At 59.8% G+C, this 114,621-nt stretch carries 105 protein-coding genes and 1 pseudogene (1 of these 106 only partly in view); 59 read left to right on the top strand and 47 right to left on the bottom strand.

Annotated elements, in window-relative coordinates; all coding sequences use genetic code 11:
• The 3 genes in view from NTD81_RS00545 to NTD81_RS00535 are tightly spaced (at most 10 nt apart) and all read left to right on the top strand, a layout consistent with a single transcriptional unit that may run on beyond the window.
• On the top strand, window positions 1–704 hold the 3' portion of the coding sequence (locus NTD81_RS00545) for an ABC transporter permease subunit (protein WP_262178294.1). 211 nt of this gene lie to the left of the window's left edge; only the last 704 of its 915 coding nucleotides appear in the window; the start codon falls outside the window, past its left edge; its stop codon occupies window positions 702–704.
• Between the two features lie 10 nt (window positions 705–714).
• On the top strand, window positions 715–1,686 hold the full coding sequence (locus tag NTD81_RS00540) for an ABC transporter ATP-binding protein (protein WP_262178291.1): 972 nt from the start codon (window positions 715–717) through the stop codon (window positions 1,684–1,686).
• Window positions 1,686–2,657, top strand: coding sequence for a peptide ABC transporter ATP-binding protein (locus NTD81_RS00535; RefSeq protein ID WP_262178289.1), 972 nt, complete (start codon window positions 1,686–1,688; stop codon window positions 2,655–2,657). Before NTD81_RS00540 ends, NTD81_RS00535 begins: the two co-directional genes overlap by 1 nt.
• 24 nt (window positions 2,658–2,681) lie before the next feature.
• On the opposite strand, the gene NTD81_RS00530 is transcribed toward NTD81_RS00535, so the two are convergent.
• The gene (locus NTD81_RS00530; RefSeq protein WP_262178287.1) at window positions 2,682–3,461 is read right to left on the bottom strand and encodes a YdcF family protein; all 780 of its coding nucleotides are present in this window, start codon (window positions 3,459–3,461) and stop codon (window positions 2,682–2,684) included.
• A 26-nt stretch (window positions 3,462–3,487) separates the two neighbouring features.
• On the bottom strand, window positions 3,488–3,895 hold the full coding sequence (locus tag NTD81_RS00525; RefSeq protein WP_262178285.1) for a hypothetical protein: 408 nt from the start codon (window positions 3,893–3,895) through the stop codon (window positions 3,488–3,490).
• 192 nt (window positions 3,896–4,087) lie between these two features.
• Between NTD81_RS00525 and leuS the strand changes: the two genes are divergently transcribed.
• From leuS to NTD81_RS21355, 6 genes are all read left to right on the top strand, one after another.
• Complete coding sequence (leuS, locus tag NTD81_RS00520; RefSeq protein WP_262178282.1) at window positions 4,088–6,700, top strand: leucine--tRNA ligase; 2,613 nt, start codon at window positions 4,088–4,090, stop codon at window positions 6,698–6,700.
• Between the two features lie 57 nt (window positions 6,701–6,757).
• On the top strand, window positions 6,758–7,369 hold the full coding sequence (gene lptE, locus NTD81_RS00515; protein WP_262178279.1) for an LPS assembly lipoprotein LptE: 612 nt from the start codon (window positions 6,758–6,760) through the stop codon (window positions 7,367–7,369).
• A gap of 37 nt (window positions 7,370–7,406) precedes the next feature.
• Window positions 7,407–8,450 (top strand): DNA polymerase III subunit delta, encoded by a 1,044-nt coding sequence (gene holA, locus NTD81_RS00510; protein ID WP_262178277.1) that lies wholly within the window; start codon window positions 7,407–7,409, stop codon window positions 8,448–8,450.
• 69 nt (window positions 8,451–8,519) lie between these two features.
• Window positions 8,520–8,675, top strand: a complete 156-nt coding sequence (gene arfA / locus NTD81_RS00505) for an alternative ribosome rescue factor ArfA (RefSeq protein WP_262178275.1) — start codon at window positions 8,520–8,522, stop codon at window positions 8,673–8,675.
• Window positions 8,676–8,745: 70 nt separating this feature from the next.
• Window positions 8,746–10,041, top strand: coding sequence for a lytic murein transglycosylase (locus tag NTD81_RS00500; RefSeq protein WP_262178273.1), 1,296 nt, complete (start codon window positions 8,746–8,748; stop codon window positions 10,039–10,041).
• A 112-nt stretch (window positions 10,042–10,153) separates the two neighbouring features.
• The gene (locus tag NTD81_RS21355) at window positions 10,154–11,470 is read left to right on the top strand and encodes a PAS domain-containing methyl-accepting chemotaxis protein (RefSeq protein WP_315974668.1); all 1,317 of its coding nucleotides are present in this window, start codon (window positions 10,154–10,156) and stop codon (window positions 11,468–11,470) included.
• Between the two features lie 32 nt (window positions 11,471–11,502).
• On the opposite strand, the gene lipA is transcribed toward NTD81_RS21355, so the two are convergent.
• The 12 genes from lipA to NTD81_RS00430 all read right to left on the bottom strand — a co-directional run bounded on the left by lipA (window position 11,503) and on the right by NTD81_RS00430 (window position 22,767).
• Window positions 11,503–12,480 (bottom strand): lipoyl synthase, encoded by a 978-nt coding sequence (gene lipA / locus NTD81_RS00485; protein WP_262178270.1) that lies wholly within the window; start codon window positions 12,478–12,480, stop codon window positions 11,503–11,505.
• A gap of 95 nt (window positions 12,481–12,575) precedes the next feature.
• On the bottom strand, window positions 12,576–13,256 hold the full coding sequence (lipB, locus tag NTD81_RS00480) for a lipoyl(octanoyl) transferase LipB (RefSeq protein WP_262178268.1): 681 nt from the start codon (window positions 13,254–13,256) through the stop codon (window positions 12,576–12,578).
• The gene (locus NTD81_RS00475) at window positions 13,256–13,534 is read right to left on the bottom strand and encodes a DUF493 domain-containing protein (RefSeq protein ID WP_262178266.1); all 279 of its coding nucleotides are present in this window, start codon (window positions 13,532–13,534) and stop codon (window positions 13,256–13,258) included. The genes lipB and NTD81_RS00475 overlap by 1 nt, the downstream gene beginning before the upstream one ends.
• A 66-nt stretch (window positions 13,535–13,600) precedes the next feature.
• Window positions 13,601–14,773 carry a D-alanyl-D-alanine carboxypeptidase family protein gene (locus NTD81_RS00470; protein WP_262178263.1) on the bottom strand — a complete coding sequence of 391 codons (1,173 nt, stop codon included), beginning with the start codon at window positions 14,771–14,773 and terminating at the stop codon, window positions 13,601–13,603.
• A gap of 115 nt (window positions 14,774–14,888) precedes the next feature.
• Window positions 14,889–15,896, bottom strand: a complete 1,008-nt coding sequence (locus NTD81_RS00465) for a septal ring lytic transglycosylase RlpA family protein (protein ID WP_262178261.1) — start codon at window positions 15,894–15,896, stop codon at window positions 14,889–14,891.
• Window positions 15,896–16,906 (bottom strand): lytic murein transglycosylase B, encoded by a 1,011-nt coding sequence (mltB, locus tag NTD81_RS00460; RefSeq protein WP_262178631.1) that lies wholly within the window; start codon window positions 16,904–16,906, stop codon window positions 15,896–15,898. Before mltB ends, NTD81_RS00465 begins: the two co-directional genes overlap by 1 nt.
• 17 nt (window positions 16,907–16,923) lie before the next feature.
• Window positions 16,924–18,027, bottom strand: a complete 1,104-nt coding sequence (rodA, locus tag NTD81_RS00455; RefSeq protein ID WP_262178629.1) for a rod shape-determining protein RodA — start codon at window positions 18,025–18,027, stop codon at window positions 16,924–16,926.
• A 38-nt stretch (window positions 18,028–18,065) separates the two neighbouring features.
• Entirely contained in the window at window positions 18,066–19,955 is a 1,890-nt protein-coding gene (gene mrdA, locus NTD81_RS00450; RefSeq protein WP_262178258.1) for a penicillin-binding protein 2, read from the bottom strand.
• Between the two features lie 13 nt (window positions 19,956–19,968).
• The gene (rlmH, locus tag NTD81_RS00445; protein ID WP_262178256.1) at window positions 19,969–20,436 is read right to left on the bottom strand and encodes a 23S rRNA (pseudouridine(1915)-N(3))-methyltransferase RlmH; all 468 of its coding nucleotides are present in this window, start codon (window positions 20,434–20,436) and stop codon (window positions 19,969–19,971) included.
• A gap of 12 nt (window positions 20,437–20,448) precedes the next feature.
• On the bottom strand, window positions 20,449–20,835 hold the full coding sequence (gene rsfS / locus NTD81_RS00440) for a ribosome silencing factor (protein WP_262178254.1): 387 nt from the start codon (window positions 20,833–20,835) through the stop codon (window positions 20,449–20,451).
• Between the two features lie 22 nt (window positions 20,836–20,857).
• A complete protein-coding gene (nadD, locus tag NTD81_RS00435; protein ID WP_262178252.1) occupies window positions 20,858–21,502 on the bottom strand; it encodes a nicotinate-nucleotide adenylyltransferase in 645 nt (214 codons plus the stop codon).
• Complete coding sequence (locus NTD81_RS00430; protein ID WP_262178250.1) at window positions 21,502–22,767, bottom strand: glutamate-5-semialdehyde dehydrogenase; 1,266 nt, start codon at window positions 22,765–22,767, stop codon at window positions 21,502–21,504. The genes nadD and NTD81_RS00430 overlap by 1 nt, the downstream gene beginning before the upstream one ends.
• A gap of 288 nt (window positions 22,768–23,055) precedes the next feature.
• Here NTD81_RS00430 and NTD81_RS00425 point away from each other — a divergent pair, with 288 nt between their 5' ends.
• The 6 genes from NTD81_RS00425 (at window position 23,056) to NTD81_RS00400 (ending at window position 29,913) form a co-directional block, all read left to right on the top strand.
• The gene (locus NTD81_RS00425) at window positions 23,056–23,985 is read left to right on the top strand and encodes an AEC family transporter (RefSeq protein WP_262178248.1); all 930 of its coding nucleotides are present in this window, start codon (window positions 23,056–23,058) and stop codon (window positions 23,983–23,985) included.
• A gap of 181 nt (window positions 23,986–24,166) precedes the next feature.
• Window positions 24,167–25,462, top strand: a complete 1,296-nt coding sequence (locus NTD81_RS00420) for an OprD family porin (protein ID WP_262178246.1) — start codon at window positions 24,167–24,169, stop codon at window positions 25,460–25,462.
• Window positions 25,463–25,589: 127 nt separating this feature from the next.
• Window positions 25,590–27,131 (top strand): alkaline phosphatase D family protein, encoded by a 1,542-nt coding sequence (locus NTD81_RS00415; RefSeq protein WP_262178244.1) that lies wholly within the window; start codon window positions 25,590–25,592, stop codon window positions 27,129–27,131.
• A 173-nt stretch (window positions 27,132–27,304) separates the two neighbouring features.
• Complete coding sequence (locus NTD81_RS00410; protein WP_262178242.1) at window positions 27,305–27,772, top strand: GNAT family N-acetyltransferase; 468 nt, start codon at window positions 27,305–27,307, stop codon at window positions 27,770–27,772.
• A gap of 111 nt (window positions 27,773–27,883) precedes the next feature.
• Window positions 27,884–28,600 carry a DNA-3-methyladenine glycosylase gene (locus tag NTD81_RS00405; RefSeq protein ID WP_262178240.1) on the top strand — a complete coding sequence of 239 codons (717 nt, stop codon included), beginning with the start codon at window positions 27,884–27,886 and terminating at the stop codon, window positions 28,598–28,600.
• Window positions 28,597–29,913 carry a bifunctional DedA family/phosphatase PAP2 family protein gene (locus NTD81_RS00400; RefSeq protein WP_262178238.1) on the top strand — a complete coding sequence of 439 codons (1,317 nt, stop codon included), beginning with the start codon at window positions 28,597–28,599 and terminating at the stop codon, window positions 29,911–29,913. The genes NTD81_RS00405 and NTD81_RS00400 overlap by 4 nt, the downstream gene beginning before the upstream one ends.
• Here the strand turns inward: NTD81_RS00400 and NTD81_RS00395 are convergent.
• From NTD81_RS00395 to NTD81_RS00385, 3 genes are read right to left on the bottom strand one after another with little or no spacing between them, the layout of a single operon-like run.
• Window positions 29,897–30,493: an LON peptidase substrate-binding domain-containing protein gene (locus NTD81_RS00395; protein ID WP_262178236.1), complete on the bottom strand. Its 597-nt coding sequence runs from the start codon at window positions 30,491–30,493 to the stop codon at window positions 29,897–29,899. The two genes, NTD81_RS00400 and NTD81_RS00395, sit on opposite strands and share 17 nt — an antisense overlap.
• Before the next feature lie 10 nt (window positions 30,494–30,503).
• The gene (locus NTD81_RS00390; RefSeq protein ID WP_262178234.1) at window positions 30,504–31,220 is read right to left on the bottom strand and encodes an LrgB family protein; all 717 of its coding nucleotides are present in this window, start codon (window positions 31,218–31,220) and stop codon (window positions 30,504–30,506) included.
• Entirely contained in the window at window positions 31,217–31,576 is a 360-nt protein-coding gene (locus tag NTD81_RS00385; protein WP_262178232.1) for a CidA/LrgA family protein, read from the bottom strand. The genes NTD81_RS00390 and NTD81_RS00385 overlap by 4 nt, the downstream gene beginning before the upstream one ends.
• 204 nt (window positions 31,577–31,780) lie before the next feature.
• On the opposite strand from NTD81_RS00385, the gene NTD81_RS00380 reads away from it, so the two are divergent.
• The 4 genes from NTD81_RS00380 to NTD81_RS00365 all read left to right on the top strand — a co-directional run bounded on the left by NTD81_RS00380 (window position 31,781) and on the right by NTD81_RS00365 (window position 35,113).
• Window positions 31,781–32,236: a MaoC family dehydratase gene (locus NTD81_RS00380; RefSeq protein ID WP_262178230.1), complete on the top strand. Its 456-nt coding sequence runs from the start codon at window positions 31,781–31,783 to the stop codon at window positions 32,234–32,236.
• 132 nt (window positions 32,237–32,368) lie between these two features.
• Entirely contained in the window at window positions 32,369–34,102 is a 1,734-nt protein-coding gene (locus NTD81_RS00375; RefSeq protein ID WP_262178228.1) for a C13 family peptidase, read from the top strand.
• A 45-nt stretch (window positions 34,103–34,147) separates the two neighbouring features.
• On the top strand, window positions 34,148–34,789 hold the full coding sequence (locus NTD81_RS00370; RefSeq protein ID WP_262178226.1) for an NAD(P)H-binding protein: 642 nt from the start codon (window positions 34,148–34,150) through the stop codon (window positions 34,787–34,789).
• 15 nt (window positions 34,790–34,804) lie between these two features.
• A complete protein-coding gene (locus NTD81_RS00365; RefSeq protein ID WP_262178224.1) occupies window positions 34,805–35,113 on the top strand; it encodes a DUF5629 family protein in 309 nt (102 codons plus the stop codon).
• A gap of 79 nt (window positions 35,114–35,192) precedes the next feature.
• On the opposite strand, the gene NTD81_RS00360 is transcribed toward NTD81_RS00365, so the two are convergent.
• From NTD81_RS00360 to mpl, 3 genes are read right to left on the bottom strand one after another with little or no spacing between them, the layout of a single operon-like run.
• Window positions 35,193–35,480 carry a YceK/YidQ family lipoprotein gene (locus tag NTD81_RS00360; RefSeq protein WP_262178627.1) on the bottom strand — a complete coding sequence of 96 codons (288 nt, stop codon included), beginning with the start codon at window positions 35,478–35,480 and terminating at the stop codon, window positions 35,193–35,195.
• Window position 35,481: 1 nt separating this feature from the next.
• Window positions 35,482–36,114, bottom strand: coding sequence for a flavin prenyltransferase UbiX (gene ubiX, locus NTD81_RS00355; protein ID WP_262178222.1), 633 nt, complete (start codon window positions 36,112–36,114; stop codon window positions 35,482–35,484).
• A complete protein-coding gene (gene mpl, locus NTD81_RS00350; protein ID WP_262178220.1) occupies window positions 36,115–37,467 on the bottom strand; it encodes a UDP-N-acetylmuramate:L-alanyl-gamma-D-glutamyl-meso-diaminopimelate ligase in 1,353 nt (450 codons plus the stop codon).
• 318 nt (window positions 37,468–37,785) lie between these two features.
• Between mpl and eat the strand changes: the two genes are divergently transcribed.
• The 6 genes from eat to ppa all read left to right on the top strand — a co-directional run bounded on the left by eat (window position 37,786) and on the right by ppa (window position 43,740).
• On the top strand, window positions 37,786–39,234 hold the full coding sequence (gene eat, locus NTD81_RS00345) for an ethanolamine permease (protein WP_262178218.1): 1,449 nt from the start codon (window positions 37,786–37,788) through the stop codon (window positions 39,232–39,234).
• 54 nt (window positions 39,235–39,288) lie between these two features.
• Window positions 39,289–40,683 carry an ethanolamine ammonia-lyase subunit EutB gene (locus NTD81_RS00340; RefSeq protein ID WP_262178216.1) on the top strand — a complete coding sequence of 465 codons (1,395 nt, stop codon included), beginning with the start codon at window positions 39,289–39,291 and terminating at the stop codon, window positions 40,681–40,683.
• Between the two features lie 12 nt (window positions 40,684–40,695).
• Window positions 40,696–41,505, top strand: coding sequence for an ethanolamine ammonia-lyase subunit EutC (gene eutC, locus NTD81_RS00335; RefSeq protein WP_262178214.1), 810 nt, complete (start codon window positions 40,696–40,698; stop codon window positions 41,503–41,505).
• A gap of 166 nt (window positions 41,506–41,671) precedes the next feature.
• The gene (locus tag NTD81_RS00330; protein ID WP_262178212.1) at window positions 41,672–42,139 is read left to right on the top strand and encodes a GNAT family N-acetyltransferase; all 468 of its coding nucleotides are present in this window, start codon (window positions 41,672–41,674) and stop codon (window positions 42,137–42,139) included.
• Between the two features lie 217 nt (window positions 42,140–42,356).
• Entirely contained in the window at window positions 42,357–43,007 is a 651-nt protein-coding gene (locus NTD81_RS00325) for a DedA family protein (protein ID WP_262178210.1), read from the top strand.
• Window positions 43,008–43,212: 205 nt separating this feature from the next.
• Window positions 43,213–43,740, top strand: coding sequence for an inorganic diphosphatase (gene ppa / locus NTD81_RS00320; RefSeq protein WP_262178208.1), 528 nt, complete (start codon window positions 43,213–43,215; stop codon window positions 43,738–43,740).
• A gap of 129 nt (window positions 43,741–43,869) precedes the next feature.
• On the opposite strand, the gene NTD81_RS00315 is transcribed toward ppa, so the two are convergent.
• Together NTD81_RS00315 and NTD81_RS00310 are read right to left on the bottom strand one after the other, a co-directional pair.
• Window positions 43,870–44,988 carry a YheT family hydrolase gene (locus tag NTD81_RS00315; RefSeq protein WP_262178206.1) on the bottom strand — a complete coding sequence of 373 codons (1,119 nt, stop codon included), beginning with the start codon at window positions 44,986–44,988 and terminating at the stop codon, window positions 43,870–43,872.
• A gap of 189 nt (window positions 44,989–45,177) precedes the next feature.
• Window positions 45,178–46,146 (bottom strand): annotated as a pseudogene (locus NTD81_RS00310) (methyl-accepting chemotaxis protein); the annotation flags it as partial.
• A gap of 318 nt (window positions 46,147–46,464) precedes the next feature.
• On the opposite strand from NTD81_RS00310, the gene NTD81_RS00305 reads away from it, so the two are divergent.
• The 4 genes from NTD81_RS00305 to NTD81_RS00290 all read left to right on the top strand — a co-directional run bounded on the left by NTD81_RS00305 (window position 46,465) and on the right by NTD81_RS00290 (window position 50,671).
• Window positions 46,465–46,632, top strand: a complete 168-nt coding sequence (locus NTD81_RS00305) for a hypothetical protein (protein ID WP_262178204.1) — start codon at window positions 46,465–46,467, stop codon at window positions 46,630–46,632.
• Window positions 46,595–47,329, top strand: a complete 735-nt coding sequence (locus NTD81_RS00300; RefSeq protein WP_262178203.1) for a type 1 glutamine amidotransferase — start codon at window positions 46,595–46,597, stop codon at window positions 47,327–47,329. Before NTD81_RS00305 ends, NTD81_RS00300 begins: the two co-directional genes overlap by 38 nt.
• 990 nt (window positions 47,330–48,319) lie before the next feature.
• Window positions 48,320–49,111, top strand: a complete 792-nt coding sequence (locus NTD81_RS00295) for a heme-dependent oxidative N-demethylase subunit alpha family protein (RefSeq protein WP_315974667.1) — start codon at window positions 48,320–48,322, stop codon at window positions 49,109–49,111.
• A gap of 36 nt (window positions 49,112–49,147) precedes the next feature.
• A complete protein-coding gene (locus NTD81_RS00290; protein ID WP_262178201.1) occupies window positions 49,148–50,671 on the top strand; it encodes an APC family permease in 1,524 nt (507 codons plus the stop codon).
• A 295-nt stretch (window positions 50,672–50,966) separates the two neighbouring features.
• On the opposite strand, the gene rfbC is transcribed toward NTD81_RS00290, so the two are convergent.
• The 5 genes from rfbC to NTD81_RS00265 are packed head-to-tail and all read right to left on the bottom strand — an operon-like array spanning window position 50,967 to window position 55,400.
• Window positions 50,967–51,512, bottom strand: coding sequence for a dTDP-4-dehydrorhamnose 3,5-epimerase (gene rfbC, locus NTD81_RS00285; protein ID WP_262178199.1), 546 nt, complete (start codon window positions 51,510–51,512; stop codon window positions 50,967–50,969).
• Window positions 51,512–52,393, bottom strand: coding sequence for a glucose-1-phosphate thymidylyltransferase RfbA (gene rfbA, locus NTD81_RS00280; RefSeq protein ID WP_262178625.1), 882 nt, complete (start codon window positions 52,391–52,393; stop codon window positions 51,512–51,514). Before rfbA ends, rfbC begins: the two co-directional genes overlap by 1 nt.
• Window positions 52,393–53,295 carry a dTDP-4-dehydrorhamnose reductase gene (rfbD, locus tag NTD81_RS00275; RefSeq protein ID WP_262178198.1) on the bottom strand — a complete coding sequence of 301 codons (903 nt, stop codon included), beginning with the start codon at window positions 53,293–53,295 and terminating at the stop codon, window positions 52,393–52,395. The genes rfbA and rfbD overlap by 1 nt, the downstream gene beginning before the upstream one ends.
• Window positions 53,292–54,362: a dTDP-glucose 4,6-dehydratase gene (gene rfbB / locus NTD81_RS00270; protein ID WP_262178196.1), complete on the bottom strand. Its 1,071-nt coding sequence runs from the start codon at window positions 54,360–54,362 to the stop codon at window positions 53,292–53,294. The genes rfbD and rfbB overlap by 4 nt, the downstream gene beginning before the upstream one ends.
• 3 nt (window positions 54,363–54,365) lie before the next feature.
• Complete coding sequence (locus NTD81_RS00265; protein ID WP_315974666.1) at window positions 54,366–55,400, bottom strand: glycosyltransferase family 2 protein; 1,035 nt, start codon at window positions 55,398–55,400, stop codon at window positions 54,366–54,368.
• Between the two features lie 1,157 nt (window positions 55,401–56,557).
• On the opposite strand from NTD81_RS00265, the gene NTD81_RS00260 reads away from it, so the two are divergent.
• The 7 genes from NTD81_RS00260 (at window position 56,558) to NTD81_RS00230 (ending at window position 64,701) form a co-directional block, all read left to right on the top strand.
• The gene (locus NTD81_RS00260; RefSeq protein ID WP_262178194.1) at window positions 56,558–57,469 is read left to right on the top strand and encodes a LysR family transcriptional regulator; all 912 of its coding nucleotides are present in this window, start codon (window positions 56,558–56,560) and stop codon (window positions 57,467–57,469) included.
• Window positions 57,470–57,608: 139 nt separating this feature from the next.
• Window positions 57,609–59,072, top strand: a complete 1,464-nt coding sequence (locus NTD81_RS00255; protein WP_262178192.1) for a gamma-aminobutyraldehyde dehydrogenase — start codon at window positions 57,609–57,611, stop codon at window positions 59,070–59,072.
• A 100-nt stretch (window positions 59,073–59,172) separates the two neighbouring features.
• Window positions 59,173–60,324 carry a putative ABC transporter substrate-binding protein YdcS gene (ydcS, locus tag NTD81_RS00250; protein WP_262178190.1) on the top strand — a complete coding sequence of 384 codons (1,152 nt, stop codon included), beginning with the start codon at window positions 59,173–59,175 and terminating at the stop codon, window positions 60,322–60,324.
• Window positions 60,325–60,468: 144 nt separating this feature from the next.
• Window positions 60,469–61,497, top strand: a complete 1,029-nt coding sequence (locus NTD81_RS00245) for an ABC transporter ATP-binding protein (RefSeq protein ID WP_262178188.1) — start codon at window positions 60,469–60,471, stop codon at window positions 61,495–61,497.
• A gap of 1 nt (window position 61,498) precedes the next feature.
• A complete protein-coding gene (locus tag NTD81_RS00240; protein WP_262178186.1) occupies window positions 61,499–62,443 on the top strand; it encodes an ABC transporter permease in 945 nt (314 codons plus the stop codon).
• Window positions 62,433–63,239: an ABC transporter permease gene (locus NTD81_RS00235; protein WP_262178184.1), complete on the top strand. Its 807-nt coding sequence runs from the start codon at window positions 62,433–62,435 to the stop codon at window positions 63,237–63,239. Before NTD81_RS00240 ends, NTD81_RS00235 begins: the two co-directional genes overlap by 11 nt.
• Before the next feature lie 37 nt (window positions 63,240–63,276).
• Window positions 63,277–64,701: a gamma-aminobutyraldehyde dehydrogenase gene (locus NTD81_RS00230; RefSeq protein WP_262178182.1), complete on the top strand. Its 1,425-nt coding sequence runs from the start codon at window positions 63,277–63,279 to the stop codon at window positions 64,699–64,701.
• A gap of 117 nt (window positions 64,702–64,818) precedes the next feature.
• On the opposite strand, the gene NTD81_RS00225 is transcribed toward NTD81_RS00230, so the two are convergent.
• Together NTD81_RS00225 and NTD81_RS00220 are read right to left on the bottom strand one after the other, a co-directional pair.
• Window positions 64,819–65,964, bottom strand: coding sequence for an MFS transporter (locus tag NTD81_RS00225; RefSeq protein WP_262178180.1), 1,146 nt, complete (start codon window positions 65,962–65,964; stop codon window positions 64,819–64,821).
• A 320-nt stretch (window positions 65,965–66,284) separates the two neighbouring features.
• Window positions 66,285–66,785, bottom strand: a complete 501-nt coding sequence (locus tag NTD81_RS00220; RefSeq protein ID WP_262178178.1) for a hemerythrin domain-containing protein — start codon at window positions 66,783–66,785, stop codon at window positions 66,285–66,287.
• A 219-nt stretch (window positions 66,786–67,004) separates the two neighbouring features.
• Between NTD81_RS00220 and cueR the strand changes: the two genes are divergently transcribed.
• Window positions 67,005–67,409 (top strand): Cu(I)-responsive transcriptional regulator, encoded by a 405-nt coding sequence (gene cueR / locus NTD81_RS00215; protein ID WP_262178176.1) that lies wholly within the window; start codon window positions 67,005–67,007, stop codon window positions 67,407–67,409.
• A 49-nt stretch (window positions 67,410–67,458) separates the two neighbouring features.
• Here the strand turns inward: cueR and NTD81_RS00210 are convergent, their stop codons facing one another.
• Together NTD81_RS00210 and tesB are read right to left on the bottom strand one after the other, a co-directional pair.
• Window positions 67,459–68,061 (bottom strand): HAD family hydrolase, encoded by a 603-nt coding sequence (locus NTD81_RS00210; protein ID WP_262178174.1) that lies wholly within the window; start codon window positions 68,059–68,061, stop codon window positions 67,459–67,461.
• Window positions 68,058–68,927 (bottom strand): acyl-CoA thioesterase II, encoded by an 870-nt coding sequence (gene tesB / locus NTD81_RS00205; protein ID WP_262178172.1) that lies wholly within the window; start codon window positions 68,925–68,927, stop codon window positions 68,058–68,060. The genes NTD81_RS00210 and tesB overlap by 4 nt, the downstream gene beginning before the upstream one ends.
• Before the next feature lie 203 nt (window positions 68,928–69,130).
• Here tesB and NTD81_RS00200 point away from each other — a divergent pair, with 203 nt between their 5' ends.
• From NTD81_RS00200 to NTD81_RS00190, 3 genes are all read left to right on the top strand, one after another.
• Window positions 69,131–70,051, top strand: a complete 921-nt coding sequence (locus tag NTD81_RS00200; protein ID WP_262178170.1) for a histone deacetylase — start codon at window positions 69,131–69,133, stop codon at window positions 70,049–70,051.
• A 144-nt stretch (window positions 70,052–70,195) separates the two neighbouring features.
• On the top strand, window positions 70,196–71,053 hold the full coding sequence (locus tag NTD81_RS00195) for a nitrilase-related carbon-nitrogen hydrolase (RefSeq protein WP_262178168.1): 858 nt from the start codon (window positions 70,196–70,198) through the stop codon (window positions 71,051–71,053).
• Between the two features lie 12 nt (window positions 71,054–71,065).
• Complete coding sequence (locus tag NTD81_RS00190; RefSeq protein WP_262178166.1) at window positions 71,066–71,284, top strand: DUF6434 domain-containing protein; 219 nt, start codon at window positions 71,066–71,068, stop codon at window positions 71,282–71,284.
• Window positions 71,285–71,296: 12 nt separating this feature from the next.
• Here the strand turns inward: NTD81_RS00190 and NTD81_RS00185 are convergent, their stop codons facing one another.
• Window positions 71,297–71,908, bottom strand: a complete 612-nt coding sequence (locus NTD81_RS00185; protein WP_262178165.1) for a glutathione S-transferase family protein — start codon at window positions 71,906–71,908, stop codon at window positions 71,297–71,299.
• Window positions 71,909–72,139: 231 nt separating this feature from the next.
• On the opposite strand from NTD81_RS00185, the gene NTD81_RS00180 reads away from it, so the two are divergent.
• Window positions 72,140–73,636 (top strand): methyl-accepting chemotaxis protein, encoded by a 1,497-nt coding sequence (locus NTD81_RS00180; protein WP_262178163.1) that lies wholly within the window; start codon window positions 72,140–72,142, stop codon window positions 73,634–73,636.
• On the opposite strand, the gene NTD81_RS00175 is transcribed toward NTD81_RS00180, so the two are convergent.
• Together NTD81_RS00175 and NTD81_RS00170 are read right to left on the bottom strand one after the other, a co-directional pair.
• Window positions 73,630–75,726, bottom strand: a complete 2,097-nt coding sequence (locus NTD81_RS00175; protein WP_262178161.1) for a putative bifunctional diguanylate cyclase/phosphodiesterase — start codon at window positions 75,724–75,726, stop codon at window positions 73,630–73,632. The genes NTD81_RS00180 and NTD81_RS00175 overlap by 7 nt on opposite strands.
• A 457-nt stretch (window positions 75,727–76,183) precedes the next feature.
• Window positions 76,184–76,744: a TetR/AcrR family transcriptional regulator gene (locus NTD81_RS00170; protein WP_262178159.1), complete on the bottom strand. Its 561-nt coding sequence runs from the start codon at window positions 76,742–76,744 to the stop codon at window positions 76,184–76,186.
• A gap of 105 nt (window positions 76,745–76,849) precedes the next feature.
• Here NTD81_RS00170 and NTD81_RS00165 point away from each other — a divergent pair, with 105 nt between their 5' ends.
• A complete protein-coding gene (locus NTD81_RS00165; protein WP_262178157.1) occupies window positions 76,850–77,350 on the top strand; it encodes an HPP family protein in 501 nt (166 codons plus the stop codon).
• Window positions 77,351–77,357: 7 nt separating this feature from the next.
• On the opposite strand, the gene NTD81_RS00160 is transcribed toward NTD81_RS00165, so the two are convergent.
• Window positions 77,358–78,491 (bottom strand): aminotransferase class V-fold PLP-dependent enzyme, encoded by a 1,134-nt coding sequence (locus NTD81_RS00160; RefSeq protein WP_262178156.1) that lies wholly within the window; start codon window positions 78,489–78,491, stop codon window positions 77,358–77,360.
• A 134-nt stretch (window positions 78,492–78,625) separates the two neighbouring features.
• On the opposite strand from NTD81_RS00160, the gene NTD81_RS00155 reads away from it, so the two are divergent.
• From NTD81_RS00155 to NTD81_RS00130, 6 genes are all read left to right on the top strand, one after another.
• Window positions 78,626–79,876 (top strand): TIGR03862 family flavoprotein, encoded by a 1,251-nt coding sequence (locus NTD81_RS00155; protein WP_262178154.1) that lies wholly within the window; start codon window positions 78,626–78,628, stop codon window positions 79,874–79,876.
• An 87-nt stretch (window positions 79,877–79,963) separates the two neighbouring features.
• On the top strand, window positions 79,964–80,929 hold the full coding sequence (locus NTD81_RS00150) for a response regulator (protein WP_410017098.1): 966 nt from the start codon (window positions 79,964–79,966) through the stop codon (window positions 80,927–80,929).
• A 3-nt stretch (window positions 80,930–80,932) separates the two neighbouring features.
• Window positions 80,933–81,388: a PAS domain-containing protein gene (locus tag NTD81_RS00145; RefSeq protein ID WP_262178150.1), complete on the top strand. Its 456-nt coding sequence runs from the start codon at window positions 80,933–80,935 to the stop codon at window positions 81,386–81,388.
• 37 nt (window positions 81,389–81,425) lie between these two features.
• Window positions 81,426–81,788 carry a VOC family protein gene (locus tag NTD81_RS00140; protein ID WP_262178148.1) on the top strand — a complete coding sequence of 121 codons (363 nt, stop codon included), beginning with the start codon at window positions 81,426–81,428 and terminating at the stop codon, window positions 81,786–81,788.
• A gap of 61 nt (window positions 81,789–81,849) precedes the next feature.
• On the top strand, window positions 81,850–82,602 hold the full coding sequence (locus NTD81_RS00135; protein WP_262178146.1) for a class I SAM-dependent methyltransferase: 753 nt from the start codon (window positions 81,850–81,852) through the stop codon (window positions 82,600–82,602).
• Window positions 82,603–82,713: 111 nt separating this feature from the next.
• A complete protein-coding gene (locus tag NTD81_RS00130) occupies window positions 82,714–84,279 on the top strand; it encodes an esterase/lipase family protein (RefSeq protein ID WP_262178144.1) in 1,566 nt (521 codons plus the stop codon).
• Window positions 84,280–84,425: 146 nt separating this feature from the next.
• Here NTD81_RS00130 and NTD81_RS00125 read toward each other — a convergent pair whose 3' ends face one another.
• The 4 genes from NTD81_RS00125 to NTD81_RS00110 form a co-directional block, all read right to left on the bottom strand.
• Window positions 84,426–85,760: a DEAD/DEAH box helicase gene (locus NTD81_RS00125; RefSeq protein ID WP_262178142.1), complete on the bottom strand. Its 1,335-nt coding sequence runs from the start codon at window positions 85,758–85,760 to the stop codon at window positions 84,426–84,428.
• A gap of 111 nt (window positions 85,761–85,871) precedes the next feature.
• Window positions 85,872–86,966 carry a cell division protein ZapE gene (gene zapE / locus NTD81_RS00120; protein WP_262178141.1) on the bottom strand — a complete coding sequence of 365 codons (1,095 nt, stop codon included), beginning with the start codon at window positions 86,964–86,966 and terminating at the stop codon, window positions 85,872–85,874.
• A gap of 829 nt (window positions 86,967–87,795) precedes the next feature.
• Window positions 87,796–89,142 carry a tryptophan--tRNA ligase gene (locus NTD81_RS00115; RefSeq protein ID WP_262178139.1) on the bottom strand — a complete coding sequence of 449 codons (1,347 nt, stop codon included), beginning with the start codon at window positions 89,140–89,142 and terminating at the stop codon, window positions 87,796–87,798.
• 60 nt (window positions 89,143–89,202) lie between these two features.
• The gene (locus NTD81_RS00110; protein ID WP_262178137.1) at window positions 89,203–89,832 is read right to left on the bottom strand and encodes an alpha/beta hydrolase; all 630 of its coding nucleotides are present in this window, start codon (window positions 89,830–89,832) and stop codon (window positions 89,203–89,205) included.
• A 140-nt stretch (window positions 89,833–89,972) separates the two neighbouring features.
• On the opposite strand from NTD81_RS00110, the gene NTD81_RS00105 reads away from it, so the two are divergent.
• Complete coding sequence (locus NTD81_RS00105) at window positions 89,973–90,422, top strand: YhcB family protein (protein ID WP_262178136.1); 450 nt, start codon at window positions 89,973–89,975, stop codon at window positions 90,420–90,422.
• 701 nt (window positions 90,423–91,123) lie between these two features.
• Here the strand turns inward: NTD81_RS00105 and cysN are convergent.
• From cysN to NTD81_RS00090, 3 genes are all read right to left on the bottom strand, one after another.
• Window positions 91,124–93,022 carry a sulfate adenylyltransferase subunit CysN gene (cysN, locus tag NTD81_RS00100; protein WP_262178134.1) on the bottom strand — a complete coding sequence of 633 codons (1,899 nt, stop codon included), beginning with the start codon at window positions 93,020–93,022 and terminating at the stop codon, window positions 91,124–91,126.
• A gap of 1 nt (window position 93,023) precedes the next feature.
• On the bottom strand, window positions 93,024–93,941 hold the full coding sequence (cysD, locus tag NTD81_RS00095) for a sulfate adenylyltransferase subunit CysD (protein WP_262178131.1): 918 nt from the start codon (window positions 93,939–93,941) through the stop codon (window positions 93,024–93,026).
• Between the two features lie 160 nt (window positions 93,942–94,101).
• Window positions 94,102–94,860, bottom strand: coding sequence for a Nif3-like dinuclear metal center hexameric protein (locus NTD81_RS00090; RefSeq protein WP_262178129.1), 759 nt, complete (start codon window positions 94,858–94,860; stop codon window positions 94,102–94,104).
• A 111-nt stretch (window positions 94,861–94,971) separates the two neighbouring features.
• Here NTD81_RS00090 and algW point away from each other — a divergent pair, with 111 nt between their 5' ends.
• On the top strand, window positions 94,972–96,117 hold the full coding sequence (algW, locus tag NTD81_RS00085; RefSeq protein WP_262178126.1) for a Do family serine endopeptidase AlgW: 1,146 nt from the start codon (window positions 94,972–94,974) through the stop codon (window positions 96,115–96,117).
• 15 nt (window positions 96,118–96,132) lie between these two features.
• Here algW and NTD81_RS00080 read toward each other — a convergent pair whose 3' ends face one another.
• The 3 genes from NTD81_RS00080 to NTD81_RS00070 form a co-directional block, all read right to left on the bottom strand.
• Window positions 96,133–96,996, bottom strand: coding sequence for an ATPase (locus NTD81_RS00080; protein WP_262178124.1), 864 nt, complete (start codon window positions 96,994–96,996; stop codon window positions 96,133–96,135).
• 105 nt (window positions 96,997–97,101) lie between these two features.
• Complete coding sequence (locus NTD81_RS00075; RefSeq protein ID WP_262178121.1) at window positions 97,102–98,091, bottom strand: NAD-dependent epimerase/dehydratase family protein; 990 nt, start codon at window positions 98,089–98,091, stop codon at window positions 97,102–97,104.
• Between the two features lie 97 nt (window positions 98,092–98,188).
• A complete protein-coding gene (locus tag NTD81_RS00070) occupies window positions 98,189–99,082 on the bottom strand; it encodes a LysR family transcriptional regulator ArgP (protein WP_262178119.1) in 894 nt (297 codons plus the stop codon).
• A 92-nt stretch (window positions 99,083–99,174) separates the two neighbouring features.
• Between NTD81_RS00070 and NTD81_RS00065 the strand changes: the two genes are divergently transcribed.
• Window positions 99,175–99,798: a LysE/ArgO family amino acid transporter gene (locus NTD81_RS00065; protein WP_262178117.1), complete on the top strand. Its 624-nt coding sequence runs from the start codon at window positions 99,175–99,177 to the stop codon at window positions 99,796–99,798.
• A 172-nt stretch (window positions 99,799–99,970) separates the two neighbouring features.
• On the top strand, window positions 99,971–100,552 hold the full coding sequence (locus tag NTD81_RS00060) for a superoxide dismutase (protein WP_262178115.1): 582 nt from the start codon (window positions 99,971–99,973) through the stop codon (window positions 100,550–100,552).
• Window positions 100,553–100,618: 66 nt separating this feature from the next.
• Here NTD81_RS00060 and NTD81_RS00055 read toward each other — a convergent pair whose 3' ends face one another.
• Window positions 100,619–101,263 carry a hypothetical protein gene (locus NTD81_RS00055; RefSeq protein WP_262178112.1) on the bottom strand — a complete coding sequence of 215 codons (645 nt, stop codon included), beginning with the start codon at window positions 101,261–101,263 and terminating at the stop codon, window positions 100,619–100,621.
• A 1-nt stretch (window position 101,264) separates the two neighbouring features.
• Window positions 101,265–102,515 carry an ammonium transporter gene (locus tag NTD81_RS00050; protein ID WP_262178110.1) on the bottom strand — a complete coding sequence of 417 codons (1,251 nt, stop codon included), beginning with the start codon at window positions 102,513–102,515 and terminating at the stop codon, window positions 101,265–101,267.
• Between the two features lie 301 nt (window positions 102,516–102,816).
• On the opposite strand from NTD81_RS00050, the gene NTD81_RS00045 reads away from it, so the two are divergent.
• From NTD81_RS00045 to NTD81_RS00015, 7 genes are all read left to right on the top strand, one after another.
• Window positions 102,817–104,880: a putative bifunctional diguanylate cyclase/phosphodiesterase gene (locus NTD81_RS00045; RefSeq protein ID WP_262178109.1), complete on the top strand. Its 2,064-nt coding sequence runs from the start codon at window positions 102,817–102,819 to the stop codon at window positions 104,878–104,880.
• A 233-nt stretch (window positions 104,881–105,113) separates the two neighbouring features.
• Entirely contained in the window at window positions 105,114–106,442 is a 1,329-nt protein-coding gene (locus tag NTD81_RS00040; protein ID WP_262178107.1) for an imelysin family protein, read from the top strand.
• A 147-nt stretch (window positions 106,443–106,589) separates the two neighbouring features.
• A complete protein-coding gene (locus NTD81_RS00035; RefSeq protein ID WP_262178104.1) occupies window positions 106,590–108,023 on the top strand; it encodes a di-heme oxidoredictase family protein in 1,434 nt (477 codons plus the stop codon).
• 11 nt (window positions 108,024–108,034) lie between these two features.
• Window positions 108,035–109,096, top strand: a complete 1,062-nt coding sequence (locus NTD81_RS00030) for an imelysin family protein (protein ID WP_262178102.1) — start codon at window positions 108,035–108,037, stop codon at window positions 109,094–109,096.
• Window positions 109,097–110,191 carry a DUF1513 domain-containing protein gene (locus NTD81_RS00025; protein ID WP_262178100.1) on the top strand — a complete coding sequence of 365 codons (1,095 nt, stop codon included), beginning with the start codon at window positions 109,097–109,099 and terminating at the stop codon, window positions 110,189–110,191.
• 193 nt (window positions 110,192–110,384) lie between these two features.
• Window positions 110,385–111,515, top strand: coding sequence for an efflux RND transporter periplasmic adaptor subunit (locus tag NTD81_RS00020; protein ID WP_262178099.1), 1,131 nt, complete (start codon window positions 110,385–110,387; stop codon window positions 111,513–111,515).
• Window positions 111,516–111,541: 26 nt separating this feature from the next.
• Complete coding sequence (locus NTD81_RS00015) at window positions 111,542–114,574, top strand: multidrug efflux RND transporter permease subunit (RefSeq protein WP_262178097.1); 3,033 nt, start codon at window positions 111,542–111,544, stop codon at window positions 114,572–114,574.
• The last annotated feature ends 47 nt before the right edge of the window (window positions 114,575–114,621 follow it).

Genomic DNA, 114,621 nt, shown 5'->3' with positions numbered 1-114,621 from the left:
CGGCCTGGCTGGAAGGTGGGCAGTGGCAGTTTTTGCTCGGCACCGATGAACTGGGGCGCGATCTGCTCTCGCGCTTGATCCACGGCGCCCGCCTGTCACTGTTGATCGGCTTGGCCTCGGTGGTGATGTCGCTGATCCCGGGGATTTTCTTGGGCTTGGTTGCAGGCTTCTTCCCCCGTTTGATGGGCCCGCTGATCACCCGCGTGATGGACATCATGCTGGCCCTGCCGTCACTGCTGCTGGCCGTGGCTATCGTCGCCATCTTAGGCCCTGGCCTGATCAACACCATCTTCGCCATTGCCATCGTCTCGCTGCCGTCTTACGTGCGCTTGACCCGCGCAGCGGTGATGGGTGAGCTCAATCGTGACTACGTCACCGCCTCGCGCTTGGCCGGCGCCAGCTTGCCGCGCTTGATGTTTGTCTGCGTGCTGCCCAACTGCATGGCGCCGTTGATTGTGCAGGCGACCTTGAGTTTTTCCTCGGCGATTCTGGATGCGGCGGCGCTGGGCTTCCTCGGTCTGGGCGTGCAACCGCCAACTCCGGAGTGGGGCACCATGCTGGCCTCGGCGCGCGACTATATCGAGCGCGCGTGGTGGGTGGTCAGCCTGCCCGGCTTAACCATTTTGCTCAGTGTGCTTGCGATCAACTTGATGGGTGACGGGTTACGCGATGCCCTTGATCCGAAACTGAAGAACGCCCAGTAAGGAGACGGTCATGGCATTACTCGAAATCAACAACCTCAGCGTGCGCTTCGGCGACGCCCAGGCCGTGCCGGTGGTGGATGGACTCAACCTGAGTGTGGACAAAGGTGAAGTACTGGCGATCGTCGGTGAGTCTGGCTCAGGCAAGTCAGTGACCATGATGGCGCTGATGGGCCTGATCGACGCACCGGGCATCGTGCGAGCCGACAACCTGCGTTTCGCCGGCCACGACATGCTCAACCTCAAAGGCCGGCAGCGCCGGCAGATCGTCGGCAAAGACCTGTCGATGGTGTTCCAAGACCCGATGACCGCACTCAATCCCAGCTACACCGTGGGCATGCAGATCGAAGAAGTGCTGCGCCAACATTTGGGGCTGAAAGGTCAGGCCGCCCGGCAACGCGCCTTACAGCTGCTGGAGAAGGTCGAGATCCCCGGCGCGGCCAGCCGTCTCAACGCTTACCCGCACCAGCTCTCCGGGGGCATGAGCCAGCGCGTGGCGATTGCCATGGCCATCGCCGCCGAGCCGCAACTGCTGATCGCCGACGAACCCACCACCGCGCTGGATGTAACCATCCAGGCGCAGATCATGGATCTGCTGGTAAACCTGCAACGTCAGGAGAACATGGCCCTGGTGCTGATCACCCATGACCTCGCCGTGGTCGCCGAAACCGCCCAACGCGTGTGCGTGATGTATGCCGGCCAAGCGGTGGAGCTGGGACAGGTGCCACAGCTGTTCGAGGCGCCCAGCCATCCGTACACCGAGGCGCTGCTCAAAGCCATCCCGGAACACAGTGAAGGGCAACGTCGCTTGGCCACCCTGCCCGGCATCGTCCCCGGTCGCTATGACCGTCCGCAAGGCTGCTTGTTGGCGCCGCGCTGCCCCTATGTGCAGGAGCAATGCCGCAATAAACCGACACTGCAAGAGCACAGCCAAGGCAGCGTGCGCTGCTTCTATCCGTTAAATCTGACTGCGCAGGTGGCCTAATGAGTGCTGTTCTGACTGCCCGTGAGCTGGCTCGTCACTACTCGGTATCCCGTGGCCTGCTGCAACCCAGCGCCCAAGTCCGCGCCCTCAACGGCGTATCCTTTGAGCTTGAGGCTGGCAAAACCCTGGCCGTGGTCGGTGAGTCCGGCTGTGGTAAATCGACCCTGGCGCGGGCTCTGACCCTGATCGAAGAACCCAGCTCCGGCTCCCTGCAAATCGCCGGGCAAGAAGTCGCCGGCGCCAGCAAGGCGCAGCGTAAACAACTGCGCCGCGATGTGCAGATGGTGTTCCAGAACCCCTACGCCTCCCTTAACCCACGGCAAAAAATTGGCGACCAATTGGCCGAACCGCTACTGATCAACACGGCGTTGTCGCGCAGCGAACGCCGTGAGCGAGTGCAGGCGATGATGCAGCAAGTGGGCCTGCGCCCCGAGCATTACCAGCGCTATCCACATATGTTCTCGGGTGGCCAACGCCAGCGCATTGCCCTCGCCCGGGCAATGATGCTGCAGCCCAAGGTGCTGGTGGCGGACGAGCCGACTTCGGCGCTGGACGTGTCCATCCAGGCCCAGGTGCTCAACCTGTTTATGGACCTGCAGGAAGAGTTCAACACCGGCTACGTGTTTATCTCGCACAACCTCTCGGTGGTGCGCCATGTCGCCGATGATGTGTTGGTGATGTACCTGGGGCGCGCAGTGGAAATCGGCGCCAGCGATCTGATCTATCAGCGTCCGCTGCACCCTTACACCCAGGCGCTGCTGTCCGCCACCCCGACCATTCACCCCGACCCGAGCAAGCCCAAAATCAAGCTCAGCGGCGAACTGCCCAACCCCTTGGCCCCGCCCAGTGGTTGCGCCTTCCATCAACGTTGCCCGCACGCCAATGAACGCTGCCGCCAAGAGGCGCCCAGCCTGCGCCTGCTGGATGGACGGCAGGTGGCTTGCCACCATGTAGAGCAGATCCACGCGTAAACCCGCAACCTGCCTACGCGGCGGCTACTGATCTGTAGCCGCCGCGTGATACAGCAGGCGGTAGCTGAGCAATCCCAGCGCCTCATTAAACAACTGGCTGTTTTGCCACAGCGCCTTGCTGTCCGGCAGCCAGCCACCGTCAGGCAGCGCCACCGCGGTACTGAGAAAACCCATGGGCGCGCTGATCACCTGCAAGCCGGCTTGCTCAAAACTCCAACGCGCCCGCGCCATATGCCACGCTTGGGTGACCAGTACCACCCGCTGGATGCCCTGCTGCTTGAGCATAGCGGCACTGAATTGAGCGTTTTCCCAAGTGGTGCGGCTGTCGCCTTCTTGCCAACGCACGTTATAAGCCAAGTCACGCTGCGCCACGTCGCTCATCAACTGCGCCTCGCTCGGCGGTTGGCCGAAGTGCTTGCCGCCGCTGATCAACATCGGCAAGCCCGAAGCCTTGGCCACACGCACGGCATAGCGCAGGCGCTCCATCGCGTACAAGCTCGGCTGATCGCTTTGCCAGGCCGCATCGGCCAGCGCGCGGCCACCGCCGAGCAGCACAATGGCCTGCGCTTGCTGTGCCAGTGCCGGCCATTGCTCTGGGGTTAAGGCTGGCTCCGACTCGATCTGGCGAGCGGCGTAATGCACCACGATCGGCAAGCTAAACAGCCATAACAAGCTAAAGCTCAGGATAAACAGCCCACGCGCCAGACGCGGCCGGCGTGCACGCCACCACCACGCGAGCAGCAATAGCAGAAGCAAGCCGCACGGCGGCAGTAGCAGTTGTTTAAAGAGATAACGAATCGGCATTGAGCACCTCCAGGGGTGCGCGCAGCCTAGCGATGATCGCTGTTGATAAACAACTTAACGCCGCAACCTTGGCACAGTTGCAGGCCACTTGGGCTTGGCCACGGGCGCTTGACGCCACAAATCGGGCAGCGTGGCGCTGCCGCTGCGGCGGTGCTGCCAGCTGTTTCAAGCACTGCCGGCGGCGCCAACGGCAAAGGCAGAATGTTCTCGCCGATGACCTTGAGCCCCTGCGCCGCCTCAACCTGACGTTCGCGCTTAAGATAGGCACAAATCAAGCGCAGCTCGGAGGGTGTCACATCACGCAGCTCTAAGTCTTGCTGCGGCCGCTGACCGACCGCGGCGAGGTTTTCGGCTTCATCCAATGCCGCCGCTAAGCGCTGAAGCAAACGCTCATAAACGACGTCATTGGCTTGAGACTCTTTTACCTGGCCCATCCTTGACCTCACGTTATTGGCACTGAGTTACTCCCTAAGCTTAGCGTCGTGACCTTGCTCGGCTAGTGCCCGCGACAGACGGAATAAAGGCACTTGGCTATCACCCACAAGTAATCAGGGTTTCCCTGACCAAGTGCCGCTCATGTATGCTACGACGTTTTCCGCAAGCCCTTATTCACAGCGCCGGTAGCCATGCAAGAACAGTATCAGCCACGCGAAATTGAAGCCGCTGCGCAGTCCCTGTGGGATGCGCAACAATCCTTTGTAGTGAGCGAGCAGCCAGGTAAAGAAACCTTTTACTGCCTGTCGATGTTCCCCTATCCCAGCGGCAAGCTGCACATGGGCCATGTGCGCAACTACACCATTGGTGACGTGATCGCCCGCTACCAGCGCATGCAAGGCAAAAACGTCCTGCAGCCAATGGGTTGGGACGCCTTCGGGATGCCGGCAGAAAACGCCGCGATGAAGAACAACGTCGCCCCCGCCAAGTGGACTTACGAAAACATCGATTACATGAAGACCCAGCTCAAGAGCTTGGGCCTGGCCATCGACTGGACCCGTGAAGTCACCACCTGCAAACCCGACTACTACCGTTGGGAGCAATGGCTGTTCACCAAGCTGTTCGAAAAAGGCGTGATCTACCGCAAGAACGGCACCGTGAACTGGGACCCAGTGGACCAGACCGTTCTGGCCAACGAGCAAGTGATTGATGGCCGCGGCTGGCGCTCCGGCGCCGTGATCGAAAAACGCGAAATCCCTATGTACTACTTCAAGATCACCGCTTATGCGGAAGAACTCTTGAGTAGCCTGGATGAGTTGGATGGCTGGCCTGAGCAGGTCAAAACCATGCAGCGCAACTGGATCGGTAAGAGCTTCGGTGCGGACATCGTCTTCGACTACGACGAGGCCAGCATCGGCCAAGCCGGCCAGCTGAAGGTCTATTCGACCCGTCCAGACACCCTGATGGGCGCCACCTATGTGGCCGTCTCCAGCGAGCACGCCTTGGCTGTCCAAGCTGCCGCCAATAATCCTGAGCTGCAGGCCTTTATTGCCCAGTGCAAAGCCGGCTCCGTGGCCGAGGCCGACATGGCCACCATGGAGAAAAAAGGCGTTGCCACCGGCCAGTTCGTGATCCATCCGCTGACCGGTAACAAGCTGCCAGTCTTCGTCGCCAACTACGTGTTGGCCAGTTACGGCGAAGGCGCGGTGATGGCCGTTCCCGCTCACGACGAGCGCGACTTCGAGTTCGCCAACAAGTACAACTTGCCGATCACCCAGGTCTACGCCTCGACTGAGCACAGCTACGACGCCAGCCAGTGGCAAGACTGGTACGGCGATAAGCAAGGTCTGAGCACCATCAACTCAGGCAAGTACGACGGCAAAGATTTCAGCGCCGCCTTCGACGCCATCGTCGCCGACTTGGAAGCCACTCACCACGGCGCGCGCAAAACCCAATTCCGCCTGCGCGACTGGGGCATCAGCCGCCAGCGCTACTGGGGCTGCCCGATCCCAATCATCCACTGCGATGCTTGCGGTGACGTGCCGGTGCCGGAAGACCAGTTGCCAGTGGTGCTGCCCGAAGATGTGGTGCCGGATGGCGCCGGCTCACCGCTGGCCAAACTGCCGCAGTTCTACAGCTGCAGTTGCCCGAAATGTGGTGCTCCGGCTAAGCGGGAAACCGACACCATGGACACCTTCGTTGAGTCGTCCTGGTACTACGCTCGTTACGCCAGCCCAAGCTACACCCAAGGCATGGTTGACCCAGCAGCGGCCAACCACTGGTTGCCGGTGGATCAGTACATCGGCGGTATCGAACACGCGATCCTGCACCTGCTGTACGCGCGCTTCTTCCACAAATTGATGCGCGACGAAGGCCTGGTGTCGTCCAACGAGCCGTTCAAAAACCTGCTGACCCAAGGCATGGTGGTGGCGGAAACCTACTACCGCACCCTGGATAATGGCGGCAAAGACTGGTTCAACCCAGCCGACGTCGAAGTCGAGCGCGATGCCAAAGCCAAGGTCATCGGCGCGCGCCTGAAAGCTGACGGCCTGCCGGTGGAAATCGGCGGCACCGAGAAGATGTCCAAGTCGAAGAACAACGGCGTCGATCCGCAAGCCATGATCGACGCTTACGGCGCCGACACTTGCCGCCTGTTTATGATGTTCGCCTCGCCGCCTGACATGAGCCTGGAATGGTCCGACTCTGGCGTCGAAGGTGGCAGCCGCTTCTTGCGCCGCGTTTGGCGTTTGGCCCAAGGCCACGTCAACCAAGGTCTGCCAGGCGCGCTGGATAAGCAAAACCTCAGCGACGAGCAAAAAACCGTGCGCCGCGCTATCCACTTGGCAATCAAACAAGCCACCGTGGATATTGGCCAGCACCACAAATTCAACACCGCCATCGCTCAGGTGATGACGCTGATGAACGTCCTGGAAAAAGCCGCGCAAGCGACCGAGCAAGACCGCGCGCTGCTGCACGAAGGCCTGGAAGCCGTAGCCCTGCTGCTCGCGCCGATCACCCCGCACATCAGCCACCAACTGTGGCAAGAGCTGGGGCATAGCCAAGCGATTATCGACACGCAGTGGCCGCAGGTGGACGAATCCGCCCTGGTCCAGGACAACCTGATCTTGGTGATCCAGGTTAACGGCAAGCTGCGTGGGCAGATTGAAGTACCTGCCAGCGCCAGCCGTGAGGAAGTCGAAGCCAGCGCCCGCAGCAATGAAAACGTGCTGCGTTTCACCGAAGGCCTGAGCATTCGCAAGGTCATCGTGGTACCGGGCAAACTGGTCAATATTGTCGCCAACTGATAAAGCACGGCGCGACCAGGGCATGGCGCGCCGCACGACATACCAAGGGGATAGAACATGAGCAAACGGAATCTGTTAGTCATCAGCCTGGCCACCCTGCTCAGCGCTTGCGGTTTCCATCTGCGCGGCACCGGTGACGTCGAGCTGGCCCTCAAGGAACTGGATGTCAGCGCGCGCAATGCCTATGGCCAGACCGTTACTGAATTGCGTGACGCGCTGCAAAACAACGGGGTCAAGGTCTACCCAGGGGCGGAGTACCACCTGATCCTCGCCCGCGAAGAAGACAAGCGCCGTGCGGCCAGCTTTAACAGCTCCGCCCGTACCGCCGAGTATGAAGTCACCAAGACGGTCGAATACGAAATCCGCGGCAGCAAAAACATGCTGCTGCTGAACGATAAACTGTCGGTGCGCAGCATCTATTCCCAGGATGACAACAACCTGATCGGCAGTGACGAAGAAGCCAAAACCCTGCAAAGCGAACAGCGCCGTGAGCTGGTCCAGCAGTTGGTGCAAAAGCTGCGACTGATCACTCCGGAAAAACTGGATGAACTGCAAGCGACCGCCCTGGCTAAGGCCAAAGCGGAAGCTGACGCCTTAGAAGCGGCCCGCATCCAGGAAGAGAACACGCCGAAGCAGTCGCCAATCGAACTGCCGATTCCGGCTCAGTAAATGCTACGGGCCGCCAACGCGGCCCGTATTTTTTGCGATGAAACTGAATCCCGCACAACTCGCCAAACAACTGCAAGGCGCCCTTAGCCCGATCTATGTGATCAGTGGCGACGAGCCCCTGCTGTGCCAGGAAGCCGCCGACAGCATCCGTGCAGCCACGCGTCAACAGGGCTTTAGCGAACGTCAGGTGTTTAACGCCGACAGCAACTTCGACTGGGGCACCCTGCTCCAGGCTGGTGCCAGCCTGTCGTTGTTCGCGGAAAAACGCCTGCTGGAACTGCGTTTGCCTAACGGCAAACCGGGCGATAAAGGTGCTGCCGCGCTGCTCGAATACCTGGCTCGTCCGGCCGAAGACACGGTGCTGCTGATCAGCCTGCCCAAGCTCGATGGCAGCACGCAAAAGAGCAAATGGGCCAAGGCCTTGATCGACGGCAACCACAGCCAGTTTGTGCAGATCTGGCCAATCGAAGTGGCGCAACTGCCCCAGTGGATTCGCCAGCGCCTGGCCCAGTCTGGCTTAACCGCCAGCGCTGAAGCGGTCGATATGATCGCTGCCCGCGTCGAAGGTAACTTGCTGGCCGCTGCGCAAGAAATCGAGAAGCTCAAACTGCTGGTCGACGGCAATCAGATCGATGCACAGACCGTGCAGGCGGCAGTGGCCGATAGCGCGCGCTTCGATGTGTTTGGCCTGATCGATGCGGCTCTCAATGGCGAGGCGGCCCATGCCTTGCGGATCCTCGAAGGCTTGCGTGGTGAAGGGATAGAGCCGCCGGTGATTCTCTGGGCCCTGGCCCGGGAAGTGCGCCTGCTCGCCACCATCGCCCAGCAGTACAGCCAAGGCATACCCCTGGACAAAGCCTTCAGCTCGGCGCGCCCGCCAGTGTGGGATAAACGTCGACCGTTGGTCAGCAAAGCCCTGCAACGTTTCTCCGCGTCACGCTGGGCTGCCCTGCTGCAACAAGCGCAACAGATAGATGCGCAGATCAAAGGCCAGGCTCCTGGCGATCCTTGGCTCAACCTCAGCCTGCTGACGTTGAGTCTATGCGGCCAACGCTTAGGCCTGGCCAAGCACGGCAACTAGACATTGACCTCAACTCGGCGCATGCTGCGCGCGCCTGCAATCACGCAGGTTCGCGCCCAGGAGCATGCCATGGCCAAATCCGCCAAGCGGCCTAACAAGGCCAAATCCATCGTTGCCCAACCGCTGTTTCGCTGTCGCCAAGAGCAAGCCGCGAAAGGCAAAGGCAGCTACCGTCGCCAAGCCTCCCAGACCAACTGGGAGGCTTTTTACTTTCTGGCGGCATAAAACACAGGCCAGCCCCTGCACCGAGCAATCATGCTAAGGTTACGGCTTGCAAAAATGTGTCGAGACCACCATGCCTGACCTGCTTATCCGTGGCCTGTCCCATAGCGCCACTGCCTGCCTAATGCTGCTGTTGACCGCCTGTGCCGATGCACCGGCACAGCCCTTGGCAACCGCCGCCGACAGCCCCGTCGTGGTCAGCTCCGCCGCTCCCGTCATTGCCCCCACAGCCAGTGCCCCAGAGCAACTGCTGAGTTTCAGCGAGTGGCGGATTTTGCTGCGCAGCGACGCCATTGCCGCCGGCATTGATGCAGATTTATTCGATCGCACCTTCGCCGATATCACCCTCGACCCGAAGGTGATTGCCGCCGACAGCAGCCAACCAGAATTTACCCGGCCGATCTGGGAATACATCGATGGCGCCGTCTCGGTGTCGCGCGTAGCCCAAGGGCGCGTGCTCAAAGCCCAGTACCGCCCCACGCTGAAAGCGATCCGCAGCGCCTACGAGGTTGACCATGAGGTGCTGATCGCCATCTGGGGCATGGAAAGCAACTACGGCAGCAATATCGGCAGCAACAACGTGATTCGCTCGTTGGCCACCCTCGCCTACGACGGCCGCCGCCAAGTATTCTGGCGCACCCAATTGCTCGCGGCCCTGCAAATTCTCCAGGCCGGCGACAATCCCAATAAAACCCTGCTGGGTTCTTGGGCCGGGGCCATGGGCCAGACCCAATTTATGCCGACCACCTTTAATGAGCACGCGGTGGACTTCGACGGCGACGGTCGCCGCGATCTGTGGAACTCCGCCCCGGATGCCTTAGCCTCCGCCGCCCACTACCTGCATAAGTCTGGCTGGCAGAACGGCCAGCCATGGGGCATGGAGGTCAGCCTGCCAGCTAACTTCGACTACGCCCAAGCCGACCCGGAAGTGCGCCGCAGCCTGCAAGAATGGCAAAACCTCGGCGTCACCCCGCTGCGCCAGACCCGCGCTGATGCCCAGAGTCAGGCCAGCCTGTTCCTCCCCGCCGGCCATCGCGGCCCGGCGTTTTTGCTTCTGAACAACTTCCGCACCATCCTGCGCTACAACAACTCCACGGCTTACGCCTTGGCCATCGGCTTACTCTGCGATGCCCTCGACGGCAATCCAGGGGTGCAGGCCGAATGGCCTCGGGATGATCGGCAACTGGGCCGCAGTGAACGCGTTGAGCTGCAAGAACGCTTAACTGGCAAAGGCTACGATGCCGGCGCGGCCGACGGCATTATCGGCGCCAACACCCGTAAAGCCGTGCGTGCTTACCAGCTCAAGCTGGGCTTACCGGCCGATGGTTACCCCAGCCACAGCCTGCTGGAGCAGCTGCGTCAGCCGTAAAAATCATATTTTGTAAAGCAAGCAGACTTCACAACATTGTCTACGCTATTGATATTGTGGCCTTGTGCTAGGTTTCAGGGCTCTGGCCCCAGTATCAATAGTGAGGATGGACATGTTCAGCAAGAAAATTCGCCAAGAGCTTGAGCAGCTGCGTAAGGAATACGCACCCCTGCGACAAATCAGTGATTCAATTTACCAAGAAATGATGATCTTGGAAGTCGACACCCAAGGGCTTATCCGCAAGGTTAACGACAACTTTCTGCAAGAGTTGGGCTATCGCCAGGAGCAGTTACTCGGCAAGCCTCTGGATAGCTTCTTTCCAGCCAGCTTTCGGCAAGAACCCAACTACCAAAAAATTCAGCAGGCCATGCGTCAGTCAGAGCATCTGTGCGGCGCCTATCGCCTGCTCGACGCCCAAGGCCATGAGGCGTGGCTGCGGGCCATCTGGCAGCCGGTGTGCAATGAGCAAGGGCGCATGCAGTACATGACCCTCTGCGCCACCAACCTGACCCGTACCATCGAACAGTCACGCGAACACGAGAGCATTATCCAGGCCTTGCTGCGCTCCACAGCAGTGATTGAGTTCGACCTTAAGGGCCATGTGCTGACCGCCAACGATCGCTTCTTGCAGGGCATGGGCTACAAGCTGGAGCAAATCAAAGGCCAGCATCACCGCCTGTTTTGCGCCCCCGAGGAATACAACTCGTCGGCTTATCAGGAGTTCTGGAACCGCCTAAACCATGGCGACTTTATCAGCGACCGCTTTAAGCGCATCGACAGCCATGGCAACGTGGTGTGGCTGGAGGCCTCCTATAACCCGGTGACCAATGCCCACGGTGAGCTGTACAAGGTGGTTAAATTTGCCACGGTGATTACCGAGCAGATCAACCAGGAACAGGCAGTAGCCGATGCCGCCAGCATCGCCTATGAAATCTCCCAGCAAACCGATGGCACCGCGCAAAAAGGTGCGGACGTGATCAGTCAGACCCTTAAGGTCATGCAGGAAATCGCCCGCCAGATGCAGGATGCCGCGGAAGGTATCGAGGCCCTAGGTAAACAGTCGCAACTGATCAGCGCGATCATGAAAACCATCAGCGGTATCGCCGACCAAACCAACCTGCTCGCCCTCAACGCCGCCATCGAAGCCGCCCGCGCCGGCGAGCAAGGCCGTGGCTTTGCCGTAGTAGCGGACGAAGTGCGGCAACTGGCCGGACGCACCAGCAAGGCCACCGAAGAGATTGTCGAAGTGGTGCAGCGCAACCAGACCCTGGCTCAAGCGGCCGTAGAAAGTATGTCCAGCAGCCGTCAGCAAGCCGAACAAGGACTGATCCTGGCCAATCAAGCCGGAGAGGTCATCATCGATATTCAGGACGGGGCGCAGCAGGTGGTGAAAGCCGTCGGCCAGTTCGCCAATCAGTTGAAAAACTGATCGGCGAACCGCACGCACTGGAGGGGATAGCCTTAGCCGATTTTGCTCGCGTGAGCTTGCTGATCGGCGTGGTACGAGGAGCGCACCAGCGGGCCGGAGGCGACGTTTTTAAAGCCCATTTTCGCGCCCTCTTCGGCGAACCAGGCGAAGGTGTCGGGGTGCACAAAACGCTGCACCGGCAAGTGGCTGCGCGACGGCTGCAAGTACTGGCCCAAGGTGAGCATGTCGATATCGTGCTCACGCATTCTGTGCATCACCTCGATGACTTCTTCATCGGTCTCACCCAAGCCCAGCATCAGACCGGATTTAGTCGGCACGTTGGGCACCAACTGCTTGAACTTCTGTAGCAAATCCAGCGACCACTCGAAATCCGAGCCTGGGCGTGCAGCCTTATACAGACGCGGCACGGTTTCCAGGTTGTGGTTAAACACATCTGGCGGCTCTTGGGCGGTGATGGCCAGGGCCACGTCCATCCGGCCACGGTAGTCCGGCACCAAGGTTTCGAGCTGCACATTCGGCGACAGCTTGCGAATTTCCCGCAGGCAGTCGGCAAAGTGCTGGGCACCGCCGTCGCGCAGGTCGTCGCGGTCCACCGAGGTGATCACCACGTATTTCAGACGCAGGTCGGCGATGGCCACGGCCAGGTTGTGCGGCTCATCCACATCCAACGGCTTAGGTCGGCCATGGCCAACGTCGCAGAACGGGCAACGGCGGGTGCAGATATCACCCATGATCATGAAGGTTGCAGTACCACCGCTGAAGCACTCGCCGAGGTTCGGGCAGCTAGCCTCCTCGCACACGCTGTGCAGCTTGTGCTTACGCAGCAGCTGCTTGATACGGTCGACTTCTGGCGACACCGGGATGCGCACACGAATCCAGTCCGGCTTCTTCGGCAGCTCGTCGGTGGGAATGATCTTCACCGGAATGCGCGCCATCTTCTCAGCGCCACGCAACTTGACGCCGACTTCGACTTTGCTGGGTTTACCGGCCGTTTCCACAGTGCTGCTCATACACCACCTACTGTTAAATGAATTCAAGCTGCGCGCTTAGGGACAAAGGCCTAAGCCGTACGCAGTACTGCCTGCTCAGGGCGCTAGCGACCCTGCTACGCGTCTGCCGCCAGCGCCGTGGCTAAGTGCTCAAGGCTGCCGGCTAAGTCTAGTTGTTCAGGGTAGTCCAGATGCTTGGCCAGCTGTTCACGCAGCCGCCCCTGCACCTCGGCCAGAGTGATTGGCGCATCGACCAGATCGGCCAGCTGGGTCATGGCCATACCGGCGTAACCGCAAGGATTGATCCGCTTAAAAGGTGCCAGGTCCATGTCCACATTCAGAGCCAAGCCATGGAAGGAGCGGCCATTGCGAATACGCAGGCCGAGGGAGGCGATCTTCGCCCCATCCACATAAACCCCCGGCGCATCGGGCTTGGCGTTAGCGCTAACGCCGTAGCTGGCGAGCAGCTCAATCAGGCTGCGCTCAATCCGGCTGACCAGCTCGCGCACGCCAATCGCACTGCGCCGCACATCCAGCAGCAAATACGCCACCAGTTGACCGGGGCCGTGATAAGTCACCTGGCCGCCACGATCGACCTGCACCACCGGAATATCTCCGGGGAACAACACATGTTCTGCCTTACCTGCCTGGCCCTGGGTGAACACCGGCGCGTGTTCGAGCAGCCAGACTTCGTCCGGCGTGGCTGGACCACGGCTATCGGTGAAGCGCTGCATGGCATGCCAGGTAGGTTGATACTCGACCAGACCCAGCTCGCGAAAGCCGAGTGCACGGCTCATCACAACACCATGTGCACGCGGCCAGTGGCTCGCAGGTCGGTGTGAATGGCTTGCAGTTGCTCAACCCCGGTGGCAGTGATCAACACCTGCACGGAGAGAAAACGCCCGTTGCGGCTGTCACGGCTGACCAAGGTGGTCTCGTCAAAGCCTGGGGCATGGCGCTGCATGATCTCGATGACCAGGTCGGAGAAGCCCTCGCCCGCCTCGCCGATCACTTTGATCGGGTAGCGTTCGCAAGGGAATTCGATTTTTGGAGCTTGAACGTCAGTATCTGTCATATCGCTCAGCAGGCTTTTGACCTGTCCAGAACAGAACGCCCCGGATAGGGGCGTTGGGCAAAAGAATCAGTTAAACAAACCGTAGAAGAACAGGCTGATGCTATCCCACAGACGACGGAAGAAGCCACCTTCCTCGACGGCCTGCAGGGCAACCAAGTCGGCGCTGTGCACCACTTTATCACCCAGCTTCACCTCAACCTTACCGATGACGTCGCCTTGGGCGATCGGTGCAGTCAGTTGGCTATTCAGTACCATGCTGGCTTGCAGCTTGTCCATTTGACCTTTAGGCAGGGTCAGGCTCAGATCCTTGGTCAAACCGGCTTTGACCTGGCGGCTGGTGCCTTTCCAGACTTGGGCTTGGGCCAGCTCTTCGCCTTGCTTGTAGAAGGTGCGGCTTTCGAAGAAGCGGAAGCCATAGGTCAGCAACTTCTGGGTTTCCGCCGCACGGGAGGACTCGCTGGTGGTGCCGAACACCGCAGTGATCATGCGCGCGCCATCACGGACAGCCGAAGCGACCATGCAATAACCGGCTTCAGCGGTGTGGCCAGTTTTCAGACCATCGACGGTCTTGTCACGCCACAGCAGCAGGTTGCGGTTGCTTTGCTTGATGTTGTTCCAGTGGAACTCTTTCTGTTTGTAGATCGCGTAGTGCTCTTGGTCTTCATTGATGATCGCGCGAGCCAGGATCGCCATGTCGTGGGCACTGGAATAGTGCTCTGGGTCTGGCAGACCGGTAGCGTTCATAAAGTGGCTGTTGACCATGCCGAGCTTGGCGGCGGTCTCGTTCATCATGTCGGCGAAGGCGTCTTCACTGCCGGCAATGTATTCGGCCAAGGCGATACTGGCGTCGTTACCGGACTGAATGATCACGCCGTGCAGCAGGTCATCAACCTTCACTTGGCTGTTCAGCGGCAGGAACATGGTCGAACCACCAGAGGCGGCACCACCGGCACGCCAGGCGTGCTCGCTGACCGGCACCAAGTCTTCCTCACCGATTTTGCCCTTACGGATTTCCAAGGTGGCAATGTAAGCGGTCATCAGCTTGGTCAAGCTGGCTGGCGGCAGACGCTGGTCACCGTTGCTTTCCACCAGCACGTCGCCACTGGCCGCATCCACCAGCACGTAGGACTTCGCCGCCAATTGCGGGGCAGTCGGGAGTGCCTGTTCCGCCCAAGCGCTGGAGGCGCTGAAGAGGCACAGGGAGAAGAAAACGCGTTGCGCAAAACTGGTGATATTCATCCGTCTCTCTAGTTACTAATAGTCAAACAAGCCCAAGGGCATCCTGTATTACTAAGCAGCTACCTTGCTGCTTAGTCCCGCTCAGGTCGAATTAGTGCCGCACCGTAGTGCCGCTTTACTCGCCCCGCACTACACGCGGCTCGCCGAGGTTGGCTAAGCGCACGCTGCTCTGCAAACGCTCAGCCTCGCCCTGATTGCTGAACGGGCCCAGCCGTACGCGGTGCAAAATCTGTTGGTTGTGCAGTACCGAGCTGACGAAAACCGGCGCACTCACCCGCTCGCTCAGCTTGGCCTTGAGTAGCTCCGCAGCGTCGGGATTGGCGAAGGCTGCCACTTGGAGATACAGGCCAGACGCTTCGACTGAAGCGTTTTTTTTTGCGTCGATCTGCACAGGCAGGACGGCGGCGGCGTGTTGTTGCGGTGGCGGCACGTATTGCTCAACGACGGCAGCAGACGGCTGGGCGACACTGGTCGCTGCCTGGGCAACGGTTTTCGGCTGGGCCAAGACCATCGGCACCGGCTGGCCTTGCTGCGCCCACCACTCGTGAGGATCGATCCCCTCGACCTTGACCCGCGCGGTGCCGCTCTCGGCGTAACCGAGCTTTTTCGCGGCGGCAAACGACAGGTCGATGATCCGGTCGGAATAGAACGGACCACGGTCGTTAACCCGCAAGATGACCGACTTGCCGTTATCCAGATTAGTCACCCGCACATAGCTGGGCAGCGGCAAGGTTTTGTGCGCCGCGGTCATGCCGTACAGGTCGTAAGTTTCGCCGTTAGCGGTGGCCTGACCATGAAACTTGGTGCCGTACCACGAAGCCGGGCCGATGGCGGAATATTTGCGCGCATCCGGGATCGGGTAGTACTGCTTACCCAACACGCTGTAGGGCGCAGCCTTAACTGGCCCCGTGTTAGGCATCGGCACGGCGTCCTGGATCTTGGAGACATCGACTTCCCACCATGGCGCGCCATCTTTATGCGGACGATTGAAGTCGCTGGGGCCACTGGTCACCGGCTTCACCGGCACCACGACGGGCTGAGTAGTAGTACGACTCGACGAGCAGCTCGCAAGCATCAGCGCTGCAGCGCTGTATGCCGCTAACTTGCAAGACCAACGCAGCATCAATTTTTACCCCGTGCTTCAACCAGCAGCTCAGATAACTGATTTACCGCCATCGCGTACATCACACTGCGATTGTAGCGGGTGATGACCGTGAAGTTCGGTAAGCCCAGCCAGTACTCATTACCTTGGGCGCCTTCTAAACGAAATGCCGTGACCGGCAGCTCATCATCCAACGCCAGTTCACTTTTCCAGCCCAAGGCACGCAATTCGCCGACATTGTTTACCGGATCCAGCGCCGGGCTCAAGCCCTGCAGGTTGTCCTCGTCCGTTACCGTGGCGCGGCTAGCCACCGCCTGGCCGGCTTGCCAGCCGTGGCGCTTGAAGTAGCTGGCAACACTGCCGATGGCGTCGGTCGGGTTGTTCCAGATATTGATATGGCCATCGCCGTCGAAATCCACCGCGTAAGCGCGGAAGCTGCTCGGCATAAATTGCGGCAAGCCCATGGCGCCGGCGTAGGAGCCAGTCAGACTCAGCGGCTCGACCTGCTCCTCGCGGGCCAGCAGGAGAAACTCGCGCAGCTCTTTACGGAAGAATGGCGCCCGTGGCGGGTAATCGAAGGCCAGGGTCGACAGGGCATCCATCACTCGGTAGCTACCGGTATTGCCGCCGTACATGGTCTCAACGCCGATAATGGCGACGATAAACTGCGCCGGCACGCCGTATTCCGCTTCCGCGCGTTGCAGTGCTTCCTGGTTTTTCTGCCAGAACTCGACACCGCGCTGGATGCGCGTATCGGTGATAAAGATCGGCCGATAATCCTTCCACGGTTTGACCTTCTCCGCCGGACGCGAGATCGCGTCGAGGATCGCCTGTTTGCGATTAACCTCAGCAAACCAGCTGTTCAGCTGCTCGCTGGCAAAACCGTAATCCCGGGTCATTTCCCCGACGAACTCAGTCACCGCTGGCGACTGTTGATAATCCCCAGCCAGTACCGGTTGAACTGCTGCACAGGCTCCTGCAAGGAGCATCCATGGTGCTTTACGGCACAACCAACCGCGCGCGTTTTGCATTGAACTCATAACCCCAATCAAGTTTGTGTCATCCACTTCCGATGGGTGTGGATCGACATCAGAATTCCAAAGCTGGCCAGCAAGGTGATCAACGAAGTGCCGCCATAGCTAATAAAGGGCAATGGCACCCCCACCACAGGCAACAGACCGCTGACCATGCCGATATTGACGAAGACATAGACAAAGAAGGTCATGGTCAGTGCACCGGCGAGCAGCTTACCGAACAGCGTCTGGGCTTGCACGGTAATCACCAAACCCCGTGCAATCAATAACATGTACACCAATAGCAACAAACACACGCCAACTAAGCCAAATTCCTCGGCCAGTACCGCGATGATGAAGTCGGTGTGGCTTTCCGGAAGGAAGTCTAGGTGCGATTGGGTACCGAGCAGCCAGCCCTTGCCCATCACCCCGCCGGAGCCAATCGCGGCTTTGGACTGAATAATGTTCCAGCCACTGCCCAGCGGATCGCTCTCCGGATTCAAGAAGGTCAGCACCCGCTGCTTCTGGTATTCGCGCATGACGAAAAACCACATGCCCACCGCCACTGGCACCACCGCAGCCACCGCCCCGATGATCCAACGCCACTGCAGGCCCGCGATAAACAGCACAAAGCCGCCGGAAGCCAGAATCAGCAACGAGGTGCCGAGGTCTGGCTGCAGCAAGATCAGCACGAAAGGTGTAGCGATCATCGCCAAACTGATGCAGATATGCTTGAAACGAGGGGGCAAATTTCGACTCGACAGATACCAGGCCAGGCTCGCCGGCATGATGATCTTCATAAACTCCGAAGGCTGGAAACGGATCACCCCGGGAATATTGATCCAACGCGTGGCGCCCATGGCGTTGTGGCCCATGACGTCCACCACAAACAACAACCCGACGCCAGTTACATAGGCCAGCGGCACCCAGCGCGCCATAAACCGCGGCTCGAACTGGGCGATGATAAACATGCCAACCATGCCGATCCCGAAGGAGCTGGCTTGCTTGAGCACCAGATCGACGTTTTTGCCGCTGGCCGAATAGAGAATCATCAGGCTGCCGCTGGCCAGGATCAGCAATAACAGCAGCAAGATGCCATCGATATGCAAACGCTGCAGCAGCGAGGCGCGGCGGCGCATCAAGTCCTCGCGGGACAAATTACGATCGAAATTGTTATTCATGGCGCCGTCACCGTAGCGGCCGCAGGCGGCGCATATTCAGCCTTGAGCTGGCCGTTTTGATCGAGCAGCCAGGCATCGATCACTTGTTTGGCCACCGGGCCTGCCACGCCGGAGCCGGACTCGCCGTTCTCGACCATCACCGCCACGGCAATCTGTGGATTCTCCACCGGAGCGAAGGCGACGAACAGGGCGTGGTCGCGATGGCGCTCGGCGACTTTGCTGCGGTCATACCTCTCCCCCTGTTTGATCGCCACCACCTGCGCCGTACCACTCTTACCCGCGATACGGTACACCGCGCTGTCACCGACTTTACGCGCGGTACCACGGGCGCCGTGGGTTACCTCTTCCATGCCTTTGCGCGCGGCATCCCAATAGCTGGGGTCACGCAAGACGATATCGGGTATCGGGTTAGGGTCCACCGGCACCTCACCTTTGATGGTTTTCGCCAGGTGCGGGCGAATCCACTTACCGCGCGTAACCAGCAGCGAAGTGGCCTGAGCCAACTGCAGCGGCGTGGTCTGCATATACCCCTGACCGATGCCGAGAATCAGCGTCTCACCGGGATACCAGGCTTGACGGTAGCGGGCCCGCTTCCAGTCCCGCGACGGCATCAGCCCCGCGGTTTCTTCAAACATATCCAACGACACCTGCTGACCGAAGCCGAAGCGCGACATGTAATCGTGCAGGCGATCGATGCCCATTTTGTGCGCCAAGGCGTAGAAATAGGTGTCGTTGGAGCGGCCGAGGGCCAGGTTCATGTCCACCCAACCGTCGCCGTTACGGTTCCAGTTGCGGTATTTATGGGTGTTATTGGGCAGCTGGTAGTAACCCGGGTCGAAGATCCGTGTCTGCGGCGTCACCACACCGCTGTCCAGACCGGCAATCGCCACCATCGGTTTGACTGTCGAGCCCGGCGGATACAAGCCACGCAGCACTCGGTTGTACAGCGGTCGGTCGATGGAATCACGCAGGTCGGCGTAGGCCTTAAAGCCAATGCCCGTGACAAAGGGGTTAGGGTCGAAGCTCGGCTGGCTGACCATGGCCAGCACCTCGCCGCTTTGCGGCTGGATCGCCACGATGGCGCCACGGCGTCCGCCCAGAGCCGCCTCTGCGGCCTCCTGCAAATGCACATCGAGACTCAGGACAATGTCTTTACCTGGCTTGGGGTCAGTGCGATTGAGTATGCGCAGGACGCGGCCACGGGCGTTGGTTTCGACTTCCTCGTACCCTACTTCGCCGTGCAGCTCGTTCTCGTAAAAGCGCTCGATGCCGGTTTTACCGATATGGTGGGTGCCGCTATAAGCCACAGCATCCAGCTCTTTGAGCTCTTTCTCGTTGATCCGCCCGACGTAGCCTACCGAGTGAGCAAAGTGCTCGCCCAACGGATAATGCCGCACCAGCTGCGCCACCACCTCCACCCCGGGCAGGCGGAACTGGTTAATGGCGATACGGGCGATTTGTTCTTCGGTCAGCTCAAACAGCACCGGCACTGGCTCAAACGGCCGCCGTCCCTGTTTGACCCGGCGCTCGAACAAAGCGCGGTCACTCTCGCTCAGCTCCAGCACCTTGACGATTTCATCCAGCACCTGGCGCCAGTCACCAGCCCGTTCGCGGGTCAGGGTCAGGCTAAAGCTGGGGCGGTTGTCGGCGATGATCACGCCATTACGGTCGAAGATCAGCCCGCGACTCGGTGGAATCGGCTGCACGTGGATACGGTTATTTTCTGCCAGGGTGGTGTGGTACTCGTACTGCACCACCTGCAGGTAATACATGCGCGCAATCAGCACCATGGTCAGCAGTAAAAACGCCACAGCACCGACCACAGCCCGTTGGCGGATCAGCCGACTGTCTTTTTCGTGGTCTTTAAGGCGTATGGGTTGCGGCATCTGTGCCTGCTTATTATTTGTGGTAAGGGTGCCCAGACAACACGGTCCAGGCCCGATAAATCTGCTCACCCAAGAGGATGCGCACCAAAGGATGCGGCAAGGTCAGTGGCGACAGCGACCAACGCTGCTCGCTGCGCGCCTGCACCTCGGGCGCCAAGCCTTCCGGGCCGCCGACCATGAGGTTGACCGTGCGCGCATCGAGACGCCACTTGTCCAACTCCACCGCCAGTTGCTCCGTGCTCCAAGGCTTGCCGGTCACCTCCAGGGTGACTATGCGCTCGCCCGGCGCGACCTTGCTCAGCATGGCCTCGCCTTCTTGGCGGATCATCCGCGCCACGTCGGCGTTTTTGCCGCGCGTGGTCAGGGGAATTTCCACCAAGTCCAAGGCCAGCTCACTGGGCATGCGCTTGGCATATTCCTGCCAACCGTCTTCCACCCAGCGCGGCATCCGCGAGCCTACGGCGATCAATTTGATCCGCACCGCCTAGCGTCCTTATTCCTGCTCGCTACCAGGCTCAGCGCTGAACTGCGCACGGCTTTGCTCGGCACCTTGCCACAGACGCTCAAGGTCATAGAACTGACGGGCAGTTGGCAGCATGACGTGGACGACGATATCGCCAAGGTCGAGCAGTGCCCACTCGCCGCTGTCCAGGCCTTCGCTGCCGATTGGGCGCACGCCCTGCTCTTTGACTTTTTCCTGGACGTTATCGATCAGGGATTTGACCTGACGGCTGGAACTACCGGTGGCGATCACCATGAAATCGGTGATGCTGGTCTTGCCGCGCACGTCGATGACGGTGATGTCTTGCGCCTTGATATCTTCCAGGGCAGCGACGGCCACTTTGACCAAGTCTTCGCTGCTTAATTTTGCGTTTGCCATAACTAACTCATTTGCCTCGTGTTCAATTCGCGCCACGGTACAGCCCGTGCGCATGGATATAAGCCAGAACCGCGTCAGGCACTAAAAACTGCGCTGACTTTGCTTGCGCGATTAACGCGCGGATCTGGGTGGCCGAAACCGCCAACGGCGTCTGCCAGATAAACGCTATTTGCCCGCCCGGCCCAGCCAAAGCCTGCGGATCACTCACACTGCGCGCCGCCACCAAGTTGCGTAGCTCGTCCGCTGCTTCGGTATCAGCGTCCGGGCGTTGCAACACCAGGATGTGGCAGTGCAGCAATAATTCTTGCCAACGATGCCACGTCGGCAGACCACAAAAAGCATCCCAACCTAAGATCAAAAACAACTGATCGTCAGCGGCCAACTCCGCCCGCAGTGACTCCAAGGTGTCGATGCTATAGGACGGTTTTTCCCGCTTCAGCTCACGATCATCGACGCGCAAAAGAGCGCTACCAGCCACCGCCAACTGCGCCATAGCCAAGCGCTGCGCAGCACTCGCCTGGGGTTGTGAGCGATGCGGCGGGCGCGCGCTGGGGATCAGGCGCAGCTCATCCAGGGCCAGTGCCTGAGCCACTTCGACGGCGCTACGCAGATGCCCGATATGCACAGGATCAAAGGTGCCGCCGAGCAGGCCGATGCGTTTAGCCATCAGGTGCGTATGTGTCCGTCGCCGAACACCACGTACTTCTCACTGGTCAGGCCTTCCAGGCCGACCGGGCCACGGGCGTGCAGTTTATCGGTGGAAATCCCGATCTCCGCGCCCAGGCCGTATTCAAAACCATCAGCAAAGCGAGTCGAGGCATTAACCATCACCGAGGCAGAGTCCACCTCGGTGAGGAAGCGCCGGGCATCAGTGAAGTTCTCAGTGATGATCGAATCGGTGTGCTGCGAGCCGTAATGGTTGATGTGCTCAATCGCCGCATCCAGCGAGGCGACGATGCGAATCGCCAAAATCGGCGCGTTGTACTCGGCAAACCAGTCATCTTCGCTGGCCTCCAGCACATCGTTACCGAGCAGTTGCCGGGTGGCTGCATCACCGCGCAGCTCCACGCCCTTGTCGCGGTAAATCGCCGCCAAAGGTGGCAATACCCGCCCTGCGATAGCAGCGTGTACCAACAAAGTCTCCATGGCATTGCACGGCGAATAACGCTGGGTCTTGGCGTTATCGGCGACGCGAATGGCCTTATCCAGGTCAGCGGCGACGTCGATATACACATGGCAGACACCGTCCAGATGCTTGATCACCGGCACCTTGGCGTCGCGGCTGATGCGTTCGATCAGGCCCTTGCCGCCGCGCGGCACGATCACATCGACATACTCCGGCATGCTGATCAGCGCGCCTACGGCGGCGCGGTCGGTGGTTTCCACCACTTGCACCGCAGCGGCAGGCAAGCCTGCCTCGGCCAGACCTTGCTGAATGCAGCTGGCAATCGCCTGGTTGGAGTGGATCGCTTCCGAACCGCCACGCAAGATGGTGGCATTGCCGGACTTCAAGCACAGGCTGGCGGCATCGATGGTCACGTTAGGCCGCGACTCATAAATGATGCCAATCACGCCCAACGGCACGCGCATTTTGCCGACTTGGATGCCCGATGGCAGATAACGCATGTCGCGGATCTCGCCAATCAGCTCAGGCAGGGTGGCGACCTGACGCAGGCCTTCAATCATCGAATCAATCACCGCGGGGGTCAGCGCCAAGCGGTCGAGCATGGCGGGCTCCAGACCATTGGCGCGGCCACCGGCCAAGTCCAGTTCATTGGCCGCAGCCAAATCAGCGCGGGCCGCATCCAGCGCATCAGCGGCGGCATGCAGGGCGCGGTTCTTCTGCGCAGTGCTGGCACGCGCCAGTACGCGCGAAGCGTTACGGGCGGCCTGCCCCAGGCGGGTCATATAGTCGAGCACGGACTCAGTCATGATGGCGTCAGGTCGGGCAATTAAAAAAAGTCGTTGAGTATAACGGCACAGCCGCTGCGCGCCCAGCTTTGCTAGGCAAGCGGTCAGCGTGCGCCAGCGAAAAGCTTGCTGGCAGCGACCCTGACGGGGCAGAACAGTCTGAATTTTTCACCGCCGGCGCGCAGCGCCTAAGCCACTCCCCCTCTAGGCTGGCCCCGCAAAATTCCCTCGTCAGATCCGTGGATTAATGCCTGGACGCCTCTATATAGAGCGCTTTAAGCTCAGCCACCCCTGCTGGTTGAGTGCGCAATGCATAGCGTTATTACTGTAGTTCTGCCGATCTTTGCCCTGATACTGCTGGGCTATCTGTGCCGCAAAAGCCAGCGCCTGGGTGACAAAGCGGCCTCCGAACTAAACCGCGTAGTGGTCTGGCTATGTCTGCCGGCGCTGCTGTTTAAGGTCACCGCTACGGCCACTTGGGAGCAAATTTGGCAGCCGGGGTTTGTCCTGAGCATCACCGCCGGCTGCCTGCTGGTGTTCTTCGCCACCCTCGGTTGGCGCCTGCGGCAGCGCTACAGCCTGGTCGAGGCGAGCCTGGATGGACTCGGCGCCTCTTACGCCAACACCGGCTATATCGGCATTCCCCTATGCGTGTTGGTGTTTGGCCAGGCGGGTCTGGAGCCGGCACTGATCGCCTCGCTGATTGTGGTCTGCGTGCTGTTTTCGGTGTGCATCGTCTGCATTGAGGTGGGCCTGCAGAGTGAAAAGAACGTCGGCCGCGCCGCTTGGGCGGTAGTGCGTGCCCTGAGCAAAAATCCCTTGGTGGTGGCGCCCATCGTCGGCGGCTGCTGGGCCACGACCGGCTTAGGCATCAGCGAGCCGCTGCAGCACCTGCTGGATATGCTGGCGGCGGCCACCACGCCGTGCGCCTTGATCTCCCTCGGCGCCTTCCTCGCCCAGAAACAGCCGCAAAGTCAGCAAGCGGCCTGGCCATTGGTGCTGATCAAGCTGGTCGGACAGCCCTTACTGACCGCCTTTCTGGCCTTTAAGGTGTTTCATCTGCCGGCACTGTGGGCGCACTCCGCCCTGCTGCTCAGCGCCCTGCCCACCGGCACTGGGCCGTTTATGCTGGCCGAACACTACGGCCGCGAGGCCGGGGTGGTGTCGCGGACCATCCTGCTCTCTACGCTCGGCTCAGTTATTACCCTAAGTGCTTGTTTATATTGGCTAGGCGTGTAAACACGCGCCCAAGATAAATGTCAGACAAATGGTCAGCCAGCGCCCACACAAGTGCCGTGTTGTTGGGTTAGCGTTGTAGACCTTGGTCTTAAAGACCCCTCCTACCACCTGTGGCACTTTCCCCGGCCGCCGCGCCGCGCGATCTGTACTGCTTTGTACCTGCCTTGTTTGAGAGTTACCCATGTCTTCGCTTAATCAGCCCCGTAGCCCCTTCGCTTTCAGACGTGTCAGCGCCCTAGTGCTGTGCAGCGGCATAGCCCTGCCCGCCAGCGCCGCGTTTTTTGAAGACAGTAAGGCCAGCTTGGAAGCCCGCACCCTGTACTTCAACCGAGACTTCCGCGACGGCAGTACGTCCAACCCCCAGGGCGCCTCCAAGCGCGAGGAAACCGGCGAAGGTTTTATTCTCAACCTGCAATCGGGCTACACCGAAGGCACCGTGCAATTTGGCCTGGACGCCATCGGCATGCTCGGCATCAAGCTCGACTCCAGCCCAGCCGATAGCAACAGCGGCATGTTCCCCGCCACCGGCAGCGACCCGCGCCACTCGGCGGATCAATACGCCAAGGCAGGGGTGACCGGAAAAATGCGCCTGTCCAAGACTGAGCTGAAATACGGCGCCCTGCTGCCGGAAATGCCACTGCTGAAATACAACGACGGCCGCCTGCTGCCGAATATGTTCCACGGCGCCCAGCTGACCAGCCAGGAGCTTAAAGACTTCAAGCTCAGCATCACGCGCCTGGAGCGTTACACCGCGCGCGACTCCAGCGACCAGCAGGACATCCGCATCCACTGCAAAAACAAGCGCTATGCCTGCGACACCACCGGCAACCGCTTCGACAGCTACCAGCTCGACTACAAACTCAGCGATCACTGGCTGGCCCAGTACGCCCAGGGCGGTCTGGAGAACGTGTATCGCCAACGCTTTGTCGGCTTTGTCGGCAAGCAGAAATTCGGCCCAGGCAGCTTCGGCGCCGACCTGCGCTGGTTTGATAGCAGCGACGACGGCCAGGCCCGCGCCGGGCATATCGACAACCGCGCCCTGAGCATGCTGTTTTCCTATGGCATCAACGGCCATACCCTGAGCGCCGGCTGGCAGCGCATGTTCGGCGACACGGCCATGCCCTATCTGGATGGCAGCAACCCGTACCTCAACAACTACCTGCAGGTGAACGACTTCGCCAACCCGGATGAGCGTTCCTGGCAACTGCGTTACGACTGGGACATGCGCTACATCGGCGCACCTGGCTTGAGCTTTATGACCCGCTACGTCAGCGGCGACGGCATCACCCTGGCCAATGGCGAGGAAGGTAAGGAATGGGAGCGCGACACCGAGCTCAAGTACGTGGTGCAAAGCGGCACCTTTAAGGACTTGAGCATGCGCCTGCGTAACGCCACTTACCGCACCAACTACGAACAGTCGGCGCGAGACGTCAACGAAGTGCGCTTGATCCTGAGCTACAACCTGACGATTTTCTAAGCAGCGCCCGGCAGTGGCCTGGGTCACGCTCAAAGCCACTGCCGCCGCGCCCAATGCCTGACATCTGTCATCTGAGCGTCATAGCCCCTGACTAAGTTGCCCCTTTGCCACCCGCGAGGAGCAACCGATGCACGACTTTCTACTGGGCAGGCGCCGCCTGCTGCAAACCGCCGGCGCCAGTTTGCTGCTGCCGAGCCTGGCGCCGGCGGTGCTGGCCTCAGCCAAAGAACGGCCACAACTCACCGATGGCGTGCAATCCGGCGATCTCCTGGGGGACCGGGCGATCATCTGGAGTCGTACCGACCGCCCGGCACGCATGCTCGTGGAGTGGGACACCCGCAGCCAATTCGGTAATCCGCGCAAACAAGTCTCGGCTCTCACCGATGCCCGCAGCGATTTCACCGCCCGTGTCGAACTCACCGGCTTGCCGGCGGATCAGGCGATTTTCTACCGTGTCACCTTCGAGGACGCCCACTCAGGCGTGGCCAGCGAGCCTTGGTTCGGCCACCTGCGCAGCGCGCCCAGTCAGGCCCGCGACATTCGTTTCGTCTGGAGCGGCGACACCGTAGGCCAAGGCTTTGGCATCAACCCGGACATCGGCGGCATGCGCATTTACGACGCGATGCGCAGGCGCCTGCCGGACTTCTTTATCCACAGTGGCGACACCATCTACGCTGACAGCCCGGTGCCGGCGCAGATCAGCGTCGAGGACGGACGCATCTGGCGCAACCTCACCACCGAAGCCAAAAGCCATGTCGCCCAGACCCTCGACGACTATCGCGGCAACTACCGCTACAACCTGCTGGATGACAACCTGCGCCGCTTCAACGCCGAAGTGCCGCAGATCTGGCAGTGGGACGACCATGAGATCGTCAACAACTGGTCGCCGAGCAAGGTGCTGGACGAGCGTTATCAGGTGAAGGACATCAATACCTTGGTCAGCCGTGGCCGTCAGGCTTGGTTGGAATACGCGCCAATGCGCAGCCAACGCGCCGATTCAGGCGCACGCATCTACCGCAAACTCAGCTACGGGCCGCTGCTGGACGTGTTTGTGCTGGATATGCGCAGCTATCGCGGGCCGAATGATGACAACTTAGGCGCCCGCAAAGCCTTCCTGGGGCGCGAGCAGCTGGACTGGCTCAAGCACGGTCTGAAAGATTCCCGTGCCCAGTGGAAGATCGTCGCCGCCGATATGCCCATTGGCCTGGCGGTACCCGACGGCGAAGTCAGCCCAGGCGTAGCACGCTGGGAGGCCATCGCCAATGCGGAACCGGGCGCCGCCCAAGGCCGCGAGCTGGAGATTGCCGAGCTGCTTGGGTTTTTACGCCAACATCAAGTGCGCAACCACGTATGGCTGACGGCCGATGTGCACTACTGTGCAGCCCATCATTACGACCCCAACCACGCCAGCTTTCAGGACTTCGAGCCGTTCTGGGAATTTGTTGCCGGGCCGCTGAATGCCGGCAGCTTCGGCCCCAACGCACTGGACGCGACCTTCGGCCCGCAACTGGTGTTTCAAAAGGCGCCACCGGCGCAAAACACTTCGCCGTTTGCCGGCTATCAGTTTTTCGGTGAGGTCAATATCGAGGCACAAAGCGGCGAACTCAGTGTCACCTTGCGTGATCTGGATGGCGTAGCGGTGTTTGAGCAAAAGCTCGCGCCGACCTGAGGCTTAGCAGAGCACAAGCGCGCCGGCAGCATTGGGCAACGCAGGCGCGCTTGCAGGCACAGAAAAGCCCGCGGCGATCAGTTGATCCTTCAGCACGCCAACCCTCCAGGTAAAACAGCAAGAATTAGCCGCCCTGGGTTACAGTGAGCAGCCCCACACAAGGACGTGTCGCCATGCTAAAGATCCGCCGCGCCACCCGCGAGGATGCGCCCACTGCCCTAGAGATTCGCCGCCTTGCCATTCAACACCAATGCCTCGGAGCCTACACTGCCGAGCAGATCCAGCGCTGGACTGAGGTCAGCCTGAGTGAAGCCTACCAAGACTGGGTGGCGCGGGATTACCACCTGGCCTGCCTGAATGCCCAACCCATCGCCAGCGGCGCGCTAAACCCGAGTACGGGAGAAGTGGATGCGCTGTTTGTACTGCCGGATTACGCTCGCCAAGGGCTTGGCCAGCAAATGCTGGCACATCTTGAGGCACTGGCCCGGCAAGCCGGCCTCACCCAACTGCGCTTAGAAGCCACGCTCAACGCCGTGGACTTTTATCGCCGCAGAGGCTTTACCGGCGAACAGCAAGCGCTGCACCAGTCAAGCACTGGCTTGCAACTGGCTTGCGTGCCGATGACTAAGGCCTTGACCTGATTGAACTCGGCTCAGCCAGCGGCTACTAAGCTAGACTGCCCCGACAGCTAATATTCAATAAGTTGTTGTTATCATTGTCGGCCTTTGCCCTGTAATCAGCCCCAACGGCCTATGTCTAACCCAAGCTCAGCCCGCCCGCCGTGGCCCATCGGCCGCGCCCTTAGCGCCGCTTTTTTTGACCGTGACGCCTGCCTGCTTGCCCAAGAGCTTCTGGGCAAAATTATTCGCCATCGTGTTGGCGAGTTGTGGCTTAGCGCCCGCATCATCGAGACCGAGGCGTATTACCTCGCAGAAAAAGGCAGCCACGCGTCCCTCGGCTACACCCACAAGCGTCGCGCCCTGTTTATGGATGGCGGACATATCTATATGTATTACGCCCGCGGCGGCGACTCGCTGAACTTCAGCGCCCAGGGGCCTGGCAACGCGGTGCTGATTAAATCGGCCTTCACCTGGCAGGATCAGCACAGCGGTCCCGCCAGCGTGGCGCAGATGCAAGCCAACAACCCCAACGCCCAAGGCCAAGCGCGCCCGCCTGAGCAACTGTGCGCCGGGCAAACCCTGCTGTGCCGCGCCTTGGGCCTGAAAGTGCCGGACTGGGACGCCCAGCGCTTCGATGAGCAGCGCCTGTTTGTCGAAGACATCGGGCAAACGCCGGCGCAGATTATCCAATGCCCGCGCTTAGGGATTCCCGCCGGGCGCGATGAGCACCTGCTGCACCGCTTTGTGGACGCCGAGTACGCGCGCTTTTGCACGCGTAACCCACTGCGTCGCGGCCAACAATCAGGCCTGCACTACCACCTGTTAAACCCCAAGGATCGTGACTCATGAGCCAATGGCTAGACTCCATCAACCTTTGGCTGGGCGCTAACCCGCAGTGGCTCGGCGTGGCGGTATTTGTGGTGGCCTGCCTGGAGTGCCTGACCATTATCGGCATTGTCATACCTGGCGCAGTGCTGCTCTTGGCCTTGGCGGTACTGGCCGGCAGCGGCGCGCTGAGCCTGTGGGAAACCTTGCTGCTGGCCACGCTTGGCGGTTTGCTCGGCGATATCATGTCCTACGGTATTGGCCGTTATTACCACCAGGATATTCACCGTCTGCCGGTGCTGCGCAGCCATCCCAAATGGCTCGCCTCGGCGGAGGAATTCTTCCAGCGCAATGGTGTGATCAGCCTGTTAGTCGGACGCTTTATCGGCCCACTCCGCCCGATGCTACCGACGGTGGCGGGCATGCTGAATATGCCGTTTGGGCGCTTCTTCGCCGTCAGTGTGCTGGCTTCGGTGGGTTGGGCGGTGGCCTATATGCTGCCCGGCTGGGCTACCGGCGCGGCATTTCGCTTGCCGCTGCCGCCGGGCTTCTGGCAGCAGGCCGGGTTCGTCGTCTTCGGCATTGGTCTGGTACTCGGCCTGAGCATCTGGGCCAGTACTAAACGCCTGCGTTGGGCCAGCTTATTTGCCGCCCTGAGCAGCCTCGCCTTGTTGGTGGCGCTGATGGCCAGCTGGCCGCGGCTGAGCGATTTGGATCACGGCCTGATGACACTGGTGCAGGAGCAGCGCAGCGAGCACTTGGACATGCTGATGGTGCTGATCACCCGCGTTGGCGATTGGCGCACGCAACTGGCCGCCGCCGTGCTGTTGGGAGTGATCCTGCTGGTCGGGCGGCAGCGACGCGCACTGGCCCTGGCCATCGGCAGTACCTTGGGCAGTGCCATCGGCAATGGCCTGCTGAAAGCCATTTTTGAACGGCCACGGCCGCAGATTCTGCTCGATCCGCTCGGCAGCTACAGCTTCCCCAGCGGGCATAGCTCAGCGTCCTTTGCCTTTTTCTTGGTCTTGGGCGTGCTTGCCGGGCGCGAGCAAGCGCCACGTCAGCGTTTGACCTGGCTGCTGGTGGCCAGCTTACCGGCCCTGGCGATTGCCATGTCGCGGGTGTATTTAGGCGTGCATTGGCCCACTGACGTGATCGCCGGCGCCATGCTCGCCAGTTGCATGTGCGCCATCAGCCTGGCCTTGGTGCAGTGGCAAAAGCCGCTGCCAGCCATGCCCAGTAAAATTTGGTGGTTACTGCTGCCAAGCGTGATCGTGATGTTGCTCAGCATCACCGTATTTAAGCTGTCCAGCGGCCTGGTTATGTACCAGCACTGACCCCCGCCTGCAGCTGCTCAAGCAATTGCTGGAGCAGCTGCAAGCCGGCATCGATATCGTCCATGGCCAACAGCTGCACCTTGCGCTGACTGTCGAGTGGCAACAGGTACGCCAGCTGATTGAGCAAGCCATGCTGGTCAGCCACCGGACTGGGCAAGCCCAGCGAAGCCACCATAGGATGCGCACTCAAGGCGCCGAGCAGCGCCAGCAAGTCATCGTGCTCGGCATCCAGCGGCAGCGCTGGTGGCTCATCCAGCCACTGCACTTCAGCCATGGTCAGTTGATCAGCCAACACCTGCGCGCGCTCGACGCGAAAACGCCGGCCGCCGATCACGCGAATACCGAGCAAGCCGTTGGGCAATTGCTGGAAGTCGCGAATCAACGCCTCACAACCAACTGCGGCCAATTCAGCCGCCGCCGCGCCCACCTCCGCTCCGTCGACAATGCACACCACGCCGAAGCTGCTGTTTTGCTTCATGCAGCGGCTGATCAGACTCAGGTAGCGCGGCTCAAAAATCTGCAAGTCCAGATTACAGCCGGGAAACAGCACCGTATTGAGGGGGAACAGCGCTAAGCTCACGACCTTCTCCTTAGAGCCAGAACAAAATCACCAAGGGCAGGAACACCGCGGTAAACACGCCCATCAAGCTCATGCCCAGCGCAGCAAAGGCGCCGCATTCTTCACTCTCCTGCAGCGCCCGCGAGGTGCCCACTGCGTGGGCGGTGATCCCCAGGGCCAGGCCCATGGCCGCCGGATGCCGTACGCCGAAGCGCTTGAGCAACGACGGCCCGGCAATCGCGCCGATAATCCCGGTGAGCATGACAAACACTGCCGCCAACGCCGCGATACCACCGATCTCTTCGGCCACCAGCATGGCAATCGGCGAAGTCACCGACTTCGGCGCCATGCTCATGAGGATCATATGATCTGCGCCAAACGCCCAAGCCAAACCTACCCCTAGGGAGGTAGCAAAGATGCCGCCGACCACCAAGGTAATCAGCACGGGCCAGAACAGCTCACGAATGCGTCGCAGATTTAAGAACAGCGGCACCGCCAAGGCCACGGTGGCCGGGCCGAGGAACAGGGTCAGGGCCTTTACGCTGTCTTTGTACTGGGCAAAGTTCAGGCCGCAGGCCAGCAGCACGCCAATTACCGCCAGCATCGACACCAGTACCGGCTGTAAAAACACCCAGCGGGTTTTCTCGTAGGCGGCCACCGCCAACTGATAAGCGCCGAGGGTGATGCCCACGCCAAACAACGGATGTTGCACTACGGCCTGCCAGGCCGCCTGCCATTCAATACTCATGGCCGCTCCCGCCGCTGTTTGCGCTCAATCAGCTTCTGCATCAGGTAGCCGGCAAAAAGCAGCCCGATCAACAGCGACAGCAGCAAGGTACCGGCCACCGCCCAGAAGTCCGCACTGATTGGCTCCATATAAGCCATCACCCCAACCGCCGGGGGCACCAGCAGCAGCGGCAAGTATTTGAGCAGGGTCGTGGAGGCTTCGCGCAGCGGTTCGCTGACTTCCCCACGTAGCAGCAAAAAGCCAAACAGTAAGACCAGACCAATGATTGGCCCCGGCAACATGGGCAACAACAACACGTTCAGCGCAGTACCGAGCAACTGGAACAGCACCAACCAGGAAACACCCCTTAACAGCATGATGGATAATCTCTAGTACTTATAATCCTGCGCCGCAGTATAAGCGTAAGCGCCCGCAAACACCTGTGTTACAGCGGCTTAGGCCATAAAACAGGCGCCCATAGTAGCGATTTCCGGGCACTTGACCCTAGCCCCCGAGCGTGATGATCTAAGCCCCGAAGGAATACGCAATAACACAACAACAGGTATCCCCAAGGAGAAGCCATGACTTCAGTCCCAGCCGCAGAACTGTCCAGTTACGTAGGTAAAGAGTTAGGTCGCTCTGATTGGTTGACCATCGACCAAGAGCGGATCAATCAGTTTGCCGAATGCACCGGTGATCATCAGTTCATCCATGTCGATCCGGAAAAAGCCAAGCTCACCCCCTTTGGCAGCACCATCGCCCATGGTTTTCTCTCGCTGTCGCTGGTGCCCAAGCTGATGGAAGGCATCATGATCCTCCCACAGGGCCTGAAGATGGCCGTCAACTACGGCCTGGACAGCGTGCGTTTTATCCAGCCGGTGCGGGTCAACTCCAAGGTACGTCTGGCTGTGACCTTGCTCGATGTCACCGAGAAGAACCCCGGCCAATGGCTGCTCAAAGCCAAGGTGGTACTGGAGATCGAAGGCTCGGAAAAACCCGCCTATATCGCCGAACCACTGACCCTGTGCTTCGTCTAAACCGCTAAGGCTCGTCATTCCTGCACCCGCGCACGGCTTGTCCGGCGCGTCGGGGCTTAGTCTGTTACGCCAGCGAGCATTACCCCACGATTGAGGCATACTCAGCACCTTATACCCAGCCGGAAGAGTCCTATGCCCCGCCTTGCCGCCTTGGCTTCATTAAGTTTCGCCCTGCTGCTAAGCGCTTGCGGCGATGGTGAACCGTTACTGCCGCCCGATGCGGTGCTGCCCGACGGCGGTCGTTATCGCGGGGCAGTAGTGGATGGTTTACTGCAAGGTCAGGGCCGGATCGACTACGCCAACGGCGAGTGGTTCGAAGGCAGTTTTAAAGACGGCAGCTACAGCGGCCAAGGCGAATGGCACAGCGGCCAGGGCGAGATCTACCAAGGCGAGTTTGCTCAAGGTAAGTTCAACGGCCAAGGCAACCTCCAGTACAGCAACGGCAACCGCTACCAAGGTCAATTCAGCCAAGGTAAACCCCATGGCGAGGGGCGCTTGGACAACGCCGAGCTGGAATATCAGGGCCAGTTTAAACAAGGTCAGTTCGATGGCTTGGGGCAGCTCAAATGGCGCAACGGTGCCAGCTATCAAGGCCAATTTAAGCAAGGCTCACCCGCAGGCCTAGGTGTACTCAATGACGCCGAAGGCAGTCAGTTCAGCGGCACCTTCAAGCAAGGTCAGCTCACCGGCCAAGGCAGCTACAAAAGTGCCGATGGCGACCTCTACACCGGCGAGTTCCGCCACAATCAGTTTCACGGCCAAGGCCGTTATCAAAGCTCGAGCGGTGACGTCTGGAGCGGTCAGTTTGTCGACGGCCAGCTCAGCGGCAAAGGCGAATTTACCGGCAGCGACGGCAGCCACTATCAAGGCCAATTCCGTAACTGGCGATACCACGGCAAAGGCCAACTGCGCTTAGCCGATGGCAGTCAGTATGACGGCGCATTCAGCCGTGACCGCTATCAAGGCCAAGGCACCCTAAAGAACGCTGACGGCAGCCAGCAAAGCGGGGTTTGGCAGCAAGGCCGACTGCTGCGCGACGCTTCCGGAAAAAACCTGCCTGATGCTCTGGCCCAAGGCCTGCTCGAACAGGGCCATTTGCTGGATCAAGCCCTGGCTCAGCTACCGGCCTCCAGCCCTGCCATTGAACTGTACGGCCTGACCTTGGCCGGCGATGGCGAGCAAAGCGTGTTTATGCGCGAGGCCGACTATGTAGCCAAGCAACTGCACGAACGCTTCGCCGCACGTGGCGTAGTGAGCTTGGTCAATCACCGCGACCATCTGTTGGATCGACCACTGGCCACCAGCGCCAGCCTCGGCCGCAGCATTGAAGTCTTGGCGCAGCGCACAGGCCCCGAAGATGTGATCTTTATCTACCTCACCAGTCACGGTTCGGCCGAGCATGAACTGAGCCTGGTGCAGCCGCGCCTGCAACTCAGCGATCTGCCGGCCAGCGAGTTAGCCAGCCTGCTGTTGCCACTGAAGCAGCGCAATAAAATCGTGGTGATTTCCGCCTGCTATTCCGGCGGCTTTATCCCGGCGCTTAAAGATGACAAAACCTTAGTCATCACCGCCGCGCGCGCGGATCGGGTGTCCTTCGGCTGCTCGGAAGAGAACGACTTCACCTACTTTGGCCGCGCGCTGTTTGCCGAGGCGCTGCAGCAAACCGACGATTTGCAACGGGCCTTCAGCCTCGCTCAAAAAGCGGTGGCTGAGCGCGAACAGGCCGACGGCTTCGAGCCTTCGCAGCCGCAAATCTGGGCGGCGCCAGCTGTGCTCAAACAGTGGCGAAAACTGCGCGAACAACAGGCTGAAAAAGCCTTAAATGATCAACCTGTGCCGGTTTCGGCAGAACAACTCAAGCCCTAGTAGTACAAGGTGCTGGCGGCTATCGATCAGCAAGGAGTTGCATGCATGTATTTAACGCCACAGAACATCCTGATTGCCGGCGCCACCGGCTTGGTTGGTGAACACCTGCTGGACCGCGTGTTGAGTGAGCCCACCGTCACCCGCGTGGTGGCGCCGACTAGGCGCCCGTTGGCGCCACACGCGCATTTATCCAACCCGCAAGGTGAGTTGCTTGAAGTGCTGCCGCAGCTACACGACAGCGTGGAAATCGCCTTCTGCTGCCTCGGCACCACCATTAAGCAAGCTGGCTCGCAAGAGGCGTTTCGCGCGGTGGACTATGACTTGGTCATCGCCTTTGCCAAGCGCGCCCGCGAGCTAGGCGCCCGGCATCTGCTGGTGGTCAGCGCCCTCGGCGCCGATCCGCAGTCCACGGTGTTTTATAACCGCGTCAAAGGCGAAGTGGAGCAAGCCCTGCGTGAACAAAACTGGCCACAGCTGACCATCGCCCGCCCCTCCCTGCTGATCGGCCAGCGCCAGCCGACGCGCTTGGCCGAAGACTTACTGGCGCCGCTGTCGCGCTTATTACCCGGCAAGTACCGCGGTATCCCCGCCCATGTATTATCGCGGGCACTCTGGCGCCTAGCCCTCGAAGAAGGCAGCGGCACCCGGGTGATTGAATCCCATCAACTGCGCCGTCTTGGCCGCTAACAGAAGCCTTACCTTATGAGCACAGCCCCCGCCGACCTGCTGAGCGCCCTTAATGGCGCCGACATGCTGATCATCGATAACCTGCATGCTTGGCAGTTCAGCCTCGACGACCAGCACCTCAACATTGAGTGCATGGACGGCCGCAACCTACGCAAATGGCAATTCAGCCTGGCTCAAGTAGCCGCAGCCACTTACCAAGAGGCGAGTGACAGCTGGAATATCCACAGCAACGACGCCAGCCACAGCCTGCAATGTTTAGGTGCGGTGAGTGGCAATAATGACGACGAAGATGAAGTAGAAGACGCCGCTAACGACGCGCAGTAGCTCCGAGCTTAGCGAGCCCCAGCTTTAGATACAGATGCGCGGGCGTAAACGCACCTGCCATATAAACCCGCGTGTAGCCCTACAGCCCGCCATTGAGATGCACGCTGCCTCCGGTACTCACCAGCAGCGAGATCGGCAATAACAAGGTATCGAGCAAGGCGCTGGCTGGTAGGTCCAGGCTGGGAAAGGTCGGCGGCAGCGTGCCGAAATGCACTTCAGGGCAGCAGCCACCCTGAATCGCGTACCAATCCAAGCGGGTGCCGGCATACACCACCGGCGCGCCTTCTTTGGCGGCGTCCAGGGTTTTCACCGTGGCGCAGCCACCTAGCCCTCCCCCGGCCAGCATCAGGCACAACGCCGCCCGCAGCTTACTCATCCGGACTGCTCTGATGATGCTCGCCCCAGCGCGGCAGCATGTCTTGCGGAATATTCAGACAGTTGAGAATGCGCGCCACCACGAAGTCGATCAGGTCATCGATGGTTTGTGGCTGGTGATAAAAGCCTGGCGCGGCGGGCAGGATGGTCACCCCCAGATTGGACAGCTTGAGCATGTTCTCCAGGTGGATGCTGGAGAACGGCGCCTCGCGCGGCACCACAATCAACTGGCGGCGCTCTTTGATCGCCACATCGGCGGCGCGCTCAATCAAGTTATTGCAGGCGCCCGTGGCGATCGCCGATAAGGTACCAGTGCTGCACGGCACCACCACCATGGCGGCTGGAGCGCCGGAGCCGGAGGCCACCGGGGCCATCCAGTCCTCCTTGCCATACACGCGGATCTGCCCGGCGCTGGCACCGGTGTATTCGGTCAAAAACTGCTGCATGGCCTGCGGCTTGGCCGGCAGGCTCACATCCGTTTCTGTGGCCATCACCAACTGCGCGGCCTTGGAGATGAGGAAGTGCACCTCGCGCTCCTCGCGCACCAGGCAATCGAGCAGACGCAGGCCGTACTGGGCGCCAGAAGCGCCAGTCATGGCCAAGGTAATGCGCTCGGGACCGCTCATCTATTGCTCCAACGCTTGCGCCAGTTTGCCGTGCAGGCCACCAAAGCCGCCGTTACTCATCACCACCACCTGGGTGCCGGGCTCTACTTCGGCTTTGACTCCGGCGATGATCGCCTCCAGTGAGTCACAGACCTGCGTCGGCACGCTGCTGGCTGCCACGCTGGCGGCCAGATCCCAGCCCAGATTAGGCGGTGCGTACCAGTACACCGAGTCCGCCTGTTTGACCGACTCCGGCAAGCCGTCGCGGTGGGCGCCAAGTTTCATGGAGTTGGAACGCGGCTCAACGATGGCGATCAGCTTAGACGCGCCAATGCGTTTGCGCAGGCCATCGAGCGTGGTGGCAATCGCCGTAGGGTGGTGGGCGAAGTCGTCGTAGATGGTCACGCCGTTGACCTCAGCGACCTTCTCCATACGCCGCTTGGCGTTGATAAACAGGCTCAGCGCTGCCGTGCCCAGCTGCGGCAGCACACCGACATGACGCGCCGCGGCCAATACGGCCAAGGCGTTGGCCACGTTGTGCTGGCCGGTCAGTTGCCAGTCGACCACGCCGACCTCTTGGCCTTCAAATAGCACGCTAAAACGCGAACCGTCCTCGCTGAGCAAGCGTGCCTGCCACTGCCCGCCAACACCGGTGGTGTGCACGGGGGTCCAGCAGCCCATCTCGAGCACGCGCTTAAGCGCCAGCTCAGTGGTGGGATGAATAACCAGGCCCTCGCTGGGAATGGTTCGCACCAGGTGATGGAATTGCCGCTCGATAGCCGCCAGATCCGGGAAGATGTCGGCGTGATCGTATTCGAGGTTATTCAGAATCGCCGTGCGTGGGCGGTAATGCACGAACTTGCTGCGTTTGTCGAAGAAGGCGCTGTCGTATTCGTCGGCCTCCACCACAAAGAACGGTGTGTCGCCCAAGCGTGCGGAAATACCGAAATTTTGCGGCACGCCACCAATCAAAAAGCCCGGGCTCATGCCGGCATGCTCCAGCACCCACGCCAGCATGCTCGAACTGCTGGTTTTACCGTGGGTGCCGGCCACGACCAGCACCCAACGGCCTTGCAGGACATGATCGGCCAGCCACTGGGGGCCGCTGACGTAAGGCAGGCCCCGGTTGAGCACGTACTCAACCGCTGGGTTGCCCCGTGACATGGCGTTACCGATCACCACTAAATCTGGCGCCGGCTCCAGCTGCGCCGGGGCGTAGCCCTGGGTCAGCTGGATGCCCTGTGCCTCGAGCTGGGTGCTCATGGGTGGATAAACGTTAGCGTCAGAACCGGTCACGCGGTGGCCCAGTTCCTTGGCCAGCACGGCGAGGGACCCCATAAAGGTGCCGCAGATGCCGAGGATATGAATATGCATGGATGACCTCAAAAACGGCCGCAAGGCCTAACAACGGCTGCCTGGCAGCCTAAATTTCGCTGGCCGCAGGTTAGCACAGGCGCAGCAGAGGGCAGAAACCACGCGCAATCTCGGCGCCGTGCCACGCACCCCGGCCAAGGCGCTGACATCGGCCTGAGCGGCAAAACTGATTGGCTGGCGGTTTAGTTGTTGTCTTGCTGCTCTAAAAACCAACAGGCATTGGCACAGCAGTTGCTCTTCTACTCAGGCAAGTCCTTCAGCCAACAGCTAAGCCCGGCAGCACCACGGTGCCGACCCGGCGGTTAATGAGGATAAGTCATGACAACAGAACAATTAGGGGCACCTAGCCACACCCAAGGCACCGAGTTGGAGCAAGTCGATGCCGCTTACTTCGCTAGCCGACAATTAAAGAAAGGCGCCGCCGGTTGGGTGCTGTTGATCGGCCTCGGCGTGGCCTATGTGATTTCCGGCGACTACGCGGGCTGGAACTTCGGTTTGGCCCAAGGCGGCTGGGGCGGCATGTTCCTCGCCACCTTGCTGATGGCCTTGATGTACCTGTGCATGTGTTTCTCCCTCGCTGAACTGTCCTCGATGATCCCCACCGCCGGCGGTGGCTATGGTTTTGCCCGCAGTGCCTTTGGTCCTTTGGGCGGCTTTCTCACCGGTACCGCGATCCTTATCGAATACGCCATCGCCCCGGCCGCCATCGCGGTGTTTATCGGCGCCTATTGCGAGTCACTGTTTGGCATCGGCGGCTGGGCCATTTATCTGGGCTTTTACATCCTGTTTATCGGCATCCATATCTTTGGCGTCGGTGAGGCGCTGAAGCTGATGTTTATCATCACCGCCGTGGCCGCTATCGCCTTGGCGGTGTTCCTGCTCGGCATGCTGCCGCACTTCTCCTGGGATAACCTGTTCAATATCGCGCCGACACAAGCCAGCGGCGCCAGCAGCTTTTTGCCCATGGGTTATGTCGGTATCTGGGCAGCCATCCCTTACGCCATCTGGTTCTTCCTGGCGGTGGAAGGCGTGCCGCTGGCCGCCGAGGAAACCCGCAACCCGCAGCGCGATATGCCGCGCGGCCTGATCGGCGCCATGCTGGTGCTGCTGGCCTTTGCCCTGCTGATTCTGCTGATCGGCCCAGGCGGCGCCGGCGCAGAAGCTCTCAAAGCTTCCGGCAACCCGCTGGTGGAAGCGCTGACCATCGCCTACGGGCAAAGCACCTGGATGAGCAGCTTCGTGAACCTGATTGGCCTGGCGGGTTTGATCGCCAGTTTCTTCTCGATCATCTACGCCTACTCGCGGCAGATTTTTGCGCTGTCCCGCGCCGGCTACTTGCCGCGGTCACTGTCGCTGACCAACAAGAATAAGGTGCCGGTGCTGGCCTTGATCGTCCCAGGCTTGATCGGCTTTGCCCTCTCCCTGACCGGCCAAGGCGACCTGCTGATTCTGGTGGCGGTATTCGGCGCGACCATCTCCTATGTGCTGATGATGGCCGCCCATATCACGCTGCGGGTGAAACGCCCGGATATGCCGCGCCCTTACCGTACGCCAGGTGGCGTGCTGACCTCCGGTATCGCGTTAGTGCTGGCGTGCGTGGCGGTGGTCGCCGGATTCTTGGTCGACCCGCGCGTGGTCATTGGTGCGGCGATTATCTACGCTGTACTGATCGCCTACTTCGCCTTCTACAGCCGCCACCACTTGGTGGCCGGTACGCCGGAGGAAGAATTTGTCGCCATCAGTGAGGCCGAGGCCAGCCTCAAGTAGCACACACTTGGGCGGACGCAGTTTGGCTGCGTCCGCCAGTTTGGGAGAACTTGGATGTCCAGCTACCAACATACGGTCGGCGCTCTGACTTACCGCTTCGACAGCCTCAAGGATGTCATGGCCAAGGCCAGCCCAGCGCGCAGCGGTGATTACTTAGCCGGCGTCGCCGCCAGCAGCGCCGGCGAACGGGTCGCGGCGCAAATGGCCCTGGCCGAGATCCCGCTTAAGCAGTTTTTAACTGAAGCGTTGATTCCTTACGAGAGCGATGAAGTCACCCGCCTGATCATCGACAACCACAACGCCGCCGCCTTCGCCCCAGTCAGCCACCTAACCGTTGGCAGCTTCCGCGACTGGCTGCTCAGCGATGCGGCCACTGAACACAGCCTCGCCGCCTTAGCGCCGGGCCTAACGCCCGAAATGGCAGCAGCGGTATCCAAGCTGATGCGCGTGCAGGACTTAGTCCTGGTGGCGCAAAAAATCCGCGTCACCAGCCGCTTTCGCAACACCATCGGCCTACGCGGACATATGTCGACGCGCCTGCAGCCCAACCACCCCACCGATGATCCCTCCGGCATCGCCGCGAGCATTCTCGACGGTCTGCTGTACGGCAACGGCGACGCCATGATCGGCATCAACCCGGCCACCGACAGCCTGAGTTCGATCAGCGAGTTGCTGAAAATGCTCGACGCGATCATCCAGCGCTATGAAATCCCCACCCAGGCCTGCGTGCTGACCCACGTCACCACCTCGATTGAGGCGATCAACCGTGGTGTGCCGCTGGACCTGGTGTTCCAGTCGATTGCCGGCACCGAGGCGGCCAACGCCAGCTTTGGCATCAACCTGAATATCCTCCAAGAGGGCTACGAAGCCGGCTTAAGCCTGAAGCGCGGCACTCTGGGCAACAACCTGATGTACTTCGAGACCGGCCAGGGCAGCGCGCTGTCGGCCGGGGCCAACCACGGGGTGGATCAGCAAACCTGCGAGACTCGCGCCTATGCGGTGGCGCGCCATTACCAGCCGTTTTTGGTCAACACCGTGGTCGGCTTTATCGGCCCGGAGTACCTGTACAACGGCAAACAGATTATCCGCGCGGGCCTGGAAGACCACTTCTGCGGCAAGCTGCTGGGGCTGCCGATGGGCTGCGATATTTGCTACACCAACCACGCCGAGGCCGATCAGGACGATATGGACGTGCTCCTCAGCCTGCTGGGCATGGCCGGGATCAACTTCATCATGGGTATCCCCGGCTCCGACGACATCATGCTCAACTACCAGACCACCTCGTTCCACGACGCCCTCTACGCCCGCCAGAGCCTCGGCCTGCAACCAGCGCCAGAGTTCGCCGCGTGGCTGGAGCGCATGGGTATATTCCAGCGCAGCGCTGCCGGCCTGCAGCTGAGTAATCAACTGCCGCCAGCATTTCGCCAAGCCTTGGCGCAGTTGCATTAATGGAGGGGCGCAATGACCGATAAACCCGTGCAAGTGGCCCAGGCCAACCCTTGGCAAGAGCTACGCAGCCTCACCAGCGCCCGTATAGCCCTAGGTCGCGCCGGCACCAGCTTGCCGACCCGAGCGCAACTGGACTTCCAGTTTGCCCACGCCCTGGCCCGCGATGCCGTGCACCTGCCCTTTGATCACGCCGCCTTAAGTGCGGCCCTGGCCCAGCAGCAACTGCCGAGCCTGCTGCTACACAGCGCAGCCAAAGATCGCGACACCTATTTGCAGCGCCCGGACTTGGGCCGCCGTTTAAGTGAGGAGTCCGCCGAACTGCTGCGCCAGCACCGCGCGGCACAGCCACAAGGCTATGACCTCGCCCTAGTGGTAGCTGATGGGCTATCGGCGCTGGCCGTGCATCGCCACGCCGAGCCCATGCTGCAACGCATCAGCGAACTGGCCCAAGGCGAAGGCTGGAGCCTGGCGCCAGTCAGCTTGGTTGAGCAGGGCCGCGTCGCGGTGGCCGATGAAGTGGCCGAGCTAATCGGCGCGAAGATGGTGGTGATCCTGATCGGCGAGCGCCCCGGCTTAAGTTCGCCGGACAGCCTAGGTCTGTACTTCACTTATGCGCCGAAAGTGGGGCTGACCGACGCCGCGCGCAACTGCATCTCCAATGTGCGCTTGGAAGGATTGAGCTACGCCATGGCCAGTCATCGGTTGCTCTACCTCATGCGCGAAGCCAGTCGCCGTCAGCTCTCGGGGGTCAACTTAAAAGACGAAGCCGAAGTACCGGTGCTGAATGGGCAAAATCCCAGCACTAACTTCCTCTTGGACTGAACGCTCGGGCCAGGGGATCAATGCGTCGAAACACACAAAAGCAAAGGCTTGTTTGGATTGCGCGTTAATCCGGCGTTAGACAGCATCAACTCCCTGATCGGACTCATTCACCGGCAGCCCTTCGCTGCTGCCAAGCCCTATCAACCGACTGAAGTCGAGGCTCACCATGCGCATTGTGCAAGCGACCCTGGAGCATCTGGAGCAACTTACGCCGCTGTTTGTCAGCTACCGCGAACACTTCGGCCAACTGCCCTACCCTGACTCCTCGCGCAAATTCTTAGAGCGGCGCATCCGCAACAAAGAGTCAGTGATTTACCTGGCCCTATCGGATGACGACGACAAAATCCTCGGCTTCTGCCAGCTGTACTCCAGCTTCTCGTCGCTGTCGCTTAAGCGCGTATGGATCTTGAACGACATCTACGTGTGCCAGGACGCACGCCGCCAGCTGGTGGCCGATAACCTGATCCACGCCGCCAAACAAATGGCCAAGGAGACTAACGCAGTGCGTTTACGTGTCGCCTCTAGTGTGGATAACTTGGTGGCGCATAAACTTTATGAGTCGATTGGTTTTACCGAGGACCGCGAATTTAAAAACTTCGTCCTGCCGATTAGCGAAGACTTCACCGCGCCATAACTCTCCCGCGCTGTCCCTATCAGCCCCAGACCAAGCCGCCAGCGGTATGTTTCTGCCCGGCACAACGTGTTGGTAATGCTTAGCTACAAGCAAAACAGGTAATTCACGATCCATTGCCTATAATGCCGAACCTAAATAGCCAGCTACACCCTTTGGCTGTGCCAAACCCAAGTACCACATTGGCCTTACGAATCAGGCCTCGAACACAGGTAGTGCAATGGATTTCAACCTGATCGATCTTATCCTCCACCTCGACGTGTACCTCAATCTGCTGGTGAACAATTACGGTCCCTGGATCTACGCCATCCTGTTTTTGGTGATCTTCTGTGAAACCGGCTTAGTCGTAATGCCTTTTCTGCCAGGCGACTCGCTCTTGTTTATTGCCGGAGCAGTAGCAGCCGGTGGCGGTATGGACCCAGTGCTACTAGGCGGCTTGCTCATGGTGGCGGCAATATTGGGCGACAGTACCAACTATGTGATTGGGCGCACCGCCGGTGAGCGGTTATTCAGCAACCCCGACTCGAAGATTTTCCGCCGCGATTACCTGCAAAAAACCCAAGACTTCTACGACAAGCACGGCGGCAAAACCATTACCCTGGCGCGCTTCATGCCGATCATTCGTACCTTCGCCCCCTTTGTCGCCGGCGTCGCCCGCATGCCTTACTTACGCTTTGTCAGCTTCAGCGTATTCGGCACCATCCTTTGGGTCGGCGGCCTGGTGACTCTGGGTTACTACTTCGGCAACGTGCCCTTTATCAAAAAGAACCTGTCCCTATTGGTGATCGGCATCATCTTGCTCTCCTTGTTGCCGATGATTATTGGTGTGCTGCGCAGCCGCTTCAGTGGCAATAAGGCTCAGGCCAACTAGGCCCGTGCCGACCAGGCGCCGTTGTTAACCGACGGCGCTTGGTCAAAGTGTGTTTACACGCGCGCCGAGCAGCGCACGCGTAAGAGATAAACAGCACTTAAGCGCTATAAACCTCGACCAATGGCCAACTACAGCAGCGTGGCATCGACGGCAGAATAGGCCTATAATCCCGCCACTTTTTTGGCCCACACCGGAAGTCGCCCCCATGAGCTACAGCAAGATCCCGGCTGGTAAAGACCTGCCTAACGACATCTATGTCGCCATCGAGATCCCGGCCAACCACGCGCCGATCAAATACGAGATCGATCACGACACCGACTGCCTGTTCGTCGACCGTTTCATGGCCACTCCGATGTTCTACCCGGCCAACTACGGTTTTATCCCGCACACCCTGGCTGACGACGGTGATCCCCTCGATGTGCTCGTGGTCACTCCTTATCCAGTAGCCCCAGGCTCGGTCATCCGCGCCCGTCCGGTTGGCGTACTGCTGATGAGCGACGAAGCCGGCGGCGACGCCAAACTGGTTGCCGTACCGCACGACAAACTGACCGTGCTGTACAAAGACGTGCAGGAATACACCGACCTGCCACCCCTGCTGATCGAGCAGATCAAGCACTTCTTCGAGAACTACAAAGACCTCGAAAAAGGCAAGTGGGTTAAAGTAGAAGGCTGGGCCGGCGCTGACGAAGCCCGCAAGCTGATTAATCAGGCAGTCGCCGCTTACCAAAAATAAGCAGAGACTCCCTCCTAAAAGCCGGCCACAAGCCGGCTTTTTTATTGCCTGCAAAAATGCCCATGACATCGACACTAGCCTAGGCCAAACACCCTCACATCGAGCCGCTTTGTGCGACTCGGCGAAGCGTCATTGCACATTTTCCCGTTGAGGCAGTCCCTGGGCCACGATAAAGAACTCCGCAGCCAACTCATGCGCCCATGGTTTAGCGCGCAGGCCACTGAGGTGGGCGCAGTGGCTACCGTGGGTGGTGATGGCGAGGATGGTGCTGGGTAGTTGCGCCATAACGTGACGGTGCTCATCAACGTTTTGCTGCACGCAGATCGGGTCGTCGGCAGCGTTTAACACCAGCAGCGGAATACTTACGTTGGCCATCACTGCCACCGGGTTACAGGCGCTTAAATACTGCGCATAGCTGGCGTAGCCGGCGCAGGGCGCCAAGTGCTGCTGGAATTCATCGAGACTCTGCGCTGCTTCCAATTTTGCCAACGATTCCACATCAGCTAAGACCTGGCGATTAGGTTTGACGAATTGCTTGAGCAAACGCTGCGCGATGATTTTGCTGTACGGTGCGCGACAGCGGGCGAAGGCTACGCTGATGTCGTAACCAGGACAATAAGCAAAGGCGGCGCGGATCGGCGTGGCGCTGCCTTGCTCGCCCAGATAGCGAATCAACAGTGCCGTACCGGCGGAAATACCGGCAGCATACAACGGAGAATCGGGCTGGGAGCGGGTGATCAAACTCAGCTGTTCACGCAGGTCAGCAACATCGCCCATGGTGTTGAACTTGGCACTGCTCAGGCTCAGCTCGCCGTGACCACGACGCTGACAAACCACGATACGCCAGCCAGTGGCGCGCTGTAGATCGCGGACAAAACTGCGCATGTTGCGCGCCGTACCGGCAATGGTTGGCAGTACCACTAAGGTCGGTGTGCTTGCTGGCAGATCCAGCCCCAGCCAATGCAGCGCAGTGGTGCCACCATCAGCCATGGTTAAGCGTCCGATCCGATCGTATTGCAGCGGCGCCGCCAAGGCTTCGCGCACACACAGACCGAGAATTTGCAGGTGACGGTTAAATAGCCAAGGGGTTGGCCAGTAGACTTTGTTCAAGCGCGGCAACTGTGCCAGCGCTGCCGAGGAAGGAGATGTGGCTAGGTAAACTAACTCGGGCTTAGCCACGCTCTTTAAGTAATAAATGGCGACGCCGGCGACTAGCCCCAGCATCAATACAGCCCAGCCCATCGACATCTTTACCTCTGCCCCAGCTAACCCTTTAGATGCGCCGCAGCCTACCATCTAAGACGCGCCAAGCCCCGCATTAGAGCGCGCCATCAGTCGGCGTATTAGCCGTATCAAGCGCTCACCATCAGACTCAACGCTGCAAAGGACTAAGCATGGTTTACCCGATAGAGATCAGCGTTCATCTCCCTTAGCGGTCAGCATATTTTGGATTTGCAGCACGGCATCTTGAGTGCGCTTGGCCAAGTTACGCACTTCATCGGCGACCACGGCAAAACCCCGGCCTTGCTCGCCGGCGCGGGCAGCTTCGATAGCGGCATTCAAGGCAAGCAGGTTGGTTTGCTCAGCGATTCCACGAATGCCACCGGCGACTTGGGAGATCTGCTGATAGGTTCTCTGGATACCGGCGCTTTCGCGCTCATTCAGTTCCTGGGCGTATTTCTCATCACTGATATCGCGCATTGCGCCGGTGACGCGCAGCAGCTTGCCGTTGCCGTCACGCAGGCATTTACCGCGCTCACGAAACCACAACCAGCCACGGGTTTTATGGCGCATGCGGTACTCCACCACGTACACATGCTGGCCCGTGGGATCGGCCATCATCTGACTGAGGGCGTTCATCACCAACTTCTGATCGTTGGGTTCAGCCACCGCAAAGTAGTCATCCCAGCCGTCGCGAAACTCTTCGCGACTATAGCCTAGCAACTGCCGATATTGATCAGACCAGCGAATCACGTTGGCCGGATGCTCAGGGTCGCCGTTGACCACTTTCAGATCCCAGCAACCATCGGTAAGAGCATGCCTAGTCAGCTCCCACACCTGCCGCTCTTCCTCCAACTGCTGATTATGCAGTTGCACGGCGGCCAGCTCCTGCTCAGTACGCTGCTGTTTGTCTTGCCACTGCTGCACTTCTTGCCGGGACTCACTCAAAGCCCGCTGTACAGCCTGCAGCGTCTGAGCGTGCTGCTGCGCGCTAGCCTCGCTGCGCTGCAAAGCCTCTTGCCGGGTGCTTTGCAGCTGCTTCCATACCTGCGGGATCAAGTGCTGCAGCGGCTCATCTGCCAGCCCTGGCAAGACTCCCGGCTCCACCCAATCACCGCCAGCCCAACGGACAAACAGTGGGGTCAAGTCATCTATAACGGCGCGTGAGCGCTTGGCAAACCACATATCCGGGCTTCCTCTATCTACCAGCGCTAGCCCGGTTGCGCCGGCCAAATCAAGCCAAGCGAAGCCGTACCCACGCACTCAATGGGGCATAATGCTGCCTAAAGATATGGAACCATACTTCATATTAAATAAACCGTGATACCCATCCTATTCTCTTGAGTAGCCAGCCCATGTCGCTGATCTCGTGTACAACAGCACCCTCCTAGATGCTGTTGATTCAGTTTTCTATCCGCTCTCTGGCTGTTAGCTATGCCAGTGCAGGCAGTTAGCTTGCCCGCACGCCTTACGGCATCGCAGTGCTGCGCTATGCCGAAGTGAATGCGCCGACTCGTGATCAGCGCACGGGGCAAAATTCCGGCCCATATGGACGGCATGACCTATCCAGCGGTCTCCCGTCCTGAGATGTCGCAGTACAATGGCAGCACCAAGTACTCGATGGATTGCCCCTATGACCGCAACAGCTCCGCTGCGCCTGTGCATCATTGAAAACGGTGTAGTTCCAGAAAACCTACAACCGCGCTTTATCAGCTACCCGCAGATGATCATCAACTGGCTACACCCGGCCCTGCCTGAAGCCGAGTTCAACGTGGTGTCCGCTTGTACGGGCGAAGCCCTGCCGCCAGCGCATGAGTTTGCCGGGTTTATCCTCACCGGCTCCAAGCACAGTGTGTATGAACGCAGCGCCTGGATGCGGGCTGAAATCGGCCTGCTGCAACAGGCCCGTGAACTACGTCGGCCAGTGTTTGGTATTTGTTTTGGTCATCAGTTGATGGCCGATGCATACGGCGGCAAAACCCTAAAAGCCGAGCAAGGCTGGGGCGTTGGCGCGCAGCATTATGACAACCGCGCCGGGGCGCCGAGTTCTGGAGCGAGTTTTATCTTCCATCAGGATCAAGTGCTGCAGCTGCCAGATGAGGCCCGTTGTATCGGCGGCTCCAGCCACTGCCAAAACGGCGTGCTGGCCTATGAATTTCCAGCGCTATCGGTGCAATACCATCCGGAGTTCACTGAGGACTATATCCGCTGCTTGGCCGAGCAATTTGGCGGCAACCTATTACCGCAAAACGTCGCCGATCAGGCTCTGCTCAGCCTTGAGCAACTGGCGGTGGATAACAGCCGCGTGGCGCAGTGGGCTGCCGAGTTTTTCCGCACCTACGCGCCGCGCGAACTAGGCCTTAGCTAGGAGGCCGAGAAGGTTAGCATCGTCATTGATGATTGCTTCGGCGATGCCGCGATGCTCTTCGGAGACCGCTCTAACATCGGGAAAAGCTTCGGCATCAACTCACAGCAACTCACCGACCTAGGCCTGCAAGTGCATCTGCGAATGGATCAGGCGCAGCGACTGCTGCCGACACCGCGATCTCGATATAAAACGCGCATCGGCCCGACGCCGCTTAAAGCACTTAGTGACTTCGGTCAGCGCGCTGAGACAGTGCAGCAAACGCTGATAGTGCTCGCTAGCGGCGCTTTGGGCGGCTAGACGTGAGCAGTACCGGCAAGTGCCACATACTCATCGCCCATGTCGCGCAGTTCTAGCGCAATGAGTTCGAGCAAGCGCTGGTGCAGTTGTTGTTCATAGGTTTGCACCGTGGCGCAGATAAAATTACCACCGTAATGGTCACGTCCAGCGTGCAGGGCCGCCTAAAAGTCCGCCCAGTTTTCGTAGCCTCAGCGCAAGCACCATTCCAGTCGCTGCGCCAACAGCCGGCACACATCGCCCCCATAACCTTGCCGGTCGCCTTGTCTGTCACGGGCGAACAGGGGCGGCGACCACGGCGAATAAGCCGTAGGAGGTTTTCAGACCCAACGCCGCAGGCAGGCTAGTCCACCCGCTGGTTAGAGCCGTGCGCAGCAGCCTTGAGGAAAACCGAATGCGCTTTTGATTTTTTAGAAATGGCGTGTCTACCCCTGCCACCACTAACCTCAGGCGTTCGAAGCTGCGCTCGTCCGAGCAGTCAGCAGCATCTGGCGCTGCTCCCTCTCAGAGCGCCTACAAATGAATCTGAGATTAGCTGTAACGCCCCACTAAGGAGTATCGCCACAACCCTGCAAGGGGGAAGACTACTCAAAACAAAACATATGAATCCATATGTTGAATGGCATGCCTTCTGCTTAAGCAAACCACCCAAACGCCCCAACGCGTTAGCACAACAACAATAAATGAGGTTCCGTCATGCTGATTACCGGAATCAAAAGTCACCCCCAGTACGACCGCCTGCCGCCCATTGCGAGCGGCTTGCGTCATGCGCTGGTAGCCCAGAGCAGTGACGGTGTAGCGCTGTTACACCGACGCACTGGCATGACCGCGGCTCGGTACCAACAAACTACCTTGCTCTATTCCCGCGAACCCTTCTCCGGCCAAGACCAGGGTGAGTTTGTGGTGCTGGAGGAACGCGACAACACCCTCTATATCGGCACCGGCATGGCCACCCAACGCGCGGACTACTCGCTGCGTTTTAACCTCGACATAAGCTTTATGGAGTTCCACGGCCCGGTACCAAATATTCAAGAAACGGCCGTGCTCGACCGGGGCCTGAAATTTCGTCTGCACCTGCACGTCGACCATCCCATGCGCAGGGGCAGCGGATCGGTAACCGTCCACCCGCGCGTGGAAACCTCGGCCGAAACCTTGCCCGACTGGGTGCCAGATCGTACTACGGTCACTGCCGAAAATGCCGGTGAACTGGTCAACCTGTTTGCACTGCATGCCACGCCGCAACGCGGTGCTGTTTCCGACTCTCACCTATTTGGTGAGCCTGGCCGAGCACGCGCGGCAATGGGCCAAACGCATGCACTGGGTGCTCAAGCCCCTCTACCAGCAACTGGTGGACTACAAAGGCTTCAGCCGTTATCGCGACGACGCCGTGCAGGGCTGGCGGCTTATGACGACGGCATCCCAGTGGATATACAAGCGCCCCGAAAAATCCCTGACAAGCCCTTGTGCGCTTTACTGCGCGAGGTCTAAGAGCTGTCCCACACCTGCCAACCTGAGGATAACAACATGACAAATACCTCTGCGTCCGCCCCGGATGCCCACTCCACCAGCCGGGACGCCGAGCAGTTAAAAGCGCTCGGCTACAGCTCCAACTTCGACCGCAGTATGAGCCTGTGGGAGAACTTCGCTTTGGGCTTCACCTACCTGTCGCCGGTGGTCGGGGTCTACACCCTGTTCGGCCTGTGCTTGGCTGCCGGCGGCCCGCCGATGTTCTGGTCGTACTTATTAGTGGGACTCGGCCAACTGATGGTGTGCTTGGTGTTTGGCGAAATCGTTTCGCAATTCCCCATCTCCGGTGGTGTTTATCCGTGGGCCCGCCGCTTAGTAGGTAAACGTTGGGCATGGATGGTGGGTTGGGTCTATGGCTGGGCCCTGTGCGCCACGATTGCCGGGGTATCGGTGGGTGCCGGCCCTTATCTGGCAGCCATGCTCGGCTTTGATTTCGGACCTAACACTGGTGTGTACACCGCCTTGGCGTTAATCCTGCTGAGTACCATCCTCAACCTCAGCGGCACCAAACTGCTGGCCAAGGTGGCGATGTTCGGCTTCCTTTGCGAACTGATCGGCGCGATTGTGGTGGGTCTGTATCTGTTGGTCTTCGAGCGTCATCAACCTATCGGCGTGCTGTTCGACACCTTCGACATCAGCATCAACGGCTCCTACCTGCCAGCCTTCCTCGCTGCGGCCCTCGCCGGGATCTTCCAGTACTACGGCTTTGAAGCCTGCGGCGACGTCGCCGAAGAAACCCCCAACCCCAGCAAGCGCATCCCTAAAGCCATGCGCATGACCATCTATATCGGTGGCACCGCAGCCATGTTTGCCTGTTTAGCGCTGATCTTAGCGGTACCGGACATTCAGAAAGTCATCGCCGGCGAAGACACCGATCCAGTTGGTACCATTCTCAACAACGCCTTTGGCCCTGTGGGGTCCAAGTTGATCATGGCGGTAGTGATGGTGTCCTTCATCTCTTGCGTACTGAGCCTGCAAGCTGCCGCCAGCCGCCTGCTGTTCTCCTACGCCCGCGACAATATGATCATCGGCAGCAACGCCCTCAAACGCCTGTCGACTAACCATGTGCCAATGGCCGCCCTGCTCGTCAGCGGCGTGCTGCCAGCGCTAATCGTCTGTGCCGGCCTGTTCCTGCAAGACGCCGTAGCGACCATTGTCAGCTTCGCCGCGATTGGCATCTACATCGGCTTCCAGATGATCGTTATCGCCGCCCTCTACGCCCGCTCCCGCGGCTGGAACCCCAGCGGTGAATTCACCCTTGGCGCTTGGGGCCTGCTGGTTAACCTCGTCGCCCTGGCCTACGGCATTGGCGCCATCGTCAACATGGTCTGGCCACGCACTCCAGATGCTGCCTGGTACATCAACTACGGCATGCTGGTCAGCACCGCCTTAGTGATTGGCTTAGGCGTGGTCTATATGGTCTTGCGCAAACCCTACGACCGCGGCACCGCCCCCTCCGCCGATGCTTGGTTGATCTCCAACCGCAACAGCAATGCAGCCGGCAACTTAGCGGCTAGCTAATTGCCCTGCCATAAACTATTACGCGCCAGAAGCTGGCGCGTTATAGTAGTTGTTCGAGGATGTCGCCCTAAAGTTATCAACCCAGTTCAAACTGAATCAAATACACATGACTAAAAACAGCCTAAGCCCCTTAGGAGCGCGTCGCTTTGGGGCAGTACCTTATGGGATAAGTGCCACAGGAGAGCGAAAGCAGTTATCACACTGCGCAAAATAGAATCTAGCGCTCAATCACCAAATGCAGGCATATACCCCGCCACGATATAGTGATGCGTCTGGACAAATGCCAGACGGTCACTTAGCTAAATACGTCTGCCTCTGCCAAATTTTTACCTTCCTTATCCTTCGCGGAAAGAGAAGGGGGAAGCTCAATCGGCCACTGGATGTTTATTTGCGGATCATTCCAGATAACACAGCGTTCATGCGCAGGCGCGTAATAGTCCGTGGTTTTGTAGAGGAACTCAGCCGTTTCCGACAAAACCACAAAACCGTGGGCAAAGCCTTCAGGCACCCAAAGTTGGTGTTTGTTTTCAGCCGATAGGTGCGCACCGACCCATTTACCGAAAGTGGCTGAATGGCGCCGCAGGTCTACTGCGACATCAAATACTTCACCCTGAACGACACGTACCAACTTACCCTGAGGTTGCTCGATTTGATAATGCAATCCCCGCAGCACGCCTTTGACTGAGCGCGAATGGTTATCTTGGACGAACGTGACCGCACGCCCAATCGCCTGCTCAAATTGCTGCTGGTTGAAGCTTTCAAAAAAGAAGCCGCGCTCGTCACCAAACACTTTGGGCTCAAGGAGGAATACGTCGTTAATTGCTAAAGGAGTGACCCTCATTAGTAAACTGTCTCTTGCAATAGACGCTTGAGGTACTGACCGTAGCCATTTTTAAGCAAAGGCGCAGACAGCTTCTCTAACTGCTCAGCAGTAATCCACTTCTGCCGGAATGCTACCTCTTCTGGGCATGCTACTTTCAGGCCCTGACGGTGTTCCAAAGTGGCGATAAAGTGACTGGCTTCGAGCAGTGAGTCGTGTGTGCCAGTGTCTAACCAAGCGTAACCACGCCCCATGATTTCTACGGACAACTTGGATTGTTCCAAATAGATCCTGTTGACATCAGTAATCTCAAGCTCACCACGCGGCGAGGGCTTTATACTCTTAGCCACATCAACCACTTGGTTATCGTAGAAATACAGGCCCGTCACCGCATAGTTGGATTTAGGATTGTTTGGCTTCTCTTCCAAACTTATGGCCTTGCCTTGGCTGTCAAACTCAACAACACCATAGCGCTCTGGATCTTGCACATGATAGGCAAACACCGAGGCTCCCTCAGTACGCGCCATGGCGCTACCGAGTAATTCGTTAAACTGATGACCGTGGTAGATGTTGTCGCCCAGCACCAGAGCGCTTAGGTCGTTACCAATAAATTCTTCGCCGATAATAAAAGCCTGCGCCAAGCCATCCGGAGAGGCCTGAACCGCGTAGGAGATATTCAACCCCCACTGGTTACCATCACCCAGTAGTTGCTCAAAGCGCGGGGTATCTTGCGGCGTAGAGATAATCAAAATATCGCGGATACCGGCCAGCATCAGGGTGGTGAGCGGGTAGTAAATCATCGGCTTATCGTAAACCGGCAACAACTGTTTGGAGATAGCCAGGGTAGCCGGGTGTAAGCGAGTGCCAGAACCACCGGCCAGAATGATGCCTTTACGCTTGATCATGTTGTCGTCTCTAAAATTTCTTGAAGCATACGGGCAACACCTTGCTGCCATTGCGGCAAATTCAGGGCGAATGTCTGTTGCAGTTTCTGTGTACTGAGGCGCGAGTTTTTCGGCCGTTTAGCGGGAGTGGGATAAGCCTCAGTGGCAATTGCCCCGACCTGCTCGGGGTTAACACGCAGCGCGACGCCTGCAGCCTGAGCCTGTTCCAGGACAAACCGGGCGTAGTCGTACCAATTGGTCTCCCCCGCAGGAGCGAGGTGATATAAGCCGCCTAAGCGGGAGTCCTTAAGGGTCGCGCGGATAGCATGGGCGCTGACATCAGCCAGCAACTCGGCACCAGTAGGCACACCAAATTGGTCATTGATTACATTCAGCGCATCACGCTCGCGCGCCAGCTTAAGCATGGTCTTGGCAAAGTTATTGCCACGCGCGGCGTACACCCAACTGGTGCGAAAGATCAGATGGGTACAACCACTGGCTTGGATCGCTTGCTCACCTTCCAGCTTGGTTAAACCATAGGCATTTAGCGGCGCCACTGCGTCGGTTTCATACCATGGATTTTGCCCATCACCAGGGAACACATAGTCAGTGGAGTAATGCACCAATAAGGCGCCCAACTGCTTGGCCTCACGGGCCAAAACTTGCGCCGCCTCGGCATTCACCAAACGCGCCTGAACGACATCAGTTTCGGCCTTGTCCACTGCGGTATAAGCCGCCGCATTGACGATCACATCCGGAGCAATATCGCGCACGGCCTGCGCCAAGCCCTGCAAGTTCGCTAAATCGCCGCAATAGGCCGTACTTTTGCTATCCAGCGTAACCAGCTCCCCCAAGGGCGCCAAACTACGCTGCAGCTCCCAACCGACCTGACCATTTTTGCCGAGTAGCAGAATCTTCACTGGACGCGCTCAGCGTAGTTTTTCTCGACCCACTCAAGGTATGCGCCGGACTGGATATTGCTGACCCAGGCTTGGTTTTCCAAGTACCACTGCACCGTCTTACGGATGCCAGTTTCAAAGGTTTGCGCAGGCTTCCAACCTAGGTCGCGCTCCAGCTTGCGCGCATCAATGGCATAGCGGCGGTCGTGGCCAGGGCGATCAGCCACATAGGTGATTTGCTCTTGATAGGCCTTGCCGTCAGCACGCGGACGCAACTCATCGAGCAACGCACAAACGGTGTGCACAATCTCCAAGTTGGGTTTCTCGTTCCAACCCCCGACGTTGTAGACCTCACCCACTGTTCCTGCTTCGAGCACACGGCGAATAGCGCTGCAATGGTCTTTCACGTAGAGCCAGTCACGTACTTGCTGGCCATCCCCATAGATAGGCAACGCCTTGCCGGCTAAAGCATTAACGATCATCAACGGGATCAGCTTTTCCGGGAAATGGTAAGGGCCGTAGTTATTCGAGCAGTTGGTGGTCAACACCGGCAAACCATAGGTGTGGTGATAAGCACGGACCAAGTGATCACTGGCTGCCTTGCTCGCCGAATAAGGGCTATTGGGTTCGTACTGATGCTCTTCAGTAAAGGCCGGATCGTCTTTAGCCAGCGAACCGTAAACCTCGTCAGTCGATACGTGTAGGAAGCGGAAGGCTTGTTGCGCAGCGCTGCCAAGCCCCTTCCAATAAGCCCGTACGGACTCCAGCAAACGGAAGGTGCCAACGATATTGGTTTGAATAAAGTCTTCCGGGCCATGGATCGAGCGATCAACATGGGACTCTGCGGCGAAATTGAGCACTGCACGGGGTTGATGCTCTGCCAGCAGGCGTTCAATCAGGGCGCCGTCAGCGATGTCGCCACGGACAAAAATATGCTGCGCGTTACCATCAAGACCGGCGAGGTTTTCCAGATTCCCCGCGTACGTCAGTTTGTCTAGGTTGATCACAGCCTCATCACTGTGTGCAACCCAGTCCAAGACAAAGTTAGCCCCAATAAAACCAGCACCGCCCGTTACTAAGATGGTCATAAGTCAGATCTTTTTCAGTAGTGTTGCTAAATATAGGCCGAGGCTGTCCAAGAACGTCTGTCGATAAAGACGTGCTCGCACGATTCCCAGCACTCGTTGAGGTAGCCATTGACCGCGCGCGGCCTTGAAAAGGTCCAAGATGCGCTGATTTTCAGGTGTCAAGCGGTGATGCATGCGTTCAAGCGCGCTGATATTTAGTTCATTCCACTCAACGAAGCGACCCTTAAACAGCAGACTCATTCGCCGTAAGCGCGCAATGCAACCTGCGTTACTGCCAATAATGTTTTCATCGTGTTGACGGTAATGCACAAGTGGCTGCGGGTCGTAACAAACTTTGCCGCCCGCCCCAGAAACTAACTGATAAAGCCACCAATCATGGGAAGGCACTTCAACTTCCGCCCCCGCTTCACGGATAAGCTCTCGCGCAGCCCGGTTAAACACCATAGTGTTACCACCGGCAATGCTTTGCACCAAGGCATTGGCGAAACTTGTTGGCAAACCAAACTTGGGCGACATACCCAGCACGTGGCCGTCACTGCGCACGATTTGTGTACGCCCGCAATAAAGCGCCGGTACATCTGCCGGAATGCGCTGCAACCAATCCAATGCAACCTCAAGCTTGTTGGCTTGCCAAATATCGTCCTGGTCAGACCAAGCGAAAAACTCAGCGTCTATTTCAGGGCTGCAAGTAAGGGATAGGAAATTAGCTACGAAACCACGCTGCGGTCCTGACTGGACCTCAAGAGAATCCTGATCCCAACGCGCCGAATAGGCTTTTAGAATTTCCAGCGAGCGGTCGTGAGAGTTGTCATCCGACACCCACAAGCACCAGTTTTTATGAGTCTGCTGGGCAAAGGAATCCAGCTGCTCGGCAAGATAGCTTTCACCATTGTACGTACACATCAAGATCGCAACAGAAGCCTGGCTACTTGCTTGCGCCCAAGCCTGCGAAATACCAGCCTGAATCGACAGTGCACTTGCCGCATCAGGGACAAACCGCGCCTGGTGGTGACTTCGCGAATCTGTTGAAGCTTCCATAAGCAAAATCTCTAAACCTTGTAACGTCGAGGAGCAGCACGGCGCAGTGAATCAACAACCGGGAGAGGCAAGCCTCTTTCACGAGAAAAGTCCTACAACATCAATGCACTCCAGCACGAAGATGCCAACTGCTCTAAACCATGCAAACACACAGCCGCGCTATTAGACAGCTACTAGCAAGCATCGTGCCGTGCAAGCGAAAAATATCGCTCAAGAAATCACTCACCCACAGACCCGGCTTAGGGAAGCTAATTGAGGAACGAAGTTGGACGCATAGGACAGCCCTCGCCGTGCTAATAAAAAACGTCGGACCAACAGCACAACTAATGACGCGCGAAAAAGATAGCCCCATAGCGGTTAAAGCTGTAAAGCGGGCTCCAGCCGAATCGTCGACACTAAAATCTCCCTATCCGATGCAGCAGCTAGCTAACCCCGCACAACATGGATTCCGACAACCCGACACTTCACTGGACACTAGCTATATTGAAAAGAAATTAACTAAATTGTAGCCTAGCAATACATCCATGCAAAAAACGCAATATTCTTTCATGCCGGATGCCCTGCTGTCCAGACAACCCCAAGCCCTTAAGCCAAGAACCAAGGCTAGCATGGTGCAGGCAATAGCTAATTATTCTCAACAACCCACTAATTACCTGCACTGCCATTACAAGCCCGACTCATGTAAGGCTTTACCCTGCGCAGCTAAATCTCTTGCGAACACAGCCACAGCAAAAAATTATAACTGCATGCGCTTAGACAACTTCATACCCTTAATAAAACAGCCCTTACAATGTTGCGCGCCGTATAGCAGATGCCAACTAATTGCATCGAAGATGGGCGACTCATGATTAGCCACTAGGCTTTATCAGGAAAAAACCTCACAACCATACAGCCCACACTCTACAGCCAACCATAATGCCAATATTTAAATAATACTAAGGTATTACAAGCCACTTTAACGGCGTACCCCCGACCCATTCCTCTGAGCAGCTCTGTTCCAAGACCACAACACAGCCCCTTCCTGCTCAGACCGGTTCCCACTAAAAACGCCGCGCCTGAAAACTTGACCTTCAGTAGTCAAAGTGCCAGCAATCCTTTAAAAAGCGCTATAAGGCGTTAAGCCATTCATAAAAACTAAAGGCAAAGGGCACTACGCGATGATGACGCTGCGGCAGATTCGCTACTTTATTGCGGTGGCTGAGACCGGCTCGATCTCGGCGGCGGCGCAAGCGGTGTTTGTTTCCCAATCGACTCTAACTTTGGCGATCCAGCACCTGGAAGAAGAAATAGAGGTCACCCTGTTTAATCGCCATGCCAAAGGCATGGGGCTAACCCACCAGGGCCACCAGTTTCTGCGCCAAGCCCACTTGATTCTGGCCTCAGTGGATAACGCCAAGCGCAGCCTGCAACAGAGCACCGACCAAGTCGCCGGCCATCTCACCTTAGGCGTGACCAGCCTGGTGGCCGGTTATTACCTAGCCGACCTGCTCACCCGTTTTCAGCGCGCTTATCCCAATGTGCAAACCCGAGTGGTTGAAGATGAGCGCAGCTATATCGAACACCTGCTTGTGGCCGGGGAGATCGATATTGGCGTGTTGATTTTGTCCAACCTCGAAGACCGCCACGCCCTGCAAACCGAGGTCCTGACCCACTCGCCCCATCGCCTGTGGCTGCCACCACAGCATGCCCTCCTCGAACGGGACAGCATCAGCCTAGCGGACGTAACGCGCGAGCCCTTGATCCAGCTCAATGCCGATGAAATGGCCGTGCATACCCAGCGGATCTGGACCCGTGCCGGCCTGAGCCCGCAAGTCAGTTTGCGTACGGCCTCGGTGGAGGCGGTGCGCAGCTTGGTCGCCGCGGGATTAGGCTTATCGATCCAGCCAGATATGACTTATCGACCCTGGTCACTGGAGGGCGACATCATTGAAGCACGCCCCATCGTTGATCTCGGTGCCACCCTGGATGTCGGTCTGGCCTGGCGCAGAGGTGCGGCACGCCCACAACTGGTCGATCCTTTTCTGTCGATGGCCCGTGCGCAGCCGCATTCACGCAAGGTATCGATTTAACTCAAGGCTAGTTTTAATAATTAGAAATTGTCGTGCACAGGCTCTAACTCTAGTCTCAGACCCAGCCTGTGTATGACCTGTGTCGCGGAGCGCGCCCAGCATGCCTGAAGCCAACCACTCGAACATAAGAAAGCAAAAGATGACGGCAGCCCTCGCCTCCTCCAACAACACCGACTTGCTAATCAATGGCCAGTTGCAGCGCGGTGAGGGCGCGCAAGAAACCGTAATCAACCCCTCCACGGGTGAAGCCCTGTGCAGCATTGCCGAGGCGTCTCTAGAGCAACTAGAACAAGCCATTTTTGCCGCACGCCAAGCCTTTATCGGTTGGTCGCGCACCACTCCTGCGCAGCGTTCGCGGGTGCTGTTGCAAATCGCCGACGCCATCGAGCAACAGAGCGCGCAACTAGCCGCTCTAGAGGCGCTCAACTGCGGCAAACCCCTGCACTTAGCCAGGCAGGACGATATTCCCGCCGCCGTGGACGTGTTTCGTTTTTTTGCTGGCGCCATCCGTTGCCAGCAGGGACAACTAGCCGGTGAGTATTTACCCGGCCATACCAGTTTGGTACGCCGTGACCCGATTGGCTTGGTCGCCTCCATCGCACCATGGAATTACCCACTGATGATGGCCGCATGGAAAATCGCCCCAGCCATCGCAGCCGGTAACACCCTGGTGTTTAAGCCATCGGAACACACGCCCTTAAGTATTTTGGCGTTGGCACCGACCTTGGCCGCCCTGCTGCCAGCCGGGGTGTTGAATATTATTTGCGGCGCCGGCGATACCATCGGCAGCCCGCTGGTCAGTCATCCGCAGGTACGCATGGTGTCGCTGACCGGCGATATCGTCACCGGCCAGAAGATCCTCCAAGCAGCCTCACGCACCATCAAACGCACGCACTTAGAGCTCGGTGGCAAAGCTCCGGTGATTATCTGCAACGACGCCGACCTGGATGCGGTCGTCAAAGGCGTGCGCGAGTTTGGCTATTACAACGCCGGTCAAGATTGCACCGCTGCCTGCCGCCTCTACGTCCAAGCGGGCATTCATGATCGCTTAGTCGAGCGCCTAGGTGAGGCCGTCAGCAGCCTGCGCTTTGCCCGCAAAAAAGACAGCGATAACGAACTCGGCCCGCTCATCAGCGCACGTCAGCGCGACCGTGTCGCCAGCTTTGTCGAGCGCGCCTTGAGCCAACCGCATATTGAGCGGGTCACCGGTGCAGCCGTCCACTCGGGGCCCGGTTTCTATTACCAACCGACCCTGCTCGCGGGCTGCAAACAAAGCGATGAAATCGTCCAGCGCGAAGTGTTCGGTCCGGTGGTTTCAGTGACCCGTTTTGATGAGCTCAGCCAAGCACTGGACTGGGCCAATGACAGCGAATACGGCTTGGCCAGTTCGGTGTGGACGCAGAATCTAGACAAAGCCATGCAGCTGGCAAACCGTTTGCATTATGGCTGCACTTGGATCAACACCCATTTCACCTTGGTCAGCGAAATGCCCCATGGCGGCCTTAAGCGCTCGGGTTATGGCAAGGACTTGTCCAGTGACTCCCTGCAGGATTACAGCGTTGTGCGCCACATCATGGCGCGCCACGGCACAGATTTGGATTAACAACAATAATTTAAACGTATTACCGCTGCGCGCTGCGCTGACCGCCAGCCACCAGCAGACATAACTGCCCCACAGACAATACCAACAAGAGGGAACCCCTATGTCCAAGCGCATCATCCTGCTGCTCAGCGCCCTGACCACCAGCATCCTCGCCAGCGCCGCCGTGCAGGCCAGCGAGCCACTCAAAGCCCTCGGCCAAGGTGAGGGGCAGCTCGACATCATCGCCTGGCCCGGCTACATCGAGCGGGGCGAGACTGACAAAAACTACGACTGGGTGACCGGCTTCGAGGAGCAAACCGGCTGCAAGGTCAACGTGAAAACCGCCGGCACTTCCGATGAGATGGTCAGCCTGATGAGCAAAGGTGGCTACGACCTGGTCACCGCCTCCGGTGACGCCTCGCTACGCTTGGTCGCCGGCAAGCGTGTACAGCCGATCAATCTCGGCTTGATCCCAAACTGGAACAAAGTTGACCCACGCCTACAAAATGCGCCGTGGCACACCGTCAACGGCGTGCACTACGGCACGCCGTACCAGTGGGGACCAAACGTACTGATGTACAGCACGCAAGTGTTCAAAGAGCCGCCAACCAGCTGGAATGTGCTCTTTGAAGAACAAACCCTAGCTGACGGCAAGAGCAACAAAGGCCGTGTGCAAGCCTATGACGGCCCGATCTATATCGCCGACGCCGCACTCTATCTCAAGGCGCACCAACCTGAGCTGGGCATCGAAGACCCGTTCCTGCTAAACGAAACCCAATACAACTCCGCACTCGACTTACTGCGCCAACAGCACAGTCTGATCCATCGTTATTGGCACGACGTCACCGTACAGATGAACGACTTCAAGAACGAAGGGGTGGTGGCGGCCAGTGCCTGGCCTTATCAGGTCAACGCGCTGATGGTCGAGAAAGCCGCAATTGCCTCGGTAGTACCGAGCGAAGGCGCGACCGGATGGGCCGACACCACCATGCTGCACGCCGAAGCCAAGCATCCCAACTGCGCCTACAAGTGGATGGACTGGACTCTACAAGACAAGCTCCAGGGCGACCTAGCAGCCTGGTTCGGCTCGGTGCCGGCCGTGCCCAGCGCCTGTAAAGGTAACGAATTGCTCGGTGCAGAAGGCTGTAAAACCAACGGCTTCGACAACTTCGAGAAGATCGCTTTCTGGAAAACCCCACAGGCTGATGGCGGTAAGTACGTGCCTTACAGCCGCTGGACCCAGGACTACATCGCCATCATGGGCGGCCGCTAACCCCTACGCCCTGGCCCAGCGGCTGGCAGATGCCTGCCGCTTACCTCGGCCGCCACGCGGTTAACTGTTTCTGCGTCTGGTTTAGCTGCGTGTCGGCAAACCTCACTAAACCGGGCGCAGGCTTTATCGGTTCCTGGAGTGTTTATGACTGTTGCTGTGCAATTCACCGATGTATCCCGACTGTTTGCTGATGTGAAAGCCGTCGACCGGGTGTCCATCGCAATCCAGGATGGCGAATTCTTTTCCATGCTCGGACCTTCCGGCTCGGGTAAAACCACCTGCCTGCGTCTGATCGCAGGTTTCGAACAGCCCACTAGCGGCTCGATTCAAATTCATGGCGCCGAGGCCAGCGGCCTGCCGCCCTATCAGCGCGACGTCAATACGGTGTTTCAGGACTATGCCCTGTTCCCGCACATGAACGTGCTGGATAACGTCGCCTACGGCCTCAAGGTCAAAGGCGTAGGTAAAACCGAGCGCCTACAACGTGCCGAAGAAGCCCTGGCTATGGTGGCCTTGGAGGGCTTTGCCAAGCGCAAGCCGGCAGCCATGTCCGGCGGTCAGCGCCAACGTGTGGCACTGGCCCGCGCGTTGGTGAATCGACCGCGCGTGCTACTCCTTGACGAGCCCTTGGGCGCACTGGATTTAAAGCTGCGCGAGCAGATGCAAAGCGAGCTGAAAAAGCTCCAGCGCCAGCTGGGCATCACGTTTATTTTTGTTACCCACGACCAGAGTGAAGCGCTGTCGATGTCCGACCGCGTGGCGGTGTTTAACAACGGACGTATCGAGCAGGTGGATACCCCACGCAACCTCTATATGCAGCCGGCCACGCCGTTCGTGGCTGAGTTTGTCGGCACCAGTAACGTGCTACGCGGCGAGTTCTGCGCACATGTACTGGGTATGCCCGGCGCTTATTCGATCCGCCCCGAGCATGCGCGCCTGGTCTTTGACGAGGCCCTAAGCAGTGACGAGGTGCAAATCCACGGCGTGCTGCACGACATCCAGTACCAGGGCGCCGCCACCCGCTACGAGCTACGCTTGGATAACGGCCAAAGCTTTAGCGTCAGCCAAGCCAACAACCAATGGCAGGCCGCTGAACTTAACCTACAAAACGGCCAACGCCTGACGGTGCGTTGGCCCCGCGCAGCGATGGTCAGCTTGCGTGAGGGTGCTTGAGATGAGCACCAGCCTGAGCATTAACCTGAGCAGGCAGAGTGTGCCGCGCCGGCTCGCCACCTTGCTCTATAGCAAGCCCAATCTGTATCTGTCGCTGCTGCTGATCCCGCCGCTATTGTGGTTTGGCACCATCTACTTAGCCTCATTACTCAACCTGTTGTGGCAAAGTTTTTACACCTTCGACGACTTCACCATGGAGGTCTCCCACGACCTGACCCTGGCCAACTTCGGCGCTCTGTTACAGCCGGCCAACTTCGATATTTTGCTACGCACCCTCAGCATGGCCATCGCAGTGACCATCGGCTGCGCCGTGGTTGCATTCCCCATTGCCTATTACATGGCGCGCTACACCCGGGGCAAAACCAAAGCATTTTTCTACATCGCGGTGATGTTGCCGATGTGGGCCAGTTACATCGTTAAGGCCTATGCCTGGACGCTGTTGCTGGCTAAGGGCGGCGTGACCATGTGGCTGGTCCAAGCGCTGCATCTGGAACCCCTGTTACAGCTGCTGTTGGACATGCCGGGGCTCGGTGGCAACACCCTGTCCACCTCCCATCTCGGCCGCTTTATGGTGTTCGTCTATATCTGGCTGCCGTTCATGATTCTGCCGATTCAAGCGGCCCTGGAGCGTCTGCCGCCATCGCTGCTGCAAGCCAGTGCAGACTTGGGCGCGCGGCCTGCGCAAACCTTTTGGCAGGTCATCGTGCCGCTGGCGATTCCAGGTATTGCCGCCGGCTCGATCTTCACCTTCTGCCTAACCTTGGGTGACTTCATCGTGCCGCAATTGGTGGGCCCGCCCGGCTACTTTATCGGCAACATGGTCTACGCCCAGCAAGGGGCGATTGGCAACATGCCAATGGCCGCCGCCTTCACTATCGTGCCGATTGTGTTGATCACCATCTACCTGTCCATCGTTAAACGTCTGGGGGCCTTCGATGCACTCTGAGCAAGCCTCATGGGGTTTAAAACTGGCAGCGTGGGGCGGCTTGCTGTTCCTCCATGTGCCGATCCTGATGATCTTTGTCTACGCCTTTAACAGTGAAAGCTCGGGCTTTAGCTTTCCGCCCCAAGGCTTCACCCTTAAGTGGTTTAGCGTGACACTGGCCCGTCCGGATGTGCTCGAGGCGATCAAGCTGTCGCTGCAAGTGGCGAGCATCGCCACCCTAATTGCCATGGTCCTCGGCACCCTGGCCGCCGGGGCGTTGTACCGCCGGGACTTCTTTGGCAAAAACAGCATCTCCATGCTGTTTGTCATCCCCATTGCCCTGCCCGGCATCATCACCGGTTTGGCTTTGCTTTCGGCATTTAAGTCCTTTGGCATTGAGCCGGGGATTCTGACCATGGTTATCGGCCACGCCACCTTTTGCGTGGTCCTGGTCTACAACAACGTCATCGCCCGCTTGCGCCGCACCAGTCATAGCCTGATCGAGGCTTCGATGGATCTTGGCGCCGATGGCTGGCAAACCTTCCGCTACATCGTGTTGCCGAATCTGTCTTCGGCCTTGCTCGCGGGTGGCATGTTGGCCTTCGCCTTGTCGTTCGACGAAATCATCGTCACCACTTTTACCGCCGGTCACGAACGCACCTTGCCGATCTGGCTGCTCAACCAACTCTCACGGCCCAAAGACGTACCGGTCACCAACGTGGTGGCCATGTTGGTGATGCTGGTGACCATGCTGCCGATCCTCGGCGCCTACTACCTAAGCAAAGGCGGCGAGGACGTCGCCGGCAGTGGCAAGTAATGCGCCCCCGTTAACCTCAACCGTCAGAGAGCCGCACATGCAAACTCAATTGCTTATCAACGGACAACTGGTGAGTGGCCAAGGCGAGCGCCAGGCCGTGCTTAACCCGGCCCTGGGCAGCACCTTGGTGGAAATTGCCGAAGCCAGCCCGGCGCAATTAGATGCCGCCGTCCAGGCGGCCGATGCGGCCTTTGCCGAGTGGTCGCAAACCTCGCCGGCACAGCGCTCGGCCCTGCTACTGCAAGTGGCCGATTTGATCAGCGCTAACGCGCAAGAACTAGCCCGCCTAGAATCGCAAAACTGCGGCAAACCTTACGCCGCCGCACTGGGGGATGAGCTGCCGGCGATTGCCGATGTGTTCCGTTTCTTTGCCGGGGCAGTGCGCTGTATGTCCGGCTCGGCAGCTGGGGAATATCTGCCGGGGCACACCTCGATGATCCGTCGCGATCCTGTCGGCGTAGTAGCGTCCATCGCGCCGTGGAACTACCCGCTGATGATGGTCGCGTGGAAGTTGGCGCCGGCTTTGGCCGCCGGCAATACCGTGGTGCTCAAGCCCTCCGAACAAACCCCGCTGACTGCGCTGAAGTTGGCGCAGCTGATTGCTCCTGTATTCCCGGCCGGGGTCATCAACGTGGTGTTTGGCCGGGGAGCTACGGTCGGCCAGCCGCTGGTCACTCACCCGAAAGTGCGCATGGTGTCGCTCACCGGTTCAGTGGCCACCGGGGTCAATATCGTCTCCAGCACGGCTGAGTCGATGAAGCGTACCCACATGGAGCTAGGCGGCAAAGCGCCGGTGCTGCTGTTTGATGATGCGGATGTAGACGCTGCGGTAGAAGGCATCCGCGCCTTTGGCTTCTACAACGCCGGCCAAGACTGTACCGCCGCCTGCCGCATCTACGCGCAAAAAGGCATTTACCAAGAGTTTGTACGCAAGCTCGGCGAGGCCGTCAGCACCCTCAAACTCGGCACTCAGGATGAAGACGGTGTCGAGCTGGGCCCAGTCATCACGGCGGCCCAGCGCGACCGTGTGCTGGGCTTTATCGAGCGGGCCAAAGCGCAGCCGCATATCCGTATCGTCACCGGCGGTAAAGCGGCCGACCGGCCAGGCTTCTTCATCGAGCCGACAGTGATTGCCGACGCCCGCCAGGATGATGAAATCGTCCGCCGTGAAGTGTTCGGCCCGGTGGTATCGGTCACTGAATTCGACACTGAAGAGCAAGCCTTGGCCTGGGCCAACGACTCCGACTACGGCCTGGCCAGTTCGGTGTGGACCGCCGATGTCGGGCGCGCCCACCGCTTGGCCGCGCGTTTGCAATATGGCTGCACCTGGGTCAACACACATTTTATGCTGACCACCGAAATGCCCCACGGCGGCATGAAGTCTTCCGGCTACGGCAAAGACATGTCGATGTATGGCCTAGAGGACTACACCGTGGTCCGTCACGTCATGGTTAAGCACTAAGCGTGCTGACGCAGGCTCAGCCGACCGGACTGCGTTCGCTTCAACCAGAATAAGGCCTGCCCAGTGCAGGTCTTTTTTATCGCGAGGGCAAAACCTAAACACAGTCCATGTCAGGCTTTAGCCATCAACCACTGACGTCCGCCTGGCGCAGGCCAAGGCACTAATGGCCAACGCAGCCGCAGCCAAAGAATAAACCCACACCGAATCGGCAAGCGGCAGGACTACCCCGGCCAGTAATGGCCCGATCCCGGCGCCGATATCGCGCCACACTGCATTGGCCGCCAAGGCCCGCACCCGCTGCGCGCCACTGTGGCGCTCAGCCACCAAGGTCACCACCAGTGGCAGTTGCAAGGCGCGCAATACCAGCACGGCGGCGCCGCCGACAATCAGCCAATGGCAGCCAAAGGCGACCAACGCCAAGGCCGTCAGCAGCGAGCCGGCAATCAGCATCGTCAATGCCCCGTAGCGCTGCGCCGCCAAGCCGCCGAGGGGGCTTAACAACATCTCCGAGACATAGCGCAAGGCCAACAACACTCCGGCCACCAATACCGCGTTGGCGTCCATCAAATGTTGGGCCAGCAAGGACAGGCCGAGGATAAATAGGCCGTCCAAGGTCAGGCCTTCAATAAACGACCACATCGCTAAGGAATCCGGCCAGGTAAAGCGCCGGCTGCTCGCTGATTGCGGGTGGGGCTCATTGGGTAAGGCGCGGGCCAGATACACGGCCAACAGCGCCGCTGCCAGCATCAACACAAAGATCGGTCGTGGCCCGTAAGCCATACACAGCAGCGCCCCCAGTGGCAAAGCCAGCGTGGGGCCGATGGCAATCAACGCCCGTGAGCGCCCAGTGCGCCGCGCTGCCCCCGTGGGCTCTGCCGTGGCCAACACCTGGGTGGAGAGATTCAGCGCGGCATAGGACAGCCCCCAGCCCAAGCGCAAGACCAGCAATGCCCAAAATCCCGACAGCGTGGCATAGCCCAAGGCGCACAGCGCCGAGATGCCCGCCGCGAGCGACAGCGCCAGCCGATCACCATGTTGGGTATACAGCTGCATCACGTAGCGATAGCCAAAGATCCGCACGATGCGGTTGGCCGCCAGCAACACCCCAGCCTGCGCCAAGCTGATGCCAAAGGCTTGCGGGAACATCGGCAACAACAGATAGAGCAAGGTATCGGCCGGCAGGCACAGGGCCAAAACCAGAGCGGCACGCACCGAGCGGCGATCTGCTTGGGACGTGGTGGGCGTAAGCGGCGCGTGAGTCATGACGAGTGATGATGAAGTTTGTTTTTCGCCATCTTATAGAGCCGGCGCCACCATCACCACGCGTAATGCGCGGGGCAGCAGCAAATGCTTGGGCAGCATCGCCTGCCGACAGCGTTCAACAACTTTAGGCGCAAGCGCTGAGCCACAGAAAGTCCGTTTTAGAGCAGCGCGGCAGGCAAAAGCCCCCCTTAAACTTCGCCATGCTTGAACAATGCCGCGCCGGGTGCGGCTTAGCGCAGGCAGAATAAGCCTGACAACGGACCGTTAGGAGATAACGGCCGTTGCGATTAACACCGGACGGACGCGAGCGCACAGGGGGTTTAAGAGGCCTTGCGCGCCTTGGCTTTTTCCGCGCCTTTGCGCTGTTTGAAGATGCTGTCCATATAGCTCTTGTCGTCCTTGCTGAGCTTTTTCTCCACTGAGACAAACAGCTCCTGCTCCTCTTCCTTGATGTGATGCAGGTACTCCTCCTTAACCTTCTTAAACTTCAGCAGCCAGCCGCCCGTGGCCATATCGGTGGCGGCCAGCTCTTCGAGCAGGTCATCCATTTCTTTGTGCTCGGCCACCGCATGCCGGCCGTCTTCGGTGATCTCAGGTTTACGCAACACGGTTGACCATAGCGCTTGCTCCTCAGCGGCGGCATGGCCTTTGATCTCTGCGGTCAGCTCGGCAAACAGTTGTTTACGCTCAGTAGAAGCACCGTGGGTTTGTTCGATCTGCGCCAGCAGCTGGCGATGGTGGTCATGGTCCTCGACCAAGGTGCCAAAGATGGCGGGGTCGCCACGAAATTTCGTAACCGGTTTACTACCAATGCTCGCCATGTAACCTCCTTGTGGAATACCGAGCGCACAGGCCATGCGCTGGGGTTTTGTATGACAAACAGCAGTCTAGTCGGCGCCGAGTGCAGACAACTGCCGTTGATCGTTCGGCCCAGGCGTTCCGCTCAACGGCCAGCCTGCGCTGCGCTGGCCAACTGCGCTAGGCTAGCGGCCGGGCTCGGCACCCCATGCACGGGTTAGCACCGGGATAAGGAGAAGGTCATGAATATCGGCCAAGCAGCCAAAAGTAGCGGCCTCAGCGCCAAGATGATTCGCTATTACGAAAGCATCGAGCTGCTGCCCAGCGCCGGCCGCTCCGCCAGTGGCTACCGACTCTATAGCAGCGCCGATGTGCAGCGCCTGAGCTTTATCAAGCGCGCCCGCGACCTGGGGTTTAGCCTGAGCGATGTCGGCCAGTTACTCGCCCTGTGGCAGGATAAGCAGCGCGCCAGCGCCACGGTTAAAGCCCTGGCGCAAGGGCATATCGCCGAACTGGATCGGCGCATCGAGGAGCTCCGCGTGTTGCGCGCAAGCATCAGTCAGTTAGTCAGCGACTGCCAAGGTGATCAACGCCCCGACTGCCCAATCCTCAACGACTTAGCCGCCCCCTGCAGCGCTAAACACTGAGTCAGCTGAAGGCTCTACCTAGTTGATGACTCTACTCGGGCCGATGGTTCTAAGCAGTCTGCGCGCGGGACAAGGCCAACAGGGCGTGGCAATCCAACGCGAAATAATCCGTCAGCTCCGGCCAGGGATTGCTCGGCAGATTGACCAGCACATTGCGCGCGCCAACGGCGCGAGCGCAGGCCAGATCAAACTGATAATCGCCGACCATCACCAACTCAGTGGGCGCCACCTGCCAAGCCTCAGCGATCTTCAATAAACCCTCAGGTTCGGGCTTTGGCGCCGCCTCATCGCGGCCCAGCACCACGCTGGGTGCAAAGCAGTCGGCCAGACCAATCGCCTGCAACGTAAGCAGCGCCAAGGCATGGGCATTACGGGTCAGAATCGCCAACTGGCAGCCCCGCTGATGCAGGCTGCGAATTAACGCAACCGCCCCCGGCGCCGCAGTGGCAGCCAAGGCCAGCTCGCGCTCATGCTCCAGCAGCCAGGCATGCTTAGCCGCCGCAACTTCTGCCGGCAGACTGGCGAGATGCCCGAGGATATCGGCCTCCTGAGGAATCTCCAGGGCTCGTTTGATCGCAGGGAAATCGTGCACCGCATTGGTCAGGGTGCCGTCCATATCGAACACCCAATGCTGTGCGCGGCTTAGGCTCAACGCCAGTCCTCACGCACCCGGGTCAGACCTTCCTGGGCCACCGAGGCAACCAGCTCGCCTTTGCGGTTAAAGATGCTGCCCCGGCTAAAGCCACGGGCATTGCCGGCCCACGGGCTGTCCATGCTGTACAGCAGCCAGTCGTCGAGGCGCAAATTGCCGTGGAACCACAGCGAATGGTCGAGGCTCGCCACCTGCATAAATTTCTGGAACACCGACACGCCATGGGGCTGCATCGAAGTGGTCAGCAGGTTGAAGTCGCTGGCGTAGGCCAGCAACAACTTGTGCAGGTGCGGCTCATCCGGCAGCTCGCCAGCGGCGCGGAACCACACATGTTTAACCGGCTCGCAGGCTTTCGGGGCAAAGGGATTGATAAAGGTGGCCGGGCGAATTTCGATGGGCTTATCGCTGGTGGCGCGATCACGCATGCGTTCAGGGATCAACTGGGCGACCATGCGCGCCAGCTCGGTTTCCGATTTCAGCTCTTCAGGGCCCGGCACATCGGGCATCTGATTCTGGTGATGGAAGCCTTCTTCATCGATCTGGAACGAGGCGCTGCAGGTGAAGATCGTCTGGCCTTTTTGAATCGCGGTCACCCGGCGAGTGCTGAAAGTGCCGCCATCACGCACCCGATCCACCTGATAGACCACCGGCAAGGTGGCATCGCCAGGGCGCAGGAAATAACCGTGCATCGAATGCACGTGGCGCTCGGTGGTGACCGTTTGGCTCGCAGCCGACACACACTGACCTAATACCTGGCCACCAAATAACTGACGAAAGCCCAGATCTTGGCTGACGCCGCGAAACAGATTCTCTTCGATGGTTTCAAGGGTCAGCAAGGCGACCAACTCATCCAACACCTGACTCATGCATGCTCTCCGCTAACCCAGCTAAATAGGGGCGTGATGGTAAAGATTTTGCCCGGCTTTGTGGGCCACTAATAGCGGATTGTTACGCGAAAGTGTGCGCCCAATTGGCGCCTAGTATGGTCGATAAATGCCATTCCAGCCCGTGCTTGAGCGTTGCCGACTACAGCCGGCATACTTTCAGGCCTTCCCAGCGAGCCGCGCACATGCCTTTACCGTTGGTCTACCACGACGATTACAGCCCGCCCTTCCCGGCTGAGCATCGCTTCCCCATGGACAAGTTCCGCTTGCTGCGCGACCACTTGATCGCCAGCGGCCTGTGCACAGACGAGCAGTTACAACGCCCTGAACTGTGCCCGGATGACATCCTCGCCCTGGCCCACTGCCCGGAGTACATCCAGCGCTATAACTCCGGCGAGCTGAGTCATAGCCAGCAGCGCCAGCTCGGTTTGCCCTGGAGCCCGGCACTGGCGCAGCGCACCGTGCGCGCGGTGGGCGGCTCCTTGTTAGCGGCGGAACTAGCCCTTAAGCACGGTCTGGCCTGCCATTTGGCGGGCGGCACCCACCACGCCCACTATGATCAGCCCGCCGGCTTTTGTATCTTCAATGACCTTGCCGTGATCAGCCAGTACCTGCTGCACAGCGGTAAAGCCCAGCGCGTGCTGATCTACGACTGCGACGTGCACCAAGGCGACGGCACTGCGCGCCTGTTGGCCGATACCCCTGAGGCGGTCACTGTTTCCCTGCACTGCGCGACCAATTACCCGGCGCGTAAGGCCCAGAGTGACTGGGACATTCCCTTGGCCAAGGGTCTGGGCGATGCCGACTACCTCAAGGTGGTCAATGACAGCCTGAGTTACCTGCTGGCCCTGTATCAGCCGGATATCGTTCTGTATGACGCCGGCGTCGATGTGCATCAACACGACGCCTTGGGCTATCTCAACCTGACTGACGCCGGCATCGCCGCCCGCGACCTGGCCGTGCTCAATCATTGCCTGGACCGGGATATTCCAGTGGTCGGCGTAATTGGTGGCGGCTATGACAAGGATCGCCACGCCCTGGCCCGGCGTCACGGCATCCTCCATCACTGCGCCAGCCAAGTGTGGCAGCAGCGCGGCTTGAACTGACCCGGCAGCTTTTACCGTGCCTAACGCGCTTGCATTAGCCGGCGGATTGGTCGAGCGTTGCTTGGCCAACGGCCTGTTTGAGCGAGCCGTCAGCGCAAACGCCAAGCTTTCACCTCAACCCTCTGGCCTTAAGGAAACCCAGATATGCACAGCCCAGGTCTACACAACCACACAGTCACCGTCGCCTGCTGCCAGGTGGCCCCCAAGCTCGCCGATGTCGCTTACAACCAGCAGTTGAGTGAGCGTGCCATTCGCGACGCGGCCCAGGCCGGCGCCCAGATCATCGTGCTGCCTGAGCTGGTGCAAAGCGGCTACGTGTTCGTCGACAAGGCCCAGGCGCAGCAACTGGCGGAAACCACCGAGGGCGCCACCTTGCAACTGTGGCACCGCCTGGCCAAGGAGCTCGATGTGCTGATTGTCGGGGGCTTCTGTGAGCGCGGCGAGACTCAGCAGCTGTACAACAGCGCGGCGCTGATTGATCGCAGCGGTGTGCTCGGGGTCTATCGCAAAGCGCATTTATGGGACGCCGAGGGGCAAGTGTTCAGCGCCGGCGACGCCCCGCCCATGCTGATCAAAACCGTCCACGGCGTGCTGGCGGTGATGATCTGTTATGACCTTGAGTTTCCAGAGTGGGTGCGCCTACCGGCCTTGGCCGGCGCCGACTTGCTCTGCGCCCCGGTGAACTGGCCGGATGGCCCGCGGCCACAAGGCGAGCGGCCGGCGGAGATCATTCGGGTACAAGCCAATGCCTCGGTCAATCGCCTGTTTATCGCGGTCTGTGATCGCGCCGGGACAGAGCGCGGGGTGGACTGGGTCGGCGGCTCGGTGATCGTCGATGCCGACGGCTACCCGCTGACGCCCTCCTTACGCCAAGCCAATGCCGCAGAAGGCTTGCTGCTAGCGACAATCAACCTTGCGCAGGCACGCGATAAGCGGGTTAGCGCCAATAACGATATTCATCAGGACCGCCGCCCGGAGCTGTACGCAACAGGCCAGGTTTAAGGACATAACGCTATGCCACTGGACTGGCACAAAGCCCCGCTCAGCCACGCTACCGCGCTCGATACCGGCTATAAGAACACCCAGAACGTGCGCCGCTTTATGCGTCTGCACTGTGGCGCCGAGTTTAAGTTCGACCGCGCGTTTATGGCGTGGATCGCCAGTGGCCAGCCACGCACTTTAGGCGACATGGTCGAGCACTGGCTACAACAGCACGGGCGCAGCCAGCCCTAAACCAAGCCTGAGTTATTCCAGCGGATAGCGCTTAAACAGCGGCAGTTGCTCAAAGCCTGCGGCAAAGGCGGCCAGTTGCGGATAGTCATCGGCGCCGATCACATCCGAAGCCATAAACTGGATAAAGGTCCAAGCGATGGTGCTGATGATGCTGGCCTGATCCAGGCGCTGGGCGCTGACTCCCCGCTCGGCGATGATTTCCTCCTGCAGCGCCTTACAGGCGGCGTGCACTTGCGTGGTGACCCGCGCCCGCCACGGCTCATGCTGCTTCTGCGGCGGACGCAACTCGCGCTCGTACACCCACTGTACGGCTTTATCACAGGCCGCCATGGCCAAACCTACCACCCGCAATGACTGGGCACGTTCTTGCGGGGCTTGGGGCAGCTGGCGTTTATCAGTTGGGGCTTGGTGCTCGAATAAATCCAGAATCAGGTTGGAATCGAGCAACACCGTGCCGTCATCCAGCACCAAGGTCGGCGCTTTAACCACCGCGTTGACCTCAGCGAACTGCTCGAAATGGCGAAACACCGACAGGGGCGCATGCTCAAAGGCCACGCCGTAATGATCGAGGCTAATCGCCACGCGCCGCACATAGGGGGAATCCAACATACCGTAGAGCTTCATGATCTCTCCTTGATAAGCCCCGTACCGCTAAGGCACTTAACAGCTAGTGATGGCAAAAAAGTGGCCATCTGACGGACGTGATTGGCGAAGACTGCGGAGCTTAACTAAGGTGACTTCTACACCCAGGTCAATCCCTACAGTGCATTCATACGGCCTACGCCGACACGAGTGCAAGCCTGCCAAGCAAAACTGCCGAGTGACCTGACCAACGTTTGCCACAGGAAGTCCCCAATGCAGGTACGCGCACGTTTTATTGAACATTACCGCAAAGCTGATCGCATCATGCTCGGTTTAGTCTGGCTAATGCTGCTGTTCTCCCTGGCCTTGGCGTTCTGGCACAACACCTTCAGCCAATCCCTGATCGTCGGTGGCGGCACGGCGCTGGCGCTGACCCTGCTGTACCGTACTATCAGCGGCAGCCGCTGGATGCGTTGCTGCCTGGCGGTGGGCTTGATGATTATGGCGGCGCTGCATATCAACCAAGCGCGGGGGGTGATTGAGGCGCACTTTGGCATCTTCGCCTTGCTCGCGGTGCTGACTTTTTACCGCGATTGGCTACCGATTTTAGTCGCCGCCGGAACCATTGCCGTCCACCACCTGCTGTTTCACTTTCTGCAAAACCAAGGCTTGCCGGTGTTTGTGATGCAGCACCAAGGCGGCTGGAGCATGGTGTTTGTGCATGCCTTTTATGTGGTGATGGAAACCCTCGCCCTGCTCTACCTGGCGACCCAGAGCCAAGCCGACGCGGTGGAAAGCCAGGACATGCTGGATAAAATGCTCGCCGTCACCTCGCAATTTAGCGCCAGCGCAAATGACCCACGCCATGGCCGGAAAAACCTGTCCCTGGCCGAACGTTTCGATCAGTTCTTCGAGCAAATCACCGCCTTGGTCGATGGTGTCGTGCGCGATTCCAATGGCCTCAATGAGCTGGGCTTGGAGCTGGCCGACGCCAGCCACACGCTAGAGCGTGGCGCCAAGCTGCAGTTGCAAGAAGTGGCGCAGATGAACGAGTCCATGCAGCGCATGGGCGATGCCATGGGCCAGATCGCCGAGCAGGTTGAGCAAGCGGTGGCCCATGCCAGCCAAGCCAGTGGCCAAATCAGCCAGGGACAACAAAGCGTCAACCGCGCCCAAGAGGAAATCAGCCAGCTGGCGCAGCGCATCCGCAGCACCGACAGCACCGTGCAAACCCTGGCTGAGCAGGCGCAGAAAATCGGCAGCGTGCTGGAGGTGATCAGCAGCATCGCCGAGCAAACCAACCTGCTCGCCCTTAACGCCGCCATCGAGGCCGCCCGGGCCGGCGAGCAAGGCCGCGGCTTTGCCGTGGTGGCGGATGAAGTACGCAATCTGGCCCAACGTACTGCCACCTCGACCCAAGAGATCCACGGCATCATCAATGCCCTGCAACAAGGCAGCCGCGAGGCGGCGAGCGCCATGCATGACAGCCACGCCGGGGTTGAGCGCTGCGTCGAGGACAGCCGCCAGGCGGCGCAAATGCTCCAAGCGGTGGGCGATGATATCCGCCATATCGATCAGCTCAACGGCAGCATCGTCAGCACCACCCGCGAGCAAAGCAGCGCCAGTTTAGACATAGTCGGGCGCTTGCAGGCCGTGCAGAACATTGCGCAACACACGGTCGCGGATGTGGAAACCTTCGCCGAAAGCAGCCAACGCCTGCTGCCCATCGGCAGCCGTTTAGAGGCCCTGGGGCGGACCTTCCATCAGTAGTTTAGGCGCGGGCCGCAGCGGCACATCAGCGCTTGCGCTTGGGCGGCATCCAGCGGTGCGCTGAACAACAGGCCCTGGCCGATTTCACAACCGGCCTCAAGCAGCAATTCACGCTGTGACTCGGATTCAATGCCCTCAGCGACTATATCCAGGTTAAGGCTCGGCCCCAGCTGAGTGATCGCCCGCACGATGGCGCGCACATGGGGCTCGTGCTCCAGGCGACTGATAAAGTCGTAGTCGAGCTTCAGGCAGTCCACGGGATAGTCGCGCAGGCGGTTAAACGAGGAGTGACCACTGCCGAAATCATCCAAGGTGATGCGCACGCCGCGCGCTTTAAGCAGGTGCAAGGCACGCAGCACATAGTCAGCGCCACGGGCTTCGAGCATATGTTCGGTGACCTCCAGCTCGACCCAGTGCGCGGCGATGCCATGGGCGGCGATGCGCTGCAGAAACAGCTCGGCATAGTCATCGCGCAGAAACTCCATGGGCGCCACATTCATCGACACCGGCACCAGACTCAGGCCTTGGCGCAACCAGCCGGCCATATCGGCGAGCACCTTGTTGTGCATCTGGGCGTCGAGCTGGCTGGCTAGGTCATAGTGATTAAACGCCTCGGCCAGTTGGTAAGGCAGCTCGACGCCACAGGCGGAGCGCCAGCGCAGCAGAGCCTCGAAGCCGATCAATGCCCCGTCACACAGGCGTACCTTGGGCTGGTAATAGGGCACCACGCGATCCTCGCTGATCACCACCCGGCACAGATTCATCTGCTGCAGCTTGGCTTCGCTGTGCGCCAGCAGCTCAGCGGTATAGCGACGCGCCGAGCCGCGACCAGCGGCTTTCAGATCATTCAGGGCGCGGTCGGCGCATTTCATCAGGGTCGCCGAGTCAGGCGCATCGTCCGGGTACATCGCCCAGCCAATGCTCATCCCGCCCTTGATGCTGCGCCCGGCATAGGTCACCACGGCATCGAGCTGGGTCAGCAGTTGCGCGGCTAAATCAGCCATCATCTGCTCATCCGGATCGTTGCGCACCACCAAGGAGAATTCATCTCCCCCTAGGCGCGCCACGAACACATGACTTGGCGCCCAAGCGCTGAGGCGTTGCCCCAACACTTGCAACAGATGATCACCCGCGGGATGTCCCAAGGTGTCGTTGACGTGTTTAAAGTGATCCAGATCGAGCAGCAGCACGCCCACCCGCTGGCGACTTTCGCGTGCCCGTTGCAGGGCGCGCCGCAGATGGCGGCGAAAGGCCAAGCGATTGTGCAGCCCGGTCAGCTCATCGCGCTCCACCGCCACGCGCAAGCGCCGCTGCACCTCCAACTGCGCAGTGACATCGCGCGAGACACAGAGAATCCCTTCGACCGCGCCGGAGTCCGGGTCACGCAACGGCGTGAGGATGTTGTCCCAACTCTGCTGCGTTGGCCCGCAACCACTGAGCCCGGCGAAACGCGCGCTGCGCCCGGCACGGGCTTTATTCAATGCGGCCTGGCCGCGTTTGCGCACCGCCGGGCCCAGCAGCGGCAGCCAAGGCATGCCAAAGCCCGTCTCAGCACTTACCCCTAAAGCGCGGCAGCCGGAACGGTTCATATGCACCACGCGGCCATGGGTATCCAGCACCTTGATGCAGTCTACGCTGGCATCAAGCATGTCATCGAGCATTTTTAAGCGGGCGTTAGTCCGTAGTTGCGCCGCCACCCGGTCATCGATATCGGTGCAGGTCAGCCACCATAGCGGCGGCCCATCACTATCGCTGGTTTGCACATCGGCCAGCAGCAGGCACCAGCGGTAACTGCCGTCGACCATGCGCATGCGGCATTCATAGCTAAAGCGGTGGTTGCTGCTCAGCGCTTGCTGCCAAGCGCTGTACACCTGCGCTCGTTGTGTGGTGCACACCGCCTCCAGCCAATTCTCAGCGGCGCTGCCAAACGCCTCGCGCCAACGGCGATTGTGATAGTGGCGCTCGCCTTGCATGGCCCAGACCCGATGCGGCAATGCCTCAAGCACCTCCATGGCGGACTGCGTCAGGGCCAAATCATTGGCATTAACGAGTGTGGGATGGTCAGTGCTGCCCCCCTGAAACGACTGCATGCAAGAACTCCGAAAAAACCGCCGAGGAGCGCTATGACAGCGCTCCCTCGCTTTAATTGAAGTTCATTGATCAACAATTAACTGTCAGATTAGGAGGAACAAGATAAACGGCAAAAACTGTGCAGCCGGCACTGTTTGCCGCCAATCTACCGGCGCATGGACCCTGCTCGATAGTCAAATGCAGCACAGCACGAGGGCAGCCGTTCAGGTGCCCTCATGCATGGGTCTTAGCCGGTTAACTGCGGTTTATTGCAGCAGCATATTGAGCAGGGCCACGTCGCGTTTCGTGCCGCTGTCGCGCACAGACTTCGCCCTCATCACGCGGCACGTCCATCTCGGCAGTTTGCCCTCAAGCCTTTGAGTGGCTCACGACTGGCGCCTAGCTATTCGCGCAGGAGGCTCACTCTAGCGAGCTAGGGATAAGCGGACAGACAACCTGGCTTGCTGGGGCACGCTATCAACGTCGCACTGGTGCTTGTGCGGTGAGCAGCTCAGCCACCTGCCGGCTCGCCCGCAACAACTCAGGCAGCGGGCCCTGCACCTGAGCGCTGACAATCAGGCCCTCGCCCAGCACAAACAGCTGCATGGCGGTCTGCCGCGGCTGTGTAAAACCGGCTTCAGCGCACAGCCTGCTGAGGTATTCGAGCAACTGCTGCTTATGCGCCTGCGCCTGGCCGTGGGGCGGTGCTTCGAGGGCGCTGTACTCAGCTGCGGCGTTGATAAACAGGCAGCCGCAAAAGTCGCCCTGCTGCACCCAGGCGCCGATAAAGTCGAGGTAGGCCAAGGGCCGCTGACTCGCCTCGACGCTTTCCACAAAAGAGCTCATGGCCGCCATAAAGTCCTGATGGCGCTGCGCCAAGGCGGCCGCCACCAGATGCTCTTTGCTGGGAAAGTGGCGGTACAGGGTCTTTTTGGTCACCCCTGCCTCCTGGCTCAACTGCTCTACCCCGGAGGCATGGAAGCCCTGCCGATAGAACAACTGCAAGGCAGCCTCAGTGATGGCTTGGGATGTGCTCATGGCGCGGCTCCAGAGAGATAAAACACAGGGATACCGATCGGTTGACACGCAAGGAAACCGATCGGTATCCTTGCGCCATCTTCCCCCACCTCAAGTACGACTGCAATGTCTATTAGCCGCCTGCTTAAATCCCAAGCCCCTGCCGCGCCGTCATTGAGTTATAGCCTGGTGTCGTTTATCGGCACCCTGATCGCCATTGGCAGCACTGGCTGGCTCAGCCACGCCTCGGGTACGCCCTGGCTGATGGCCGCCTTTGGCGCCAGTTGTGTGCTGGCTTTCGGCGTGCCGGACTCGCCCCTGGCACAGCCGCGCAGCATTATCGGCGGACATTTGCTCTCCACTTTGGTTGGCTTGGTGTTGCTCAATGGCTTAGGCAATGCTTGGTGGGTCGGCGCACTGGGCGTAGCCCTGGCCTTGGTGCTGATGCAACAGACGCGCACCCTGCATGCGCCAGCAGGGGCTAATCCATTGGTGGTGATTGCGGCCGGCGCGAGCTGGACTTATTTGCTCACTCCGGTGCTGGCGGGCTCCGTGGTCATAGTCGCGGTGGCCTGGCTGGTGAACAACGCCCGCCACCGCAACAGCTATCCCAAGTACTGGTTGTAAGGCGGCATTAGCCGGCCAGCACTTTATCCAAGGCTTGTTCTAGGGTCGCAACAGTGCGCGGGATATTGCCCAGTTTGTCGAGGCCAAACAGGCCCAGGCGGAAGGTTTGGAAATCCGCCGGCTCGTCGCATTGCAGCGGCACGCCAGCGGCGATTTGCAAACCTAAGGCGGCGAACTTGCTGCCCGTTTTAATCCCGGCATCGTCGGTGTAGCAGACCACCACCCCCGGCGCTTCAAAACCCGGCGCCGCCACGCTGACAAAACCTTTGCGCGCCAGCAGCGCACGCACCTGCTCCCCCAGCGCCTGCTGCTGATTGCGCAGCGTGCCAAAACCCTTGGCTTTGGCCTCCAGCATGGCCTCGCGAAAACGTGCCAGGGCATCGCTGGGCATGGTCGCGTGGTAGGCATGGCCGCCTTGCTCGTAGGCTTGCATGATTTGCAGCCACTTTTTCAGATCGCAAGCAAAGCTGCTGCTCTGGGTGGCCTCGACCCGCGCCTTGCCGGCGTCACTGAGCATGACCAAGGCGCAGCACGGCGAAGCGCTCCAGCCTTTTTGCGGCGCGCTGATCAGCACATCGACGCCACACGCCTGCATATCCACCCACAGGGTGCCGGAGGCGATGCAGTCCAGCACAAACAAACCACCGACGGCGTGTACCGCATCGGCCACGGCACGCAGATAACCATCGGGCAGGATCATCCCCGACGAGGTTTCCACGTGTGGAGCAAACACCAGCTGCGGCTTTTCCGCGGCGATAGTCGCCAGCACATCGGTCAAGGGCGGCGGGCTAAAGGGCGCTTGTTTGTGGCTGTTGATGGGGCGTGCTTTGAGCACAGTGGACGATGCCGGAATCTGCCCGGCGTCGAAGATTTGCGTCCAGCGATAGCTAAACCAACCGTTGCGAATCACCAGGCATTTTTGCCCCGTAGCCAACTGCCGCGCGACGGCCTCCATGCCATAGGTGCCACTGCCCGGCACCACCGCCACGGCGGCGGCGTTGTACACCTGCTTAAGGGTGCTGGAGATATCCCGCATCACGCCTTGGAAGGCTTGCGACATATGGTTCAGCGAACGGTCGGTATAGACCACCGAGTACTCAAGCAAACCATCGGGGTCAACACTGGGATAAAGGTCAGACATAGCAAACTCCGGGCAGAGAAATTCCCCCGACACTGCCCGAAGCAGCCCGCAATGACAAGGCCAACCAGGCCGTAACCCGCCACCTCGGGTAGAATACGCAGCACGTTGTTTCTGCCACTGACTGACCTGCCGCCATGAATCCAACCCCAACTTCCCCCCGCGTCGCCATCATCGGTGCCGGCCCTGCCGGCCTGATGGCCGCTGAAGTGCTGGCGCAGGCCGGCCTCACGGTCGATCTGTACGAGCGCATGCCTTCGGTGGGGCGCAAGTTCTTGTTGGCTGGGGTCGGCGGCATGAACATCACCCACTCTGAAGCCAAGCCGGCCTTTATCAGCCGCTATGGCGCACGTGCGCAGCCGGTTAGCCAGTGGCTTGAGGCGTTTGACGCCGAGGCGCTGCGGGCGTGGATTCATGGCTTGGGCATCGACACCTTTGTCGGCACCTCCGGCCGCGTCTTCCCCACCGATATGAAGGCCGCGCCGCTGCTACGCGCCTGGCTCAAACGCCTGCGCGAACTCGGCGTGCAGATTCATACCCGCCAGCACTGGTTGGGTTGGGATGAGCACGGCGCGCTGCGTATCGCAGGTGCCGACACGGAGCAGTTACTCAGGCCCGCTGCGACGCTTTTGGCCCTGGGCGGCGGCAGCTGGCCACGGCTGGGCTCCGATGGCGCCTGGGTCGAGTTATTAAGCGCCCGCCAGGTGCAGATCACTGCGCTGGAGCCGAGCAACTGCGGCTTTGAGGTGAACGCCTGGAGCCCCTTCTTACGGGATAAATTTGCCGGCGCGCCACTGAAAAACGTCAGCCTGCAGCTACCCGATCAGGCCCCGCGCGTTGGTGAGTTTGTCCTCACTGACGGTGGCATCGAAGGCAGCTTGGTCTACGCGCTGTCCGCCGATATTCGCCGTACGCTAAACCAGCATGGCAGCGCCACGGTCTACCTCGATCTGCTGCCGCAAACGCCTGTGGATAAACTGCACAAGGCCTTAAGCAAACCACGGGGCAGCCAGTCCCTGGCCAAACACCTGCACCGCCAGGCCGGCATCGACGGGGTTAAATCGGCCCTGCTGCGCGAACTGACCAGCGCCGCTGCGTTTAATCATCCTGCGCAGTTAGCCGCCGCGATCAAAGCGCTGCCCATCACCCTGGTTAAAGCGCGGCCCTTGGCGGAGGCGATCAGTAGCGCAGGCGGTGTCAGCTTCGCCGCGCTCGATCAAAACCTGATGCTCAGCACAGTGCCCGGCACCTTTTGCGCCGGAGAAATGCTCGATTGGGAAGCACCCACCGGCGGTTACCTGCTCACCGCCTGCTTTGCCAGCGGCCGCCAAGCCGCCATGGGTGTGCTGCGCTGGCTGGCCACACAGGGCAAATCGCCAGCAGCTTGAGCACCAGCGACTATGCTTGTGTGCAGCCCACTTCCCATAAGGTAATGCATCGCCGTGATCCCACTGCTGGTATGTGATGACTCAGGCATGGCGCGCAAACAGTTGATCCGCGCCCTGCCGCAACAATGGCCGGTGACCATCAGCCAGGCCAGTAACGGCCAGGAAGCCCTCGCCTTGCTGCGCCAAGGCGCGGGCCAGGTGATGCTGCTCGACCTGACCATGCCGGTGCTGGATGGCTACCAAACCCTCGCGGCGATACGCGACGAGGGCCTGAGCTGCAAGGTGATCGTGGTCTCTGGCGATGTTCAGGAAGAAGCCCAGCGCCGCGTCCAGCAACTCGGCGCCCTGGCCTTTATCCGCAAGCCAGCAGAGCCGGCGATCCTGGAGCGCACCCTGAGCCAACTGGGGTTGTTCGATGGGCAAACCCAGGCCCCTGCCCGCGATCACAGCAGCCAAGTGCCACTAAAGGTCAACTCCCGCGATGCTCTGCGCGAAGTCAGCAACGTCGCCATGGGCCGCGCTGCCGCACTGCTGGCCAAAGTACTCGGCGTGTTTGTACAACTGCCGGTGCCACAGGTGAATATCTTTGAGGTCAGCGAACTGCATATGACCCTCACCGACGCCATGCACGGCGAGCGCTTAAGTGCGGTGTGCCAGGGGTTTATCGGCGACGGCATTGCCGGCGAGGCGCTGCTGTTATTCCACGACGCAGAAGTGGCCGACATGGCCCGCCTGCTCAAGTGGCAACCGCGCAGCGAAGTGGAAACCGCCGAGATGCTCCTCGACCTCTCCAGCATCATCATCGGTGCCTGCCTCGCCGGGATCGCCGAGCAAATCGATGTGCGCTTCTCCCAAGGCCATCCGCAGTCCTTAGGCCAGCACCAATCCATCGAACGGCTGATCCACCTCAACCAGCGGCGCTGGAAACAGACCCTGGCCGTGGAGATCAGCTACAGCCTGGAAGCGCACCACATCCACTTCGATTTACTGCTGCTGTTTACCGAAGATTCGATCAAGCGCCTGACCCACAAAATCAACTACCTGATGAGCTAAGCCATGCCCGCCCAGATCGACATCAAAGAAGTCCACTGGCTGCTGGATATCGTCCAGTGCATCGACGTCGGCGTGATCGTCCTCGACCGCGAGTACCAGATCGAGGTGTGGAACAGCTTTATGGAAAACCACTCAGGCTTAGGCCCCGATGAGGTCCACGGCAAGGTGCTGTTTAGCCTGTTCGCGGAGATCGACGAGCCTTGGCTCAGGCGTAAAGTCGATACCGTGGTGCAGCTCGGCACCCGCGCCTTTAGCCTGTGGGAGCAACACCCGTACCTGCTGCATTTTAAAAACTACCAACCCATCACCGGCCAGGAGGACTTTATGTACCAAAACGTCACCCTCCTGCCGCTGGCCGGCGCCACTGGGGAGGTGGAGCATATCTGCGTGGTGATCTACGACATGACCGCCGCTGCCACCCACAAAAAACAGCTGCAAGCGGCTCAAGCCAAGGCTTAATCTGTTCACTCAACCATCACCTACGCAGGACGCCGTGATGTTAAAAAGTGTGGAACTGAAAACCTTCGTCCCCGCCCGCGACTTCGCCTTAAGCCAAGACTTCTACCAAGCCCTGGGCTTTAAGCCGGGCTGGCACGACGAGCAACTCGCCTACTTCAGCCACGGCGAGCACTGCGCCTTCCTTCTGCAAAACTTCTATGTGCCAGAGCAAGCCCAAAACTTCGTGATGCATCTGTTGGTGGAGGATGTGGATAGCTGGTGGCAACAGGTCAGCGCCGCTCGGCTGGATGAGCGCTTCGGCGTGCGCCTGATCCCGCCGCAAGACCAGCCATGGGGCATGCGTGAATTTATCCTGTTTGACCCCAGCGGCGTGCTCTGGCGGGTTGCGCAGAACAACTAGCAGGCGCAGGCTTAGATGTAGGTTCAGGCTGCTTGATCATGCGCACAGGGAGTGTCTACTTATGCACCACGCAAGCCCAAACTGGTTCACTCAAGGCGGCCAAGCCTATGCCCGCTTCCGCCCTGAATACCCACCGCAGCTCGCTGCTTACCTGGCCGAGCAGGCACCGGATAGCCGCCTAGCCATTGATGTCGGCTGCGGTAACGGCCAGCTCAGTCAACAACTGGCCACGCATTTTCAGCGCGTGCTCGGCGTTGATCCCAGCGCTGAGCAAATCCAGCATGCCGTCGTGCAGCCGGGGCTGAGTTACCTCACGGCGCCGGCGGAACAACTGCCACTGGCCGAGCATAGCGCCAGCCTGATTAGCGCCGCCCAAGCCGCGCACTGGTTTGATCTACCGCGCTTTTACGCTGAAGTACGTCGCGTCGCCGCGCCGCAAGCACTCCTTGCCCTTATCAGTTACGGCGTGCTGCAGCTGGGCGGTGAACTGGAGGCGCGCTTTCAGCGCTTTTATTGGGACGAAATCGGCCCCTACTGGCCCCCCGAGCGCAAGCTGGTCGACAGCGGTTACGCCAGCCTCGACTTCCCCTTTGCCGAACTCAGCCCACCGGCGTTGTCGATTGAGCTGAGCTGGGATCTCGAGCAATTTCTCGGCTACCTCAGCACTTGGTCAGCGGTACGCAGCGCAGCCCAAGCCGGACGTGCCGACTTGCTGGAGCGCTTCGCCGACGACATCAGCGAGCTATGGGGGCAGCCAAGCACTAGGCGCGCCATCAGTTGGCCAATACGCATGCGCAGCGGCCGCGTGGACTAACTAACTCTTGGTCCAGCAGAGCGCACTATCAGAATTACGCACTTATTAAGCTGCGCCCACCTAGCAAAAATGACTGCCTGCACCAGCCAGCCATGCGTACAGGAGCCCACCATGCCCGCCACCATTACCCACCCCTACTACCCCATCATCTACCTGCGCGGCTTTGCCGCCAGCATGAGCGAAATCGAAGCCACCACTGCCGACCCTTATATGGGCTTTAACCTGGGCTCGGCCATGTTGCGCCAGGACTCCAAAGGCGCGGCCCAGGCCTTTATTTTTGAGTCGCCGCTGCTGCGCCTGATCAAAGATCATGACTACGTCGATGCCTTTCAAAATGGCGGCATCGATTACTCCAGCAAGCCGGCGCCATCACGCTCCATCTGGATTTATCGCTACTACGAAAGCGTCTCGCAGTCCCTCGGCAACGGTAAGCGGCGCAGCATGGAAGACTTCGCCGTCGGCCTGCGGGCTTTTATCATTCAAGTGCGCAACGCCATTTGCGGCGCCGATGCCAAGGCCCGCAAAGATTTTCGCGTCTATCTGGTCGCCCACTCCATGGGCGGTTTGATCTGCCGTACCTACCTGCAAAACACCTGCGCCCGAGGCCTTAAACAAGCGCAACTGGACAGTGCCGGGCATACCAGCGCCGAACTGGATATAGCCCTGGGCAAGCCATTTGAGCCCCTGGTGGATAAAGTCTTCACCTATGGCACGCCGCATAACGGTATCGACATGCTCGGCTTTAACGTGCCGGACTTAGGCGCCCTGGATCGCATGCAAATCGGTAATTTCGACCGCGAACGCATGCGCAGCTACCTGGGACTGAGCAAAGCACAGGCGGTCAATAGCCTGTATGAGAGCTTCCCGCCCTCACGTTTCTTTTGCCTGATCGGCTCTAACTACCGTGACTACGAAGCCTTTTTCGGCCTGTCGAAAAAAGGCACCGGCCCCTGCAGCGACGGCCTGGTGATGATGGAAAACGCCTACGTGCAAGGCGCCCCCCGCGCTGTGATCTACCGCAGCCACTCCGGCCCCTACGGCATCGTCAACTCCGAAGCCGGCTACCAAAACCTGCGGCGTTTCCTTTTCGGTGATTACCAAGTGACCATCACCCTGGAGATTGACGACCTGCCGCTGCCGACCACGATTCAGGAGAAAAAAGACCAAGGCAAAACCATCGCCGGCGTCTACCACTTCGACGTCTGCGCTCGCGTGCGCAACGGCCCCAACTACAGCCTGCACGAACGCCGCTACGACCAAAGCTCCGCACTGATGGAGAAATACGACGAGATCAAGGAGCGGAAAAAGCCCATCTACCTGTTCACCGGCTACCTGCTCAAAGACGCTAAGGGCAAGGACTGCCCGGACAAAGCGCTGGTCTTCACCCTGGACCTGGGCGTGCACGTTCCGGCTTTTGAGGTGGACAACAAATTCTGGTTCGACGGCTATGCCCAAGGCTTCAGCTATCGCGACACTCTCACCTTCGCCATCCGCGACAAAAGCGTCAGCTACGGCTTCACCTCAAAACACGGCCAACTTTGCGCCGATGTCCAAGCTGAGGTGAAACCACTGGCCGACGGCAGCCGCGAAATCCGCATCCCAATAGGCACCGCCGCCGATATCCGGCCGGGGTTTATTGGCACGCTGCGGATTGTGGTGGAGGGTTGGGGCGGGTGATTGAGCATGAAATGCTCAGTTAGCCTCAGGCCAAGCTCACAGACTTTACCCAAACGACGGATTACGCCACTGCGTGGCTAATCCGTCCTACGGCTGAGCTGGCGCGGCTCAAGCGGCTGGGCTGAGCCGCGCCAGAGCTTGAAGGGTTAACCGCGCGCCTTCGGCTTGGGCTTGCCGCCAAAGCTCGGCACTTTGCGTACGGCTTTAACGTCCGGCGCAGCCGGGGCGTCAGCTTCCATCCAGCGGCCTAGGCTGCCGCCTTTGCCGCCGCCAACCACTTTCGGTTTTTTCGGCTTCTTCGGTTTCTTCACCACTTGGCCGCCGGGCAGGGTCTGTGGCACGCGGTGGTCGGGGATAAAGTCGGGCTCTTCCAGCCGTTTGATCACTTGCTGAATCAGGGTTTCGATGGCCGACAGCAGTTGCACTTCATCCGCGCACACCAGCGATACGGCCTGGCCGGTGGTGCCGGCGCGGCCAGTGCGGCCAATGCGGTGCACATAGTCTTCGGCGACGATGGGCAGGTCGAAGTTGACCACCAGCGGCATGTCGTCGATATCCAGGCCGCGCGCGGCCACATCGGTGGCCACCAGCACTTTTACTTCGCCATCTTTAAAGCGTTGCAGGGCACGCTGGCGGGTGGCTTGTGGTTTGTCGCCGTGGATCGAGTCGGCGCTGATGCCGTGGTGTTGCAGCTCAGCCTCCAGCTCATCGACGCCCTTGCGCGTCTTCACAAACACCAGCGCCTGGCCCCAACGGTTGTGCTGGTAGAGGTGCAAAAACAGTTCGCTCTTGCGCTTTTTATCCACCGGGATCAGCCACTGCTTAACCGAAGTGGCGGCGGCGTTGCGCGGTGTCACTTCAATGGACAGCGGGTCTTTGAGCATCAGACGCGCCATGCCGCGAATGGCTTCGGAGAAGGTCGCGGAGAACAGCAGGGTTTGGCGTTTTTTCGGTAGCGCGACGAAGACATCGTCCAGCTCGCGGGAGAAACCCAGGTCGAGCATGCGGTCGGCTTCATCCAGCACCAACGCTTGCACCTGATTGAATTTCACCGCGTTCTGCCGGTACAGATCGAGCAAGCGCCCAGGGGTGGCCACCAGCACGTCGACGCCCTTGCGCAGCTTCATCATCTGCGGGTTGATGCTGACCCCGCCATACACCGCATAACTGCGCAGCGGCAGATGCTGACCGTAAGTGATAAAGCTTTGCAGCACTTGCTCGGCCAACTCACGAGTCGGCACCAGCACCAAGGCGCGCACCGAGTTGCTCGCCACCTGCGGGCCTTCCTGCATCAGGCGCTGCAACAGCGGCAAGGCGAAGCCGGCGGTTTTACCCGTGCCGGTTTGCGCTGCGGCCATCAGGTCACGACCTTTAAGCACCGGGCCAATGGCTTGCGCCTGCACGGCGGTAGGGGTTTTGTAGTCGAGGCTGTCGAGGGTGCGCAGCAGGGGCTCAATCAAGCCAAGTTCAGCAAAGGTCATCGCAGGTACCGCTGGAAAAGGGTTATGGCTCAGTGTATCGCGCCGGCGCTCGTTAGACAGACGCTAGAAACAACAAAGCCCGGCGAGCCGGGCTTGTCTGCACACAAGAGGTTAAGGCTTGTGTGGCCGCGAGAGAAACTCGTGGGATTGCATTTCAAGCAAGCGGCTCAGGGTACGCTGGAACTCGAAAGTCAGGCGGCCACCGGTGTAGAGGTCTTTGAGCTCCACTTCAGCGGACAGAATCAGCTTGACGTTGCGGTCGTAGAACTCGTCCACCAGGTTGATAAAGCGCCGGGCGATATCGTCCTTGGGCGTGGACATCTGCTCCACATTGGAGATCAGCACGGCGTGGAACAGTTTGCCCAGCTCGATGTAATCGTTCTGGCTGCGTGGACCGTCGCAGATATCGCGGAAGTCGAACCAAGCCACGTCATCGCACGTCAGGCGCGCGCGGATTTCGCGGTTCTCAATAATCAGCACATCGTTGGGCGTGGACTTAGCACACTCCGGCGTGAGATTTTTAAAGTCACGGGTCATGGCCTGCTCAGCGGCCTCGGACAGCGGCCAGTGATACAGCTCGGCTTGCTCCAGCGCGCGCAGGCGGTAATCGACGCCACTGTCGACGTTGACGATCTCGGTGTGTTCTTTAAGCAGGGCAATCGCCGGCAGGAAGCGCGCGCGTTGCAGGCCATCGCGGTACAGACCGTCAGGCACGATGTTGGAAGTGGCCACCAGGCTAACGCCATTTTTGAATAGCTCTTCCAGCAACATGGCGAGGATCATGGCGTCGGTAATATCGCTGACGAAGAACTCGTCGAAGCAGATCACCCGCGCCTCATCGGCGAAGCGTTTGGCGATGATGGTCAGCGGGTTCTTTTCGCCGTCGAGGGTGCGCATCTCTTCGTGCACACGCTTCATAAAGCGGTGGAAGTGGGTGCGCATCTTGCGCTCAAACGGCAGCGCGTCGAAGAAGGTATCCACCAGATAGGTTTTGCCGCGCCCGACCCCACCCCAGAAATACAGCCCCTTGACCGGCCCTTGCGGTTTCTTGCCAAACAGTTTGCCGATAAACCCGGTGCTGGCGTTTTCACGGGCCAACAGGTCGTCGTAGAGGCGCTGCAGATGGCGAACTGCAGTTTCCTGGGCGGCGTCGTGGAAGAAATCGGGGCGTTTCAGATCAGCCTGATAGCGTTCTAACGGGGTCATCACGGGTATGCCGGGCAAAAAACGGGGCGTAACTGTAACGATGCCCCCGCCTCTTGGCAATCCAAGCCCCATGCCGAGCGACGAATATTCTGGGTGTTAACGAGGTTTTGGCGACAGGCGCATCAGCCGCGCCGTTTATCGCCAGACTTAACCCCAACATAAAGAGGGTTTTGCACCAAAATCATGCACTTGCTGAAACCACGCCAGCATGAGTGATGGCAGGCAGATGCGAGTCATGCGGTGCAAGCGCCCGTGCGGCGATGGCACCCTACCGTCGCCCATGTAGGGTGGATGACGCTTTACCCATCCACCATGGGCCGCGCAAGAACCAAGGAAACAAGCAGCCCACACATAGGCACCGACTAAGGCGGTGGACAAGACCGCTGCGCGGTCGTTATCCACCCTACCCAACACGGCACGACGTAGGGTGGATGACGCTTTATCCATCCACCACGGGCCGCGCAAGAACCAAGGGCACAGGCGGCCCACACATAGGCACCGACTACGGTGGTGGACAAGACCGCTGCGCGGTCGTTATCCACCCTACCCAACACAGCACGTAGGGTGGATGACGCTTTATCCATCCACCATGGGCCGCGCAAGAACCAAGGGCACAAGCACCCCACACATAGGCACCGGCTACGGTGGTGGACAAGACCGCTACGCGGTCGTTATCCACCCTACCCAGCGCGGCACGAACCTAGGGTGGATGACGCTTTAACCATCCACCATAGGTGCCGCAAGAACCAAGGGCACAAGCAGCCCACACATAGGCACCGACTACGGTGGTGGACAAGACCGCTGCGCGGTCGTTATCCACCGACCCGGCTTATTCTTGCGGGGCGAGGGCTTGGCGTAGGCGTTCAATGGCGGCGTTAAGGCTGGCTGCATCACTGAAAGCCGGGCTCTGGGCCACGGCCTCGTCGTCCAGCCACACGGCAAAGCCGCCGTCCTGTTCGCGCACATCCAGCGCTTCGCCGCTTTGCAGGCGCTTGTTCACCTGGCCGGCCGCTTTGCCATCAGCGAAGGACTTGGACAACAGCAGTTGCTCGCCTGCCGCGTCCAGCAAACGGAAACGGAAGCTGCCGTCGTCATCGCGGAAGCTGACAAAGCGTGCCGCCTTGCTGGCCTTTTTCTTTTCACCGGAGGCCACCACGGCGTCACTGCGGAACGAGCGCAGACCCACAGCTTCGCGCAGTTCACCCAAGAACGGTGTGGCGATTTTGCGGGCTTTGGCGGCGCCGGTGAGGAGGATATCTTCCAGATCCGACGGTTTGTTGATCAGCCCGTTGTAACGCTCGCGCGCTTCGCTCAGTTCGTCGTCGAGCAGTTGGAACAAACGCTGCTTGGCCTCGCCCCAACCCAAACCGTCGATCAGCTCAGCACGGAACGCGGCCTGTTGTGCAGGGGCAGAGAAAGCCTGATAGAGGGTAAACAAGTGCGAGTTATCCGGGTCTTTCGCTTCGCCGGGCAGCTTGGAGTCGGTGACGATGCGCGCCACGGCGTCCTTTAGCTGCTTAGCTGTGCCAAACAGCGGGATGGTGTTGTCGTAGCTCTTACTCATCTTGCGACCATCGAGGCCGGGCAAGGTGGCGACGTCTTCTTCGATCACCACTTCAGGCAAGGTGAACAGCTCTTTGCCGTTGCCGAACAGGTGGTTAAAGCGCTGACCAATGTCACGGGCCATCTCGACATGTTGGATCTGGTCGCGCCCGACCGGCACCTTGTGCGCGTTAAACATCAGGATGTCCGCGGCCATCAGCACCGGGTAGCTGAACAGGCCCATGGTCACGCCAGCGTCCGGGTCCTCGCCCTGCTCCACGTTCTTATCCACCGAGGCTTTGTAGGCGTGGGCGCGGTTGAGCAGGCCCTTGCCGGCCACGCAGGTGAGCAACCAGCACAGCTCTGGGATTTCCGGGATATCCGACTGGCGATAGAAAGTGGCTTTATCCACATCCAAGCCCAGCGCCAGCCAAGTGGCGGCGATTTCCAGACGCGAGCGCTGAATGCGCGCCGGATCATCGCACTTGATCAGCGCGTGGTAATCGGCGAGGAAATAGAACGAGTCGGCATCTGCGGCGCGGCTGGCGACAATCGCCGGACGGATGGCCCCGGCATAGTTGCCCAGGTGCGGGGTGCCGGTGGTGGTGATGCCGGTAAGAATACGCGTGGTCATGTTCAGCTTCACTTTACTTAGGATGGCCTGCTGCCAGGCGAGCGCCGGGCAGCGGCAAGGTCAGAGACGCGGCAACAGCAAATCCTTGAGATCGGTCAGCTTGCCGTGAAAAAAGTGCCCGCATTCTGCCACTTTCAGCAACTCATGGGCACGTCCCAATGTGGCCGACCATTGGTAGACGGTCTGTGGGTCGATCACTTCATCGGTTTCTGGCTGGATCACCACCAACGGACAGTTGGCCGCAGGCGGCAACTCGGCGGTTAAGCGGTGCACGGCAGGGGCGACCATAAACAGCTTAGTCAACGTCAGGCCTTGGGCTTCTAAACGGCCACCTAGGGCCGCGGCGACGAAGCCGCCGAAGGAGAAACCCAGCAAGGTAATCGGCAGTTGTGGGTAACGCTCTTGCAGCCAAGCCGCAGCGGCTTGAGCGTCGTCGACTTCACCGCTGGTCATATCCGAGCTGCCGGCACTGGCGCCGACGCCGCGATAATTAAAACGTAACGTAGCCAAACCACAGTCGCGGGCGGTGCGCTGCAAAGTCGAGATCACTTTATTAAGCATGGTGCCGCCATGTACCGGGTTAGGGTGACAGATCAACGCCACGCCTTTGGCATCAGGGGTATCCAGCCATAAGGCTTCCAAATCACCGACCGGGCCGGCGATGGTTATAGGGGTTTCGCGGGTGAGCAACAGTAAACTCCGTGACCTAGCATTAGGTCGACTCGTCTAGCAGACAGCCTGCGCGGCAAACATCTTGGTAGTGTTTTACGGTATACAGCGCAGGTTCCAGCCGTTAACGTAAAGCAAAGCCGTTTAGAGAGGAAGGACTCGTGGATCACACGCTCACCGCCTGGTTGTTCCCCGCCATTACTTTGGTTGCGGGTATTGCTATTGGTTTTCTGATTGCCCGCTTCGCCCCGAATGCCGCGCCCAACCGCACTCAGCGTCAGTTGGACGAGATGCAGGAACGCTTTGACGCTTACCAGAGCGAAGTGGTCAGCCACTTCAACACCACCGCAGGCATGGTGAAAAAACTCACCCAGACTTACCAAGACGTACAAGATCACTTAGCCGATGGCGCCAACCGTCTGGCTCTCGACGAATTGACTCGACAGCGCCTGCTGGCCGCCCTGCACACCGAAGAAAGCAGCGACAAGCGCGAGCGCTTAACCCCGCCGCGCAGCTACGAAACGCCCAAGGACTACGCCCCGAAAAGCGACGACGTACCGGGCATGCTCGACGAAAGCTACGGCCTGAAAAAGCCCCAAGCACCGCTGTAAGCGCCCCTGCTGCATAAAACAAACCCCGCTGATGCGGGGTTTGTTGTTTATATGTGTGGTGCATCCCGTAGGGTGCGTTAGCCGCGCAGCGGCGTAACGCACCAAGCAGCGGAACCTGATCACCAGCAGCGATTCACCATCGCAGCGTGGCGGCTGCTCGCGGTGCAAGCGCCTGTGCGGCGATTGCACCCTACCCGTCCTGCGCAGCCCCGTAGGGTGTGTTAGCCGCGCAGCGGCGTAACGCACCAAGCAGCGCACCTGATCACCAGCAGCACCTCACCATCGCTGCGTGGCGGCTGCTCGCGGTGCAAGCGCCTATGCGGCGATTGCACCCTACCCGCCCTGCGCAGCCCCGTAGGGTGCGTTAGCCGCGCAGCGGCGTAACGCACCAAGCAGCGCACCTGATTACCAGCAGCACTTCACCATCGCCGCGTGGCGGCTGCTCGCGGTGCAAGCGCCTGTGCGGCGATTGCACCCTACCCGCCCTGCGCAGCCCCGTAGGGTGCGTTAGCCGCGCAGCGGCGTAACGCACCAAGCAGCGCACCTGATTACCAGCAACGCTACGCAGTCGCCACCTCAAGCTATCGCCGAGCCTGGGGGCGTCAAGGTGGATGGGGGAAGCGTCATCCCCCCCTACTTTTAACCAATAAAAAGCCCCGCTACTTGAGCGGGGCTTTGGGCTTGTGCGCTAGAGCGATGGGTTAGATCGCGCCGCGTTCGCGCAGCAGGGCCAGCACTTGCTTGACGCCTTCTTCGACCGAGAGCGCTTGGGTGTCGATCACCAGATCGGCATTGAGCGGCACATCGTAGGGGAAGGACTCGCCCGGGATGTTGTCGCCACCGGCCGCGTACAGGCCTTGCGGATCACGTTCGGCACAGACTTGCGGGGAAGCCTGCACGTACACGGTGATCAGGCGTTCGGTGCCGATCAGGGTCTTGGCTTGCTCGCGGCCTTCCGCATCCGGGGCGACAAACGCGGCCAGGGTGATCATCCCAGCCTCGTTGAACTGCCGCGCCACATGAGCGGCACGCCGCCAGTTCTCGGTGCGCCCGGCGCGATCCTGCGGCAGACCTTTGTTGAGGTCGTGGCGCAGGTTCTGCCCATCCAGCACATACACCGCACGACCGGCATCAAACAGCTTGCGCTCCACCGCGTAGGCCAAAGTGCTCTTACCTGCGCCCGAGAGGCCGCTGAACAACACCGTGGCCGGTTGCTGGCCAAAGCGCTGGGCGCGCTCTTCGGTGCTGACATGGGCCGAAGCGCCGTGCTGCACGCCACCGCTGCCGGCTTGTGGGTCGGCGATGATCATGCCGGCGCCGACGGTGCCGTTGGTGAGGCGGTCGATGATGATAAAAGCGCCGGTGGTGCGGTTGTATTCGTAGCCGTCCAATGCAATCGGTGCATCCAGGGCCACGCGGACCTTGCCGATTTCGTTCAGTTGCAGGCTGCTCGCCGGGCCTTGCTCCAGGGTGTTGACGTCGACGCGGTGGGCGATCGAGGCAACCGAACCCGGCACGTAGCTGGTGGCGCGTTTGAAGTCATATTTCTTACCCGGCAGCATCGGCTCTTCGGCCATCCACACGAGCATGGCGTCGAAGCTGTCGACCACCTGTGGGCGGTTCTCGGCGTGCACCAGCATGTCGCCACGGGAGACGTCGATTTCATCTTCCAGGGTGATGGTGATGGCTTGGCCTGGGCCGGCCTGCTCCAGCTCACCTTCGTAGGTGACGATGGATTTAACCTTGCTGCCCTTGCCCGATGGCAGCGCGATGATGTCATCGCCCTTGCGCACGATGCCGCTGGCCAGGGTGCCGGCGAAGCCACGGAAGTTCAGGTTAGGCCGGTTAACGTACTGCACCGGGAAGCGCAGGTCAGTGAAGTTACGGTCGCCCGCCACTTCCACGGTTTCAAGAATTTCCATCAGCGACTGGCCGTCGTACCACGGCGACTGCTCGCTCTTGTTGACCACGTTGTCGCCCTTAAGCGCCGACATCGGCACGAAGTACAACGAGGTCGGCTTAAGCGCGATGCCTTCAGCGAACTTCAGGTAGTCGGCTTTAATCTGCTCGAACACGCCCTGATCAAACCCCTTGAGGTCCATCTTGTTGATGGCCACGACGATGTGTTTGATCCCCAGCAGGCTGGCGATAAAGCTGTGGCGTTTGGTCTGGGTCTGCACGCCGTAACGGGCGTCGATCAGGATAATCGCCAGGTCACAGGTCGAGGCGCCGGTGGCCATGTTGCGGGTGTACTGCTCATGGCCGGGGGTGTCGGCGATGATGAATTTGCGCTTGGCGGTGCTGAAATAGCGGTACGCCACGTCGATGGTGATGCCTTGCTCGCGCTCGGCTTGCAGGCCATCGACCAGCAGGGCCAGGTCGATGTCATCACCGGTGGTGCCGACTTTTTTCGAGTCGCGGCTGATGGCTTCCAGATGGTCTTCGTAGATCATCTTGGAGTCGTGCAGCAGGCGGCCGATCAGGGTGCTTTTGCCGTCGTCGACGTTGCCACAGGTGAGGAAGCGCAGCAGCTCTTTACGCTCGTGCTGGGCCAAGTAGGCGAGGATGTCCTCGCTGATCAGTTCGGATTGGTGCGACATATTAGAAATACCCCTGACGTTTTTTCTCTTCCATGGAACCAGCCCCATCGTGGTCGATGACGCGGCCCTGGCGCTCGGAAGTACGAGTCAGGAGCATCTCCTGAATGATTTCCGGCAAGGTGGCAGCAGTGGATTCCACCGCGCCTGTCAGTGGGTAGCAACCGAGGGTACGGAAGCGCACCATTTTCTTCTGAATACGGGATTTTTCTTCGTCGCTTAAGTGCTCGAGGATGCGATCGTCGTCGATCATCACCAGCGTGCCGTTGCGCTCAATCACTTCGCGCTCAGCGGCGAAGTACAGTGGCACAATCGGGATTTGCTCCAGGTAGATGTATTGCCAAATATCCAGCTCGGTCCAGTTGGACAGCGGGAAGACGCGAATCGACTCGCCCTTTTTGACCTTGCCGTTATAGATGTTCCACAGCTCTGGACGCTGGTTTTTCGGGTCCCAGCGGTGGTTGCTGTCGCGGAACGAATAGACCCGCTCTTTGGCCCGGGATTTTTCTTCGTCGCGGCGCGCGCCGCCAAAGGCCGCGTCAAAACCATACTTGTCCAGCGCCTGCTTCAACCCTTCGGTCTTCATGATATCGGTGTGCTTGGCACTGCCGTGGGTGAAGGGGTTGATGTTCTGCGCGATGCCATCCGGGTTGATATGGGTAATCAGGTCCAGGCCCATTTCCGCCACCATCTTGTCGCGGAAGCTATACATCTCCTGAAACTTCCAGCGGGTATCCACGTGCATCACCGGAAACGGCAGCTTGCCCGGGAAGAAGGCTTTACGCGCCAGGTGCAGCATCACAGCGGAGTCTTTACCGATGGAATAGAGCATCACTGGGTTATCAAATTCGGCGGCCACTTCACGAATGATGTGGATACTTTCCGCCTCCAGCTGCTTGAGATGGGTCAATTTGTCGAGCATGGCTACTCACGGATTACGGGGGGTATTGAGGGGGGCCAGCGGGCCGTGGACGAGGGCGCACTCTAGCACAGGCCCTCATTCTATTCAGGCGAGCGCTTAGATCGAAACGATCTAGCTTTATACCCGTCAGCCGACCCGCTAAATCAACCGTGTCCTGCCCTCAGATCGGGTTAGGACAGTCGATAAACATATGTTCGATGGCAAAGCGCCGCGCCAGATAATCGCCCAGCGCCTGCACGCCATAGCGCTCGGTGGCGTGGTGGCCGGCGGCGATAAAGCTGATGGCGTTTTCCCGGGCACTGTGGAAGGTCTGCTCGGAGGCCTCGCCGGTCAGATACAAATCCACCCCTGCGGCAATCGCTTGATCGATATAACCCTGACCGCCACCGGTGCACCAACCGATGCGGCGAATACTGCTGCGACCTTCGACCAGCAACGGCTGGCGATTCAGCACCTGCCCAACATGGCGGGCAAACTCCGCCGCGCTTATGGCCTCCGGCAAGGAGCCAAGCAAGCCGACAGTGCGCGGATTATCCGCCTCCAACGGGCCCTCCACGGTGATCCCCAGCTTGGCGGCCAACTGCACGTTATTGCCCACCTCAGGATGCACATCCAGCGGCAGGTGATACGCCAGCAAACTGATGTCGTTAGCCAGCAGGGTTTTCAAGCGCCGCTGTTTCATCCCAGTGATGCAGGGGTTTTCGCCCTTCCAAAAATAACCATGATGGACCAGCAGCACGTCGGCCTCGGCCTCGACGGCGGCATCGATCAGCTCTTGGCTGGCGGTCACGCCGCTGACGATACGCATCACCTGTGGCCGGCCCTCGACCTGCAGGCCATTGGGGCAATAATCCGAGATACGCGCGGCATTGAGATAGCGACTGGCCTCTTCGACCAGAGTGGCTAAGGCGATGGCCATAGACTTTCCTTTATCAACAGTTGCGAAGCGCTGCTTAAATGTCAGGCACTTCTTTATAATGCCGCACCTTAAGCGGCGCCCTCGCCCCCCGCAACCCTTAGGATTTGAGTGATGTTCAAGGCCCTGCGTTTTCTCGGTTGGCCCCTGCTAGCCGGTGTGCTGTTGGCACTGTTGCTGATGCAGTACTTCCCCACGTGGGTCGGCTTGCCCCAACAGAATGTGCACGTAAGCCAGTCCTCGTTCTATACCCGCATGCAGCAGGGCCCGGTGTCCTACGCGGAGGCCGTGGATACCGCCTCACCGGCTGTGGCCAACCTGTACACCACCAAGGTGGTGAGCAAGCCGTCCCATCCGCTGTTCGAAGATCCGCAGTTCCGTAAGTTCTTTGGCGACAACCTGCCCAAGCAGCGGCGTATGGAGTCGAGCCTTGGCTCGGCGGTGATCATGAGCCCAGAAGGCTATCTGCTTACCAACAACCATGTGGTGGCCGGCGCAGACCAAATTGTCGTGGCACTCAAGGATGGCCGCGAGACCGTCGCCCGGCTGATCGGTAGCGATCCCGAGACCGATCTGGCGGTGCTCAAAATCGACCTCAAAGAGCTGCCCTTTATGGTGGTCGGTCAGTCCGATAACGTGCGCACCGGCGATGTCAGCCTGGCCATCGGCAACCCCTTTGGCGTCGGCCAAACCGTGACCATGGGCATCATCAGCGCCACCGGCCGCAACCAGCTGGGCCTTAATACCTACGAAGACTTTATCCAGACCGACGCCGCGATTAACCCCGGCAACTCCGGTGGTGCGTTGGTGGATGCCTACGGCAACCTGGTCGGCATCAACACCGCGATCTTCTCCAAGTCCGGCGGCTCGCAGGGCATTGGCTTTGCCATTCCGGCCAAGTTGGCGCTGGAGGTGATGGAGGCGATTATTGAGCACGGCCAGGTGATTCGCGGCTGGCTCGGCATTGAGGTGCAGCCGCTGACGCCAGAGTTGGCCGAGTCCTTCGGTTTGAGCGGGCGCCCCGGCATCGTGGTGGCGGGTATTTATCGCAACGGCCCGGCGCAAAAGGCCGGCTTGCAGCCCGGTGACCTGATCCTCAGCATCGATGGCCAGCCCGCCGATGACGGGCGCCGTGCGATGAACCAAGTAGCCCGGACCAAACCCGGCGAGACCATCCGCATCGACATTCTGCGCGACAGCAAGCCCATGCAGCTGGAAGCAGAAATTGGCGTACGGCCGCCGGTCAGCACCAGTAAGTAAACGGTACCGCGCAGCTTAACGGGCGTTAAGCTGCTGCTGGAGGTTCTGCACCTGCGCCTGCAAGGTGCTGATGTTCCGCGTGACCTGGGCCCGGAAGGCGTCGAACTCTGCCGTGCCGCCAGCGCCGGCCCGGGTTTCGACTTCGCTTTTGAGCACCAGTAAGTCCTGCTCGACCCGGGCAATGGCCTGGCTCGGATTACCCTGCTTTTTCAGCCCATCCAACTCCGTACGCACGGCACTCAGCCGCTCCTCCAACTTGCCTTGGCCGGCCAGGGCCGTCTTCAGATTGGCCTGCTCGCTTTTCAAGCTCGCCAGGTCGCTGCTTAACGAGCTTAAAGTGGTTTGCAGCTTAGCGTCGCTCTGCTCTTTGGCCTTCAGCGCGCCGCTCAATTGCTCAAGCGTCTTGCCCTGCTCACCTTGGGTGCTGCCAGCACTTTGCAGCAGCTTGTTCAGCTCAGCCAATTTGCTTTCATGTTGACGGCTCAACTCAGCCAAACGCCCGGCATGCTGCTTGAGTTCCAGCTTTAAAGCCTCGCTGCCGCTGGTGACCGAAGACTCAGTCGCCACCACCTTGCCAGTGATCGCCTGAATTCGCCCGGCGGCCTCTTCACTGATGCGGGCAAAGCTTTCTTGGGTAGCCACCAGCTGTTGTTCCATCAGGCTGATCTGCTGAAAACTCCACCAGCCCAAGCCGCCCAAGGCGATGACCAGAGCGCCTACCAGTGCCCACAAAGGCCCGGTGCTGGCGGTCTTAACCGGCGCGCTCGGCCGTGCTCCGCTGCTGCGGCTGGTTGAGTGATAGGCAATGTCATCCTGATCGCGCTGTTCAGCGCGCAGGCTCGGCACGTGATCGAGTTCGTCGTGGGCATCGTTACGCATGGGCAACCTTCAGGATACCTAGAAATGGCGAGGCCGCAGTATACCGTTTCGCACCCCGCACACACTGCCCACATAGCCGCGCTGCAAAAGATTGGCGCCAGCCGTTCAGCGTTGCTGCAACTTCCACCAATGGCAGAATTCATCCAACGCCGCCCACACCGTCACCTGTGGCTCGTAGCCCAACTGCTGACGCGCCCGACTGATATCGAGGGAAAAGTCCTTGGCCATCACCGCCACGCCCAGGCGATACATAGAGGGAGCAGGCTGCCCGGGCAGCAGCTGGCAAATTCGCTCATTAATGCTGGCCAGGCCATAGGCCAAGGCATAAGGCACATGCCGCGTCACAGGGGGCAGCTCAAGTTGGCGCAGCACGTAATTGACCACATCCCACAGCGGCACGGGGCTGCCATTACTGATGTTGTACACCTGCCCCAAGGCCTGCGGACCTACCTGCAAGCTGCTATACAGCGCCTGATTAAGGTTCTCCACGCTGGTGAAGTCGACCCTATTCTGACCCTTGCCGATGATGGCCAAGCGGCCCTTGCGCTGCATCTCAATCAGACGCGGGAAGATGCTGGTATCACCCGCACCGGTGACAAAGCGCGGGCGCAGCGCCAGCACCTCCAAGCCTGCCTCTTGGGCAGCAAATACGTGTTGCTCGGCCAAGTATTTGGTCTTGCCGTACGCATCGCTAAAGTGCTGCGGCAGTTGTTCTTCACGCAGGCCGATATGGGCCTGACCATCGAAGTACACCGAGGGTGAAGACAGGTGCACCAAGCGCCGCACCTTTTGTTTAAGGCAGGCATCAATCACGTGCTGGGTGACCTGCACATTGGCCTGATAGAAATGCGCGTAAGGCCCCCACACGCCCACGGCACCGGCGCAGTGCACCACCGCATCGACATCCGCACACAATTGCTCGACCAACGCGGGGTCGCTGAGATCACCCTGCACAAATTCCGCGCCGCGCAGGCGCAAATGTTCTACACCTTGGGCCCGCCGGCCATTAACCCGCACCTCAAGCCCTTGGGCCAGCGCATGCTGGGCAAAACGACCACCGATAAAGCCACTGGCACCTGTCACTAAAATCCGCATGCTGCTCTCCTGTGCCTAAGCGTTGGCCACTCTAACAGCGGCCTGAACAGGCAGCTGTGGCGTTACAGGCCAGAACAACGACCGCGCATGCCTGCCCCTAACTCAGGCCTTGCAGCACCTGTGGCGCATGCTGCTGCAAATGGCCGGTTAAGGCGCTAAGCAACTGGCCGCCGTGGCGCCAGTGATGCCAGTACAACGCCACGTCTAACGGTACGCCACGCGTCACCTCAACCAAAGCGCCAGAGGCCAATTGCGCTCGTGCTTGCAGCTCGGGAATCAAGCCCCAGCCCAAGCCGGCCAACGCCATGCGGATAAAGCCTTCGGAGGATGGACACAGATGATGGGCAAAACCGCCGGCCACGCCCAGCCCGGCCAAATAGCGATGCTGTAATTGATCGTCGGGGCCAAACACTATGGCCGGTGCGCGGGTCAGTGCCGCAGGGTTCAAGCCCCCGGCAAAATGCCGCGCGATAAACTCAGGGGTGGCCAGCGCGCGATAGCGCATCACGCCCAAGGGCATGGCCCGTGCGCCGGCGACGGGCCGTTCATTGGCACACACGCAAGCGGCCACCTCACCCGCGCGCATACGCTTAAGGCCCACGGCCTGATCCTCGACTAACAGGTCCAACAGCACGCTTTGCTCGCGGCAAAACTCCCCCACCGCCGCGGCCCACCAGGTCGCCAAACTGTCGGCATTGATAGCAATACGCAGCCGCTCCGGCGGACTGTCTTCATCCAGAGCCGGTACCTGCGCCTGAATATCGCGTTCGAGCAAACGCACTTGCTGCACATGGTTCAGCAGGCGCCGCCCAAGCTCGGTCGGGCTCGGCGGCACAGCCCGCACTAATACCGGCTGGCCCACGCGGGCTTCCAACAATTTGATCCGCTGCGACACCGCAGACTGCGACAAGCCCAGCACCTGCGCGGCCCGCTCAAAGCCGGCCTGCTCGACCACCGCCGCCAAAGCGGCCAGAAGTTTGTAGTCAAACAAATCAAATTTCCTAATGCGGGTTAATCAATATTGATTTTGCTTATACAACCTAGGCACCGACACTGGCCAGCCTCAAACAGGAGCAGAATAGAATGTGGCAAAGCTATAGCAACGGCCTACTCATCGCCGCCGGATTGATCATGGCGATTGGCGCGCAGAATGCGTTTGTCTTGGCCCACAGCCTGCGCCGCCAACATCACCTAGCCGTAGCCGCGCTGTGCGTGCTGTGTGACGCGCTATTAATTGCCGCCGGGGTATTCGGCCTGGCCCAAGTGCTCAGCCACAGTCCACTGCTGCTCAGTATTACCCGCTTTGGCGGCGCGGCCTTCTTGCTCTATTACGGCAGCCTCGCCCTGCGCCGCGCGTGGCGCCCAGAAGGCTTGCAGGGTGGCGCAGCGCTAGGCCAGTCACGCCGCCAGATATTACTCGCGGCATTGGCCGTGACCCTGCTCAACCCCCACGTGTACCTCGACACCGTGCTGCTGATTGGCTCGCTCGGCGCACAACAATCAGTACCAGCGTTTTATGTCCTGGGCGCGGCCAGTGCCTCGTTGCTGTGGTTCTTCAGCCTGGCCTTGGGCGCAGCCTGGCTGGCACCGTGGTTGGCGCGCCCAGCCACTTGGCGACTGATTGATCTGGGCGTAGCGCTGATGATGTTCAGCATCGCCTGGCAGTTGCTCAGTGCCAGCAACCTGGGGCTGCCTGCCACGCAATAAGTGACCGGGCACTGGAGCTAGATGGTTTCCCACACAGTTGCAACGTGTTTAACAGTCAGCCCCAGTGCTATGATCAAAACCCTGCGGCGCAAAGAGACAACTCTCGCCGCTTAGATAGCCGCCCGTGATCGGCTTCGCGTATAACGCCCCTGACCTGATTAGGAGAAAAAACATGGCTTTCGAATTGCCGCCGCTGCCTTATGCCCACGATGCTCTGGAGCCTCATATCTCCAAAGAGACCCTGGAATTCCACCACGACAAGCACCACAACACCTACGTCGTGAACCTGAACAACCTGGTGCCTGGCACTGAGTTCGAAGGCAAAACCCTGGAAGAGATCGTTAAAACTTCCTCGGGCGGTATCTTCAACAACGCCGCACAAGTGTGGAACCACACCTTCTACTGGAACTGCCTGGCACCTAAAGCTGGCGGCCAACCGACTGGCGCTCTGGCTGATGCCATCAACGCTGCTTTCGGTTCCTTCGACAAGTTCAAAGAAGAGTTCAGCAAAGTTTCCATCGGCACCTTCGGTTCCGGTTGGGGCTGGCTGGTGAAGAAAGCTGACGGTTCCCTGGCTCTGGCCAGCACCATCGGTGCCGGCAACCCGCTGACCAACGGCGACACCCCACTGCTGACCTGCGACGTGTGGGAACACGCTTACTACATCGACTACCGCAACGTACGTCCGAAGTATGTAGAAGCGTTCTGGAACCTGGTTAACTGGGACTTCGTAGCGCAAAACTACGCCGCCTAAGTCACTGCTGCAAAAGCAAAAGCCCGGCTAAATGCCGGGCTTTTGCGTTGATACGCGGGACGAAATCTAGAGCAATTGCCGGGGAGTGAAGGGCAACGCCTGTGTCTCGACCGCCTGCACGGCCTGACTCAAACGCTGATCCGCCACCACCGGCCCCAAGTATTCGCACAAGCCCACATAAAGCAGATTGAGTAGCTGCCGCAGATGCTTAACCCCCAGGCTTGAGCCCAGCAAGGAAACGTCTTGCTCCAACCAGGCCCGGGCTTGCATGCGCTGCTCGGGGAGCGCTTCAAAACCGGCGAGATTACCCACGGCAAAACGTCGTAAGCGCGGTTCGATATCGGTATTAAGGCTATTGAGCAGCGATCTCACCAGCGCCTCGAAGGTCTTGCGCGCTTGCTGCTCTTGCTCGTCATCGAGCAAATTGGCGCCGCCGGTACGCTGGCGCCAACTGCGCAACTGCGCTTCAGGATCGGCGAGCAAACCGGACAACGGTCCTGTCAGCGCCCCGACCAACTCCCGATACAGCTTGGCGCGCTCCAATTTACGCTCGGTGTGCTGCGCCACTTCGGCGAGGAACTCATTGAGCGCAAACGGCGGCTTGTCGGCGTATTTGGCCTCCCATAACGCCAGTACGGCCAGCAACTCATCGCCGGCAAAGTGTCCAGACAACCCGGTGAAAATAGCCCTACGGCGAGTCGATAAGCTCATGTCATACCTTCCTTGGTAGGTTTTTATGGTCGAAAGTCACCGCCAGATTGAATTCGGGGTAACCCATTTCGGCGTGTTCGCTAAAGTCCAAACCGCGTTGTTCATCAAGACTGCTGGTGCGCAGGCCGATGGTTTTCGCCAGCACCAAGTACATCAGTAATGCCAGCGGGAAGACCCAGATGAAGGCGGCGGCAATTCCCAGCAGTTGGATGCCGACCCGGTCGAGATTGAACAGATCCCCGCTATAGAACAACCCGGCGGCCAGGGTACCCCACACCCCAGCGAAGCCATGCACCGGCACGGCGCCAACCACATCGTCGATCATCATGCGTTCGAGCAAACGCATGCCCAGCACCACGATAAAACCGGCGATTAAACCGGTGAGCAGTGCCAGCAGCGGCGACATGGTGGCGCAGCCGGCGGTGATGCCAACCAAGCCGCCGAGGGAACCGTTGACCGTGGTAGTCAGCAGCACCGGGCTGGAGCTGCTGCGCTGAGCCAGGTAAGCACCGAGGGCGCCAGCGGAAGCGGCCATATGGGTATTGAGGGCGATCAGGCCAAGGCTGACATTCATCTCCAAGCGGCTTCCGGCGTTAAAGCCAAACCAGCCCAGCCACAGGATAAAACCACCCAGCGCCACCAGACTCAGGTTATGTCCGGGAATCGTCCTTGCCCTGCCGTCCTCGGCAAAGCGCCCCATGCGCGGACCTAGCACGAGGATGCCAGCCAAAGCGCACCATGCGCCGACACTATGCACCACGGTGGAGCCGGCAAAATCGATAAAACCGAGGCGCGCCAACCACCCCTCACCGCCGTACAAACCGCTCCACACCCAACTGCCGAAGATCGGGTAGATAAAGCCGCTGATCACGATGGCCCCGATCAGATAGGCCGAGTAGCGCGTGCGTTCGGCCATGGCACCACTGGCGATGGTCGCGGCAGTGGCAGCGAACATCATCTGGAACAGCAGGAAGGTGTAATCCCAAGGCTCGCCGTCATGCAGAGCAAAGTGGTTCATGCCGTACCAGCCGGTGAGGTTGCTGCCGAACATCAAGCCGAAGCCCACCAACCAGTAAGTAATGCCGCCGACGCAGCCATCCATGTAGTTTTTCATCATCACATTGACCGCGTTTTTCGCCCGCGACATGCCGCTCTCTAACAGGGCAAAACCGGCCTGCATAAAGAACACCAAGACACTGGCCAACACCAGCCAAGTGATGTTGAGCTCCTCGTCGCTAGCGGCATGAGCCATAGGCGATACAGCACATAACGCAATTGCTAACAGTCGAGCTTTCATGACGATGCCCCTGATTTGAACAATAACTGGGCTATCGCAACTCTCATGCCAAGTAGAAATTCGCTAAACTGACGCCAAAACTCAGTCGCAGCGCACCAACAGCGTGCGCCATGGGTTAGCGCGATACTGGCAACGCGCCATCTACGAGCAAGCTAACGCAGATCACAAACCTGCGTGATGGCCCTTTGACTGCAAGCGCTACTTTGCCAATACTCACGCAGACCGACGTCGTAGGCCCTGTACAAGGAACCGCCACTTGAAGCTGGAACTCAAAAACAGCTTGTCGCTTAAGCTGCTCCGTGTCGTGCTGCTCGCAGCGCTGATCGTGGGCGTCCTGCTTAGCTTTGCGCAGATTGTTTATGACGTGTACAAGACCCGTCAGGCCGTAGCCAACGACGCCCACCATATCCTCGGCATGTTCCGTGATCCTTCGACCCAGGCGGTGTACAGCCTGGACCGCGAGATGGGCATGCAAGTAATCGAAGGTTTGTTCCAGCACGACTCAGTGCGTATGGCCTCCATCGGCCACCCTGATGAACCGATGCTGGCGGAAAAATCCCGCGACCCGGTGAACATTCCAACCCGCTGGCTGACCGACCCGATCCTCGGCAAAGAACAGCAATTCACCACTCAGCTCGTTGGCCGTGGCCCGTACAGCGAGTATTACGGCGACCTCAATATCACCCTCGACACCGCCCCTTATGGGGAGAGCTTCGTCACCAACTCGGTGATCATTTTTATCTCCGGGGTTCTACGCGCCTTGGCCATGGGGTTGGTGCTGTATCTGGTGTATCACTGGTTGCTGACCAAACCCCTGTCGAAAATCATCGAGCACCTGACCAACATCAACCCCGATCGCCCCAGCGAGCACAAGTTGCCGATGCTGCCCGGCAACGAGAAAAACGAACTGGGCTTGTGGATCAACACCGCCAACCAGTTGCTCTCCTCCATTGAGCGCAACACCACGCTGCGCCGCGAGGCGGAAAACAGCCTGCTGCGCATGTCGCAATACGACTTCCTCACCGGCTTGCCGAACCGCCAGCAATTGCAGCAACAGCTCGATCAGATTCTTGAAGATGCTGGCCGCCTGCAACGCCGCGTGGCGGTACTGTGCGTGGGCCTGGATGACTTTAAAGGGATCAACGAGCAGTACAGCTACCAGACCGGTGACCAGTTGCTGCTGGCCCTCTCCGATCGTCTGCGTAGCCACAGCGGTCGCCTTGGCGCCCTGGCTCGCTTAGGCGGCGACCAGTTCGCCTTGGTCCAGGCCGATATCGAGCAGCCTTACGAGGCCGCCGAACTGGCGCAAAGCGTGCTGGATGATCTCGACACGCCCTTTATGCTCGATCAGCAACAAGTGCGCCTGCGCGCCACCATCGGCATCACCCTGTTCCCTGAAGACGGCGACAGCACCGAGAAGCTGCTGCAAAAAGCCGAACAGACCATGACCCTGGCGAAGAGCCGCTCGCGCAACCGCTATCAGTTCTATATCGCCAGCGTCGACAGCGAAATGCGCCGCCGCCGTGAGTTGGAGAAAGACCTGCGCGACGCCCTGGCGCTGGAGCAACTGCATCTGGTTTATCAGCCCCAGGTCGATTACCGCAATCATCAGGTGGTTGGCGTCGAAGCCCTGTTGCGCTGGCAGCATCCGCTGCATGGTTTTGTGCCGCCGGATTTGTTTATTCCGCTAGCCGAACAGAACGGCACTATCATCCCAATTGGCGAATGGATCCTTGATCAAACCTGCCGGCAACTGCGCGACTGGCATGATCAGGGCTTCACCGAGCTGCGCATGGCGGTCAACCTGTCCACCGTGCAACTGCACCACGCCGAGTTGCCCCGCATGGTCAACAACCTGATGCAGGTCTATCGCCTGCCCCAAAGCAGCCTGGAGCTGGAGGTGACCGAAACCGGCCTGATGGAAGACATCAACACCGCCGCCCAGCATCTGCTGAGCCTGCGCCGCTCCGGGGCACTGATCGCGATTGATGACTTCGGCACCGGCTACTCATCGCTGAGTTACTTAAAAAGCTTGCCGCTGGACAAGATCAAAATCGACAAGAGCTTTGTGCAGGATCTGCTCGAAGACGAAGACGACGCCACCATCGTGCGCGCCATCATCCAACTGGGTAAGAGCTTGGGCATGCAGGTCATTGCCGAAGGGGTGGAAACCGTCGAGCAAGAGGCCTACATCATCGCCCAGGGCTGTAACGAAGGTCAGGGCTACCTGTACAGCAAACCGCTGCCGGCGCGGGAGCTGACGTCCTACTTGAAGCAAGCCCGGCGCCTGAAAAACGCTGCCAATCCGGCCACTCTCTAAGTGCCTCACGCGGCGTTTAATCAGCGCCGCGCAACTGCATCCAGCACGACGGTGCAGCGCCGCACTAACCTGGCAAAATCGTGCAGAAACTCCTGAAAAAATGCTGCTTCTCGCACGGCCAAGTGAAAAAGGTGTAAATCACCCTTTGCGCAAAATGAAAATCTTTCGCATTATTCATGCCGTCTGCATCCGCATGGACGGGTGTCCCATCTAACAAATTTAAGGAAAACGCTATGCTTCGTCTGCCCCTGGCTTCCGCCAGCCTGCTCGCTATCGCCATTGCCCTCGCCGGCTGCGGTGAGCAAAAAGCACCAGCCACCCAAGCGGCTACGCCAGCACCGGCGACAAGCCCAGCGGCCGCTCCAAGCCAGACTGATGAAGCTGCGAAAAAAGCCGTGGTCAGCCATTACGCCGACCTCGCCCTGGCCGTCTTCAGCGACGCCGCGAGCACCGGCAAAGCCCTGCAAAAGGCTGTCGATGCGTTCCTTGCCAAGCCGGATGCCGACACCCTGAAAGCCGCCCGTGACGCCTGGCTGGCCGCGCGCACACCGTACATGCAGTCGGAAGTATTCCGCTTCGGCAACCCAGTGGTCGATGAGTGGGAAGGCCAACTCAACGCCTGGCCGCTGGACGAAGGCCTGATCGACTACGTGGCCAAGGATTACCAGCACGCCCTGGGTAACCCAGGCGCCAGCGCCAACATCATCGCCAACACCGAAATCCAAGTCGGCGAAGACAAAATCGACGTCAGCACTATCACCTCAGAGCTGCTCGCCAGCCTCAATGAGCTGGGCGGCTCCGAAGCCAACGTCGCCACCGGTTACCACGCCATCGAGTTCCTCCTGTGGGGCCAAGACCTCAATGGCAGCAACCCAGGTGCCGGTGAGCGCCCTGCCACTGACTATGTCGTAGGGGCTGGCGCCACGGGCGGCCACACTGAGCGTCGTCGCGACTTCCTCAAAGCCGCCACCGACCTGCTGGTTAAAGACCTCGACGCCATGGTTGAGCAGTGGAAAGCCGGCAACCCAGAAAACTACCGCGCTAAGCTTGAAGCCGACAGCGCCGAAAACGGCCTGCGTAAAATGCTCTTCGGCATGGGCAGCCTGTCCCTCGGTGAGCTGGCGGGCGAGCGGATGAAAGTGGCGCTGGAAGCCAACTCCACCGAAGACGAGCACGATTGCTTCAGCGACAACACCCACAACTCGCACTTCTACAACGGCAAAGGCATCCGCAACGTTTACCTGGGCGAATACCAACGCGTAGACGGCAGCAAGCTGACCGGCCCAAGCCTGTCGTCGCTGGTAGCCAAAGCGGATGCAGCGACCGACAGCACCCTCAAAGCTGACTTGGCGGCCACCGAAGCCAAGCTGCAAGTGCTGGTAGACAGCGCCAACAAAGGCCAACACTTCGATCAGTTGATCGCCGCTGACAACAGCGCCGGCCAGCAAATCGTGCGTGACGCCATCGCCGCGCTGGTGAAACAAACCGCAGCGATTGAACAAGCCGCCGGCAAACTGGGCATCAGTGATCTGAACCCCGACACCGCTGACCACGAGTTCTAAGTTCCAGCGTTTAGCGCCACCGTAAAGCCGCAGCTGCCTCGCAGCTGCGGCTTTTTCACTGCTGATCAACTTGGGATGTAAATCCCCCGAATCAATAGCCAACACACTGGTAAGCTGCGCCCCCAGTTTGTGCCCGGATTGTTCTGCATGTTGCCTTTGCCTCTCACCACCACCCCCTTGCGCCTCAGCCTGGCCTTGACGGCGCTGCTGGCTGTGGCTGGCTGTGAGCAAAGCGAGCCGTTCACTCAGGCAGAGCCGGGCGAAGCCTTGTCCGGCGGCGCCGGGAGCGTGCGCAGGAGCGATCACAACGCCTTCGCCATGCCGTCCGCCAACTTGTCGCCGCAGCGGCGCCTGGACTTCAGTGTCGGCAACAGTTTCTTCCGCAGCCCGTGGGTGATTGCACCGACCACCACCACGGCGCGCGATGGTTTAGGCCCGCTGTTTAACAGCAATGCCTGCCAGAACTGCCACCGCAACGACGGACGCGGCCATCCGCCTGAGCAAGACGCCAGCAGCGCGGTGTCCATGCTGGTGCGCTTATCGATCCCCGCCACAAGCGCCGAGCAAGACCAGCTCAAGCGCATTGGCGTAGTGCCCGAACCGACCTATGGCAGTCAGCTGCAAGACATGGCCATCCCCGGCGTGCAATCCGAAGCGAAGGTGCGTTTAAGCTACAGCACGCAGACCGTAGCGTTTGCCGATGGCACCACAGTCGAGTTGCGCCGCCCCGAGTTGCAACTGAGCCAACTGGCTTACGGCGCCTTGCATCCAGCCACGCAGTTGTCCGTGCGGGTAGCACCGCCGATGATTGGCTTAGGCTTGCTGGAAGCCATCAGCACGGCCGACATCCTGGCCAACGCCGACCCGGACGATGTCAATGGCGATGGGATTTCCGGACGCGCCAATCAGGTTTGGGATCGCCAACTACAGCGCACAGTGCTCGGCCGTTTTGGCTGGAAGGCCGGGCAACCCACGCTGAACCAGCAAAACGCCGACGCCTTCGCCAACGACATGGGCCTGACCAGCGCCTTGATCCCCCATGACAACTGCACCAGCGCTCAGCCCGACTGCCTCAATGCCGTCAATGGCGGCAGCCCGGAAGTCAGCCCCAAGATTCTCGCCAGCGTGCTGTTTTATACCCGCAACCTGGCCGTGCCGATGCGCCGCGATGTGAACTCGCCGCAAGTGCTGGCCGGCAAACAACTGTTCCATCAGGCAGGCTGCGCCCAGTGCCACATCCCCCAGTTCACCACCGTTAGCACGACGGCCGAGCCGGAGCAGGCCAACCAGGTGATCCGCCCCTACAGCGACTTGCTGCTGCACGATATGGGCGCCGGCTTGGCCGATCAGCGCAGCGAGTTTGCCGCCACGGGCCAAGAGTGGCGTACCGCACCGCTGTGGGGTTTAGGTCTGACCCAAGCGGTCAGCGGGCACACGCAACTGCTCCACGATGGCCGCGCGCGCAGCGTGCTGGAAGCTATTCTTTGGCACGCAGGCGAGGCCGAAGCGGCCAAGCAACAGGTGCTAACTTTTAATGCCGAGCAGCGCAGCGCGCTGTTGGCCTTTTTGAACTCGTTGTAGAAGGAGCCGCAATGAATCGCGCACCCTTGGGCCTCGCCCTACTTAGCCTGGCCCTCACGGCCTGTAGCCCGACTGACAGCCAACAACAGGTGGCCAGCAACCTGGCCAATGGCGTGTTGCTGCCGCAGTATCAAGCGTGGAGCAACGCCGATCAGCAACTGGCCAGCAGCGGCAAAGCCCTGTGCGCCGGTGAACAAGATTTAACGGCTGCCCGCCAGGCCTTCACCACCGCGCAAAACGCCTGGGCCGCAGTGCAGCCAGCTGCCTTTGGCCCGCTGGCCGAAGGTAACCGTGCCTGGCAGATTCAGTTCTGGCCGGACAAGAAAAACCTGGTCGCCCGCCAAGTCGAAGCCCTGCTCAATAAAAAACCGCAGCTCAGCGCCGCTGACTTAGACAAAGCCAGCGTCGTGGTCCAGGGCCTTACCGCCTATGAGTACCTGCTGTTCGATGCGGCCATCGACCTCAACAACGCCGAGCAAAAGGCGCGCTACTGCCCGCTGATCATCGCCATCGGCGATCACCAGCAGGAACTGGCGGCGGATATTCTCAATACGTGGGCCGAACCCAACGGCATCGCTGCGCAGCTCAAACAGTTCCCCAACGATCGCTACGCCGAAGCCCCTGAAGCCATCGCCGAAATCCTGCGCACCCAGGTCAGCGCCATCGATGGTTTGAAGAAGAAACTCGGCACTCCGCTGGGGCGGCAGAGCAAAGGCCTGCCACAGCCTTACCAAGCTGAGGCCTGGCGCAGCAAAGCCAGCCTGGCCACGCTCGCGGCCAGCCTGGCCAGCGCCGAGCAAATCTGGCTGGGCACTCAATACCAGGGCATTCAGGCCTTGCTGCCGCAAGATCAGGATGCCCTCAAGCAGCGCATCAACGCCGCCTATCAAGATACTCAACAGCGCCTGAGCGCCTTCAAGCAACCGCTGGGTGAGTTGGTTGCCAGCGAAGAAGGACGCAAACAACTCAACGATCTCTATGACAGCCTCAACGTCCTGCATCGTCTGCATGAAAGTGAGCTGGCCACTGCCTTAGGCATTCAGCTGGGCTTCAACGCCCATGATGGAGATTAAATGAACCGCCGTAATTTCCTTGGCCTAAGCGCCCTCGCCATTGCCGCCGGCGCCATCGGCGGCTGGCAACTGATCGGCTCGGGGCCACAGGCCCTGCTGCTCTCGGCCCGCAACGACAGCGCCGGTAAGCATTACGCCGTGGGTTTTAACCTCGATGGTCAGCAGGTGTTTGCCACCGAGGTGAAGGAGCGCTGCCACGATGTGGTGCCGCACCCAACGCTGCCGCTGGCCTTGTTTGTTGGCCGGCGACCCAGCACCGAGAGCTACCTGATCGACACCCACAGCGGCCAGCTGCTGCAAACCCTGCACGCGCCGGCGCAGCGTCATTACAACGGTCATGCCGTCTTCCACAAGGATGGCGAGTGGTTATACGCCACCGAAAACGACAGCAGCGATCCGGGCCGCGGGGTGATCGGAGCCTACCGCCTGCAGGGCCAGCAGTTGCTGCGTGAGCACGAACTCAGCAGCCATGGCTTAGGTCCGCACCAGCTGCTGTGGATGCCCGATGGCGAAACCTTAGTGGTGGCCAACGGCGGCATTCGCACCGAAGCCGAGAGCCGCGTCGAGATGAACCTCGACGCCATGGAAGCCAGCCTGGTGCTGATGCAACGCGACGGCACGCTGCTCAGCAAAGAGCAGCTGCCGGAGATGCAAAACAGCGTGCGCCATTTGGCCGTGGCCCGTGACGGCACCATCGTCAGCGGCCAGCAATACATGGGCGAGCCGAGCGATGCGGTGCCGCTGCTGGCGATCAAGCGCCCCGGCCAAGCCTTCCAGCACTTCCCCATGGCCGATGCGCAGCGGGCGATGATGAACCAGTACACCGCCAGCGTGGCGATCAACAGCGAGCTGCGCCTCATCGCCCTGTCGGCGCCTCGCGGCAACCGCTTCTTTATTTGGGATCTGGACAGCGCTGAGCTGCGTGTCGATGCGCCGCTGGCCGACTGCGCCGGCATCGGGGCGGTGCCCGAGGGCTTTGTGGTCAGCAGTGGCGTCGGCCGTTGCCGGCTGTACGACTGCCGTACTCCACAAATTGTCAGCAGCCCTCTGCAGCTTCCTGCCGGGCTATGGGACAACCATCTGCGCCTGGCCTAAGCCCCCAAGCCATACCCGCCATGGGCTGGCGGGTATGCAGTAAGTTGCGGCTATCATCCCAGCAACGTCTGTGATCGCTTAGAAACTTGCTGATTAAAACTACTGGCTAGTGGCTTTGACAGTCAGCGCAAGCAACGTCTAATGTGCCGGTCTTAGCCCACTCGGGCCTTATTAATTTTGCAAGGACTTGCATATGTTGCGTCGCCGTATGTGGCTCATGCTCGCCGCCGTACTGGTGGTCGTGCTGATTTTGGCAGGCTATAAGGCCTTCTCCATTTATCAGCAGATCCAACAGTTCAGTGCGCCACAACCGGCCATCAGCGTTGAAGCTGAGCAGGCGCAACAGCTGCAGTGGCAAAGCCGCTTACCGGCGATTGGCAGCTTAAAAGCCCTGCAAGGCGTCAACCTCACCGTGGAAGTAGCTGGCACCGTGCGCGAGCTGCTGTTCAGCTCCGGGCAACAGGTCAAGGTCGGCCAACCTCTGGTGCAAATGGACGGCGCCGTCGAGCAAGCCAGCCTGGCCACCGCGCAAGCCGAGCTGGGCCTGTCGCAAGTTGAGTTTGAGCGTGGCCGCAGCCTGGTCAACCGCCAGAGCATCTCCAAAAGTGAGTACGACCGGCTCTCCGCCAACCTGCAAAAAGCCACCGCCAGCGTGGCGCAGTTGCAAGCGCAACTGGCGAAAAAACGCATCAATGCGCCCTTCTCCGGGACCATTGGCATCCGCCAAATTGATGTCGGCGACTACCTATCCTCCGGCACGGTGATCGCCACCTTGCAGGACCTCTCCGAGCTGTATGTCGACTTCTTCCTGCCCGAACAAGATGTGCCGCTGTTAGCCATCGGCCAGCAGGTGGAGGTGAGTGTCGCGGCCTATCCGCAGCAAACTTTCAAGGGCAAGATCGCCGCGCTCAACCCGCGGGTCGAGGACAGCACGCGCAATATCCAAGTCCGCGCCGTACTGCCCAATCCCAACGGCAAACTGCTGCCCGGCATGTTCGCCAACTTGCAGGTGCTGCTGCCGCAAACCACGCCAAGCGTGGTGGTATCTGAATTGGCTGTGACTTACACGCTGTACGGTAACTCGCTGTACGTGATCAAGCCCAAGCTGGATGAGCAAGGCCAGCCACTCAAAGACGCACAGGGCCAGGAGCAACTTCAGGTCGAGCGGCGCTTTATCCAGACCGGTGAACGCCGTGACGGCCAGGTCGTGATCAGCAAAGGTCTTAGCGCCGGCGAGCGAGTGGTTACCAGTGGCCAACTGAAGCTGGATAACGGCGCCCATGTCAGCATCGTCGGTGCCCCCAGCACTGCGGCAGCCCAATAAGCCGCAGACGGCCTGAGGAATTAGCTATGGCGTTTACCGATCCGTTTATCCGTCGCCCCGTGCTGGCCACCGTGGTCAGCCTGCTGATCGTGCTGCTCGGCCTGCAAGCCTTCAGCAAGCTGACCATCCGCCAATACCCGCAGATGGAAAACGCCCTGATCACCGTGACCACCGCTTACCCCGGAGCGAACGCGGAGACTATTCAGGGCTACATCACCCAGCCCTTGCAGCAGAGCCTGGCCAGTGCCGATGGCATCGACTACATGACCAGCGCCAGCCGCCAGAATGTCTCGGTGATTTCCATTTACGCGCGCATCGGCGCCAACAGCGACCGCCTGTTTACCGAACTGCTGGCCAAGGCCAACGAGGTCAAAAACAAACTGCCGGATGCCGCTGAAGATCCGGTGCTAAGCAAAGAAGCTGCCGACTCCACGGCGCTGATGTACATCAGCTTCTACAGCGACGTGCTGTCCAATCCGCAGATCACCGATTACCTGTCGCGGGTCATTCAGCCCAAGCTGGCCACCCTGCCCGGCATGGCCGAAGCCGAGATCCTCGGCAATCAGGTGTTCGCCATGCGCCTGTGGCTCGATCCGGTGAAAATGGCCGCTTATGGCGTCACCGCCAGCGATGTCAACAGCGCGGTGCGGCGCTACAACTTCCTCGCCGCCGCCGGTGAAACCAAAGGCGAGTACGTGGTCACCAGCCTCAACGCCGAGACCGACTTAAAGTCCGCTGAGGCCTTCGCGGCCATTCCGCTAAAAACCCAAGGCGACAGCCGCGTGCTGCTGCGCGATGTGGCGCGGGTCGAGATGGGCGCGGAGAACTACGATTCGATCAGCTCCTTCGACGGCATCCCCTCGGTGTATATCGGCATCAAAGGCACCCCCGGCGCCAACCCGCTGGATGTGATCAAAGAGGTCAACCAGGTGCTGCCGGAGCTGGAGGCGCAGCTGCCGCCAAACCTCAAAGTCTCCATCGCCTACGACGCCACGCGCTTTATCCGGGCCTCCATCGATGAGGTGGTGAAGACCTTGGGCGAGGCGATCCTGATCGTCATCGTCGTGGTGTTCCTGTTCTTGGGGGCTCTGCGTTCGGTGGTGATCCCGGTGATCACCATTCCGCTGTCGATGATTGGCGTGCTGTTCTTTATGCAGTTGATGGGCTACTCGATCAACCTGCTCACGCTGCTGGCCATGGTATTGGCCATCGGCCTGGTGGTGGACGATGCCATCGTGGTGGTGGAGAACATCCACCGCCATATCGAAGAAGGCAAAACACCCTTTGACGCGGCCCTGCTCGGCGCCCGTGAAATTGCCGTGCCGGTGGTGTCGATGACCATCACCTTGGCCGCCGTCTATGCCCCCATCGGCTTCCTCGAGGGGCTCACGGGAGCGCTGTTTAAGGAGTTCGCCCTGACCTTGGCCGGGGCGGTGATTATCTCCGGCATCGTCGCCCTGACCCTGTCGCCGATGATGTGCTCCAAGCTGCTGCGCCATGAAACCAAGCCCTCAGGCTTTGTGCATAAGCTTGATCAACTCTTCGACAGCCTTAAGCGCCGCTACCAACGCAGCTTGAGCAGCACGCTGGACACTCGGCCGGTGGTCGTGGTGTTTGCCATCATCGTGCTGTGTTTGATTCCGCTGCTGCTCAAGTTCACCAAGAATGAGCTGGCGCCTGATGAGGACCAGGGCATCATCTTTATGATGGCCAGCGCGCCGCAGCCGACCAACCTCGACTACCTGAACAAATACACCGATCAATTCGTAGAGATTTTTAAGGACTTCCCCGAGTATTACTCGTCGTTCCAAATCAACGGCATCAGCGGCGTGCAATCGGGGATTGGCGGCTTTCTGATGGTGCCCTGGGATGAACGTCAACGCACGCAAATGGAGATACTGCCCGAGGTGCAGGCCCGTCTGGCGCAGATCCCCGGCCTGCAAATTTTCGGCTTTAACCTGCCCGCGCTGCCTGGCACCGGTGAAGGCCTGCCGTTCCAGTTTGTGATCAACACCCCCAACGACTACCAATCGCTGCTGCAACTGGCAGAAAGGGTGAAAAAGCGCGCGGAGGAGTCGGGCAAGTTTGCCTTTGTCGATGTCGACCTGGCCTTCGATAAGCCCGAGGTGGTGGTCGAGATCGACCGGGAAAAGGCCGCGCAGATGGGCGTGTCCATGGAAGACCTGGGCATGACCCTGGCGAGCCTGCTGGGTGAAGGCGAGATCAACCGCTTTATCATCGACGGGCGCAGTTACAAGGTGATCGCCCAGGTCGAGCGTGCCTTTCGCGACAATCCAGGCTGGCTCAACAGCTACTACGTCAGGAGTAACAGCGGCAGCATGGTGGCGCTGTCGACGCTGGTAAAGGTCAGCGACCGCGCCCGGCCCACTCAGCTGAACCAGTTCCAGCAGCTCAACTCGGCAATTGTGCAGGGCTTCCCGATTGTCAGCATGGGCGAGGCCATCGACAGCGTGCAGCAGATCATGCGTGAAGAAGCACCGGCGGGCTTTAGCGGCGACTTTGCCGGCGCCTCGCGGCAGCTGGTGCAGGAAGGCAACGCCCTGTACACCACCTTTGCCCTGGCCCTGGCCTTGATTTTCCTGGTGCTGGCCGCGCAGTTCGAGAGTTTCCGCGACCCACTGGTGATTATGATCACCGTGCCGCTGTCGATTTGCGGCGCGCTGATCCCGTTGTTCCTTGGCTGGTCGAGCATGAACATCTACACCCAGGTGGGCTTGGTCACCCTGATTGGCTTGATCACCAAACACGGCATCTTGATCGTCGAGTTCGCCAATCAACTGCGCCGCGAAAAGGGCCTAAGCCGCCGTGCGGCCGTCGAACAAGCCGCCGCGATTCGCCTGCGACCGGTACTGATGACCACCGCGGCCATGGTCTTTGGCATGCTGCCGCTGATCTTGGCTAGTGGCGCCGGGGCAGTGAGCCGCTTTGACATTGGCTTGGTGATCGCCACCGGGATGTCCATCGGCACCCTCTTCACCCTGTTCGTACTGCCCTGCGTCTATAGCTTGCTGGCCAAGCCAGACGCCCCTGACCGCTAAAGTCAGCGCCCAAGAAAAAGCCCTGCAATGCAGGGCTTTTTTATCCA

Source organism: Pseudomonas sp. 5P_3.1_Bac2 (genome assembly GCF_025465995.1).
Classification (GTDB): domain Bacteria; phylum Pseudomonadota; class Gammaproteobacteria; order Pseudomonadales; family Pseudomonadaceae; genus Aquipseudomonas.
This window is presented reverse-complemented; position numbering and strand designations above follow the sequence as displayed.

Bases quoted from the DNA above. Each gene is read 5' to 3' on its own strand.
- NTD81_RS00220 (WP_262178178.1), bottom strand. From the start codon at position 66,785: ATGGCGAGCATTGGTAGTAAACCGGTTACGAAATTTCGTGGCGACCCC.
- NTD81_RS00375 (WP_262178228.1), top strand. From the start codon at position 32,369: ATGCCCCGCCTTGCCGCCTTGGCTTCATTAAGTTTCGCCCTGCTGCTA.
- arfA (WP_262178275.1), top strand. From the start codon at position 8,520: ATGGCCAAATCCGCCAAGCGGCCTAACAAGGCCAAATCCATCGTTGCC.
- NTD81_RS00470 (WP_262178263.1), bottom strand. From the start codon at position 14,773: ATGAATATCACCAGTTTTGCGCAACGCGTTTTCTTCTCCCTGTGCCTC.
- NTD81_RS00050 (WP_262178110.1), bottom strand. From the start codon at position 102,515: ATGGCTCATGCCGCTAGCGACGAGGAGCTCAACATCACTTGGCTGGTG.
- holA (WP_262178277.1), top strand. From the start codon at position 7,407: ATGAAACTGAATCCCGCACAACTCGCCAAACAACTGCAAGGCGCCCTT.
- NTD81_RS00385 (WP_262178232.1), bottom strand. From the start codon at position 31,576: ATGCTGTTAAGGGGTGTTTCCTGGTTGGTGCTGTTCCAGTTGCTCGGT.
- NTD81_RS00475 (WP_262178266.1), bottom strand. From the start codon at position 13,534: ATGACAGATACTGACGTTCAAGCTCCAAAAATCGAATTCCCTTGCGAA.
- NTD81_RS00415 (WP_262178244.1), top strand. From the start codon at position 25,590: ATGCACGACTTTCTACTGGGCAGGCGCCGCCTGCTGCAAACCGCCGGC.
- NTD81_RS00190 (WP_262178166.1), top strand. From the start codon at position 71,066: ATGCCACTGGACTGGCACAAAGCCCCGCTCAGCCACGCTACCGCGCTC.
- NTD81_RS00430 (WP_262178250.1), bottom strand. From the start codon at position 22,767: ATGACTGAGTCCGTGCTCGACTATATGACCCGCCTGGGGCAGGCCGCC.
- NTD81_RS00180 (WP_262178163.1), top strand. From the start codon at position 72,140: ATGCAGGTACGCGCACGTTTTATTGAACATTACCGCAAAGCTGATCGC.
- NTD81_RS00170 (WP_262178159.1), bottom strand. From the start codon at position 76,744: ATGAGCACATCCCAAGCCATCACTGAGGCTGCCTTGCAGTTGTTCTAT.
- NTD81_RS00235 (WP_262178184.1), top strand. From the start codon at position 62,433: ATGCACTCTGAGCAAGCCTCATGGGGTTTAAAACTGGCAGCGTGGGGC.
- NTD81_RS00115 (WP_262178139.1), bottom strand. From the start codon at position 89,142: ATGACCACGCGTATTCTTACCGGCATCACCACCACCGGCACCCCGCAC.
- NTD81_RS00530 (WP_262178287.1), bottom strand. From the start codon at position 3,461: ATGCCGATTCGTTATCTCTTTAAACAACTGCTACTGCCGCCGTGCGGC.
- ydcS (WP_262178190.1), top strand. From the start codon at position 59,173: ATGTCCAAGCGCATCATCCTGCTGCTCAGCGCCCTGACCACCAGCATC.
- NTD81_RS00040 (WP_262178107.1), top strand. From the start codon at position 105,114: ATGCTTCGTCTGCCCCTGGCTTCCGCCAGCCTGCTCGCTATCGCCATT.
- NTD81_RS00325 (WP_262178210.1), top strand. From the start codon at position 42,357: ATGGATTTCAACCTGATCGATCTTATCCTCCACCTCGACGTGTACCTC.
- nadD (WP_262178252.1), bottom strand. From the start codon at position 21,502: ATGGCTAAACGCATCGGCCTGCTCGGCGGCACCTTTGATCCTGTGCAT.
- NTD81_RS00025 (WP_262178100.1), top strand. From the start codon at position 109,097: ATGAACCGCCGTAATTTCCTTGGCCTAAGCGCCCTCGCCATTGCCGCC.
- algW (WP_262178126.1), top strand. From the start codon at position 94,972: ATGTTCAAGGCCCTGCGTTTTCTCGGTTGGCCCCTGCTAGCCGGTGTG.
- tesB (WP_262178172.1), bottom strand. From the start codon at position 68,927: ATGAGTCAGGTGTTGGATGAGTTGGTCGCCTTGCTGACCCTTGAAACC.
- NTD81_RS00160 (WP_262178156.1), bottom strand. From the start codon at position 78,491: ATGTCTGACCTTTATCCCAGTGTTGACCCCGATGGTTTGCTTGAGTAC.
- NTD81_RS00340 (WP_262178216.1), top strand. From the start codon at position 39,289: ATGTCCAGCTACCAACATACGGTCGGCGCTCTGACTTACCGCTTCGAC.
- NTD81_RS00390 (WP_262178234.1), bottom strand. From the start codon at position 31,220: ATGAGTATTGAATGGCAGGCGGCCTGGCAGGCCGTAGTGCAACATCCG.
- cueR (WP_262178176.1), top strand. From the start codon at position 67,005: ATGAATATCGGCCAAGCAGCCAAAAGTAGCGGCCTCAGCGCCAAGATG.
- NTD81_RS00240 (WP_262178186.1), top strand. From the start codon at position 61,499: ATGAGCACCAGCCTGAGCATTAACCTGAGCAGGCAGAGTGTGCCGCGC.
- NTD81_RS00075 (WP_262178121.1), bottom strand. From the start codon at position 98,091: ATGCGGATTTTAGTGACAGGTGCCAGTGGCTTTATCGGTGGTCGTTTT.
- NTD81_RS00380 (WP_262178230.1), top strand. From the start codon at position 31,781: ATGACTTCAGTCCCAGCCGCAGAACTGTCCAGTTACGTAGGTAAAGAG.
- NTD81_RS00145 (WP_262178150.1), top strand. From the start codon at position 80,933: ATGCCCGCCCAGATCGACATCAAAGAAGTCCACTGGCTGCTGGATATC.
- NTD81_RS00065 (WP_262178117.1), top strand. From the start codon at position 99,175: ATGTGGCAAAGCTATAGCAACGGCCTACTCATCGCCGCCGGATTGATC.
- NTD81_RS00055 (WP_262178112.1), bottom strand. From the start codon at position 101,263: ATGAGCTTATCGACTCGCCGTAGGGCTATTTTCACCGGGTTGTCTGGA.
- NTD81_RS00425 (WP_262178248.1), top strand. From the start codon at position 23,056: ATGCATAGCGTTATTACTGTAGTTCTGCCGATCTTTGCCCTGATACTG.
- NTD81_RS00030 (WP_262178102.1), top strand. From the start codon at position 108,035: ATGAATCGCGCACCCTTGGGCCTCGCCCTACTTAGCCTGGCCCTCACG.
- NTD81_RS00135 (WP_262178146.1), top strand. From the start codon at position 81,850: ATGCACCACGCAAGCCCAAACTGGTTCACTCAAGGCGGCCAAGCCTAT.
- NTD81_RS00255 (WP_262178192.1), top strand. From the start codon at position 57,609: ATGACGGCAGCCCTCGCCTCCTCCAACAACACCGACTTGCTAATCAAT.
- cysN (WP_262178134.1), bottom strand. From the start codon at position 93,022: ATGTCGCACCAATCCGAACTGATCAGCGAGGACATCCTCGCCTACTTG.
- rsfS (WP_262178254.1), bottom strand. From the start codon at position 20,835: ATGGCAAACGCAAAATTAAGCAGCGAAGACTTGGTCAAAGTGGCCGTC.
- NTD81_RS00060 (WP_262178115.1), top strand. From the start codon at position 99,971: ATGGCTTTCGAATTGCCGCCGCTGCCTTATGCCCACGATGCTCTGGAG.
- eutC (WP_262178214.1), top strand. From the start codon at position 40,696: ATGACCGATAAACCCGTGCAAGTGGCCCAGGCCAACCCTTGGCAAGAG.
- NTD81_RS00230 (WP_262178182.1), top strand. From the start codon at position 63,277: ATGCAAACTCAATTGCTTATCAACGGACAACTGGTGAGTGGCCAAGGC.
- NTD81_RS00125 (WP_262178142.1), bottom strand. From the start codon at position 85,760: ATGACCTTTGCTGAACTTGGCTTGATTGAGCCCCTGCTGCGCACCCTC.
- NTD81_RS00090 (WP_262178129.1), bottom strand. From the start codon at position 94,860: ATGGCCATCGCCTTAGCCACTCTGGTCGAAGAGGCCAGTCGCTATCTC.
- NTD81_RS00175 (WP_262178161.1), bottom strand. From the start codon at position 75,726: ATGCAGTCGTTTCAGGGGGGCAGCACTGACCATCCCACACTCGTTAAT.
- NTD81_RS00150 (WP_410017098.1), top strand. From the start codon at position 79,964: ATGGCGCGCAAACAGTTGATCCGCGCCCTGCCGCAACAATGGCCGGTG.
- NTD81_RS00185 (WP_262178165.1), bottom strand. From the start codon at position 71,908: ATGAAGCTCTACGGTATGTTGGATTCCCCCTATGTGCGGCGCGTGGCG.
- ppa (WP_262178208.1), top strand. From the start codon at position 43,213: ATGAGCTACAGCAAGATCCCGGCTGGTAAAGACCTGCCTAACGACATC.
- ubiX (WP_262178222.1), bottom strand. From the start codon at position 36,114: ATGAGCGGTCCCGAGCGCATTACCTTGGCCATGACTGGCGCTTCTGGC.
- mrdA (WP_262178258.1), bottom strand. From the start codon at position 19,955: ATGCCGCAACCCATACGCCTTAAAGACCACGAAAAAGACAGTCGGCTG.
- NTD81_RS00020 (WP_262178099.1), top strand. From the start codon at position 110,385: ATGTTGCGTCGCCGTATGTGGCTCATGCTCGCCGCCGTACTGGTGGTC.
- mltB (WP_262178631.1), bottom strand. From the start codon at position 16,906: ATGCAAAACGCGCGCGGTTGGTTGTGCCGTAAAGCACCATGGATGCTC.
- NTD81_RS00365 (WP_262178224.1), top strand. From the start codon at position 34,805: ATGAGCACAGCCCCCGCCGACCTGCTGAGCGCCCTTAATGGCGCCGAC.
- mpl (WP_262178220.1), bottom strand. From the start codon at position 37,467: ATGCATATTCATATCCTCGGCATCTGCGGCACCTTTATGGGGTCCCTC.
- NTD81_RS00195 (WP_262178168.1), top strand. From the start codon at position 70,196: ATGCACAGCCCAGGTCTACACAACCACACAGTCACCGTCGCCTGCTGC.
- NTD81_RS00330 (WP_262178212.1), top strand. From the start codon at position 41,672: ATGCGCATTGTGCAAGCGACCCTGGAGCATCTGGAGCAACTTACGCCG.
- rfbB (WP_262178196.1), bottom strand. From the start codon at position 54,362: ATGACCATCTTAGTAACGGGCGGTGCTGGTTTTATTGGGGCTAACTTT.
- NTD81_RS00400 (WP_262178238.1), top strand. From the start codon at position 28,597: ATGAGCCAATGGCTAGACTCCATCAACCTTTGGCTGGGCGCTAACCCG.
- NTD81_RS00305 (WP_262178204.1), top strand. From the start codon at position 46,465: ATGCGCCGACTCGTGATCAGCGCACGGGGCAAAATTCCGGCCCATATG.
- NTD81_RS00405 (WP_262178240.1), top strand. From the start codon at position 27,884: ATGTCTAACCCAAGCTCAGCCCGCCCGCCGTGGCCCATCGGCCGCGCC.
- NTD81_RS00265 (WP_315974666.1), bottom strand. From the start codon at position 55,400: ATGGAAGCTTCAACAGATTCGCGAAGTCACCACCAGGCGCGGTTTGTC.
- NTD81_RS00290 (WP_262178201.1), top strand. From the start codon at position 49,148: ATGACAAATACCTCTGCGTCCGCCCCGGATGCCCACTCCACCAGCCGG.
- NTD81_RS00155 (WP_262178154.1), top strand. From the start codon at position 78,626: ATGAATCCAACCCCAACTTCCCCCCGCGTCGCCATCATCGGTGCCGGC.
- NTD81_RS00200 (WP_262178170.1), top strand. From the start codon at position 69,131: ATGCCTTTACCGTTGGTCTACCACGACGATTACAGCCCGCCCTTCCCG.
- NTD81_RS21355 (WP_315974668.1), top strand. From the start codon at position 10,154: ATGTTCAGCAAGAAAATTCGCCAAGAGCTTGAGCAGCTGCGTAAGGAA.
- NTD81_RS00225 (WP_262178180.1), bottom strand. From the start codon at position 65,964: ATGACTCACGCGCCGCTTACGCCCACCACGTCCCAAGCAGATCGCCGC.
- leuS (WP_262178282.1), top strand. From the start codon at position 4,088: ATGCAAGAACAGTATCAGCCACGCGAAATTGAAGCCGCTGCGCAGTCC.
- NTD81_RS00500 (WP_262178273.1), top strand. From the start codon at position 8,746: ATGCCTGACCTGCTTATCCGTGGCCTGTCCCATAGCGCCACTGCCTGC.
- NTD81_RS00535 (WP_262178289.1), top strand. From the start codon at position 1,686: ATGAGTGCTGTTCTGACTGCCCGTGAGCTGGCTCGTCACTACTCGGTA.
- NTD81_RS00295 (WP_315974667.1), top strand. From the start codon at position 48,320: ATGCTGATTACCGGAATCAAAAGTCACCCCCAGTACGACCGCCTGCCG.
- lptE (WP_262178279.1), top strand. From the start codon at position 6,758: ATGAGCAAACGGAATCTGTTAGTCATCAGCCTGGCCACCCTGCTCAGC.
- NTD81_RS00315 (WP_262178206.1), bottom strand. From the start codon at position 44,988: ATGTCGATGGGCTGGGCTGTATTGATGCTGGGGCTAGTCGCCGGCGTC.
- zapE (WP_262178141.1), bottom strand. From the start codon at position 86,966: ATGACCCCGTTAGAACGCTATCAGGCTGATCTGAAACGCCCCGATTTC.
- NTD81_RS00245 (WP_262178188.1), top strand. From the start codon at position 60,469: ATGACTGTTGCTGTGCAATTCACCGATGTATCCCGACTGTTTGCTGAT.
- lipB (WP_262178268.1), bottom strand. From the start codon at position 13,256: ATGAGCCGTGCACTCGGCTTTCGCGAGCTGGGTCTGGTCGAGTATCAA.
- NTD81_RS00035 (WP_262178104.1), top strand. From the start codon at position 106,590: ATGTTGCCTTTGCCTCTCACCACCACCCCCTTGCGCCTCAGCCTGGCC.
- lipA (WP_262178270.1), bottom strand. From the start codon at position 12,480: ATGAGCAGCACTGTGGAAACGGCCGGTAAACCCAGCAAAGTCGAAGTC.
- NTD81_RS00140 (WP_262178148.1), top strand. From the start codon at position 81,426: ATGTTAAAAAGTGTGGAACTGAAAACCTTCGTCCCCGCCCGCGACTTC.
- NTD81_RS00165 (WP_262178157.1), top strand. From the start codon at position 76,850: ATGTCTATTAGCCGCCTGCTTAAATCCCAAGCCCCTGCCGCGCCGTCA.
- NTD81_RS00015 (WP_262178097.1), top strand. From the start codon at position 111,542: ATGGCGTTTACCGATCCGTTTATCCGTCGCCCCGTGCTGGCCACCGTG.
- NTD81_RS00370 (WP_262178226.1), top strand. From the start codon at position 34,148: ATGTATTTAACGCCACAGAACATCCTGATTGCCGGCGCCACCGGCTTG.
- NTD81_RS00080 (WP_262178124.1), bottom strand. From the start codon at position 96,996: ATGCGTAACGATGCCCACGACGAACTCGATCACGTGCCGAGCCTGCGC.
- NTD81_RS00130 (WP_262178144.1), top strand. From the start codon at position 82,714: ATGCCCGCCACCATTACCCACCCCTACTACCCCATCATCTACCTGCGC.
- eat (WP_262178218.1), top strand. From the start codon at position 37,786: ATGACAACAGAACAATTAGGGGCACCTAGCCACACCCAAGGCACCGAG.
- NTD81_RS00540 (WP_262178291.1), top strand. From the start codon at position 715: ATGGCATTACTCGAAATCAACAACCTCAGCGTGCGCTTCGGCGACGCC.
- NTD81_RS00260 (WP_262178194.1), top strand. From the start codon at position 56,558: ATGATGACGCTGCGGCAGATTCGCTACTTTATTGCGGTGGCTGAGACC.
- NTD81_RS00410 (WP_262178242.1), top strand. From the start codon at position 27,305: ATGCTAAAGATCCGCCGCGCCACCCGCGAGGATGCGCCCACTGCCCTA.
- cysD (WP_262178131.1), bottom strand. From the start codon at position 93,941: ATGCTCGACAAATTGACCCATCTCAAGCAGCTGGAGGCGGAAAGTATC.
- NTD81_RS00420 (WP_262178246.1), top strand. From the start codon at position 24,167: ATGTCTTCGCTTAATCAGCCCCGTAGCCCCTTCGCTTTCAGACGTGTC.
- NTD81_RS00465 (WP_262178261.1), bottom strand. From the start codon at position 15,896: ATGCTGCGTTGGTCTTGCAAGTTAGCGGCATACAGCGCTGCAGCGCTG.
- rodA (WP_262178629.1), bottom strand. From the start codon at position 18,027: ATGCGCCGCCGCGCCTCGCTGCTGCAGCGTTTGCATATCGATGGCATC.
- NTD81_RS00300 (WP_262178203.1), top strand. From the start codon at position 46,595: ATGACCGCAACAGCTCCGCTGCGCCTGTGCATCATTGAAAACGGTGTA.
- rfbC (WP_262178199.1), bottom strand. From the start codon at position 51,512: ATGAGGGTCACTCCTTTAGCAATTAACGACGTATTCCTCCTTGAGCCC.
- NTD81_RS00525 (WP_262178285.1), bottom strand. From the start codon at position 3,895: ATGGGCCAGGTAAAAGAGTCTCAAGCCAATGACGTCGTTTATGAGCGT.